We start from the raw sequence: 111,841 nt of genomic DNA, 5'->3' as shown, positions 1-111,841 counted from the left end.
CTCAAGCTGTGTGACGGTGCACTCCGCGTCCATCGGCTTTCCCGCCGGCCGGCCCCGGTCAGGCGTAGAACCGGGACAGGCTCTGCAGAACCGCGGCGGGCTTGGTGGCGCCTTCCACCTCGATCGTGCCGTCGACGGTGATCTGGACGCCGCCGGGCACCTCTTCGACCGAGGTGAGCCGGGCGGCCAGCCGGATGCGGGATCCTACCTTCACCGGCGCGGGGAACCGCACCTTGTTCAGACCGTAGTTGACCTTGGTGGTCACGCCCTGCACGTCCAGCAGTTCGGTGAACAGCGGGATGAACAGGGACAGGGTGAGGTAGCCGTGCGCGATCGGCGCGCCGAAGGGGCCCTGGGCCGCGCGCTCGGGGTCGGTGTGGATCCACTGGTGGTCGCCGGTGGCGTCGGCGAAGGTGTCGATGCGTTCCTGGGTGACCTCGATCCACTCGCTGGTGCCGAGGTCGCTGCCGGCGAGCTTCTTCAGTTCGTCCAGGCCGTTGACGGTGATGCTCATAACTCGCCTTTCTGATCAGGGCGTTGGGGTGCCGTAGCGGTTGCGCACCCGGGACTTGAGGAGCTTTCCGGAGGCGGTGCGCGGGAGTTCGTCCGTGACCACCACCGACTTGGGGATCTTGTACTTGGCGAGCCGCCCGGACAGCGCGGCCAGCACCTCGTCCGGGTCGAGTCCGGCTCCCGGGGCGGGGACGACGACCGCGCGGGGCACCTCGCCCCACTTGTCGTCCGGGACACCGATCACCGCGCACTCGGCTATGCCGGGGTGGGCGAGGAGGATGTCCTCGATCTCGGCGGGGTAGATGTTCTCGCCACCGGAGATGATCATGTCCTTGATCCGGTCGACGACGTACACATAACCGTCCTCGTCGACCCGCGCCGCGTCCCCGCTGCGGAACCAGCCGTCCGCGAAGGCGGCCTCGGTCTCCTCGGGCAGCCCCCAGTAGCCGGGCATGACATGCGGGCCGCGCACCACGATCTCGCCGGTCTCGCCGGCGTCGACCGGGGTGAGGTCGGGCCGTACGACCCGTACGTCGCTGAAGAAGTGCGGTACGCCCGCCGAGCCCGCCTTGTCGACCGCGTGCTCGGCGTCCAGGAAGAGCGTGCCGGGCGCGGCCTCCGTCATGCCGTACCCCTGGAGGAAGGTGAGCCCGCGCTGCTGGTAGACGGCGATGAGGGGGGTCGGCACGGGTGATCCGCCGCAGGTGAGGATGCGCAGGGACGACAGGTCGGCGCCCGCCCAGCGGGGGTGCCGGGCGACCTGGTCGAACATCGCCGGCACCCCGAACATGAAGGTGATCCGGTGACGTTCGATCAGATCGAGGGTGGTCCCCGGGTCGAAGGCCTCCACCAGGACGCAGGTGCCGCCCTTGAGCAGCACCGGCAGGGCCAGCATGTTGAGGCCGGCGGTGTGGAACAGCGGTGCGGAGACCAGGGCGCGTTCGTCGGCGATCAGGTCGTGGTCGACCAGGACGTTGACGGCGTTCCAGGTGAGGTTGCCGTGGGTGAGCATCGCGCCCTTGGGGCGGCCGGTGGTCCCGGAGGTGTACATGATGATGCAGGTGTCGTCGGGGCCGACCGGTTCGTCGATCGGCTCCTGCGACGCGGACGCCAGGGCCTGTTCGTACGCGTCGCCGATCTCGAGGAAGGTCCGTACGTCCGTCTCGCCCGGCAGTCCCGCGACGAGCCCGGCGTGCGCGGGACCGTGGATCAGGGCCTTGGCGCCGGAGTCGGCGAGCTGGAAGGCGATCTCGGGGCCGGCGAGGCGGGTGTTGAGGGGGACGAAGACGGCGCCCAGGGTACCGGCGGCGAACAGGGTCTCCAGGTAGGCGGGGTGGTTGGGGCCGAGGTGGGCGATGCGGTCGCCGCGCCTGACGCCCCGGGCGCGCAGGGCGTGGGCGAGGCGGGTGACGCGTGTGTGCAGGGTGCGGTAGTCGGTCGACCGCTCGCCGTGGATCAGGGCGGTGCGGTGCGGGGTCTTGCGGGCCCGGCGTGCGGGCCACGACCCCAGTCCCTCGTTGCGCATCTGACACCCCTTACGGTTTCGTCAGCCCGAGCAGCCGGGCCGCGTTCTCCTTGAGGATCTTCGGCCTGACCTCGTCCTTGACGGACAGCTTCGCGAAGTCGGCCAGCCATCGGTCCGGGGTGAGCACCGGGAAGTCGGAGCCGAACAGGACCTTGTCCTGGAGCAGTGTGTTGGCGTACTGCACCAGCTGCGGCGGGAAGTACTTCGGCGACCAGCCGGAGAGGTCGATGTGCACGCCGGGCTTGTGGGTCGCCACCGCCAGGGCCTCGTCCTGCCAGGGGAACGACGGGTGCGCCAGGATGATCTTCAGGTGCGGGAAGTCGGCGGCCACGTCGTCCACGTGGAGCGGGTTGGAGTACTTCAGGCGGATGCCGCCCCCGCCGGGGACGCCGGCGCCGATGCCGGTCTGGCCGGTGTGGAAGAGCGCGATGGTGCCGGTCTCCTCGATGACCTCGTACAGGCCGTACGCCACCGAGCGGTCGTCGGGGAAGAAGCCCTGGATGCTGGGGTGGAACTTGAAGCCCTTCACCCCGTACTCCTCGACCAGCCGCCGGGCCTGCCGCACGCCCGCCTTGCCGCGGAAGGGGTCGATGGAGGCGAACGGGATCAGCACGTCCGCGTTCGCGGCGGCGGCTTCGGCGACCTCCTCGTTGGGGACGGGCTCGGTGCCGGTCGCGGACTGGGCGTCCACCGTGAAAATGACGGCGGCCATCCGCCGCTCGCGGTAGTACGCGGCGGTCTCCTCCAGGGTGGGCTTCCGCTTGCCCTCGACCTTGAAGTAGGCGGAGGAGGCCTCGTGCAGGTCGTCGTCCAGGGAGGAGTGGCCCTTGCCGGACACCTCCGCGTGGGTGTGGACGTCGATCGCGACCAGGTCGTCAGGCCTCAGTGCGGGCGCCATCACGCCTCCGGGAACTTCGGCGCGGGGATGCCCACGGTCTGCGGCTCGGCGCCGACCGAGGTGGGCCAGGCGTCGGCCAGGGAGTCGGGGGTCCAGCCCCCGTCGGCGTACGCGGTCCTGATCTCCTGTGGATGCGACCACAGCGCCACCTTGTCGCCGCCGATGCCGATGCACTGGCCGGTGATGCCGCGGGCGGCCTCGGAGGCCAGGAAGGGCACGAGCGCCGCGCAGTCCTCGGGGGTGCCGAAGCCCTCGCCCTTGCGCAGGAACGCCGGCAGCGGTGCGCCGTCGCGCATGGCCTCGATGTACGGGGCGAAGGCGGGGATGGTCTCGGTCATCGCGGTCGCGGCGACCGGCACGATCGCGTTGACGGTGATGTGCGCGCGGGCCAGTTCCATGGACCAGGTGCGGGCCATGGCGGCGATGCCGGCCTTGGCGGCGGCGTAGTTGGTCTGGCCGAAGTTGCCGCGCTGCCCTGCCGGGGAGCCGACGAGGACGAGGGTGCCGCCCTCGCCCTGCTCGCGCATGCGGACGGCGGCGGCGCGGGCGCAGGTGAAGGTGCCCCTCAGATGGGTGGTGAGCACCGCGTCGAAGTCGTCGTCGGTCATCTTCCACAGCACCTTGTCGCGCAGGATGCCCGCGTTGGTGACCAGGACGTCCAGCCGGCCGAACTCTGCGACGGCACGGTTGACCAGCCGGTCGGCGGCCTCGGCCGTGCCGACCGGGACCACTTCGGCCACGGCGGTGCCACCGGCCTCGGTGATGGACTTGACGGCCTGCTCGGCCACGGCTTCGTCGATGTCGTTGACGACCACGGACGCGCCGTGGGCGGCGAGGGCGTGCGCATAGGCGAGGCCGAGGCCCCGGCCGCTTCCGGTGACGACGGCGGCCTTGCCGGTCAGATCGATGGTGGACACGAGCGGTCCCTTCGCATGGGGTGGGTCGTGAGGAGATCGAAGCTAAGAGCAATAATTGTTGCCGTCAATAGTTGTTGTCGACGTTCCGAGTGCGTCATGCTGGACTCCCCGCCACAGCGACACAGGGAGCCCGCCATCGCCCGCCAGCACACCGAGAAGCCGACCCCGATCGACGCGGACGAGCCGTGGATGCGAGCGCTGCACGCGGACACGGGCTACCTGCTGTACCGGCTGGGCCTGCGCTCGGGTCAGTTGTTCAACACGTTCCTGCAGGAGTCGGGGCTGCGACTGCGGCACTATGCCGTGCTGCGCCTGCTCGCCACCTGCGAGGGCGCACTGCAGCGCGAGCTCAGCGCCCGGCTCGGTTACGACCCCAGCGCGATCGTCGGCCTGGTGGACGACCTGGAGAAGCTGGGGTTCGCCGAGCGCCGCCCCGCCCCCGAGGACCGCCGCAGCCGCATCGTCGTACTGACCGGAAAAGGGCGGGAGTTCCTCCGCGACACGGACCAGGCGGGCCGGCGAGTGACCGACGAACTGCTCACCCCGCTCGCCCCCGAAGAGCGGGAGACGCTGCACGGCCTCCTGCTCCGCGCCGCCGGCAACGGTCTCACCTGACGCCGCGGTCACCGCGTGTCCGCGGGGGGACGCGGCCTCGTAATGTATCCACGTGACCGGTCCCGCCCCCCGCCCCCAGTCCCTCCTGCTCAGCTTCCTCGGTGACGAGGTGCTGGGCCGCGGGGTGTGTGTGTACACGGGGAGCGTCATCGAGGTGTTCCGGCGCGCCGGCGTCGGCGAGCAGGCCACCCGGTCCACGCTCACCCGCATGGTCGGCCGCGGTCTGCTGAGCCGCCGGCGCGAGGGCCGGCGCACCTATGTCGGCCTCACCGACCGCTCGGAGGCGATCCTGCGCGACGGCGAGCGGCGCATCTGGAAGGCGGGCGCGGTCAACCGGGACTGGGACGGCACCTGGACCCTGCTCGGCTTCTCGCTGCCGGAGTCGTGGCAGCGCCAGCGGCACGACCTGCGCTCCCAGTTGACCTGGGCGGGCTTCGGCGCGCTGTTCAGCGGGCTGTGGATCGCGCCGGGCGAGATCGACGTCTCCGGGATCGTCGCCGAGCTGGGCCTGGCAGCACATGTGAAGGTCTTCCGGGCGCACGCGGACGCCGGCATGGACCTCGCCCAGATGATCGACGACACCTGGGATCTGGCCGAACTGGCCGCTCATTACCGGGAGTTCGAGCACTCCTGGCGGTTGTACGCGTCGGGTGGCGCGGACCTGGCCGCCGAGGACGCGCTCGCGCTGCGCCTCCGGCTGACCGCCGAGTGGCTCCAGGTCATCCGCGCCGACCCCCGGTTGCCCGTACGGCACCTGCCCGCGGACTGGCCGGCGGCCGCGGCGGAGAAGACGTTCCGCACGGCCCACGCCCTGCTGGAAGCGCCCGCCCGGGATGCGGCGCGCCGGGTGATCGAGACGATTCCGGCGCCGTAGCGCCGTTCGCGGGCCACCCACCTCGACGCGCTCCCGCCCGAAGCGATGTTGTGCATTCTCTTGACCCCCGCAAGAAAGCAGCCCTACATTCCTGCACACCTTCGCTCAGCGCCTTCCCACCTTCGTTCAGTGCACTGAGCATCTTCCAGGTCTCCGCTCCGCAGCCGCCCACAAGGAGCCACCTCCATGCCTGCCAGCACCCGCCCCCGAACTCCCCGCAGCCGCCTGCGCATCGTCCTGGCCACCCTGGCCACGCTGGCGTCCGCCGCGCTCGCGACCATCCCCGCGCCCGCCGCCCAGGCGGACACGCCGGCCACCGGCCACCTCACCGGCACCCTCCCCGACGGTGCCACCTGGACCGCGGACGTCCCCGCCCACTGGAACGGCACCCTGCTGCTGTTCAGCCACGGCTTCGGTCCGACCGTCGCCAAGGACGCCCCCTCCGACGCCGTACGCACCGAACTGCTCGCCGAGGGCTATGCGACGGCCGGGTCGTCGTACGACCCCCACGGCTCGATGTGGGCCCTGAACAGCGCCGAACGCGACCAGTTCGCGACCCTCGGCGCCGTCACCGCGAAGATCGGTGCCCCGCGCCGCACCCTGGCCGTCGGCCAGTCCATGGGCGGGCTCGTCAACGCGCAGATCGCCCGCGACGGCGCCGGCCGCGTCGACGGCGCGCTCGGCCTGTGCGGCCTGGTCGCGGGCGGCACCGACCTGGACAACTACCAGTTGGACGCCGAGTACAGCATCGCCCGGCTGCTCCTGCCCGGGCAGGACGTCGGCCTGGTGCGCTTCGGCTCCGCCGACGCCGCGGCCGCCACCGCCAAGCAGCTCACCGACGCCGTCACCGCCGCCCAGACCACCCCGCAGGGCCGCGCCCGGATCGCGCTGGCCGCGGCCTTCCTCAACCTGCCCGCCTGGGCGCCCGGACAGGACCGGCCCGCACCGACCGACTGGGCGGGCCAGGAGGAGCAGCAGTACGCGTGGTTCGCCCAGGGCATCCTGTCGTTCGTCGAGGGCGGCCGGTACGCCGTCGAGCAGTCGGCCGACGGCAACAACTCCTGGAACCAGGGCGTGGACTACGCCCGTCTGCTCGCCGGATCCGTCCACGCACCCCAGGTCCGCGCGCTGTACCGGACGGCCGGCCTCGATCTGGGCGCCGACCTGGCGTCGCTGACCCGGGGCGCCTCGATCACCGCCGACCCCGCCGCGGTCCGTGCCGCGCAGCGCACCTCCTCCGCCGGGCAGGGCCTCGGCGTACCGCTGCTGGACGTGCACACCGTCGCCGACAACCTGGTCCCGGTCGAACAGGAGCGGCGGTTCGGCGACCGGGTGCGCGCGGCCGGGGACGGGCCGCTGCTGCGGCAGGCCTACGTCGAGCGGCAGGGCCACTGCACGTTCACCACCGCCGAGACCGTGGCGGCCCTGCACGCGCTGGAACACCGCGTCTCGTCCGGCCACTGGGACGACGCCGCGACCCCGGCCGCGCTCCAGCGGTCCGCCACCGCGCTCGGGCTGGACGGGGCGGCGTACGTCCCCTACCGCCCGGCACGCCTGACGGTCGGCCGCGACCGCACGGCCCACCCCATCCACCACTGACACCGGGACCGTTCATGTCCGACGCATCCGCCACCCCGCGCAGTTCCCTCCCGCCCGGCACGCTCGTCGCCGGCTGTCTCGCCGTCTGCCTCGCGCAGATCGGCCTGGCCATACCCGCCACCCTCAACGGCCTGTTCCAGGAACACCTGCACCCCGTCGGTTCCCAGCTCACCTGGATCTCCGACGCGTTCCTGCTGCCCGTCGCCGTGCTCGAACTCTCCTTCGGCGTGCTCGGCGACCTCTTCGGCCGCAAACAGCTCCTCGTCGGCGGCGCCGCGCTGCTGTGCGCGGGCGAGGTCGTCGCCGCGAGTTCCTCCGGCATCCATCAGCTGTGGGTGGGGCAGGCGCTGGCCGGGCTCGGCGCCGCCGCGCTCTTCCCCACCTCGCTCGCGATGATCGCGGCCGGCACGCACACCGGCCCGCAGCGGGCCCGCGCCATCGCCGTATGGGCCTCCAGCCTGTCCGCGGGCGGCTTCCTCGCCCCGCTGCTCGGTGGTATCACCGGCACCTACGGCTCCTGGCGCTCGGCGTTCGTGGTGGTCGCCGTGCTGGCCGCGGTGAGCGCCCTGGTGAGCCTGTGGCTGGCCACCAACTCCCGCTCCCCTGAGGGCCGTTCGCTCGACATCGGCGGCCAGATCACCATCGGTGTCGGTCTGTTCGCCCTGCTGTACGCCGTCATCCAGGGGCCGGCGGACGGCTGGGGATCGGTGCCGGTGGTCGCGGCGTTCGTGATCGCCGCGGTGTTCGTGGGCCTGTTCGTGGCCGCCGAGAGCCGGGCCCGCTCCCCGCTCCTGCGGCTGGACCTCTTCCGCAACCGCTCCTTCGCGGTCGCGTCGGTCGTCGCCGTCGTGGGCATGTTCAGCTTCCTGGGCACGGCGTACGCGGCGAGCATCCGGCTCGGCCCCATCCAGCACCAGAGCCCGATGCGCACCGCCTTCGCGTTCCTGCTGCTCAACGGCATCACCCCGGTCCTCACCCCGCTGACCTCCCGGCTGCTGCACCGGCTGCCCGCGCGGGCGCTGCTCACGACCGGTCTCGCGCTGATCGCCGCGGGCGACTTCCTGGCCGCCGGGCTCGACGTGGGCGACCGGAACCTGACCTCGCTGATCCTGCCGCTCGGGCTGGTCGGCATCGGCTTCGCCTTCACGGTGTCGTCCATCACCGCGACCGCCGTCAACACGGTGCCGCTGCCGCTGGCCGGCATGGCGAGCGCGGCGACCAACCTGCTGCGCGACTTCGGTTTCACCCTCGGCCCCGCGGTCATCGGCGCGGTCGCGCTGAGCCAGGCGGCCGCCCGGGTGACCTCCTCGCTGGCCGACTCGTCGTCCCTGCACGCCGGGTCGAAGGCCGCCGCGCACGCGGTGCTGAAGGAAGGCGGCCCGCTCGCCCTGAACTCCGTCCCCGCCACCTCCCCGCCGGGCGCGGCCCGCGCGTACGCCCTGGACGCCCTCGGCCACGGCTACGCGATCGGATTCGTGGTGTGCGGCTCGGCCGCCCTGTTCTCGGCGCTGCTGGTGGTCACGGCACTGCGCGGGCGTACGCCGGAGGAGAGCGCGTCGCCGGCACAGGACGGCACGGAGCGAACCGCCCTGACCACGGGATGACACCCCCTGAGCCGCGCCCCGGGGCCACTCGGCGCCTCCGGGGCGCGGCAGGCGGCGACACCGCCCGCCGTACGGGATCGACCGGTACCTCGGCGGCCGTGCGCTATGCCGGTGTCCGGCGCGCGCGCACCCAGCCGAAGAGCATCACCGAGGACAGCGCGGCGACGGCGCACCAGGTCGAGACGAACTCCAGTCGCCACAACGCCCAGCACACCGCCGCGCCCACGGCGACCAGCATGCCCAGCACGGACAGCCGCCGGTCACCGGACAGCAGCAGAGAGCCCACCGTGGCCAGCAAGTAGCCCATGACGAGCAGGGGTACCGGGGCGACATGCAGGACGTACCCGACGGTGTGGCCGCGGATCTCGGCCGTCACCGGCCGGCCGGCCAGGCCGTCGGCGAGCCGGGCGGCGGTCACCGCTCCCGCGGCGAGCGGGAGGAGCAGCCGGAACCGGGCGTGGGGCGGGGCCACCGCCATCACCGCCGCCGGGACCCACACCGCCAGCAGCGGCAGGGCGATGACGGCCCACAGGACGGTCGCGGGTCCGCCACCCCCGCCCGAGCGCCACACCACCGACTCCACGATCTGGTGGGCCCCCAGCAGCAACGGCACTGCGGCGAGCGAGAGTTCCCGGCCGCTGCGCACGAGCGCCACACAGGCCACCCCCACCGCCGCGACTCCGCTGCCTGCCGCGAGGTCCGCCGTCGCACTCCAGCACATCGCGCCACCAAGGGCTCGCCGCCGAGCGGTGCCCAGGGGCTCCGCTTCTGCCGCCGACCCCGCTACGTCCTTCTGCTGCGAGGCCCGATGATGATTAGCTTGCCCAGGCTCTCGCGCCATCACCCGCCCCGGCAGTCAGGAGGACCCCGCACCATGAGCAGTGGCTACGCGTACGAGTACAAGGTCGTCACCTTCCGGGAGTCGCTGATCGGCGACGCCCTGGACAGCGACAAGCTGGAGAAGGTCCTGAACAAGCACGCCGAGGACGGCTGGGCTCTGAAGGCCATCACCTCCGCCGACGTCAAGGGCCGCATAGGGCCCGGAGCCGTGGAGGGACTCCTGCTGACCTTCGAGCGCCCCCGGCAGTAACGCGCGCGGAGCCGGCGGCCGGCCGGTCCGGCACCGCGCGGACGGGAGCAGAGTGGAAAGCCACCGCCGCTCCTGTCCGCATCGGCGCCGACGGGGCATTGCCGTCCATGGCCCCGACGGCCGGAGGCGGAGCCGTGTCCGCCGGCACCGCCCTCGCGGTCGACATCCCTGACGGCCGGCCCGCCGGCACCCGCGCGCAGGACCGCTCAGCGGGACGGCGGCCTGATCGCCTGTGCGCATGCCCTGTCGGCCGGTCCGGAGACACCACCGGGTCCATGTGAGACCGTGGTGTCAGTGAACCCGCCCGCGGATGCGGCCGACACGATGGATCTCAGGGATCTGGCAGACAAGCACGGGGGCGACCCGTTCGGCATCACCTCTGCCGCCGTCGCCCTCGTGGACGTGCACGGCCTGATCCGCTACTGGAGCCACCGGGCGGAAGGCCTCCTCGGGTATCCGGCACCCAGTGTGCTGGGGCGGCCTGCGGCCTCCCTTCTCATCAGTGACCGCTCACCGGCCTCGCTGTTCACCGAGGCACAGCGGGTCGGGGAGGGCTGGGAGGGACTGATCACCGCGCGGCACCGGGCGGGCCACCCGGTCGAACTTGCCCTGCGGGTGTGTCCGCTGCACGCGGAGCAGGGCTCCGTATGGCTCGCCGTGGCGTGTGCGGCGTCCGACTCGCGCCGGTGGGACCTCGATCAGGCCGTGGTGCGCGGGCTCCTGGAGGAGTCGCCGATCGGCATCGCCGTCCTCGACAGTCAGCTGCGCTTCCAGTGGGTGAACCAGGTGCTGGCCGCCATGGAGGGCCTGCCGGCCGACCTCTCCGCCCCGCGCACCGATGCGTCCGCCGGGCTGGGACAGGTGCCCTCGGCCGTGGACTGGCAGGCACGTCAGGCGCTGACATCGGGCCGGGTCACGCCCGCCGTGGAGCATGTGGCGCCGCCGCACGGCATCTCCCGCCGGAACTCCCAGGGCCAGCTCAGGCTCCGCTCGTCGTTCCCGCTGAGGGACGTCGACGGCAAGACGCTCGGGGTGTGTCACACCGCCGTCGACTTCACCGCCCAGGACCGTGCGCGCGAGCGGCTCGCCCTGGTCAACGAGGCGGCGCAGCGCATAGGCACCACCCTGGACCTCGACCGCACGGTGCAGGAACTGGCCGAGGTCCTCGTGCCGCAGCTCGCCGACTTCGCGGCGATCGACCTCTTCCAGGGCGTCCTCGCGGCCAGGGAACTCGCCCCCGGACCGGCCACCGCCGGCGCCCTGCAGCGGGCGGTGCACCTGTCGATCCACGAGGACCTGCCGGAGGCCGTCGTCGCCGTCGGGGAGCCCACCGGGTACCCGTCGAAGTCCCCGCAACGGCGGTGCCTGACAACGGGCCGGCCGATCCTCGATCCGGTGCTGGACCCGACGACGTGGTGGCTGGCCGGCGATGAGCAGCGCCTGTCCAAGCTGCTCAGTCTCGGGGTCCACACCCACCTGGTGGTGCCGCTCCGGGCGCGCGGCGCGACCATGGGCGTGGTCACGCTGCTGCGGTGGGAGAACCCCAGCCCGTTCGACGAGGACGACCTGCTGCTCGTGGAGGAGCTGGTGGCGCGGGCCGCGGTGTGCGTGGACAACGCCCGGCGGTTCGTCCGCGAGCACAACGCGGCCCTCGCCCTCCAGACCAGTCTGCTGCCGCCGGACCTGCCCGATCACTGCGCCGTCGAGGTCGCCTACCGCTATCTGCCGACCGACGCCGAGGCCGGGGTGGGCGGTGACTGGTTCGACGTCATCCCGCTGTCCGGCGCCCGCATCGCCCTGGTCGTGGGGGACGTGGTGGGCCATGGCATCCACGCCGCGGCCAGCATGGGCCGGCTGCGTGCGGCGGTACAGACGCTGGCCGACATGGACCTGCCCCCCGACGAGCTTCTCGCCCATGTCGACGATCTCGTCCTGCGCCTGGCCGAAGAGGCGGAAGCGGCCGAGACCGGGCCCGTGGTGGTCGGTGCGACCTGTGTCTACGCGGTGTACGACCCGATCTCCAGGAAGCTCAGCGTGGCGCGCGCCGGACACCCCACGCCCGCCATCGCCCACCTCAGCGAGCCGGTCGAACTGCCCGACATCCCGGCCGGCCCGCCGCTGGGACTGGGCGGTCTGCCCTTCGAGTCGGCCGAGATCGAGCTGGAGGAGGGCAGCGTCGTCGCCCTGTACACCGACGGGCTGATCGAGGCCTCGGACCGCGACGTCGACGTCGGCTTCGAGCGACTGTGCTTCGCCCTGGCCCACCCCGACCGGCCGCTGGAGGAGATCTGCGACACGATGGTCCGCATCCTTCTGCCGGACCATCCGCATGACGACGTCGCCTTCCTCATCGCCCGCACCCGCGCCTTGCCCCCCGACCGGGTGGCCTCCTGGGACGTGCCCGCCGATCCCCAGGCGGTGCACGAGGCGCGCGACAACGCCGCCCGCTGCCTGGCGGCGTGGGGTCTGGAGGACGTCGCCTTCACCACCGAGCTGATCGTGAGCGAGCTGATCACCAATGCCATCAAGCATGCCTGCGGACCGATCGGCCTGCGCCTGATCCACGAGCGGACTCTCATCTGCGAGGTGTCGGACGCCAGCAACACCTCCCCGCACATGCGCCGTGCCCACACCACCGACGAGGGAGGGCGGGGCCTGTTCCTGGTCGCGCAGGTCGCCCAGCGCTGGGGCACGCGGTACACCGCCACGGGCAAGACCATCTGGGCGGAACAGCAGCTGCCGAGCGGGGTCCCTGCCGAGGCGCCGGGCTGAGGAGCCCTTGCACAGGGGCTTTTTGCTGAGGTGCCTGGCTGCGGGTTTCCGGCTGCGGGTTTCCGTACGAGATCGAACGGTGCTTTCATCACGTGCCGACCGCGGCCCTGCAAGCCTGCTTTTCGCAGCCGATCGTGGACCGACTCCCACATGAACAAAGGATCCCGCTTTATTCATTGACAGCGGAAAAGAACGTCCCTAGGTTTCCGGCCATGACACCGGCCGCTTCCCAGGTCTTCACCACGCTGCTCTCCCACGGTCCGCTCACCCGGGCCGAGGTGGGGCGGCGGACCCGGCTCTCTCCGGCCGCCGTGACCAAGGCGATCCGTCCGCTGATGGAACTCGGCTACCTGGTGGAGGGCCTGGACGAGGAGGCACCTCCCGCGGTGGGACGGCCGGCCAACCTGGTCTGGGTGGACGGGGGGAGGGCCCTGTTCATCGGGATCAAGGTGACGGGCGACGAGATCATCGCCGTACTGGCCGACCTGTGCTGCCGGGTCCGGCTGTCCCGGCACGTACGGCTCACGGGCCGCGAGCCGGAGGCGGTGCTCCCCGTCATCACCGCGCTGGTACAGGAGTTGCTCACGGAGGCCGACGGATTCGGTGTACGGGTCCGGGGCCTGGGCATCGCGATCTCGGGGGACGTGGACCGCGCGGAGGGTGTGGTCCGCTACTCGCCCTTCCTGGAGTGGCGGGACGTACCGCTGGCCGAGATCGCCGGGACCGCGACCGGGCTGCCGGTCACGGTCGACAACGATGTCCGGGCGCTCACGGTCGCCGAGCACTGGTTCGGGGCCGGGGTCGGTCTCTCGGACTTCGCCCTGGTCACCGTGGGTGCCGGCATCGGATGTGGCCTGGTGGTCCATGGGCGGGAGGTGGCGGGCGCGCACGGCGTGGCCGGCGAGATCGGGCATCTGTCGCTCGACCCGCAAGGCCCGCTGTGCCATTGCGGCAACCGCGGGTGTGTCGAGGCGATCGCGGCTGATCCGGCGATACTCCGGGCGGTGCGCGCGGTCACGGGCAAGCAGGTGAACGACGCCGCCGAGGCGCTCGAACTGGCCCACGCCGGAGAGCCCGGCGTCAGGGAGGTCTACGCCCGGGCCGGCGAGGCCATCGGCAAGGCCATCGGCTTCCTGGTGAACATCCTCGGCCCCGAACGGGTGGTCATCTCCGGCGAGGGCCTGGCCGCCTACGACCTGGTCGCCGAGGACATCAGGGACGCGTTCGGCGTGTCCGCCTTCGGCACCGCTTCTCGGTGCGACGTGGTGACGCGTCCCCTGCCCTTCACGGAGTGGGCGCGCGGGGCCGCCGCCACCGCCATCCAGTCCTTCATGGGTTCGGGCATGTGAGAGGAGTAGCGATGACGCTGAGGAGCCGCAACCCGCACGATCCGCCCTCGTCGCGGCAGGGCTTTTCCTGACCGCGATCCCCATGCCCCACCGGTTGCCGCCGCACGTTCCCCCCTCACCTCACCTCAGGAGGCGACCCATGCGGTCATCCCCGTACAGAGCCGTGCGCGGAGCCCTCCCCGGCTTCCCGCGCCGTACCCTTCGAGCGATAGTGGTCCTGGCCGTCACGGCCGCAGTCGGCGCAGCGGTCCCCGCCTCCGGCGCGGCCCGCTCTTCCAACTCCGCGCGCACAGCCGTCACTTCGGCCTCCACCGCGCAGGACACGTCCTCCGGCCCGGCTGCCGAGCCGTACATGGGCTGGTCCAGCTGGAGCATGCAGTCCTCCCAGTACCCGGGCCTGAATCCGGACGGCACCTACAGCTACCTCACCGAGGCGAACGTCCTGAAGCAGACCGACGCCCTCGCCACCACGCTGAAGAGGTACGGCTACGACCATGTCGACATCGACGCCGGCTGGTGGATGGACAAGAACTGGACCTCGGAGTTCGACCAGTACGGCCGGCAGACACCGGACCCGGTCCGGTTCCCCCACGGGATGAAGCCGGTCGCCGACCACATCCACGCCAAGGGCCTCAAGGCCGGCATCTATCTGCCCGTCGGCCTGGAAAAGGGCGCGTACGGCGACGGCAAGCTGCCGGTCCGGAACGCCCCTGGCTGCACCACGGCGGACGTCGTCTACCCGGATCTGCGCACCACCAACGGCTGGGACAGCGCCTACAAGCTGGACTTCGACAACCCGTGCGCGCAGAAGTACGTCGACTCCCAGGCACGGATGCTGGCGGACTGGGGCTATGACTTCCTGAAGCTGGACGGGGTGGGTCCGGGCTCGTCCAAGTCCGGTGACAACTACAACAACGTCGCGGACGTGGCCGCCTGGCACCAGGCCATCGCCGGTACCGGCCGCCCGATCCACCTCGAACTCTCCTGGTCGCTCGACATCGGTCACGCCGCCGACTGGAAGAAGTACGCCAACGGCTGGCGCATCGACACCGATGTCGAGTGCTACTGCAACACCCTGGTCACCTGGGAGAACTCGGTCAACGACCGGTGGAACGACGCCCCCGCCTGGAGCCACGAGGCGGGCCCGGGCGGCTGGAACGACCTCGACGCGGTCGACGTCGGCAACGGCGCGATGGACGGTCTCACCAACGCCGAGCGACAGAGCTACATGACCCTGTGGGCCATCAGCAAGTCGCCCCTGTTCACCGGTGACGACCTCACCAGGCTGGACGGCTACGGCCTCTCCCTGCTGACCAACCAGGAAGTCATCGCCGTCGACCAGAACACCTCGCCCGTCGCCCGTCCCGTCACGCCGATGGGCGACCAGCAGGTCTGGGGCACGAAGAACGCCAACGGCACGTACACGGTCGCCCTGTTCAACCTCGGCGGCTCGCCGGCCTCCGTCACCGCCGACTGGGCCTCCTTCGGCTTCAGGGGAGCTGCCTCCGTACACGACCTGTGGAACCACCGGGACCTCGGCACGTACAAGAACCGGATCACCGCGACACTGCCCGCGCACGGCTCACGGCTGTTCACCGTCAGGCCCGGCGGCACCAAGTTGGCGAGCACCCGCTATGAGGCGGAGTCGGCGGACAACACGCTCACCGGCAACGCCTCCGTCGCCGCCTGCGGCTCCTGCTCCGGCGGCAAGAAGGTCGGCAACCTCTACCTCGACAGCAAGCTGCAGTTCAACGACATCACGGTGAAGAAGGCCGGCATCTACACCGTCAACGTCTCCTACGTCAGCGGCGATCCCCGCTCGGTGACCGTCTACTCCGGCAGCGGCAACGGAACCAGCCTGAGGTTTCCCTCCACGGGCGACTGGAGCACGGTCGACACCGTCAGCGTCCAGCTGGCGCTGAAGGCCGGCACCAACACCATCACGTTCGACAGCGGCTGGGACTACTCCCCCGACATCGACAGGATCGACGTACCCGAGTCACCCTGATCCCTCGCGCGCGGGGGCCCGGGGCGGACGAGCCCCGGGCCCCGGCCCCAGGACCGGCTGGCTGGAGGAGTGGATGTCGCCCGACGACCTCGGCGAGACCACACACCGGCACCTCTCCCCGCTCATCGGCCTCTTCCCCGGCGACCGCATCCGCCCGGACGACTCCACCCCGAAGGACATCCTCGCCGGCGCCACGGCCCTGCTGACCGCCCGCGGCATGAACAGCTACGGCTGGTCCAACGCCTGGCGCAGCCTGTGCTGGTCCCGGCTGAAGAACGCGGAGAACGCCTACCAGCTCGTCGTCAACAACCTCAAGCCCTCGGTGAACGGCGGCAACGGCACCGCGCCGAACCTCTTCGACATCATGGACATGGGACAAGGCCGCGGCATCTTCCAGATCGACGCCAACTTCGGCACACCCTCCGCGATCATCGAGATGCTCCTCTACGCACGGCCGGGGCACGTCGAGTTGCTGCCCGCGCTGCCGGCCGCGTGGGCGGCATCCGGCTCGGTGTCCGGCATCGGAGTCCGCGGCGGCTTCGTCGCCGACCTGAAGTGGAAGAACGGCAAGGTCACCCAGGTGACGCTGAAGAGCGTCGGCGGCCGGGACACGACCGTCCTCGCGGGCGGTACCTCACGGAAGATCAGCCTCGAACCCGGCGAGTCCGTCACTCTGCGCACCTTCGGCTGACGACGCGGACCCTGAGAAGAGCGGAGAGACCGACGATGTCCCCGGCAGACAGAACCATGGCGACGGGTCGCCGACCGCACCGTAGAACCCCGCTGTCCGTGTGCGGCGCCCTGACCGGCTTGGCCCTGGCGGTCGTGCCGTTGAGCACCGCGCAGGTGGCGAGCGCCGCCACGCCCTCCCCGCAGAGCAAGGGCACCCGGGTCAGTGCCTGGTCGCCCAGCATGACGACCGGTGGGCCGTCCTTCACCGACCGGACCATCCGGATGGTGGTGCACAGCAGCGTCGCGGGCTCGGGTGCCCGCATCACCCTGTCCAACCGGTACAGCACCACCCCGCTCGAGGTCGGCGCCGTGGACGTGGCCGTCCGGGCGAGCGGTGGCGAGGCGAGGCGCGGCACCACGCGGAACATCACCTTCGGCGGATCCCGCCACGTCACGATCACCGCCGGCGAAGAGGCGGTCAGCGACGCCGTCCCGATCCCGGTCAGCGCCGGGGAAAACCTGCTCGTCAGCCTCTACGTGCCGGGTACGACGGGGATGTCGACCTGGCACTCGGACGCGTTCGACACCACCTACATCGCCTCCGGGAACCACACCGGTGACGATGGCGCGGCCGCGTTCGGCACCATCACGACCTCCTGGTACTACCTGGCCGGACTGGACGTGGTGTCGCCTACCGCGCGGGGCACCGTCGTCGCCTTCGGTGACTCCATCACGGACGGATACCGCTCCTCGACCGGCACCTACCGCCGCTGGCCCGACTTCCTCGGCCGCCGGCTGGGCGCCGGACCGGGGCCGCAGCGGCTGAGCGTCGTCGACGCCGGCATCGGCGGCAACCGGGTCCTCACCGACGTACCGAACCTGCGGCAGGGGGTCAGCGCCCTCAAGCGGTTCGGGCACGACGCCCTCGGCCGGCCCGGTGTCAAGGACGTGATCCTCTTCGAGGGCATCAACGACATCGGCAACGACGCCGGCCCCGACGGCGGGCCGCTGACCGCCCAGGACCTCATCGACGGTTACCGCACCCTGATCGGCGAGGCGCATGCCGCGCACGTCCGCGTCATCGGCGCGACGCTGATGCCCGATCAGGGCAACGGGTACTACACGCCTGCCGCGGAGGCCATCCGGCAGGGCGTCAACCAGTGGATCCGCACCAGCGGCGCCTTCGACGGCGTCATCGACTTCGACAGGACCATGCGCGACCCCGCCAACCCGGCCGCCCTCAACCCGGCCTACGACTCGGGTGACCACCTCCACCCCGGCGACGCGGGCATGAAGGCCCTGGCCGACGCGGTGGACCTGCGGCTCCTGCGCACCTGAACCCACCGCCGGGTCCGCGCTCCAGGGCGGTCACCGAAGCCGTGACACTCCCAGCTCGATGAGGTGCCGCTTGGTCACCCGGCCGCCGTACCGCCGGTCGATCAGTGCCGCGATGCACTCCAGCAGCGCGGTTCTGGCCGCCGGCGGAAGAGCTCGGTGCCCTGAGTAGGTCCGCAGCAGGTCGAGATAGTCCGCCGTGGCGTAGGTGAGGTCCCGCTCGTAGCGGCGGAAGACGGTGGGGCCGAACCGGCCGCTGCGGGCCACCTCCTCAGCATGGTCCGAGCCGTCGACGTCTTCGGCCGCGGGAAGCCGCAGTCCGGGCGGCGTGGCGGGGTCGAAGCGCTCGTAGCAGCGCTGGACCTCCACGAAGAACTCCTCGGTGCCGCCGGCCACATGCTGGGTGCGCACCACGGCGAGCGCGCCGCCCGGACGCAGCGCGTCGGCGGCCTTGGCCACCCGCACCGCGGGGTCGACCCAGTGGAACGCTGTCGCCGAGACGACCGCGTCGAACGGCTCGTCGGGCAGCGGCCACTTCTCGAACTCCGCCGTCACCACCTCCGCCTGCCCGGCCCCGGCCAGGTTGCGGCGGGCGAGCGCGGCCATGCTCGGCCCCGCCTCGACCGCCGTGATCCGGCAGCCGCGCCGTGCCAGTGGCACCGTCGCCTGGCCGGTCCCGCAGCCCACCTCCAGCACGCGGCTGCCGGGGCGGGCACCGGCGAGTTCCGCCAGGTCGTCGTAGAGCTCCGGCGGATATCCCGGCCTGGCCCGGTCGTACAGCTCCGCGTCTTCGTCGAATGTCCGGCCCAGGTGCACCCGCCGGGATTCCTCCGGCCTGTCGTCGCGTCGCGCGTGCGGGATGTCGTCGGACATCCGGAGCAGACTAGCGAGGTCCGCCGGACCACGAGCGGAGTATCCGGACGGTTCCCGGAGTGCGGCACCCGCGGCCGCTCGGACGCGCTGCGGGCAGCAGGTCAACGGGGGTGTCCCTCGCGCAGTACGCGGACCTCGCTGCCGTCGAGAGCGGAGAGCACCTCGGCGCAGATGGCCAGTGCCGTCTCGGCCGGGGTGCGAGCGCCGAGGTCGAGGCCGATGGGGCCGTGGACGCGCCCGAGGAGTTCCTCGTCGAGGCCGGCCCTGATGAGGTCCGCGGCACGGCGGGCCTGGGTGTGGCGTGAGCCCAGGGCGCCGACGTAGGGGACGCCGGTGGTCAACGCGGCGGACAGGACGGGCACGTCGACGTCCGGTTCATGGCTGAGGACGACGAGGCAGGCGGCGGCCGGTTGCCGGGCCAGCAGCCGGACGGCGTCCTCGGCGGCGGTCTCCACCGTGGCGTGCCAGTCCAGCAGGCGGGCCTGCGCGGCGAGCAGCTCGGCGAGTTCGCCGCCGCCCACGATGACCAGGTGGGGTACGGCCGGGCATGCCTCGATGAGGACGAGACCGTCGTCCGTGGCGCGGAGGTCCCGCCCGGCCCGGCGGCGGCCGAGCAGCTCACGGGCACGTTTTACGGCCTCGGCGGGCTCGTCGGCACCCTCCGGCCCGGGTGTCTCGACGGTGCCGGCCGCCCGGGTCCGCGCCCCGTCCAGCCGGGTGATGAGCGCGGCGTCGGAACCGTCCGCCAGCAGGTCCCACCAGCGGGCGGGGACGGTGTGCAGTGACTGCAGCAGCACTTCGGCCTGACCGCCGCAGGTCAGCCCCGCCTGCTTCACCTCGTCGTCGTGGACGGACACCGTGCGTACGGCCGCGGTGTGGTCCGCGGGCAGGGCAGCGGCCTCCGCCGCCAGGTACGCGTCGAACGCGCCGCGGTACAGCGTGCCGTGGCAGTGACCGTCCTGGTCGATCAGGAGCGCGTCGGCGGGGCGCCGGGGGCCGAAGCCCTGCTCGGTGAGGGGGCGGGCGAGGACGCCCGTACGTCCCTGAGCGGCCCACTGCCGTGCCGTCTCGGCCAGTTCACGCATGATCGCGGCCCTCCTCGTGGTGGGGGTCGGCGCCGGGAACCGGCGGGTCGGCGTCGGCACCGTGCCGGGAATTCTCCCATGATCACGGTTCCCGGTGCCGCCCCCGCCGCGGGAGAGGGCCGACGAGGACTGCGTCGGCGTGCTCGGCGACGTAGTCCTGCACGACCGACAGGAAGCTCGGGTCGGGCCGGAGACCGAGTGCGGCGGCGCGTGTGTTGTCGAAGACGGCGGGCCATGAACCGACGATCGCTTCGACGGCCGGGTCGGGCGTGATGCTCACGAGGTCGGCGACGGCGTCGCCGGCCGCCTGCCGCAGGGTGGTGAGCATGTCGGCGACCGAGACCGTGAGCGCGGGAAGGTTGACCGGCCCCGTGCCCTCGAGCCGCCCCGGTCCGGTGCCGCGCTCGGCCTCGGCGATGCGGAGCAGTCCGTGGACGGTGCGACGCGGTGAGGACAGGGCCACCCGGAGGCCGGGACGCACCGGGCAGGTCGCGGGAAGTCCCGCGAGAGGTTCGCGGATGATGCCGGACAGGAAGCCGGATGCGGCGGCGTTCGGTGTCCCGGGCCGTACCGAGACGGTCATCAGGCGGGCGACGCGTCCGTCCAGGAAGCCGTGGCGGGTGTGGTCGGCGATGAGGTGCTCGCAGATGAGCTTCTGTGTCCCGTAGCTCGACTGCGGCCTGGGCAGGGTGAGTTCATCGACCACCGGGGGCAGGGGCAGCTCCGGGCCGCCGCCGTAGACGGCGAGACTGCTGGAGAACACCACCCGCGGCCTCGGGCCCCCGCGGGCCGACTGCGCCCGGGCGGCGTCGAGCAGGGCGCGGGTCGTGTCCACGTTGGCGCGCATGCCGAGGTCGACGTCGGCCTCGCACTCGGCCGACACCGCGGCGGCGAGGTGGAAGAGCACGTCGACCGGCTCCGCGAACACGTCGTCCAGGCGGTCGACGAGGTCGCCGTGCACGACGTCCACGAGGGGGTCGGTCGCCGGTGGTGAGCCGGGCTGCACGGCGCGGTCGGCGAGCACCAGTCGCTCGATCGGCGCGCCGCCGAACGTCCGCGTCCGCAGCAGCGCGGTGGCGAGCCGACGGCCCAGGAAGCCGAACCCACCGGTGATGACGACCCTCACGTGACGACTCCTCGCAGTGGTCCGGCCGGCCGGGCCCCTCATGGTGATGCGGCGGGCCGGCGCCTTCGTACTGTCTGCCCGGCCGCGCCCGGCCGTAAAGGCATCCGGTGGACCAGCCGGGTGGCTCCCACCCGCGCGGCCGGGTGAGCGCCGCCGCGCGGGTGAGCCGGTGAGGGGCGCGCAGTGCGGCTGTGGGCAGGGTGCAGGCCGTCGTCGCCGCACTGCTCGGGCACGGTACGGAGAGCGCGGCGCCCGTCCGGTGCTCCGGTTGAGAGCCGTCAGCGGACGCGGACGCCGGTGAGCACCAGTGCGGTGCAGTGCATGGTGAAGGCGCCTCCCATGGAGTCGATGGCGTCGCCGAGGCCGGTGAGGAGCGCGTCGCCGCCCCCGCGTTCCGCGCCGCCGGCGAGCAGGGCGCGGGCCCGCGCTTCAACATCGGTGCCGGCGACGGTGACCCGTCCGCCTTCCAGCGGATCAACAGCGGGCAGTACCAGGCCGCCACCGTTCCCGAGTCGCTGTCGCAACGGGGCTGGCAGATCGTCGACGAGTTCAATCGCTCCTTCTCCGGCCGTCCCACGAGCGGTTACGTCGCTCCCTCCACGTGTCGACGGCCGCCAACAGCGCCGGAGCCACGACCTGGGACCCGACGGGCTGCCGGCAGGCGTACCGGAGCATCTGGGGCGGATGAGCCGCGCCGAGTTCCCGTTTCCCGCGCGTCCCGGAGACGGTCAGCCGTCCCACGACCAGTCGGCCACCTCGGGCAGGTCCGTGCCGTGTTCGCGGATCCAGACGTGGTGGCGCTGCCGGACGTCGGCCATCCGCTGGCGTACGGCCGCCGACCGCACGGCCAGGCCGGGGACGCGGTCGATCACGTCCATCACGAGGCGGTAGCGGTCCAGGTCGTTGCGGACCACCATGTCGAACGGCGTCGTCGTGGTCCCGATCTCCTTGTAGCCGCGCACGTGCAGGTGATGGTGCCCGGTCCGGCTGTAGGCCAGGCGGTGGATCAGCCACGGGTAGCCGTGGTAGGCGAAGATGACCGGCTTGCCGGCGGTGAAGAGGCCGTCGTACTCGAAGTCGGTCATCCCGTGCGGGTGTTCCTCGCTCGGCAGCAGACGCGCGATGTCGACGACGTTCACCACACGCACCGCCAGCCCGGGCAGCTCCCGGCGCAGCAACTGGGCCGCCGCCAGCACCTCCTGGGTGGGCACGTCGCCCGCGCAGCCCAGCACCACGTCGGGCTCGCGGGTACCGTCCTCGGTGCCGGCCCACTCCCAGATGCCGGCGCCGCGCGCGCAGTGCGCCTTCGCCTCCTCCATCGACAGCCAGTCGAAGCAGGGCTGCTTGCCGGCCACGACGACGTTGACGTAGTCGCGGCTGCGCAGCACATGGTCGGCGACCGACAGCAGCGTGTTGGCGTCCGGCGGCAGATAGACCCGGACCGCCTCCGGGCTCTTGTTGAGGATGTGGTCGACGAACCCGGGATCCTGGTGGGAGAAGCCGTTGTGGTCCTGCCGCCAGACGTGCGAGGTGAGCAGGTAGTTCAGGGAGGCGATGGGGGCACGCCAGGGCAGGCGGCGCGTGGTGCGCAGCCACTTGATGTGCTGGTTGACCATCGAGTCGACGATGTGCACGAACGCCTCGTAGCAGGAGAACAGCCCGTGCCGGCCGGTGAGGAGATAGCCCTCCAGCCAGCCCTGGCAGGTGTGTTCGGAGAGGATCTCCATGACCCGGCCGTGCCGGTCGAGGTGTTCGTCCACCGGCAGGGTCGCGGCCTGCCAGGCCTTGCCGCTGGCGCCGTAGACGGCCTGCAGCCGGTTGGAGGCGGTCTCGTCGGGGCCGACCAGGCGGAAGTCACGGCGGTCTGCGGTGGCCGCCATGACGTCCTGGAGCAGCTCGCCGAGGACGCGGGTCGGTTCGTGCAGGGTGGCGCCGGGCTTGTCGACCTCCACGGCGTACCGCTCCAGTGGCGGCAGGGGCAGCTCACGCACCAGGAGCCCGCCGTTGGCGTGCGGGGTGGCCCCGAGCCTCCGGGCCCCCTCGGGGATGCAGGCGAGCACGTCCGGGCGCGGGGCGCCGCGCTCGTCGAACAGTTCCTCGGGGCGGTACGACCGAAGCCACTGCTCCAGCTGCCGCAGGTGCTCGGGGTTGTCCCGGACGGCGGCGAGCGGCACCTGGTGGGCGCGCCAGGTGCCCTCGACCGGCAGCCCGTCGACCTCGGCCGGGCCGGTCCAGCCCTTCGGGGTACGCAGCACGATCACCGGCCAGCGGGGCCGGTCCGTGGCCCCGCCGACGCGGGCGGCCCGCTGCAGGGCGGCGATGCGGTCGGCGGCGGTGTCCATGGCCTCGGCCATCGCACGGTGGACGGCCGCCGGGTCGTGGCCGGTGACGTGGATCGGCTCGTGGCCGTAGCCCCTGAGCAGGTCGTCGAGTTCCGTCTCGGGGATCCGGGACAGCACGGTCGGATTGGCGATCTTGTAGCCGTTGAGGTGCAGGATCGGCAGGACGGCGCCGTCGTCGACCGGGTCGAGGAACTTGTTGGAGTGCCAGGAGGCGGCCAGCGGTCCGGTCTCCGCCTCGCCGTCGCCGATCACACAGGCGACCAGCAGGCCGGGATTGTCCAGCGCGGCGCCGTACGCGTGGGAGAGCGAGTAGCCGAGTTCGCCTCCCTCGTGGATCGAGCCCGGTGTCTCCGGGGCGACGTGGCTGGGCACCCCGCCGGGGAAGGAGAACTGCCTGAACAGCCGGGCCATGCCCGCCGCGTCCCGGGTGACGTCCGGGTAGGTCTCGGTGTACGAGCCCTCCAGCCAGGAGTTGGCCAGGACGGCGGGGCCGCCGTGCCCCGGTCCCCAGACGCACAGGGCGTTCAGGCCGCGGGCCTTGATGAGGCGGTTGAGGTGGGTGTGCACCAGGTTGAGGCCAGGTGAGGTGCCCCAGTGGCCCAGCAGGCGCGGCTTGACGTGCCCCGGGCGCAGCGGTTCGGTCAGCAAGGGGTTGGCCATGAGGTAGATCTGGCCGACGGAGAGGTAGTTCGCGGCGCGCCAGTGCGCGTCCAGCGTGGCGAGTTCCTCGTCCGTGAGCCCGGCGGGCGCGTGCTGCGTGTCGACGGACATCGGGTTCCTTCCGGATCGGACGGCGGTCGGGGCGGAACGCGTGCCCGGGCGGGCACAGCGTCCAGCCTCCGGCGGACCGCCGGGTACCCGACAGGGCCGTTCGGGCCACGTCCGCCGGCGAGGCGGCACCCTTCGGGCAGGCTCAGGAGTCAGGTCCACCCCCGTACAGCGTCCGTCCACCGCTGGACACCGGCCCGGTGACCGGCTCCGACTGGGTGTACGAACCCCTCGAACCGGGTCACCCGCCGGTTCTGCCGGGGTCGTTGGCGCCGGGCCCGGCCCCCCTCGTCGTCCGTCCGCCCTCGACCCGGCCGCCACGACAGGCTTCCTCACTGCTGCGAGGCGGAGCCTCCTACCGGCGCACCGCCCACCCTCACCGGCGGCACCGGCGCCTGGGCCGGACCCACGAGACCCGCGGCGCAGTGCGGCGAGGTCCGGCGGGCGGGGGCGATTGCGGGGCAGCTCGGCCAGTACGGCGGCCATGCCGCAGGTGCCGTGTCCGATCGGTACGAACGGACGGCTCCCGCGTTCAGCCGAACAGACTGCGCACCCTGATCGTCTCGACGTGCCGCCACGATCCGCCGGGCAGCAGCAGCCAGTCGCTCTTCGACGCCGGGCCCCTGCGCACGACGGTGTTCCGCGCGGCCCTGCGCGTCGGCAGCCGCGACCCACAGCTCTGCGTCCCGACCCGCGGCCGGGCCGACGCCCCCTTGCTCATGGCTCCTCCCGCGACTCAAGGCGCGGTACGTCACCCGCGTTCGCCTGCATGAGCACTCACTCCATCATCGTCCTTTTCACCGGGGACCGCCCTCGGACGGCCCAGTCCGGGGAGGCCCAACGGCACTCGCGCGGCGCCGCGCCGGCGGGGCCCGCGGCACCCCGGGGGCGTTGCCCTGGCGAGATGGCGGGACCGCGTGCAGCGTGGAAGCGACGTGGCCGTGACCGACGGGGTGGGAGAGCCGAGGAGAGGTGGCACACATGGATCACATGGACAGGGACGTCTCCGAGCCCCGGGTGGTCGTCGGTGTCGACGGATCGCCGTCCTCGTACGAGGCCCTGCGCTGGGCCGTCCGGTACGCGGGCCTCGTCGGCGCTGCCGTGGACGCCGTCGCGGTGTGGGAGCTGCCGGGGCTGTACGGCTGGTCGGCGCCCGCCGTGGACCTGGACGTCGACGAGGACGAGACCAGGCAGCGGATGCGTAAGGAACTGACCGATGTGCTCGGCGCGGACGCCGTCGGCTCGGTCCGCAGCCATGTGGTGCACGGCAACGCCGCCGACGTGCTGCTGCGGGCCGCCGAGGGAGCCGAGGTCCTGGTCGTCGGCAGCCGGGGCAGGGGCGGGTTCGCCGCCGCCCTGCTCGGCTCGGTCAGCCAGCACGTCTCGCAGCACGCGAGTTGCCCGGTCGTGATCGTGCGCGCGCGGCAGGAGTGACCCGCTCCGCAGGAGTGACCCGCTCCGACGGACAGCGACCTGCCGCCGTGGGTCCCCGGCGGTGCCTGGCCCCGGCTGGCGGAGGGCCGCGTGGTCTGGAGGCGGGCCGCGTGGTCCGGAGGCGGGCCGTACGCCGAAGCAGTCGGCCACTGCGGAGACGTGGCCTGCCGGCTGTGCCGTCCAGGCCGAGCGGTCAGTGGTCCGCCTGTTCCCCGGAGCTCTGTGGCTCCAGGTGGGACGCGAGGACCGCGGCCTGGACCCGGCGCTGGACTCCCAGCTTCGCCAGCATGCGCGAGATGTGGTTCTTGACGGTCTTCTCCGACAGGTACAGCCGCTGGCCGATCTCCCGGTTGGTGAGACCGTCGCCGATCAGGGCGAGGATGTCGCGTTCGCGGGGTGACAGGGTCGCCAGCTCGGGCGGCACCGAGGGGTTCTGCGCCGGGTCGGTGCGCAGCGAGCGCATCAGGCGGGCCGTGGTCGCGGGGTCCAGCATCGACTGTCCCGAGGCGACGGTGCGCACGGCGGAGACGAGGTCGGAGCCCTTGATCTGCTTGAGCACATAGCCGGAGGCGCCGGCCATGATGGCGTCCAGCAGGGCGTCCTCGTCGTCGAACGAGGTCAGCATCAGACACGCCAGCTCCGGCAGCCGGCTGCGCAGCTCCCGGCAGACCGAGATGCCGTCGCCGTCCGGGAGCCGTACGTCGAGCACGGCGACGTCCGGGCGCAGCGCGGGAGCGCGGGTGAGGGCGTGCTCGGCGGTGTCCGCGTCCCCGGCCACGGAGATGTCCGCCTCGGCGTCGAGCAGGTCGGCCAGGCCGCGTCGTACGACCTCGTGGTCGTCCACCAGGAACACCCGGATCGGGTGCTGCTCCGTGAAGGTGCGTGTCTCGGTCATGGCGACCTCTCGTTCCCCGGGAAGGACGGACCGCGGGCTGTCCACGAGGCCGATCATCCATCCAGCGGTGCCGTACGGACTAGGGCCGACCGGCCCCAGTCACTCGGCGGGGTGTCGCGTGCGAGGTCGAACCGCACCTCGGCCACACCTGCCACGGCAGGAAGACCCTGAGCAGGTCGGCGCGGCTGAAGATGCCCGCCGGCGGCCCGGCGGCGTCGCGCCGGCCACCCGGTCCTCGCCCTCGATCACGGGCAGGGCGCTGACCTGCCCGTCCCGCATCAGCCGCACGATCTCCTCGAAGGGGGGTCCGGTGGCCTCCGTACGGTCCTGGCGGCCGGTCCGTTCCCAGGATGCGCCGGTGCGGGAGAGCCGGCCAGGGGCCGGTCGGTCCCGGGGCGGGACCTGCGGCCCTTCACCCCGCCGGCCCGGTGGGACCACCCTGGGACTGGATCCTCGTCCTGGGAGGCGGAGACGATGGCTCGAACTGTCACGGTGGGTCTCGACGCGTCGCCCGAGAGCCGGGCCGCCGCCGAATGGGCGGCGCGCGAGGCAGCGCTGCGCGGTCTGCCGCTGAAGGTCGTTCACGTCTGGGAGCCGGTGCCCGAACCCGTCGCCCTGGCCCCGCCGCCCGGCGGCGGGCCCCGGCGGCAGTGGACCGAGGAGGCTCCCCGCCAGGCCGCCGAAGGTCTGCGGCTGCGCCATCCCGGTGTCGAGGTGAGCACCGACCGGTTCACCGGGAATCCGGCCCAGGCCCTGACCGAGGCGGCGGACGGCGCCGAGCTGATGGTGCTGGGCTCGCGCGGCCTCGGCGGGATCGCCGGCTTCATGGCCGGCTCGGTCGGCCTGGCCGTCCTCGCGCACGCCGAGCGGCCGGTGGTGCTGGTCCGGGCCGGGGAGCAGGCCGCCGACGAGCACAAGCCGGACCCGGCGGGCATTCCCTCCGCCGCGACCCCCTTCCGGCCCGTCGTCCTCGGCCTCGACCTCGCCACCCCGGACGAGAGGCTGCTCGGGTTCGCCTTCGACGCCGCCGCCCGGCGGGGCGCGTCCCTCCGGGTCGTGCACGGCTGGAGCCGGCCGCGCGCCTCCTTCCCCCGCTTCTCCGGTGCCGGCGGGCTCCCCGACGAGCTCGCCCACGCGCAGGCCAGGGCGCTGACCGAGGTGCTGCGCGCCTGGCGGCGGACGTTCCCGGACGTGGAAGTGATCGAGGCGAGCCGGTGCGGCGGCGCCGCGCAGGTGCTCCTCGCCGCCTCCCGCGAGGCCTGTCTGGTCGTCGTGGGCCGGCGGGTCCGCACCAGCCCGCTCGGCGCCCACATCGGCCACGTCACGCATGCCGTGCTGCACCACGTCGTGGCCCCGGTCGCCGTCGTTCCGCACGACTGAGCCCGCTGATCCTTCGAGGGAGCGCTGAACACCATGCATCTTCCGATCGTCGTCGGCGTCGACGGTTCCGAGCCGAGCCTGCGGGCCGTCGACTGGGCCGCCGACGAGGCCGTCCTGCGCGGGGCCTCGCTCCGGCTGGTGTACGCCTCCCTCTGGGACCGCTACGAAGGCGCCCTGCTCGCGCAGGAACTCGACAGGCCGCTGGAGGAGGTGATGGCCCGGGACGTCGTCGGTACCGCGGAGGAGCGTGCCCGGCGCCGCCGGCCGGAGGTGCAGGTCACCACCGACGTGCTGCCCGAGGAGCCGGAGCAGGGGCTGGTACGGGAGAGCGGCTGCGCCCTCGCCGTCGTGCTGGGGTGTCGTGAGCGCAGCGGCATGGCCGAGGCGCTGCTGGGTTCCGTCAGCCTCGCGGTCGCCGGGCACGCGCGCTGCCCGGTGATCGTGCTGCGCGGCGGCCCTGACGACCAGGACCGCACCGGGATCCGGGGCCGGATCGTGGTGGGGGTGGGCGAGAAGCCGGCCGGCTCGGCCGCCGTACGGTTCGCCGTCGAGGAGGCCGCCCTGCGGGGGGTGCCGCTGGAAGCGGTACGGGCCTGGCGGCGTCCCACGCCCGCGGTCGTCGGCCACTCCGCGGCGCAGCTCCAGAGGCAGCAGGCCGTCGCGTTGCTGGAGGAGGCCCTGCGCGGCACACCGGCCGAGCCGAGGACCGACCGCCGCACGGTCGAGGGCCATGCCCGGGACGCCCTGATCGCCGCCTCCCGCGAGGCCGGCCTGCTCGTCCTCGGCGCCCGGCGCAGGCACGGTCATTTCGGTCTGCCACTCGGCCGCGTCGCCCACGGCGTGCTGCACCACGCGGCCTGTCCGGTGGCCGTCGTACCGGAACCCGCCTGACGTCCTGACCGCTCGGTCGGGCGGGCCAGGCAGACCACCGCGCCACTTATTGCCACCGCCTCCCGGCAGGCTTCCGCACCGCCCCGTGGGCGGCGTCGCTCACCACGCCGAGCCGGGGGACCCGGGCATGATCGCCCTGGTCCTTCCCGTCATAGAACACGTCATAGAACACGTCGCGCCGAACGACGGTCGTACGCGTGCCCACGCATGCGCGGGGACAGGCGGCCACGATGCGGCCGGCGGCGCGGGGACGCGCGCGGCTCGCTTCCGGTGTCGGGCCGCGTCAGCGAGGCCGGTCCGTGTCAGCCCGCCAGGCCTCCGCGACGTCCTCGGGTCGCCGCAGCGGATCGCCTCGCCGACGCCACCACTCCGGCAGTGCGTTCATCACGCCGCTCCGCCGGTGGGCCCCGGCAGCGGCTGAGGGAGTCGTGTGTGCACCTCGAAGACGTCTCCCAGCCCCGTGGCCCGCAGGATGCGCCGGAAGCCCGCGCTGTCCGTGACGAGCCGCAGCCGGCCCCGCCGGGCCAGCGTCCGGTTGCGCGCACGGCACAGGGCGCCGAGTCCGGCACAGTCGATGAACGTGACCGGCCGCAGGTCGAGCACCAGATCGGGCTGCGGGCAGGTGGTGAGCGCGTCGAGCCGTCGCGACAGCGCGGGGACGGTCAGCACATCTATCTCGCCGTGCAGGGACACGACGGTCGCTCCGCCGGCCACCTGGTGGGGCGCGAGCACCTCGGCTGCGGTGTGGTGCGCTGCCGAACAGGCCGCGTCGTTCTCGGACATGACACGAGCGAAGCGGGAGTGCCGGTCGGGGCGGAAGGGCCGTCCGGCCCTGTCCCCCGGTCCATACGGGGCACCGCTCCGCCTGATGACGGCCAGGCTCATCGCTCGGAACCGCTCGGCCTCGTGACGGCCGGGGTCCCGGATCGCGCCGTATGCCCGCGGGCCTGGGCCGGACGGCCCAAGCGGCACCGCTGTGCACCGGCCAAGCTGAAGGTGCGGGCGATCCCGGCGCCGTGGCTGCACCGCGACCCCGCGGCGGAGTCGACGAAGAGCGACGAGGAGCTGCCATGAAGGGCTTCGTGTTCCACGGTCCGGGGCAGGCGTCCTGGCAGGACGTCCCGGACCCCGCTCTGAAGGAACCCACCGATGTCATCGTGAAGGTCGGCGCCGTGACCATCTGCGGGTCGGATCTGCACATCCTCAAGGGCGACGTCCCCGACGTCCGTTCCGGCACGGTGCTCGGGCACGAGGCCGTCGGCGAGATCGTCGAGGCCGGCAGCGACGTACGGACCGTACGGCCCGGGGACCGGGTGCTGATGTCCTGCATCACCTCGTGCGGCCGGTGCCGGTTCTGCCGGGACCGCTCGTACGGCCAGTGCCGGGGCGGCGGAGGCTGGGTCCTCGGCCACCTGATCGACGGCACACAGGCCGAGTACGTCCGCGTGCCCTACGCCGACCTTTCCGTGCATCCGCTGCCCGCGACCGTGCCCAGCGAGGACGCCGTCCTGTTCGCGGACATCTTCCCGACCTCCTACGAGGTCGGTGTCCTCAACGGGCACGTGCGCCCCGGCGACACCGTCGCCATCGTCGGCGCCGGGCCCGTCGGACTCGCGGCCGTCGCCACGGCGCGCCTGTTCTGCCCGGAACGGATCATCTCGGTCGACCTGAACGCGGCCCGGCTGGAGGCCGCCCGGCGGCTCGGCGCCGACGCCGTCGCCGACGTCCGCGAGGAGCCCGCCCAGTTGGTCGACGATCTCACCGAGGGACTCGGCGCGGACGTGGTCATGGAGGCCGTCGGCGTCCCGGAGAGCTTCGAGCTGTGCACCCGCATGGTCCGGCCCGGCGGGCACGTGGCGAACATCGGCGTGCACGGCGAGCCGGCGACGCTGCACCTCGAAGACCTGTGGATCAAGAACCTGACCATCACGACCGGCCTGGTGGACACCTACTCCACGCCGACTCTGCTGCGGATGGCCGCCGCCGGCCGGCTGCCGACCCGGCAACTGGTCACCCACACGGTCCCACTGGACCACATGGAGGAGGCCTACGACGTCTTCTCCCGGGCCGCCGAGACCGGCGCCCTCAAGATCGTGCTCGGCGGAGAACGGCACGCGGAGGTGGCGGTTCCGGGGGCCTGACCGCGCCCGGGGTTGCCGCCCGCGCCGACATGGCCGTCACCCGCCTCGGACGTCCGGAGGAGCATCCCGCTGCGCCCGGGAGCGGGGCGGGCTCAGGCCGGCGGACCGGTTTCCGGATCACGTCCCAGCCCGGCCCCGCAGGGGATACCGTGTGGGTGGAACCCATCGGTGCGGAGCCTTGCGCCGGTGGGGACTGGAGGACGTGGTGACCGGTGTGGAGGAACCCCGGGTACGACTGCCCCAGCTGAAGCTCGACGAGCTGCTGGAGGAGCTGCAGGCCCGGATCAACGCGGCCCGTGGCACGCAGGATCGGGTGCAGGGTCTGCTGGAGGCGGTCCTCTCCGTCGGCCGGGAGCTGAACCTGGAGCAGGTGCTGCACTCCATCGTGGAGGCGGCCGCCGTGCTCGTGGACGCCGAGTACGCGGCGCTCGGCGTCATCGGACCGGACGGCACACGGCTGTCCGCCTTCCACACGGTGGGCGTCAACGCGCAGCAGATCTCCGCGATCGGTCCCTATCCGGAAGGGCACGGCATCCTCGGCGAGCTGATCCGGCACCCGCAGCCGCTCCGGCTCGGCAAGATCGCCGAACACGCGTCCTCCTACGGCTTCCCGCCGGGCCACCCGCCGATGAGCAGCTTCCTGGGCGTCCCGATCCGGGTCCGCGACCAGGTCTTCGGCAATCTGTATCTGACCGAGAAGCGCGGCAGCGCGGAGTTCGACGAGGAGGACGAGTCGGTGCTGTCCACGCTGGCGGTGGCCGCCGGTGTGGCCATCGACAACGCGCGCCTGTACGAGGACGCCCGGCTGCGCGAACGCTGGCAGCGCGCGAACGCGGAGATCGGTCACAGCCTGATGTCCGGCACCGACCGGGCCGAGTCCCTGGGCCTGATCGCCGAACGGGCCCGGGAGATCTCGGGCTCCGCCCTGGCGGCGGTCGCCATGCCCATGGAGGGCACGAAGTCACTCACCGTGGAGATCGCCGTCGGAGTGGACGCGGAGGCGCACCGCGGACTGGTGCTGCCCATGGACGCGAGCCTGATGGGGCTGGCGTACACCGCGACCGCCCCGGTGACCAGCGACGACGTGGTCCATGACCCGCGGATCAACCCCGAGCCGCCGCGCTTCGGGGGGCTCGGCCCCGCCGTGGCCGTCCCCATCGGCACGGGCGAGAACGGGGTGCGCGGCGTGGTCCTGGTGGCCCGTGAAGCCGGCCGGCCGGCCTATCTCCAGAAGGAGACCGAGCTGCTGCAGGGATTCGCCGCCCAGGCCGCGATCGCCATGGAGCTGGCCGACCGCAGGCGGGACGCCCAGCAGATCGCGCTGCTGGAGGACCGCGACCGCATCGCCCGGGACCTGCACGACCTCGCCATCCAGCGGCTGTTCGCCACCGGGATGACCCTGCAGAGCGCGGGCCGTTTCATCGAACACGCCGAGGCCTCCGAGCGGGTGCTGCGGGCCGTGGACGACCTCGACGAGACCATCAAGATCATCAGGTCGACGATCTTCGGGCTGCGGGCCCGCACCGGCACCGCCTCCAGCGGCCTGCGGGCCAGGCTCGTCCGGGCGGTCGGCGAGGCCGCTCCCGTGCTGGGCTTCGCCCCCAGCGTGCGGATGGAAGGCCTGGTCGACACCGATGTGCCGCCGGAGATCGCCGACCATGTCGTGGCCGTGCTGACCGAGGCCCTCACCAACGTCGCCCGGCACGCCCACGCCGACCGGGCCCAGGTGGTTCTGACGACCGACGGCCGCGAGGTGCGCCTGCGGGTCTCGGACAACGGCGTGGGCATCCCGTCCGGCGGCCGGCGCAGCGGACTGCTCAACATGGCGGAACGGGCGGAGAACCTCGGCGGCCGGCTCGAGGTGACCGACCCCGAGGAAGGCGGTTCGGTACTGAGCTGGCACGTCCCACTGCCCACCGGGTAGGCGGCGTCGTCCTCGGTCCCGCCCCGAGTGCACGGAACCCGAGCGGGGGGCGGGGCCGAGCACGTACAGCTGATGACGCGTGCTCAGCTGATGTTCCCGCCGGCGTGCGGGGTGACGGACGGGGTGCTCGTCAGCTCCTCGCCACCGGTCACGCCGGACCGCCGCTGCCGTAGGGGGCGTAGAGGTCGAGCAGCCGGACCCGGGAGGCATGCAGCCGTTGAGCGACCACGCGCCCGACCCAGACGGCGACCGCCCGGCCGAACTCCGGATCCCCGGCGCACAGCGACCGTACGGCCCCGGCGTCGAACTCCCAGGCGCGCACCGGGCTCATGGCCGTGGCGCCCAGGTGCCAGAAGTACGGCTCGAAGTGCCAGGACCAGCCGACCAGTTCGCCGTGTCCGAGGGTCTCGATGACGGCGGGCCGACGGCCCGGCACGTGCAGGTCGAGGGCTACGGTGCCGGTACGCACGATCCAGAACCGGTCGGCGCGCCGCCCCTCCTCGAACAGGCGGGACCCCGCCTCGAAGGAGACCTCGTGGGCCAGGCGCATCAGCCGTTCGCGGTGCACGGGCTCGAGAGCCGCGGTCATGGTGGTGGTGGACGTCATCGCACCGGCTCCCTTCGTGGCTTCTGCTCCCAGCGTGTGCGCGTACGGCCGAGGCCGCCACGGGCCACTCGGTCCGGACCCGGGGTCCTTCGGCCCCGAGCCGGACGACGCCGGGTGACCGGTTGGGCCGGTTGGCGGCCGGATCAGTCGCCGTGGTCCTTCGGCCCCGTCGCCGTCTTCGAGTAGGCGTCGTGCCACGCGGCCTTCGCTCCGGAGTCGCCGATCCGGTAGACGTCCACGACCGCTCCGGCCGCGACGGCCAGCGAGAGCACACCGACGACGATCCGTACCGGAAGGGCGGACCACCGCGAGCCACTGCGCCGACCGGGCTCCGCCGGAGCGCGCCGCCCCGCCCACCAGACGACGGCCGCCAGCACGAAGAGGCCCAGCGCCCAGGGCAGCAGTCCGTCGCCCAGCTCGGTGTGCCGGCGCACCAGGGCGTCATCGGCCACATGCCGTTCGAGCCACTCACCGGCGTGCGTGGTCAGCGGCACGCTTGCCAGGGCGACGAAGGCGAGCACCGGGAGCAGGACGCCCAGCCGCCGGGCGGCGCGCGGCCAGAGCGCGGCCGTCACCAGGGCCAGCGCGGTGAGGGGTATCAACACGACGACCACATGGACGAACAGCACATGTGCGGGCAGACCGTTGATCAGAGTCATCCAGGGGCTCCTGAAGGGGGTGCGGGCGCGCGCCACACTGGCACAGCTACCTCTCAGTAAGCTCTGAGCCACAACTCTTCCTCGCGCACCTCGCGTTTACTGGTCGCGCACGTGCCGTCTTCTCCGCTGCGCCGGACCGCCAACCAAGGGCCGATTGTTGCGCATGGCGCATCTTCTCGCACCTCTCGGGACAAGCCTCTTGACCCGTCCCCGTCCGCATCGGACGATGTTGCGCATCACTCTCATCGTTGCGTATTGCGCATTCGGAGGATGTCATGTCCCCTCGCCCGCAGCCCGGCCGCGAGTTCGTCCTCACCCTCTCGTGCCCCGACCGGTCCGGCCTCGTCCACGCGGTCACCAGCTTTCTGGTGGACCACTCCGGCAACATCCTCGAGAGCCAGCAGTTCGACGACCGTCTGCAGGACCGCTTCTTCATGCGGATGCACTTCGAGGTCTCGCATCCGTCCACGTCGCTGGAGCGGCTGCGCACGGACTTCGGCCCGGTCGCCGACGCCTACCGGATCAGCTGGCAGCTGCACGACGTGACGACCCCGACCCGCACCCTGATCATGGTGTCGAAGTTCGGCCACTGCCTGAACGACCTGCTCTTCCGCCAGTCCACGGGCTCGCTCAACATCGAGATCCCGGCGATCGTCTCCAACCACCGCGACTTCGAGCCGCTGGCCCGCAACTACGGCATCCCCTTCCACCACATCCCGGTGACCCGGGAGACCAAGGCGGAGGCGGAGGCCCGGCTGCTGGAGCTCGTCGGTGAGCTCGACGTCGACCTGGTGGTGCTCGCCCGCTACATGCAGATCCTCTCCGACGACCTGTGCAAGCGGCTCGACGGCCGGGCCATCAACATCCACCACTCCTTCCTGCCGAGCTTCAAGGGCGCCCGGCCGTACGTGCAGGCGCACCAGCGGGGCGTCAAGCTCGTCGGAGCCACCGCGCACTACGTCACGCCCGACCTCGACGAGGGCCCGATCATCGAGCAGGACGTCGTCCGCGTGGACCACTCCCACACCCCGGACGAGCTGGTCACCATGGGCCGCGACGTCGAGGCCCGGGTCCTCGCGCGCGCCGTGCAGTGGCACAGCGAGAGCCGTGTGCTGACCAACGGCCACTGCACGGTCGTCTTCCGCTGACACCACCGGCCGCACGGCCCGCGAGAACACCGGTGACGACGGCTCCCCCGCACGAGGAGCCGTCGTATACCCTCCCTCTGCGCACCACGGGACCACGGCGACCGGCAGTGCTTATAGTTGCGCCATGAGCAACCACGCCGCAGATGACGAAACAACGGCTCCGGCGGTGAGCGGGGTGCAGTCCGTCGACCGTGCCGTCAGCGTCCTGGAGATCCTGGCCCAGCGCGGGGAGGCGGGGGTCAGTGAGGTCGCCGCCGAGATCGACGTCCACAAGTCGACCGCGTTCCGCCTGCTCGGTGCCCTGGAGGCGCGCGGTCTGGTCGAGCAGGCGGCCGAGCGCGGCAAGTACCGGCTCGGTTTCGGAATCGTGCGGCTGGCCGGCGCGGTCACGGGCCGCCTCGACCTCACCCGGCAGGGGCGGGAGGTCTGCGAGCGGCTCAGCGAGGAGATCGGCGAAACCGTCAACATCGCCGTCCTGCGGGAGCACTACGCCGTCAACCTCCACCAGGTGCGCGGCCCGGGCGCCGTCGGCACCCACAACTGGGTCGGGAAGCTCACCCCGGTGCATGCCACCTCCAGCGGCAAGATCCTGCTCGCACACCTGCTGGCGACGCAGCGCGCCCAGGTGCTCGCCGCCGCCGGACTGCGGAGGCTCACGCCGCACACCCTGACCTCGCGGACCGAGCTCGAGAAGAACCTCACCGAGGCGCGGGATCGGGGATATGCGGTGACGCTGGAGGAACTCGAACTCGGACTGCATGCCATGGCGGCCCCGATCCGCTCGCACCACGGCGAGGTCGTGGCCGCCCTCAGCGCCTCCGGGCCCGCGTACCGCTTCACCGCGGAGCGCATGCACGAGCTGGCGCCCCTGCTGCTCAAGGGCGTGGAGGAGATAAGCCACCGGATGGGGTACGTGGGCTGAGTGCCCACAGCGGCGCTGGAGCCGCCTGCTCGGTGCGGCCGGGACAGCAACCCGCCGTTGTAGCCAGAGCCTTGGCCATCGGAGCGGTCGGTCGGCGGGAATGGTGCGGCGGTGCCGGGCCAAGCGTTCGCGTCGGTCCGGCACCGCCGGGTCATCTCTGCCGCCCTGCCGGGCCGTTCACCGGTATTCGACGGCCGCGTCCAGCAGCCAGTCCACCAGGTAGCCGGCGAAGGAGGAGCGCACCAGTACCCAGAAACCGGCCCTGGGCTCGTCGCGGGCCACCAGGACGACCTGGGTGCGGGCCAGCGTCGTCTGGGCGCTGCGGCCGGGGCCGAAGGCACGCGGGTGCAGGTCCAGGGCGCAGCCGTGGGCCAGCAGGTCGCGGGCGCGGGGGCCGCCCACCAGCAGGGTGGTGCGCTGGGCGGAGACGTCGGTGACGGAGACCGGTTCGTTTCCCGCCGCCGAGCGGATCCGGCTCTCCAGGTCCCGCTGGGTGCCGGGCAGGCTCACCACGAGCCATTCGTCGGGGCCGAGCCACACCGCGGTCACGTCCCCCGCGTGCACCACGGTGTTGGGTTCCAAGGGCAGTTGGAGTCCCAGGGCCAGGCCGATGGCCTCCGCCGCCGGGCCCTTGGCGTCGAGGCGGACGTTCACCTGGGCCAGGAAGGGCAGTTCGGCCAGCCGGATCGCACCCCGGGAGGAGCGCGTGGCGGCGGCCAGGCGGTGGGCGGCGCCGGCCAGGGGGCTGCGCTGCCATACGGTCGGTGCGGTGTCAGCCATCGCGGCGGGCTCCCTCGGGGTCGTAGAGGACGGGGCCGGCGACGGTCACCGGGACCAGCCGGTCGCCGACGGGGGCGTACAGCCGTTCGCCGATGCGGTCCCGGCCGCCCTTGATCAGGGCGAGCGCGAAGGTCCGGCCGAGCGCCGCGCTGCGGTAGCTGGAGGTGACGTGGCCGAGCATCGGCACGGGCGGCGCGGGCAGTTCGCCGTCGGCGACCAGGTGCGTGCCCTCCGGGAGGAAGGCGGCCGGGTCCTCGGGGAGGAGCCCGACGAGGTGCTTGCGGTCGGGGCGGACGGTGTCGGCGCGGGCGTAGGAGCGCTTTCCGATGAAGTCGGGCTTCTTCTTCGACACCGCCCAGCCCATGCCGAGGTCCTGCGGGGTGACCGTGCCGTCGGTGTCCTGGCCGACGATCGGGTAACCCTTCTCGGCGCGCAGGACGTGCATGGTCTCCGTGCCGTACGGGGTGATGCCGTACGGCGCGCCGGCCTCGTCCAGCGCCTCCCAGAGGGCGAGGGCGTCCCACGGTGACACGTTGATCTCGTAGGCCAGTTCGCCGGAGAAGCTGATCCGGCACACGCGTGCGTCGATGCCGGCGACGGTCGTCTCCCGCCACGCCATGAACGGGAAGTCGTCGTTGGACACGGCCAGTCGGGGCGCGACCGAGCCGAGGACCGCACGGGACTTCGGGCCGACCAGGGCGACGGTGGCCCACTGTTCGGTGACCGAGGTGCAGTGGACCCGCAGGCCGGGCCACTCGGTCTGCAGCCACTCCTCCATCCAGTCCAGGACGGCGGCGGCGTTTCCGGTCGTCGTGGTGACCAGGAAGCGGTCCTGGGCGAGCCGGATGACCGTGCCGTCGTCGAAGACCATCCCGTCGGGGCGGCACATCACGCCGTAGCGGATCATGCCGACCTTCAGGGTGCTCATCATGTTGGTGTAGAGCCGGTCGAGGAAGAGTGCCGCGTCCGGGCCCTGTACGTCGATCTTGCCGAGGGTGGAGGCGTCCATGAAGGCCACGCCCTCACGGGCGGCGCGGCACTCGCGCAGCACGGCGGCCTCCATGTCCTCGCCGCCTCGCGGGTAGTACCAGGGCCGCTTCCACTGGCCGACGTTCTCGAACAGCGCGCCGTGCGCCACATGCCAGGTGTGCAGGGCCGTCGTGCGGACCGGGTCGCTCAGCGCGCCTCGGTCGCGCCCCGCGAGGGCGGCGAAGGAGACCGGGGTGTACGGCGGCCGGAAGGTGGGCAGGCCGAGCGCCGAGATGTCCACGCCGAGGAGTTCGGCGACGACCCCGCTGGCCAGGACACCGGCCGTCCTGCCCTGGTCGCCACCGGTGCCGGCGGTGGTGTAGCGCTTGGTGTGCTCCACCGACCGCAGGCCCGCGCCGGTCGCCCGCGCCAGGTCGTCGACCGTGACGTCACGCTGGAGGTCGACGAACCTGGGGGCGCCGGTGTCGGTGGGGATGGTGAAGACCTGCATGGGCGGGGTGTGCGGCTGGGCGGCCACGGCCGGGAGGACCGGCGTCCCGGCGGCGTAGCCCTCCGCCTCGACCGCGCGCGCACCGGCCGCCGCGCCCTGCGCGAGGACCGTGGCGAGGTCGAAGACGCCGTTCGCGCTGCCCGCGACCTGCACCGCCTGACGGCAGCTGCCGGGCACGAACGCGCCGAGGGCGTCGTCGTGGCGGAGCTTGCCACCCGCCTGGCTGAACAGGTGCGCGACCGGGTTCCAGCCGCCGGAGACCAGGAGCAGGTCGACGGCGAACTCCCGCCGGCCGGTGGACTCGCCGTACGGGGCGACCGTCACGGCGGTGAGGCGGGCCCCGCCCTCCGTGCCGGTGACCGCGTGTCCGGCGAGCACCTCGATCCCGGCGGACCGGGCGCGCTCGGCCCACTCCCCCGGCTCGGGCCGGGTGTCGGCGATCGCGGCGATGTCCACGCCCGCGGCCGCCAGGTCGAGGGCTGCGGGGTAGGCGCTGTCGTTGGTGGTGAACACGACCGCGTGCCGGCCGGGCAGCGCGGCGTACCGGTGGAGGTACGTCCGGGCGGACGACGCCAGCATCACGCCGGGGCGGTCGTTGTCGCCGAACGCCAGCGAACGCTCGTGGGCGCCGGTGGCGAGGACGACGCGGCGGGCGCGGATCCGCCAGACGCGCTCGCGGGAGACGGTCGCCGGGGCCCCGGCGCCGAGGTGGTTGGTGCGGCGCTCGACGGCGAGGAGGTGGTTGTCGTCGTAGTACCCGAAGACGGTGGTACGGCGCAGCACGCGTACCTCGGCGGCCGCTGCCAGCTGTGCGCGGGTCGTCTCCACCCAGTCGAGGTGCTCGCCGGTGCCGAGCAGGCTGCCGCCGGGTTCCGGCTGGTCGTCGGCGAGGATGACGCGGGCGCCGCTGCTCGCCGCCGCCGCTGCCGCCGCGAGGCCGGCCGGGCCCGCGCCGACCACCAGCAGGTCGCAGTGGGCGTGTACGGCGTCGTAGCGGGCCGGGTCGGGTTCGGTGGCGAGGCGGCCCTGACCGGGGAGGCTGCTCGCGACCAGGCCGTCGTAGAGCTCGACGGTGGTCGCGGGGAGCATCGGCTCGGGGAAGGGTTCCTCGATCTGGACCACCGCGTTGGGTTCTTCGACGCCGGCGGAGAAGATGCCGCGGGGGCGGCCGAGTCTGATGCTGGTCGCGGCCTGGATGACGCCGTTGGCGAGGAGGGCGGAGGCGAGGGTGTCGCCCTGGTAGCCCTGGTATTCGGTACCGTCGAAGGTGAAGGTGAGGGGGGTGCCGCGGTCGATTCGGCCGCCGGTGGTGCGGCGGAACGGCTGGCCCGCGGTGGAGGCGCTGAGGGGTGAAGCGCCCCCGCCGCCCCTACCCGTCCCCTCCTCCAGGGGCTCCGCCCCTTCGACCCCGCTGGGGGCTGCGCCCCCAGACCCCCCTTCGGCCTGAACGGCCTCGTCCTCAAGCGCCGGACGGGCTGGATTTTCCGGACTCGGCTGAGAAGTGACCGGCCCCGGCTCAAGCCGCTCGGGGCGGGGCTCCCCCACCCGGTACACCGCCTGGATCTCGTTGGTCGACGTGTCCCGCACCGCGTTGAACCACCTCCGGCAGCCCGCCGCGTGGCTCCAGCGCTCGGCGAACGGTCCCTTGGGGTTGTCGCGGAAGAACAGGTACCGCGCCCACTCCTCGTCGGTGAGGGCGGCCGGGTCTTCGGGGTAGGAGACGTGGGCCTGGCCACCGTAGTGGAACTCGGCCTCGTCACGGGGCCCGCACCACGGGCACGAGATGAGCAGCATGGTTCGGCTCCCTAGTGGGCCACCGCGGCCGCGCCGTGCTCGTCGACGAGCGCGCCGGTGGTGAAACGGTCGAGCGAGAAGGGGGCGTTCAGGGCGTGGGGGGTGTCGTGGGCGATGGTGTGGGCGTAGACCCAGCCGACACCCGGGGTGGCCTTGAAACCGCCCGTTCCCCAGCCGCAGTTGAGGTAGAGGTTGTCGACCGGGGTGAGGCCGACGATGGGTGAGGCGTCCGGGCTGACGTCGACGATGCCGCCCCAGGTGCGCAGCACATGGGCGCGGGCGAACACCGGGAAGAGTTCCAGGGCCGCCGACATCTGCTCCTCGATGATGTGGAACGCGCCGCGCTGGGTGTAGGAGTTGTACGCGTCGATGCCCGCGCCCATCACCAGCTCGCCCTTGTGCGCCTGGCTGACGTACACGTGGACGGCGTTGGACATGACGACCGTCGGATGGACCGGCTCCAGGAGCTCCGACACCAGCGCCTGCAACGGGTGGCTCTGCAGCGGCAGTTCGATGCCCGCCATGGCGGCGAGGACCGAGGTGTGGCCGGCCGAGCACAGGGCGACCTTGCCCGCGGCGATCGGGCCCAGGGACGTCCGGACGCCGACCACCCGGCCGCCGACCACGTCCAGGCCGGTGACCTCGCAGTTCTGGATGATGTCGATCCCGGCGGCGTCCGCGGAGCGGGCGAAGCCCCAGGCGACGTAGTCGTGCTTGGCGATGCCGGCGCGCGGCTGGTAGGTGCCGCCGAGGACCGGATAGCGCACGTCCGGTGAGGTGTTGACGATGGGGCAGACCTCTTTGACCCCTTGCGCGTCGAGCCACACGGCGTCGACACCGTTGAGCCGGTTGGCCTCGACGCGGCGGACGCTGTCGCGGACGTCCTGCAGGCTGTGGGCGAGGTTCAGCACGCCGCGCTGGGAGAAGAGGATCGGGTAGTCGAGCTCATCCTCCAGGCCTTCCCACAGTTTGAGGGCGTGCTCGTAGATGCCCGCGCTCTCGTCCCACAGGTAGTTGGAGCGGATGATCGTGGTGTTGCGGGCCATGTTGCCGCCCGCGAGCCAGCCCTTCTCCAGGACGGCGACATTGGTGATGCCGTGGTTCTTCGCCAGGTAGTGGGCGGTGGCCAGGCCGTGGCCGCCGCCGCCCACGATCACCACGTCGTACGACCGCTTGGGCTCGGGGGTGCGCCAGAGCCAGTCGGGGTGGTCCGGCAGGTCGGCGCCGGGGGTGCGGGGAGTCATCGGGCGTCTCCTGAAGGGCCGGAGAGGTGCGGGTACAGCGGGTGCCTGGCGGCCAGCGCCTCGGTGCGGGCGCGCAGGGCGGCCACGTCCGGCTCGGGCTGCAGGGCCAGCGCGATCACGTCGGCGACCTCGGCGAAGTCGTCCTCGGTGAAGCCCCGGGTGGCCAGCGCGGGGGTGCCGATGCGCAGGCCGGAGGTGACCATGGGCGGGCGCGGGTCGAAGGGGACGGCGTTGCGGTTGACGGTGATGCCGATGCGGTGGAGGAGGTCTTCGGCCTGCCGGCCGTCCAGGGAGGAGTCCCGCAGATCGACGAGGACGAGGTGGACATCCGTGCCGCCCGTCAGCACCTTCACTCCGGCGGCGGCCGCGTCGGGCCGGGTGAGGCGTTCGGCGAGGATGCGTGCGCCCGCGAGGGTGCGGGCCTGGCGCTCGGCGAACTCGGGCGACGCCGCGACCTTGAAGGAGACCGCCTTCGCGGCGATGACGTGCTCCAGCGGGCCGCCCTGCATGCCGGGGAACACCGCCGAGTTGATCTTCTTGGCGAGGTCGGCGTCATGGGTGAGGATGACGCCGCCGCGGGGGCCGCCGAGGGTCTTGTGCGTGGTGGTGGTGACCACGTGGGCGTGCGGGACGGGGCTGGGATGCAGTCCGGCGGCGACGAGGCCCGCGAAGTGCGCCATGTCGACCATGAGGAGGGCGCCGACCTCGTCGGCGATCCGGCGGAAGGCCGCGAAGTCCAGCTGCCTCGGGTACGCGGACCAGCCCGCGATGATCATCTTGGGGCGGTGCTCCTTGGCGAGCCGCTGCACCTCGTCCATGTCCACGAGGTTGTCCTGCTCGGAGACGTGGTACGGGACGACGTTGAGCATCTTGCCGCTGTAGTTGATGCGCATGCCGTGGGTGAGATGGCCGCCGTGCGCGAGGTCGAGGCCGAGGACGGTGTCACCGGGCCGCAGGAGGGCGAAGAACACGGCGGTGTTCGCCTGGGCACCCGAGTGCGGCTGGACATTGGCGTATCCGGCACCGAACAGGGACTTGATCCGCTCGATCGCCAGCCGCTCGGTGACGTCGACGTGCTCGCAGCCGCCGTAGTAGCGGCGGCCGGGGTAGCCCTCGGCGTACTTGTTGGTCGCGACCGAGCCCTGCGCCTCCATCACGGCGGTGGGCGCGAAGTTCTCGGAGGCGATCATCTCCAGGGTGGACTGCTGGCGGTGCAGCTCGGCGCGGAGGGCTTCGTGGACCTCGGGGTCCAGCTCCGCCAGGGGCGTGTTCAGGGCGTTCATACGGCGGTCGCGTTCCTCTCGGCGGCCTCGACGACGTTGGCGAGCAGCATCGCCCGGGTCATGGGTCCCACTCCCCCGGGCATCGGGGCGAGCCATCCGGCGACCTCGGCGGCCTCCGGGTGGACGTCACCGGCCGGCCCGTGCTCGGTGCGGGTGATGCCGACGTCCAGGACGGCCGCGCCGGGGCGCAGCATGTCCTTGGTGATCAGTCCGGGCGAGCCGGCCGCGGCGACGACGATGTCCGCCTCGCGCACGTGCCAGGCCAGGCCCTTGGTTCCGGTGTGGCACAGGGTGACGGTGGCGTTCTCGGACCTGCGAGTGAGCAGCAGCCCGATGGGCCGCCCGACCGTGATGCCCCGGCCGACGACGCACACCCGGGCTCCGGCGAGCGGGACCTCGTAACGGCGGAGCAGTTCCACGATGCCGCGCGGGGTGCACGGCAGGGGCGCCTCGACACCGAGGGTGAGCCGGCCGAGGTTGACCGGGTGCAGTCCGTCGGCGTCCTTGGCGGGGTCCATGCGTTCCAGGACGGCGCCCGCGTCCAGGTGGCGCGGCAGCGGGAGCTGGACGATGTAGCCGGTGCAGGCCGGGTCGGCGTTGAGCTCGTCGATGACGTCCTCGACCTGGTGCTGGGTGGCGTCGGCGGGCAGCTCCCGGCGCAGCGAGGCGATACCGGCCTCGGCGCAGTCGTGGTGCTTGCCGGCGACGTAGGCGCGGCTGCCGGGGTCGTCGCCGACGAGGACGGTACCCAGGCCGGGTGGGCGGCCGGTCAGGGCCGTCAACTTGGCGATGCGCTCGGCGAGTTCACGGCGGATGACGGCGGCGGTGGCCTTGCCGTCAAGGAGTTGTGCGGTCACCGACGGTACTCCTTCCTGGAAGCTGGGCTGCAGCGCCCCTTCAGGGGCGCGGGGAACTGCGCGACCAGCCCCCACGCGCCCGCAGCCGAACGACGGCACATCACGGCAGCTCCTTGCCGGCACTCACCCACGGAGCCGGGACGTCGCCGGGTCGAACAACGGCTCCTCGGCGACGACCGCCTCCACGCGCTGGTCGAAGTAGCCGATGTGCACGGCCCTACCGGGCTCGCTCAGCTCCGCCGGGAGCCACGCGTAGGCGATGCCCTTGCCGATCGTGTAGCCGTAGGCGGCGCTGGTGACGTAGCCGACGGCGCGGTCACCGTCGTACACCGGCTCCTTGCCCATCACCACCGACCGCGGGTCATCGATGGTGAGGCACGTCAGCCTGCGCCCCACGTTGTCCTTGCGGAGCGACAGCGCGGCCTTGCCGATGAAGTCGCCCTTGTCGAGCCTGACGGCGAAGCCGACGCCGGCCTCGTACGGGTCGTGCTCGTAGGTCATGTCGGTGCCGAAGGAGCGGTAGCCCTTCTCCAGGCGGAGGCTGTTGAAGGCGCCGCGGCCGGCGACGATGCCGCCGAGCGGCTCGGCCGCGGCCCACAGGGTGTCCCACAGCTTCAGGCCCTGGTCGGCGGTGGTGTAGAGCTCCCAGCCCAGCTCACCGACGTACGACAGACGCATCGCCGTCACCGGGACGCTGCCGATGTAGGCACGCTTGGCGCGGAAGTACTTCAGGCCCTCGCCCGAGAAGTCCGCGTCGGTGAGGGGCTGCAGCACCTCGCGGGCGAGCGGCCCCCACAGGCCGATGCAGCAGGTGCCGGCGGTGATGTCGCGGACCTGGACCGTGCCGTCGGCGGGCAGGTGGCGGGTGAACCAGTCGAGGTCGAGGTTGCCGTTGGCGCCGATCTGGAAGAGGTCGCGGGCGAGTCGGGCGACGGTGATGTCACTGCGGATGCCGCCGTCGTGGTCCAGGAGCAGGGTGTACGTCACCGAGCCCACGGACTTGGCGACCTTGCCGGTGACCAGTCCCTCCAGGAAGCCGGCGGCTCCGGGGCCGCTGACCTCCAGGCGCTTGAGGGCGGTCATGTCGTACAGGGCGACCTTCTCGCGGGTGACCTGGGCCTCGGCGCCGACGATGGGCGACCAGTAGCGGGCGGCCCAGTCGTTGGGGGTGGGGATGTCGCGGCCCTCGACCAGCGCGGCGTTGGCCTCGTACCACTGGGGCCGCTCCCAGCCGTTCGCCTCCAGGAAGAACGCGCCGTGTTCCTGCTGGCGGACGTAGAAGGGGCTGGTGCGGATGGGGCGCGGCTCACCCGAGGGCTGGAGGGGGTGGAGGATGTCGTAGACCTCGACGAAGTTCTGGCAGTCGCGGGCCAGGACGTACTCCGGGGAGAGCTGGTGCGGCTCGAAGCGGTTGACGTCGCACTCGTGCAGGTCGAAGGAGGAGCAGTGGCCGTCGACCAGCCATTCGGCGACGGCCCGGCCGACGCCCGCGGAGTGGGTGACCCACACGGCCTCGGCGACCCAGAAGCCCTTGACGTCGGGGGACTCGCCGAGCAGCGGGTAGCCGTCGGTGGTGAAGGAGAACAGGCCGTTGATGCCCTCCTCGACCTTCGCCTCCCTGGTCGCCGGGAGCAGTGACTGGGTCTCGGCCCAGGCGGGCTCGAAGTCCTCCTCGGTGAACTTCAGGACCGAGGGCATCTCCTCGGCCTCGTCCACGGAGAGGATGTCGTCGGCGGAGACCGGCATCGGGCGGTGGCCGTAGTAGCCGATGCCGAGGCCGTCGAAGCGGTCGCGGTAGTAGAGGTCGGCGTCCTGGTGGCGCAGGATCGGGCGGACCGCCTCCTCGGTCTGGCCGGCGAGGGCGGGGACGGGGCCGGTCCAGGCGAGCTGGTGGCCGAGCGGGGTGAGCGGCAGGTTCATCCCGGCCATGCGGGCGATCCTCGGGCCCCAGATGCCGGCGCAGCACACGACGATGTCGGCTTCGATCTCGCCCTGGTCGGTCACCACGCCGGTGACGCGACCCTCGCTCTGCCGGATGTCGAGGACTTCGTGCCGGGCGAGGAAGCGTACGCCGCGCTCGGTGGCGCGGCGGATCTGGGCCTCGACGGCCAGGACGGCCTTGGCGAGGCCGTCGGTGGGGACGAGGAGGCCGCCGAGGACCTTGTCGCGGTCGACCAGCGGGTGCTGCTCCACGCACTCGTCCGGGGTCAGCAGGCGCGCCTCGATGCCCCAGGCGGTGATCCAGCCGTGGCGCCGGCTGAGTTCCGCGAGGCGCTCGGGGCTGGTCGCCACCTCGAGGCCGCCCACCTGGAGGAAGCAGGGCTTGCCGTCCACCTCGAGGGAGCAGAACTTCTCGACGGTGTACCGGGCCAGCTCGGTCATGGTCTTCGAGGGGTTCGTCTGGAAGACCAGGCCCGGGGCGTGCGAGCTGGAGCCCCCGGTCGCCGGGAGGGGGCCCTGGTCGACCACGGTCACCTCGGTCCAGCCGCGTGCGGAGATCTCGTCCGCGAGGGCCGCTCCCACGACGCCCGCACCGATGATGACCACTCGGGGTCCCGCCATCGCCCAACCTCCGAACTTGAGACCGGTTCAGTTGCTTGTTGCGCAACTAGGTTCAGGTTGCGCAACTCAATGTGCCTGTCGCCCTGCGGGGTGTCAAGGGGTCGGTGACGTCGGAAAACGGCCCGGAACACGGCAATGCCCGGCGGGCGGTGCGCACCTGTGCACACCGCCCGCCGGGCATCGTCAGCCGGCCCTTTTCCGCCCCTGCTACTTCAGCCAGGCGTCGACCTTGGCGCGGTTGGCGTCGACCCACTTCTTGGCCGCCGCGTCGTCCGACATCTTGTCCACGGCGATGTACTTGGCCACGGTGTTCTGGTCGTCGTTCGTCCAGTGGAAGTTCTTCACCAGCTTGTAGGCCGGACTGCCCGACTTGGCGAAGTCCGCACTGACGATCTTGTCCAGGTCGTACACGGGATAGTCACAGGCCACCTTCGCCGCGTCGGCGTCGCAGCCCTTCGTGTACGCGGGCAGGTTGACCTTCACCAGCGGGACTTCCGACATGAACCACTGCGGTTCGTAGAAGTAGCCGATCATCCACTGCTTGTTCTTCTCGGCGGTGCGGAAGGCCTGGATGAGCGCGGTCTCGCTGCCCGCGTACACCACCTTGAAGTTCAGTTTCAGGTTCTTGACCAGGGCGGCGTCGTTGGTGACGTACGACGGGTCGCCGTCGAGCAGCTGGCCCTTGCCACCCGACTCCGAGGTCTTGAACTTGTCGGCGTACTTGTTGAGGTTCTTCCAGTCGGTGATGTCCGGATGGGCCTTGGCCAGCCACGGCGGCACGAACCAGCCGATGACGCCCTCGTTGCCCGTGGAGCCCGCCTCCACGGCGGTCTTCTGCCCGCTGATGTACTTCGACTTCAGGTCGTCGTGGCCCCAGTTCTCCAGGACGGCGTCGACCTCGCCGGTGCCGAAGCCCTGCCAGGCGATCTCCTCCTTCAGGTCCTTCTTCTGGACCGTACAGCCGAGGTCGTGCTGCGCCACGTACGCGACGACCGCCGCGTCCGCCTCGTAGCCGACCCACGGGTTGACGGCCAGGTGGAAGGCGCCGCACTTGCCGCCCGAGGACTTCGCGCCCGCGGAGGTGCTGTCGCCGACCTTCGCGCCCGAGCAGGCGGTGAGGGTGAGGCCGAGGACGGCCAGGCCGGCCGCGCCGGCTCGCCAGTGTTGTGCCATGGTGTCGTGCTCCTTATGCCCTGGTGCGTCGCGCCGCAGCCTGAGTGATCCGGTCGAACATGACTCCCAGCAGTACGATGGCGATCCCTGCCGCCAGCCCCTTCCCGTACAGCTGTCCCTGCGAGAATCCGGCCACGACGTCGTAGCCGAGGGCGCCCGCCCCTACCAGGCCGCCCACCACAACCATCGACAGCACGTAGATCAGACCCTGGTTGGTCGCGAGGGTCAGGGCACTGCGTGCCATCGGCAGCTGGACCTTGGTGATGATCTGCCAGGTGTTGCACCCGGCGGAGGTGGCCGCCTCCACGGTGGACTCGGACACGTTCCGCACACCGTCCGCGATGATCTTGATGGCGACGGGCGCCGCGTAGACGACGGCCGCGACGATCGCGGTGAACCGGGTGGCGCCGAAGAGGGCCAGGAACGGCACGAGGTAGACGAACGGCGGCATGACCTGTGCGGCGTCCAGGGTGGGCCGCACGATCCGGTCCACGACCTGGCTGCGCCCCATCCACACGCCGAAGACGGCGCCGAACAGCATCACCAGCACCGTGGCCACGGCCGTGGAGGCGAGGGTCGTCATGCTGTCCGACCACACGCCCGTGCCGACCAGCAGCCCGACGCACACCGCGGCCGTCACCGCGGCCCACCGGCCGCCGAGCACCGCGCCGAGCGCGACCAGGGTGACGCCGACGAGCCACCACGGGGAGTCCGTGAGCAGCGTCTGGAACGGGTTCAGCAGGCCGTTGGTGATGGCGTCGCGGACGCCGTTGGTCACTCCCGAGAGGTGGTCCTGCAGCCAGGTGGTCGTCGTGTCGGCCGCGCTCGCGATGTGGCTGCCGGTGCTGCCGTTGCCGGGGAACTCGGCCGCCCAGACGTAGGTGTGGGACAGGTAGACCAGGACGACGGCGCCGATCCCGCCCGCGGCCAGCAGCGGGCGGCGCCACTTCGCCAGGCGGCCGCTGTCGCGGCGGGCCGCGTCGGCGCGTCCGGCCGCCGCCGTGGTGACCCGGTCGAGCACGATGGCCATGACGACGATGGCCAGGCCGGCGTTGAAGGCCGTACCGACGTCGAGCGACTGCAGGGCCTGTACGACGGTCTTGCCGAGGCCGGGCGCGTCGATCAGAGCGGCGATGGTCACCATGGCCAGGGCGGCCATGATGGTCTGGTTGACGCCCATGACGACGGTGCGCTTCGACATCGGCAGCAGCACCTTCAGCAGTTGCTGCGTCCGCGTGGTGCCGAGCGAGTCGGCCGCCTCGACGGTGGTCTCGGGCACGGAGCGGATGGCGTGCGCGGTGATGCGGATGGCGGGCGGTGCCGCGTAGATCACCGTGGTGATCACGGCGGAGGCCCCGCCGATGAGGAAGATCAGGGTCAGCGGGGCGAGGTAGACGAAGGTCGGCATCGTCTGCATGAAGTCCAGGAAGGGCGTCATGATCCGGTTGAACCGGTCGGAGAGACCGGCCCACACGCCCAGCGGGATGCCGATGAGCAGTGCCACGAGGACCGCCGACAGGGTCAGCGCCAGGGTGTCCATGCTCTCCTGCCACAGGCCCTGCAGCCCGAAGAAGGTGAAGCCCGCGACCGCCAGCAGCGCGACCCGCCAGTTGCCCACGGCCCAGGAGACGTAGCCGGTGAGCCCGACGACGCCCAGCCAGCCGATCTGCGGGACCGGGCGGGTGCCGGTGGGCTGGGAGATCAGGGACTGGACGAAGGTCACCAGGTTGTCGATGGCCAGCCGGATCTCATTGAAGAAGTACAGGAAGAGCGGGTTGGAGTTGCGGTCGGCCCCGATGCTGTCGTTGAGGTCGTTCAGCCAGCGGTGCAGCCCGGTGAGGTCGGCCGCCGCGAGGGAGAGCGTCTGCCGGCCGCGCAGGACGGCGAAGAGCACCAGCCAGGCGAGCAGGACGGCCGCCACCACCATGGGGCGGCTCACCTTGCTGCGGAGGGTCGCGACCGGCGCGGTCGCGTCGGCGGCGACGGCCATCAGGCACCGCCTTCCTGACCGGCTGCCTGTCCTGCGACGACGGAGAGGATCTCCTCGTCGCCGACGATGCCGAGCAGCTTGCCGCCCTCGACGACCTTGACCGGCTTGTGTGCGGCCAGCACGGTCCGAGTGGCCTCGCGCACCACGACATCCGGCCCCAACTCCGGGCCGTCCAGGGCGTCTTCGGGCTCGGCGGGGCGCATGATCCAGCGCAGGGTGAGGACGTCGCCGCGCGGCACGTCCTTCACGAAGTCGCGTACGTAGTCGTCCGCCGGGGCGCCGACGAGTTCGTCGCCGGTGCCGCACTGCACGGTCTTCCCGTCCCGCATGATCAGGATGCGGTCGCCGAGCTTCAGGGCCTCGGACAGGTCGTGGGTGATGAACACCATGGTCTTGCCGACCTCGTGGTGCAGCCGGACGACCTCGCTCTGCATGTCACGGCGGATCAGCGGGTCGAGCGCGGAGAACGGCTCGTCGAAGAAGAGGACGTCGGGGTCGCCGGCGAGGGCGCGGGCGAGGCCGACGCGCTGCTGCATACCGCCGGAGAGCTGGTCGGGGTAGGAGTTCTCGTACCCGGCGAGGCCCACCAGTTCGACCGTCTCCAGCGCGCGCCTGGTCCGCTCGGCCTTGCCCATGCCCCGGATCTCCAGGCCGAACGCCACGTTGTCGACCACCCTGCGGTGCGGCAGCAGACCGAAGTGCTGGAAGACCATGGAGAACTTGCTGCGCCGCAGCTCGCGCAGCCGCCTCGGGTCGGCGCCCCGGATGTCCTCGCCCTCGAAGACGACTTCTCCGGCGGTGGGTTCGATCAGCCGGGTCAGACATCGCACCAGGGTGGACTTGCCGGATCCGGACAGGCCCATGACGACGAAGACCTCGCCGGGCGACACGTCGAAGTCGACGTCCCGTACGGCGGCGGTGCAGCCGGTGCGGTCCATGAGCTCGCGGCGGGTCAGTCCGCACAGCTCCTCGGAGCCCGGCACCTCGTCGGCCTTCGGCCCGAACACCTTCCACAGCCGGCGCACGGAGATGACCGGGGTGCGGTCCGTGGGGTCCTGGGACGTGTCGCGCCGCTGCGACACCTCGGTCTGTGCTGGGGTCATGATCGACCTCTCTTCGGCGTTCAGCCGCGGAACCAGTGCTGCGGCCGGGGTTGGATGTTCTGCCAGACGTGCTTGGGCTCTCGGTACTCGTCGAGGCCGGTCGGCCCCAGCTCGCGGCCCACGCCCGAGCGCCCGAAACCACCCCATTCCGCTTGCGGCACGTAGGGGTGGTAGTCGTTGATCCACACGGTGCCGTGGCGCAGCCCGCGGGCGACCCGCTGGGCCCTGCCCGCGTCCTGCGTCCACACGGCTCCGGCGAGGCCGTACTCCGTGTCGTTGGCGATGCGGACGGCGTCGTCCTCGTCGTGGAAGCGCTCGACGGTGAGCACGGGTCCGAAGGACTCCTCGTGCACCACGCGCATGTCCTGCCGGCATTCGTCGAGGACGGTGGGCGGGTAGTAGAAGCCGTCCGCGAGCGCGGGGTCGTCGGGGCGTGCGCCGCCGCAGCGCAGTACGGCGCCCTCGGCGAGCCCGGCGGCGACGTACGCCTCGACCTTCTCGCGGTGCTGTGCGGAGATCAGCGCGCCGGTCTCGGCCTCGGGGTCGAAGGGTCCGCCGAGCCGGATCCGCCGGGCGCGGCGCACGAGCTCGTCGACGAAGGCGTCGTGGAGGGAGTCCTCGACGATCAGGCGGGCGCCGGCCGAGCAGACCTGCCCGGAGTGCAGGAAGACGGCGGTGAGCGCGAAGTCGACGGCGGTGGCGAAGTCGGCGTCGGCGAAGACGACGTTCGGGTTCTTCCCGCCCAGTTCCAGCGCGACCTTCTTCACCGTCGTCGCCGCGGTGGCCATGATGTGCCGCCCGGTGTCCAGGCCTCCGGTGAAGGACACCATGTCGACGGCCGGGTGCTCGGCGAGCGGTGCGCCGGCCTCGGCTCCGGCGCCCAGCACGAGGTTGGCGGCGCCGGCCGGGAGCCCCGCCTCCTCAAGGGCCTTCATCAGCAGGATGGAGGTGGAGGGGGTGAGCTCGCTGGGCTTGAGGACCACGGTGTTGCCCGCGAGCAGGGCCGGGGCGACCTTCCAACTGGCCTGGAGCAGCGGGTAGTTCCAGGGGGTGATCAGTCCACATACGCCGATGGGCTCGTAGGTGACCCGGCTCAGGGCGTCGTCGCGTCCGGTGTCGACCACCCGTCCGGCGCTGGTGCCGGCGATGCCGCCGTAGTAGCGGAAGCAGGAGACGACGTCGGCGATGTCGTACTCGCTCTCGATCAGGCGCTTGCCCGTGTCGAGGGATTCGGCGCGAGCGAACTGCTTGGCGTCGCGCTCCAGGATGTCGGCGGTGCGCAGCAGCAGGGCTCCGCGCTCCCGCTCGGGGGTGCGGGGCCAGGGGCCTTCGTCGAAGGCGCGCCGGGCGGCGGCGATCGCCGCCTCGGTGTCGGGGCGGGTCGCCTCCGAGACCGTGGCGACCAGCGTGCCGTCCGCCGGACAGCGGATCTCCCGGTGGCCGCCGGCCACCGCAGCGCGCCATTCTCCGTCCACGTACAGATCTGCCACGGCCGCGCCCTTCGAAGGAGCTCGTTGCGTATGCGTTGCGTATGGTGCACTGCATTGCTTGTGGTGGAACACCCTGTCCGACCGGGCCGACGCCCGTCAAGGGGTCGGCGGATGCCGATTTCAGGCGGCCAGCCGGTCCAGCAGGGCCCGGCGCCAGCGCTCCGTCTCGGCGATCTGGTTGAAGGTGAACAGGTGCAGGCCGGCCACCGCGGCCGCGGGTCCGGTGAACGCCTCCGCGCCGCGGCCGAGCAGCCGCTCGGGGGCGTATCCGCCGGGCGTCGCGAACCGCAGGAACCAGGACGGGTGCCGGGTGAGGAAGCGCGTCGACTCCCCCACCCCGATCTTCGTCGCCATGGCCAGCAGCTTCGCCCGCTGGACCGGCCCGGCGACGCCCAGGTGCACGGGCAGGGTGATGTCGCGGCGCCGGAGCCTGGTGATCCAGTCGCCGAGGACGCGCGGGTCGAAGCACAGGTTGCTGACGATGTACGTGGCGTGCGCCCGCTTGTCCCACATCGACTGGATGGTGATGTCGTCGTGGATGAGCGGATGGCTCTCCGGATAGCCGGTGATGCCCAGGTCGGCGAAGGGCCTGCCCAGGTCGCTCAGGCCCCGCAGCACCGGCAGCGCGCCGTCGTACGGCCCGGCCGGCGGATCGGCGTCCCCCGCCGGCACGAACACGTCGTCCACCCGCGCCGCGCGCAGCCGCTCGGCCACGTCCTTCAGGTGGGCGTCGTCCCGCAGCAGCCGTGCGGGCACATGCGGGACGACGCGGTAGCCGTGCGCGGTGAGCCGCTCGGTGAGTTCCAGCGTCGGCTCCAGCCCCTTGACCGGCGACGCGGTGACCGTGACCACGATGTCGCGGGGCACATGGGCGAGGACCTTCTCCTCCGTCGACCTCGCCGGCAGCACCTCGTAGCGGACGCGGCCGAGCAGCGCCCGCAGCGCCTGGGCGCCCATGCTCTACCCGGCCTGCTTCTGGGCGTCGCGGTGCCGGTAGTAGGCGGCCTTCGACGGCTCCAGCGGTTCCCTGCCGAGGATGAGGTCGGCGGCCTTCTCCGCGATCATCATCACCGGTGCGTAGATGTTGCCGTTGGTGACGTACGGCATCACCGAGGCGTCCACCACCCGCAGCCCGTCCAGGCCGTGCACCCGCATGCTCAGCGGGTCGACGACGGACATCTCGTCGGTGCCCATCTTGCAGGTGCACGAGGGGTGCAGGGCGGTCTCGCCCTCCTTGGCGACCCAGGCGAGGATCTCCTCGTCGGTCTCGACGGAGGGTCCGGGCGAGACCTCGCCGTCGTTGTAGGGGGCGAGGGCGGGCTGGCCCAGGATCCTGCGGGCGACGCGGATGGCCTCGACCCATTCCCGGCGGTCCTGCTCGGTGGAGAGGTAGTTGAAGCGCAGCGCGGGCTTCTCCCGCGGGTCCTTGCTCCTGATCTTCACCGAGCCGACGGCGTCCGAGTACATGGGCCCGACGTGCACCTGGTACCCGTGGCCGCCGGCCGGCGAGGAGCCGTCGTAGCGTACGGCGACCGGCAGGAAGTGGAACATCAGGTTGGGGTAGTCCACGTCCTCGTTGCTGCGGGCGAAGCCGCCCGCCTCGAAGTGGTTGGTGGCCGCCGGGCCCGTGCGGAACAGCCACTGCAGCCCGATGAAGGGGGCGCGCCACTTCGCCATGTACGGCTGCATGGACACGGGCTGCTTGCAGGCGTACTGGACGTACACCTCCAGGTGGTCCTGCATGTTCTCGCCGACGCCCGGCAGGTCGTGGACGACGTCGATGCCGAGGGCGCGCAGTTCCCCGGCGTTGCCGACGCCGGAGAGCTGCAGCAGCTGCGGGGAGTTGATCGCGCCGCCGCACAGGATGACCTCGCCGGCGCGGACCTGCTGGGGAGCGCCCTTGCCGCGCCGGTACTCCACGCCGACGGCCCGCTTGCCCTCGAAGAGCACCCGGGTGACCAGGGCACGTGTCCTCACTGTGAGGTTGGGCCGCTTCATCGCGGGCTTGAGGTAGGCCTTCGAGGCCGACAGCCGGCGCCCGCGGTGGACATTGCGGTCGAACTTGGCGAAGCCCTCCTGCCGGTAGCCGTTGACGTCGTCCGTCGGGGCGTAGCCCGCCTCCTGGGTGGCCTTGAGGAAGGCGGTGAAGAGCGGGTTGGTGGCGGGGCCGCGTTCCAGGACGAGGGGGCCGTCATGGCCGCGGAACTCGTCGTCCGGGTCGGCCGCCAGGCAGTTCTCCATCCGGCGGAAGTACGGCAGGCAGTGGGCGTAGTCCCAGCTCTCCATGCCGGGGTCGGCCGCCCAGCGCTCGTAGTCCATGGGGTTGCCGCGCTGGAAGATCATGCCGTTGATGCTGCTGGAACCGCCGAGCACCTTGCCCCGGGCGTGGTAAATGCGCCGGCCGCCCATGTGGGGCTCGGGCTCGGACTCGTACTTCCAGTCGTAGAAGCGGCTGCCTATGGGGTAGGTCAGCGCCGCGGGCATGTGGATGAAGACGTCCCAGGGATAGTCGGAGCGGCCGGCCTCCAGGACGAGCACCCGGTTGCCGGGGTCGGCCGAGAGCCGGTTCGCCAGGGCGCTGCCGGCCGACCCACCGCCGACGATGACGAAGTCGTACTGCAAGGGAGCCATGGTGCCTCGTCTCGCTCGCGTCGTTGATGTGCCGCGCATGCTAGTACGGGTATCGCTATGCGCACTAGGTTGCGGACGGCGCAACTTGTAAGAAGTTTGTTCACAGCGCGTTACTTGCAAGAAAGTTGTTTACTGCGCGTATAGTTTCGCTATGAGCAACTACAGCCCGGATACGGAAACGAACGGTTCACCGCCCGGCGGGGTGCAGTCCGTCGACCGCGCCATCAGCGTCCTGGAGATCCTGGCCCAGCGTGGCGAGGCCGGCGTCAGCGAGGTGGCCGGCGAGATCGATGTGCACAAGTCGACCGCGTTCCGTCTGCTCGGCGCCCTGGAGGCGCGCGGTCTCGTGGAGCAGTCGGGCGAGCGCGGGAAGTACCGGCTCGGCTTCGGCATCGTACGCCTGGCGGGCGCCGTCACGGGACGCATCGACATCACCCAGCAGGGCCGTCCGGTGTGCGAGCGCCTCGCCGAGGAGATCGGCGAGACGGTCAACATCGCCGTGATGCAGGAGCACTACGCGATCAACCTCTACCAGGTGCGCGGCACGGCCGCCGTCACCGCGCACAACTGGGTCGGCCAGCTGACCCCGCTGCACGCCACCTCCAGCGGCAAGATCATGCTGGCCCACCTGCCCGCGAAGGAGCGCGCCGCGCTGCTGAGCGACGCCGGCCTGAAGAAGCTGACCCCCCACACGATCTCCGCGAAGGCGAAGCTGGAGAAGAACCTCGCCGAGGCCCGGGAGCGCGGTTACGCCTGGACGCTGGAGGAGCTGGAGATCGGGCTGCACGCCATGGCCGCCCCGATCCGCGACCGGGAGGGTCAGGTCATCGCGTCGATCAGTGCCTCCGGTCCCTCCTACCGGTTCACCGAGGAGCGCATGCACGAGCTCGCCCCGGTGCTGGTCAAGGGCGCGGAGGAGATCAGCCACCGGATGGGATACCTCGGCTGAGCGCACGGAGCACGTCCGCCGCACGGCCCGCGTACGCCCCCCGCGCGGGCCACGGCCGCCCCGTCACTCCGGGTTGCGCGTGCCGAGCCGCTCGTTCACCCAGTCGTGGAAGGCGCCGATGTGGTGCTCGCTGGGCACGAGCACGCCGCCCTTGGCGTACAGCCGTGAGCTCATCCCCGGCTGGGTGCGTTCGCAGGCGTCGAAGTCCTGGCGGTTGACCCGGTCGAAGAGCTCCACGGAGCGGCCGACGTCCTTGCCGCTCTCCACGACGTGCGGCAGGTAGAGCCAGTCGCACTCGACGATCGTGCGGTCGACGGCCACCGGGTACATGCGGTGGAAGATCACGTGGTCGGGCACGAGGTTGATGAACACCTGCGGCTTGACGGTGATCGCGTAGTACCGGCGGTCCTGTTCCTCGGACACCCCCGGAATGCGGTCCAGGCCCTCGGAGCCGTCGACGGTGAAGCCCTGGATGTCCGCACCGAACTCGGCGCCGTGGCCGACGTAGTACTGGGCCGCGTAGCCGTCGGCGAACTCCGGGAGGACCTCGGTGAGTTCGGGGTGGATCGTGGCGCAGTGGTAGCACTCCATGAAGTTCTCGATGATGAGCTTCCAGTTCGCCTTGACGTCGTAGACGATCCGCCTGCCCACCGAGAGGTTCTCGACGTCGTAGCGCTCGATCGACTCGGTGTCGCCGAGCCGCTCCACCACCGCCCCCATCACGTCCTCCTCGAAGGAGGGCGGGTTCTCCGCGAGGCACACCCAGACGTAGCCGAGCCATTCGCGGACGGCCACGCCCACCAGGCCGTACTCGGTGCGGCCGACGTCGGGCATCTTGGTGAGGTTGGGTGCCGCGACGAGCTTGCCGTTCAGGTCGTAGGTCCAGGCGTGGTACGGGCACTGGAAGGCCCGCTTGACCTCGCCCGTCTCCTCGGTGCAGAGCTTGGCCCCGCGGTGCCGGCAGACGTTGAAGTAGGCGCGTACGGAGTTGTCGCGGGCACGGGTGACCAGGATGCTCTCGCGGCCCACGTCCACGGTACGGAAGGCGCCGGGCCTGGCCAGGTCGGAGGAGCGGGCGACGCAGAACCACATCGTCTCGAAGATGCGCTCCTGTTCCTGGGCGAAGATGCCGGGATCCGTGTAGGCGGAGCCGGGGAGAGTGGCGATCAGGCTGTCCGGCAGGCTGGTCGAGGTCACGGTGCACTCCTCGGGAAACGTCGTGGATCGATAGGTCACGCGCCGGGAAGAGCGACTTCGGGCGGCGTTGTGTATGAAGCAACACTGCGTTTCATGTGCAACGCAGGATGAGTGGCCCCAGAGGTGGTGTCAAGACGCGGCGGAGGCGAACTGCTTGCGCCATCGGGTGAACAGCCGCGGCTGGTTCATGCCGAGCACGGCGACCGGCCGGCCGGCCCTGCGGTAGACCGCCAGAAAGCTGCGGTCGTCGGCCGAGCCCTCCTCGACCGTCACGCTGTCGGCCCCGGCGGCCTGGCCGACGAACTGGATCTTCACGCCGTACTGATCGGACCAGAAGTACGGCGGCCGGGGCACGCCCGGCTCCGTCGCACCGTGGGCGAGCAGCGCGGCGACGGCGGCGTCCGGACGCTCCAGCGCGCCGGTCCAGTGCTCGACCCTGCGGTGGACCCCGGTGCGCGGGTCGTACCAGTTGGCGCAGTCGCCCACGGCGACCACCTGGGCGACGCTCGTGCGGCCGTCGGCGCCGCACTTCACGCCGTTGTCGAGGGCGACGCCGGAGCCCTCCAGCCACTCGACGCAGGGGCGCGCGCCCACGCCGACGACGACGGTGTCGGCGGGGATGCTGCGACCGTCCTCCAGCAGCACGGCATCGACCCGGCGCTCCCCGCTCAGCCCCTTGACCCCCACCCCGCACAGCAACCGGACCCCGTGGTCGGCGTGGAGGGCGGAGACGACCGCGCCCATGGCCTCGCCGAGCGGTGCGGCCAGCGGCGTCGGCGCCGCCTCGACCACGGTCACGTCGAGACCGAGGGTGTACGCCGTGGAGGCGACCTCGGCGCCGACGAAGCCGCCGCCGATCACCACCAGCCGGCCGCCCCGGGCCAGGTCGTCCCTGAGGGCGCGGGCGTCGTCGAGCGTGCGCAGCACATGGACGCCGGCGAGGCCTTCGGTGCCGGGCAGGGTGCGGGCGGCGGCGCCGGTCGCGATGACCACGCCGTCGGCGCGTATCTCCCTGCCGTCGGCGAGCCGGACCGCCCGCTCGGCGCGGTCGAGTCCGGTGGCGCGGGCGCCGAGCAGCCACTCCGCGTCGAGTTCCTCGTCGTCCGTCTCCAGCGCCAGGTCCGCCTCGCCGATGGCACCGGCGAGGAACTCCTTGGACAACGGCGGCCTGTCGTACGGGCGGTGGAGTTCGCCGCCGACGACGACCAGCCGGCCGTCGTACCCCCGCTTCCGCAGCGAGCGCGCGGCCGACAGACCGGCCAGCGAGGCGCCCACCACGGCGACGGTCCTCACGCGGGGCCTCCGGCCAGGCGGGCGGCGACGCACGGCGGCAGGTTGGGCGCCTCGGTGGACACCCGCACGTAGACCATGCCGTCCTCGACGACGACCTCGTGGGTGCGGACGGGGAGCTTGGCCGGCGGGGCGTCCACGGCTCCGGTCCTCAGGTCGAACTTGGAGGCATGCAGGGGACATTCCACCTCACAGCCCTCCAGCCAGCCGTCGGCGAGCGACGCGTCCTGGTGGGTGCAGGTGTCGTCGATGGCGAAGAGCTCGCCGTCGTCGGTGTGGAACACCGAGACCGGCGGGTCGATGTCGAGCCGGTGGGCCTCGCCTCGCGGCAGGTCCGCGAGTCGGCACGCGGGAATCATCATGACACCTCGGTGCGTATAGCGAAACGGATTGCGATGAGCGCAACGTCAGTCTGCTGGCCGCTCTGAAGCCTTGTCAAGGCATCCACCGGGCCGTTTGCACGGCGTCCGGCGACCGATGTCCGGGCATGCGGAAGCGACCTCGAAAGCGCAGGTCAGCAGGCAGATCAGGGAGTGGTGGCAGGGTGCGGCGACGGCCCTGCCGCCGGTGCCGTCCACGTCGGCGCGTCACCGGGGCAGGGCCGCTTCTCGCCGGGCGGTCAGAAGCCGCGCTCGATCCACTCCTGCAGATGGGGCGCCTCGGCGCCGATGGTGGTGGTGTCGCCGTGGCCGGTGTGCACGGCGGTGTCGTCCGGGAGGGCGAGCAGGCGCTCCCTGATCGACCGGATGATGGTCGGGAAGTCGCTGTACGACCGTCCCGTGGCCCCCGGCCCGCCGGCGAACAGCGTGTCGCCGCTGAACAGCGCGGACAGCCGCGGGGCGTACAGGCAGACGGCGCCCGGGGCGTGTCCCGGGGTGTGCAGTACGGCCAGTTCCACTCCGGCGACGGTGAGGCGCTGCCCGTCGGTCAGCTCGCCGTCGGGCGCCCGGTCGGGATGGGTCTCTTTCCACAGCGGCAGATCGTCGGCGTGCAGCAGGATCGGGGCGCCGGTCCGGGCGGCGAGGGCGGGTGCGGCGTCGATGTGGTCGTTGTGCGCGTGGGTGCACACGATCGCGCGCAGGGTGCGGCCGCCGAGGGCCCGGGCGATGGCGTCGGCGTCATGGGCGGCGTCGATCACGACCGCCTCGGTGTCGTCACCCACGATCCAGACGTTGTTGTCGACGTCCCAGGTGCCGCCGTCCAGCGAGAACGTCCCCGACGTGACCAGACGCTCGATGCGGGCGCCCGGCGTCCCGCCCGCCGGCCCGCCCGCCGTCCCGCGCGTCATCAGAAGACCACCACCGAGCGCAGCACGTCCCCGCCGTGCATCCGCTCGAAGGCCTTCTCGACCTCGTCCAGCGCGATGGTCTCGGTGACGAAGGCGTCCAGGTCGAGACGGCCCTGCAGATAGAGGTCGATGAGCATCGGGAAGTCGCGGGAGGGCAGACAGTCGCCGTACCAGGACGACTTGAGGGCACCGCCGCGGCCGAACACGTCCAGCAGGGGCAGTTCGAGCTTCATCTCGGGAGTGGGGACGCCGACGAGCACGACGGTGCCGGCGAGGTCACGGGCGTAGAAGGCCTGCCGGTACGTCTCCGGGCGGCCGACGGCCTCGATGACGACGTCGGCGCCGAAGCCGCCGGTCAGCTCGCGCACCGCGCCGACCGGTTCGGCCTGCCGGGAGTTGACCGTGTGGGTCGCGCCCAGCTTCCTCGCGGTCTCCAGCTTGCGGTCGTCGATGTCCACGGCGATGATCCGCGCCGCTCCCGCCAGCTTCGATCCGGCGACCGCCGCGGCCCCCACACCACCGCACCCGATCACGGCGACGGTGTCCCCGCGGCCGACGTTCCCCGTGTTGATGGCCCCGCCGATGCCGGCCATCACACCACAGCCGAGCAGCCCGGCGGCAGCGGGCGATGCGGCCCGGTCGACCTTGGTGCACTGGCCGGCCGCGACGAGCGTCTTCTCGGCGAAGGCACCGATGCCCAGCGCCGGCGAGAGCTCCGTGCCGTCGGCCAGCGTCATCCTCTGCTTGGCGTTGTGCGTGTCGAAGCAGTACCAGGGCCGCCCGCGCAGACAGGCCCGGCACTGCCCGCACACGGCACGCCAGTTGAGGATCACGAAGTCACCGGGAGCCACGTCGGTGACCCCGTCGCCGACGGCCTCGACCACACCGGCGGCCTCGTGCCCCAGCAGGAAGGGGAAGTCGTCGCTGATACCGCCCTCGCGATAGTGCAGATCGGTGTGGCAGACCCCGCAGGCCTCGATCTTCACCAGGGCCTCGCCCGGACCGGGGTCGGGCACGACGATGGTCTCCAGACTGACAGGGGCGCCCTTGCTCCGCGCGACGACACCACGGACCTGCTGAGTCATGGCCACTCCTCGGCTCACAGCGGATCGAGACGTTGCCTATTACGGCACACCTCTCACGTTTCGCAACACAGCATCGCGGAGGCCGGGGCAGTGGTCAAGGATCCGTCGGGCACCCAAGAGTTCGCGGGCGACTCGGTGCGCCGAGTCGCCCGCGGCGGGCGTGCCGAGTCCGTTCCGCGCTCAGGCGGGGGCGTACACCCGCTTGGCGAACTCGGCGAGCTTGTCGTCGGTGAGGTGCCGCGCGATGTCGGTCTCGCTGATCATTCCGATCATGCGCTTGTTCTCGACCACCGGCAGGCGCTTGATCTGGTGGTTCTCCATCATCCTCAGGGCGTCCGAGATGTCGGCGGCGGCGTCGATCCAGCGCGGTGTGCCCTCGCACAGCTCGCCGCACGTCATCCGCGCGGGGTCGTGGCCCGAGGCGATGCACTTCACCACGATGTCGCGGTCGGTGACGATGCCGCACATACGGTCGCCGTTGCCGGGGTCGCTGACCGGCAGTGCGCCCACCTCGTGGTCCCGCATCAGCTGCGCGGCCCGGGCCAGCGTCTCGTCCCGGGGTATCCACTGGGCGCCCGGGTGCATGATGTCCTTCGCAGTCGTCATCGCTCGTCCCTTCGCGGCTGGGCCGGTGCGAGCGGTCGGCCCGCCCGGGAATCCTGGGTCGTCGGAGCGGACCGACGCGACCGCCGGCCGACGGAGGCCGCCCGTGCCCGCCCGTTCCGCTCCTTCAGGTACGTGACCAGGTCGGTGCGCAGATAGCGCCGGGCGGCGGCCGCCGCCTCCCGCGGATTGCGCTCGCCCATCAGCACGCACAGCGTGTAGCCCGAGTCCTCGAAGGCGGCCCGCGACGCGAGATCGGCGGGGGCCGCGACAGTGGCGGCCTCGCACACGCGGTAGTGCCGCAGCAGTCGGCGCACTTCGGATTTGGCCGGTAGCAGCATGGTGCAGTTCACCGCCCCACGGGACTCGGCGGGCTTCCGGTGGTGGCGCCGATGGGGCGGCGCACGAACACCTCCATCGCCCGAACAAGGCCTTCAGCCATGGTGCACGAGGCGGGTGGCGCTGTCTTGTTGGTCTTTCAATCGCAGCGCGATGAGGGGCTCGGGCCCGTGCCCGCGCACCCCGCCACGACGCCGAGCGCGCCGTCGGCCCGCATGTCGATGTGCACGCCGTGGCTGATCCGGTCGAGGGTCGCGCACAGCCATGCGCGGTCCTGGTCCTCAGCGGGCTCGAGCCGCATCCGCCGTGCCTGCCAGGGGAACATCCGCACGCCGGTCGGGCGCCCGGTGTCCGCCGCCACCGAGACGAGGTAGCCCAGCCGGAGGTCGTCGCGGTACTCCTCGTAGCCCGAGATGCCCTCGTAGTCGTCGATGAAGTCGCCGCAGCCGTAGAGGATCAGCCGGTCCCGGTACACCTCAAGGGGGCGGGCGTGGTGGGAGGAGTGCCCGTGGACGATGTCCACGCCGCCGTCGACCAGGGCGTGCGCGAAGCGCGTCTGCTCGCGGGGGACGAGATAGCCCCAGTTGGAACCCCAGTGCACCGACAGGACCACGATGTCGCCCGGCTGTCTGGCCTGCCGCACCCGCTGGACGGCGGCCTCGGCTGCCGCCGGCGACAGTTCGTGGACGTAGGCGACGCCGGAGTCGTCCGCGGTCGCGGCCCAGTCGGGCGGGATGCCGCTGGACAGGGCGCCGAGGGCGAAGACCAGGATCCGGCGGCCCGGCCCGACCGGGACTGCCGCGCCCGCGTAGGCCTCGTCGGCGGTGCGTCCCGCGCCCACGGCCCGCAGGCCCGCGCCGGCGAGCGAGTCCAGCGTTTCCTCCAGCCCCGGCCGGCCGAAGTCGAGCACGTGGTTGTTGGACAGGACGCACACATCGGGCCGGGCCACCGTCAGGGCGGGGACGTTGGCCGGGTGCATCCGGTAGTGGACCGCCTTGCCGGGCACGAACGCGTCGCTGCACGTGACGGCCGTCTCCAGATTCACGATCCGGGCATCCGGCGCCGCCTCCGCCAGCAACCGCAGCGCCTCGCCCCACGGCCAGGCGGGATCGACGGGTGCCGGGATCGGACCGCTGGCCGCCTCGGCCAGCTCCACGTACGTCCGGGCATCCGTGACGTAACCCTCGCGGAGCACCGGGCTTCCGGGGTGCGGGAGGATCTGGTCGACGCCGCGCCCGAGCATCACGTCACCGCACAGAAACAGCGTCACCACGCCGCCGCCCATACCCCCACCCTAAGCGGCGTCCTCGCGGCACGGTCCAGCCCAGGGTCCGAGTGAACACGCGCGCCCCGGGCACACGGCGCCGGCCGGTCGGATCCCCTCACCACGGGCCGTACTTGTCCAGACACCTTTTCTCCATGAGGTGATCGGGCGAAGTTCCCTCGGCGGTACCGGAAAGCACCTTAGAGTCAGGCTGTCATGTACGCGACCGGACAACGGGTCGCGGTCCGGGAAACTCCCCACTTCACCAGGAGAGCGCATGGTCTCGCGTCGTACGGCTACCGCCCTCACCTCCGCGGCGGCGGTTCTGCTGCTCTGCTTCAGCGGCTACGCGGCTCCCGCCGCGAGCGCGGGGACGGGCACCGGTCTTTCGGTGTTCGCCTGGAACGTCGATCTGGGCACCGCGATCGTCGACAGCACCCAGAACGAGAAGGCGGCGCAACGCACCCCGGTCATCGAGTCGATCATCCGCCGACACGGCGCGGACGTGGTGGTGCTGGACGAGGACTTCAACAACAGCTCGACCGCCCGCATCACCGCCGAGCTCGCCGACCTCTACCCCTACCACACCCCCGTCGTCGGCCAGACGTGCTCCGGCGGCGGCTGGACGGGCATCAGCGGTGACTGCTCCAACTCGTGGTTCGTCATCAACGGCGGCACCATGATCCTCTCCAAGTACCCGATCACCGCCCAGTACGCCCACGTCTTCAGCAACTCCACCTACGGCACCTGGGACTACCACGCCAACAAGGGCGCGGCGCTGGTGCGGATCGAGAAGGACGGGGTGGGGAGCTGGGTGGTCGGCACCCATCTGCAGGCCGACGAGTCCGGCACCGCCACGGACACCACGCAGTCCACCCGGCTCGCGCAGCTCGGCGAGATCCGCGGCTGGGTGGACGGCATCGTCGGCTCGACCGCGCCGGTGCTGATCGGCGGAGACCTGAACGTGGAGTACTACGGCGGCCGGTCGCGCGGTGACCACGCAGCCGCCCAGAGCGCGGTGAACGGTGTGCTGGGCACCCCGGCCACCGACTCCGGCCAGACCCTGAGGACCATGGACTGCCCGGTCTCCGCCTGGTGCCAGTACATGTCCGGCATCGAGTCCTTCCCGAAGGACTACCGGGACGACCTCGACTACCTCGGCTACCTCAACGCGCCGGGCCGCCCGGTGCCGGCCGCGATGCCCACCGTCCGGGTGGACTTCGACCCCCAGTCCGGCTGGGCCCCGGGCCAGACCGACACCAACGCACCCAGCGACCACTACCCGGTCGAGGCGACCTTCCAGCTCGGCTGACGCCGCGCGAGCCGACCGGCCGGACGGCGGGACACCGGGGTTTCCTGGCGTGGGCCGAAGAACAGGCCACCGGGACGCCCGACGGCGACCACAACTGACCGTGGAGGCCGCCGGCACAGGCGAACTGGTCGGTGCCGTCGGCTCGTACCGCACCGAGGTGGCCTTGCGCCGTACAGCGGAGCCACGTCTCGTGCGGTTCGTCAGAGTCGGGGGACGGTGGAGCCGCCGCCTGCCTTGACCGCTTCCACGGCGGCCTGGTGCAGTTGCCGGCTGAGCACCTCGGAACGGCAGGGAACGGGGCTTCCGGTGAGGGTGAACCATTCGGAGGTGCCCGTGTACTGCACCGACACGTCGGCCTCGGTGCCGTCCCAGGTGGTGTGGACGGTGAGGTCGCCCACGACGACCCCCGCCTCCTCGGTGCGCGCGCCGCCCCGGCCGGTGAAGACACCGGGGGTGGTCCATGATGCCCAGACCATGACGTCAGCCTCCCTTCATGAGTGAGCGACTCCGTGCGCGGAACCGCTACGGAATGACGATTCCGCGTGGCTGTGGCGCACGGCGGGGCGGCAGCCCGTCCAGGGTGGCCCGCGCGGGACTCCGGCCGGCGGACTCGGCGCGGGTGTGCAGGCCCGCGGCGGCGGCCACGTAGTCCCGGGCCGTGAGCAGGCCGACCAGCCGCCCGCGCGGATCCGTGACGGGCAGGGCGTCGAGATCCTCCTCGGTCATCACGGCCGCCGCGCGCAGCACCGATTCCTCGGGGTGGACCGTGACGGTGCGGCGGGCGTGCACGAGCTCGCGCACCTTGCTGCGGGACAGCGTCGCGGCCGCGGCGGCGCAGGCCACCGCCAGCTCGGCGCGGTCCAGGACTCCGGCACAGCAGCCGTCCGCGCGGACAACCGGGAGCTGGCGCTGCTCCGACCGCTCCATGACCTCCCAGGCCATCAGCACGCTCTCGTCCTCACCGATCGCGTAGGGGGCGGCGTCCATCAGACTCCGCACCGCGAGTTGCTCGTCCACGGTCGCCTCCTCGTACCGCGCGACCGGCTCGGTCATCCCTGTCGGGCAGCACCGGTGCGCGCCCCGTGCCCTTCCACGCTCACCGGACGAGCGGCCCCTGTCATGGGGCCTTTCGGCCCCTCGGCGGGCCATTGGCCCCACCCCCGGCACCGGGTACGGGACCACCCGGCCCACCCTCCGCCGGCCCGTGCGCTCGACCGCCGTCAGCGCGCCCGGTGGCGTGGCAGGACGTACGTACGGCCCTCGCGGCCCCACTCCCCGTACCCGGGGGTCAGGCCGGCGTCCATCGCGCGGAGGCAGGGACGGCCGATGTGCGCGTAGACCAGCCGTCCGACCCGGTTGCGGACCGCTTCCGCGCCGACCTCCCGTACGGGGGCGTGCCCGCCCACGCCGCCGCGGAAGCGGATGGGGCGGTCCCAGCACGAGGCTTCGGCGAACATGAGGTCCGCCGCTGCCGCCCAGGCCGGGAAGGTCCAGAACTCCGGTGCCCACACCACCGTGCCCGGCTCTGCCTCGATGCGGTAACCGCAGGTGGGATGGGAGGTGTGCGCGACGGGCAGCGCGCGGACACGCAGCTCGCCCAGGTCTGCGTCCGTCATGCGCGGCACCAGCCCGCGCTCGGCGGCGAGACGCCGCAGGGCGGTACGCAGCTCGGCGTGCTCATCGGTGACGAGCCAGGCGTCCAGCCGGCCCTCGGGCGGCTCCGCACCGGGGCCGCCGTCGAACGCGACGCGATGACGGCCGTAGGCGACCAGCAGGCCGGCCGGGGCGAACCGCGGGGATGCCATGGCGCCCACCCCGAGCAGCGTCAGCCGGAGCCGACGCGTCATACCCGTCACCTCCCCTCGCCCTCGCCTTCCGTCGCCTCCCGGGAACGTGACCCGTTCGTCGTCTCAGCCGCGACCAGCGTCTCAGCCGTGACCATGAGCCTTCGGCCCTGTGGCAGAAGGTCCCCCGACGGTCGATGGTGGAACGGGGAGGGGAAGGCGGGCGCCCGCGGCGCGTGTCGGGTCGGATACAGCACCACTGTGCGGAGAGGGCGGCGACCATGCGAGCTCACCTCGGCGACCGGCTCGTCGTGGAAAGTCCGGCGACCGGTGCCACCAGGCGCGACGGCGAGATCGTGGGACTCCACCATGCGGACGGAACACCTCCCTACGACGTGCGCTGGTCGGACACGGACGAAGTGACCCTCGTGTTCCCCGGACCCGACGCACATGTGCGCCCGCTGCACCACGATCAGGCGGCGGCCACGCACCAGCCAGGACAGAACACGGGTGAGGTGACCGCCGTGTCACCGACCGCTCCACCGCAAGGGGCGGCGGGCCCGGGTGACATCGGCCGGCGTGTGGCCCTCCAGCGCAGGCGGCAGGGCCTCAGCCGCGCGGAGGCGGCCGGCCGTGCCCGGATGTCGCCCGACTACCTGGCGTACCTCGAGGAACGCCCCGCCGACCCGACGCCGGCGACGCTCGTCAGGCTGGCCGACGCCCTGGGCACCACGGTCGCCGCCCTGCGCGGCGCAGGCCTCGATCTCCCACCCGGTCAGGGTTACGCGCTGCGCCACCCCGCCCTGCGCGACCTCGACCCGGAGGAATGCCGCACGCTGCTGTCCACGCACGGCGTGGGCCGGGTCTCGGTGTCGACGCCCGCCGGCCGCCCGGCGGTGGTCCCGGTCAACTACGACGTCGTCGACGACGCCATCGTCTTCCGGACCGCGCCCGACTCCGTGGCCGCGGCGGCCGCCGAACGGGAGGTCGCCTTCGAGGTCGATCACCTGGACGAGGCCCTGAGCCAGGGCTGGAGCGTGCTCGCCGTCGGCCCGGCGAGCGTCGTGACGGATCCGGACACCGTACGGAGGCTCGCCCGGCAGGCCTACACCACGCCGTGGGCGGGTGGTGAGCGCGAGATGTGGGTGTCGATCCGGCCCACGAGCCTCACGGGACGCCGGATCACTCCGGCCGAGGGGTAGACACCGCTGGCCCCGGCCGGGCGCCGTCGACGACCGCGGACGCGTGTGTCAGTCCGGGGCCGGCGGGATGTTCTGGTTGGCGTGGAAGAGGTTGTCCGGGTCGTAGGCGCGCTTCACCGATGCCAGCCGGTCGTAGTGGCCGCGATAGGTGGCGCGGACCCGGTCCGGGCTCTCCCCGTGGCCGAGGAAGTTCACGTACGAACCGCCCATGGAGTGCGGGTGCAGGTCGCTCCAGTAGTCGACGCACCACTGGCGGATCGCCTCGGCGTTGGCGGGGTCCGGGTCGATGCCGGCGATCACGCCCGACCAGAGGGCGTCCCGGTAGGCCCACGCGGTCCCGTCGGCGTCGATCTGGTGGGCCGCCCCGTCCACCGGGTACAGGTGCATGGTCGACAGTCCTGTCGGGATGTTCTGCCCGTACCTGTGGTGCACGTCGATCGCCGCGTCGGAGACGGCCTCGAAGAAGGCGCCGCGCCAGTACCACTGCAGTCCCGGGCGGAGCAGTTCGTCGAACATGGTCTGCAGGGCCGGGTAGGGCATCGGGGCGGCGAAGTGGAAGGCCGGCGGCGCCGGCTCGTTCACCACGGCGAACACCGCCGCCAGGCGTTCGTCGGAGAGGTCGCCGGTGTAGCACCACACGACCCCGCACATCTTCTGCCCGTGGACCGGCTCGGGGAAGGGCGGGCCGGGCGGTACGACGAGCAGGGCGAAGAACCCGCTCAGCTCGTCCGGCGCGGCAGGCAGGAACTCCCGGTACCAGCGCAGCACTTCGGGGGTGCGGTCGAGGGGCCACAGCGTCACGGCGAAGCCGACGGTGCCGGCCGGGTGGAGCCGGAAGGTGAACGACGTCACCACGCCGAAGTTGCCGCCGCCGCCGCGCAGCGCCCAGAACAGCTCCGGGTGACTCGACGGGGACGCGGTGACGTAGCTGCCGTCGGCGAGGACGACGTCGGCCGACAGCAGGCTGTCGATGGTCAGGCCGTGTCTGCGGGTGAGGTGGCCGTGGCCGCCGCCCAGGGTGAGACCGCCGACGCCGGTGGTCGAGACGATTCCGGACGGTACGGCGCGCCCGAAGGCGTGTGTGGCATGGTCGAGGTCTGCGATCAGGCTGCCGCCGCCCACCTGGACGGTGTCCGTCTCGGGATCCACCCTGACCCAGCGCATAGGTGTCAGGTCGAGCACGAGTCCGTCGTCGACCAGGCACAGTCCCGGGCCGCTGTGGCCGCCGCCGCGCACCGCGAGCTGGACGCCGGTGTCCCGGGCGAAGGAGATCACCGCCCGCACGTCCGCCACGTCCGCGCACTGCGCGAAGGCGGCCGGCCGTCGGTCGATCATGGCGTTGTGGATGCTGCGAGCCGCGTCGTAGCCGGGGTCCTGCGGTGTGATCACGGATCCCCGCAGTCCCTCACGCAGACCGCCGACAGCCGTGTCGTCGATGGTGTTCATGGCCGGGCCTTCTCCGAGGTACGCGTTCTGTTTCCCGCCGGGCGGGATCCGGTGGCGCCTGCCGCTGCCGGGAAAGCGACATGTTTCCTCCTCTTCGCCAGGCTATGCCCGATTGGGATCTCTGCACCTTGCGAACCGGGAACGCCGGCCGAGGCTACGGCCGAGTGGCCGTGGCGGCGATCCCGGACGCGCGCAGGCTCCGGGCCAGGAGCTCCATCTCCGGAAGGGTTCCGGAGTGGTCCCCGCACAGCACCCGGCGCAGCAGGATCTTGCCAGTCACCAGGTCGACGCCGAGTTCCGCCCGCAGCACCCGCATGATCACGGCACTGCTCGCCGACGCCCCGGTCACACGCAGCGTCGCCGGTCCGTACTCCGCGAGCAGCCGGTCCCGCGCTGGTCCGGCAGCTCCCCGCCGCACACGGCCACCGCGAACCCACAGGCGGAACACACCGACTCGACGTCCCACCGCAGCCGGCCACCGACGAGCGCCTGCACACCCTGGCACTCCAGCTCCCCGCCACAGTCCTGACACGTCCCGGAGTACGTGACGGACTCGTACACGCTCTGCTCCATGCCCACCCCCGCCCCGACGCGGACGAGGTCAACAGGCACCTCACGGTCAATTCCCTTGTGAGAGCGTTACGTTGGCCGCATGAGGATCCTCCACCTGTCCGACACCCACCTCGACCGCGCCGGCGGCCCGGACGCCGACGGTGCCGACGGCACCGCTGCGCTGCGCCGCATGCTGGCGGAGCTGGAGCAGTTGCGTGACCTGGACGCCGTCGTGGTCACCGGGGACGTCGCGGACGACGGTTCCCGCGAGGCGTACCTACGGGCCCGCGACCTCCTGGGCGGCTTCGCGCGCGAGCGTGGCGCACGCGTCTTCTACACCACCGGCAACCACGACGAGCGCGGCGCCTTCGCCGATGTGCTCGGCAGCGGTCACGAGGACCCGGACGCCGTGTGCGAAGGGCCCGAAGGCGAACGGGCCGCCGCCAGCACGCTCGGCGGATGGCGGCTGGTCACCCTGGACACCCTGGTCCCCGGCAAGGGGTACGGCCGGCTCAGCTGGGCCCAACTGCACTGGCTGCGCGGCGTCTTGGCCACCCCGGCCGCACACGGCACGGTCGTGGCCCTCCACCACCCGCCCATCGCCCTGGACGTCGAGGTGCAGCAGGCACTCGGACTGGCCAACGCCCAGGAACTCGGGGACACGATCCGCGGCACCGACGTGGAACTGGTCCTCTGCGGCCACTTCCACCTCCAGCTGCTCGGCCGGCTGGAGCAGGCCACCGTCTGGATCACACCCGGTGTCGTCAGCCGTGTCGACCTGACGGCCCGCCCCGGCACCGAACGCGCCGTACACGGCCCCTCCGCGTCTCTCGTCCGGCTCGGCACCCCGCACGGCCCCCTGATCCACACCCTGCACGCACGCGACCCGCGCCTGGGCGAGACCGTCTACGAGGCGGACGCGGAGGAGATGCGCGAGGTCATCGAGCGGCTCGGGCCGGGCCGTGAGCCGGTGAAGGCCGTACGGGTGCCCTGACCCCGGACGCCGAGGACCCCTGGCGGGCGGTGCGGCCGGCCAGGGGTCCTCGACGGGGCGTTCCGTGTCAGCCGTCGGACTCCGACGACGGGATGTAGGCACCGGGTACGTCGTTCGGCGCGTAGATCTTCTTCTCACCGGGGTACGGCTGCTGCCAGTTGTGCGTCTGGTACCAGGTGAGGTGGTTCATCTGCGCGGGGTTGGCGTAGTCGGGCACGGCGTTCGGCCCGGTCAGCCGCTGCTTCGCCTTCCAGGCCTGCCACTCGGCCACCAGCGGCCCCTTGTCCGCCGGGACCTTCGTCGCCGGGACGAGCGCCGCCTTGGGGTCCTGCTTCGCCGGGGTGTCCACGCCGCAGGACGGCGGGGTGCTCAGGCCGTCGGTGAGCGAGGTCCGGTTGGGCAGCGCCGTGAACGGCGTGTAGTCCGGGTGACCGGTGAAGGCGCCGCGCATCGGGGTGGCCGCGGTGTCCTTCTGGTTCATCGGGCGGATCCCGAGGATCTGCTCGATGGTGCGGATCATCGTGATCTGCGAGTAGTAGTGGCTGTCGACCGTGTCGTGCCGGGCCCAGGGGCTGATGATCTGGATCGGGGCACGGTGGCCGTCGACGTGGTCGAGGCCGGCCTGGGAGTCGTCCTCGACGACGAAGATCACCGAGTCCTTCCAGTACGTGCTGTGCGAGATCTCGTCGACGATCCTGCCGGTCGCGAGGTCGTTGTCGGCGACCTGGGCGGCGGGGCTCGCCGGACCGCCGGTGTGGTCGCTGGAGAGCCAGAACATGTTGAGGTTCGCCGGACCGTTCTTCTCGAAGTCCTGCTTCCAGATCTGCTCCCGGTAGACGTCCGGGACGCTGGTGTCGAACTTCGGGAAGCCGGGCACCGACACGCTGTTGAGCGACGGGATCGGCGAGGACGAGTTCAGCGGGTAGGCGGTGCCCTGCCCGGTCGCCGCCATGTTCTTGGCGTCGCAGTACAGGTTCTGCCAGCTCGCGCCGGACGGCTTGGTCAGGAACTGCTGGAACTCGCCGAAGTCCCGCACGGTCCTGCCCGCGGCCTGCGCTCCGGTCCACAGGAAACCGGTCTTCTGGTGGCCGAGCGCGTCGTCCTCGGTGTCGTAGCTGCGCTGGTACTCACCGGCCGAGGACTCGGTGTACTCGGGGTTGTCGGCCTGCATCAGCCAGTTGTGGCCCTCGGCCGAGTTGGTGCCGATGTCGTACGTGTTGTCGTAGAGCCCGAACTGCTCGGCCAGCGCGTGCTGGTTGGGCGTCACGTTCTCGCCGAACTGCGTCAGCGACGGGTCGCCGTTGCCCTTCGGGATGTCGCCGTAGACCTGGTCGTAGGTCCGGTTCTCCTTGACGATCAGGAAGACGTGCTTGATCGTCGAGGGGTCCCCGAGCCGCGCCGGGACCGGCACCGGCCTGGCCTTGCTGTTCTTGTTCGCCGGCTGGACCGAGCCCTCGGTCCAGCCGTTCTGCTGGAAGACCTTGCGGGTCTCGGAGCGGATGACGCGGTCGCTGGGCAGCGCGAACTGCGTCAGGCTGGAGGTCGTGTCGTGGGTGCCGTGACCGGCGCTGTCGGGGCGGCGGGCGTCGATGCCGCGGGTGTTGGAGACGACCACCGTCCTGCCGACCGCGGTGATCTCGGAGGGGAAGTAGTCCGTGGGGAGGAGGCCGACGTAGGAGACCGGCTCCTGCGCGGAGGTGTAGCGGTAGACGGCGACGGCGTTGGCGCGGCCGAGCGTCACCAGCAGATGACCGTCGTCGGTGAGCGTCACCGCGTTGGGCTCGTAACCGACCGAGGCCTCCGGCCAGGGCTGGGTGGAGATGGTCTGGACGACCTTGTCCTTCTTGGTGTCGATGACCGACACGTTGTTGTCGGCGGTGTTGGTGACGAACACCGCCCCGTTCCTGGCGTACACGGCGGTCGGGTGCAGTCCGACGTCGATGGTGCCGACCGCGACGGACGGGTTCGCCAGGTCGATGACGCTGACCGTGCCGGTGGTGGTGGCGGCGGTCTTCGGGTTGGCCGGGATCTGGGTGCCGTAGGAGTTGATCGTGGTGTCGCCGGGCTTGGCCGGGCGGCCGCCCTCGTTGCTGACGAAGAGCTTGTCGCCGACCCGGGCCATGCCGCGCGGGGCGTTGCCCACGGACCAGCTCTGCTTGACGGCGCCGGTGGCCGCGTCGAGGGCGACGACCCGGTTCTGGCCGTTGACGGCGGAGTACACGGTGGAGCCGTCGGCGGAGAACACGGCCGCGCTCGCCAGGGCGTGCCTGCTGCCGTCGGCCGGGACGGAGATGGTGGCCGGGTCGGTGAGGGTGCCGTCGGCGTTCACCGTGAACCTGGTGTAGCCGTCGGTCTGGCCCAGCCAGAGCTGCTTGCCGTCGGGCGAGTACGCCGGGCCCTCCTGGCCGACGGAACCGCTCTTGATGCGCAGGTCGTCCGCCGCGTTGGCGCCGACCTTCTGCTTCACCTGGCCGGTCTTGAGGTCCACGACGACCAGCGCGGCATCGCCGTCGGCGACCGCGGCCGCGAGGTGGCCGCCGTCCGGGCTGACCGTCGACGACATGATCTTGCCGTCGTTGATGACCAGCCGGCTGCCGTACGGGGAGATGTACTGGTCGCCGGAGACGACCTGGCCCTTGTCGGTGACCTGGCCGACCTGGTCGGTGCCGAACTGGCGGGTGGAGGCGACGGCGGTGCCGGTGGCGAGGGCGGCCGTGGTGATGCATGCCGTGAGCAGCGCTGCCCGGCGGCCGACACGTCTGCCGAGCAGGTCGAAGTACTCCTTCTCGACTTGCCGGCGGCGGCGGGTTATCTGCATGGCGTCATCCCTTCGGGGAGGTGGAGAGAAGTTCGACGTCGCCGTCGAACTGCCAGAGGGGGTTCGGTGCGTCCCCGGTCGAAGTCCGCACCAGGAAGTAGCCGTTCACTTCCTTCGGTCCGTCGCCGTCGGCCACGAACCGCCCGTCGGCGGTGATGTCGAGCTGGTAGACGGCCTGTCCGGTGGCCGCGACGCCGGGCAGGTGCCAGGAGACGACGCAGCGCCAGTCGTTGCCGACGCCCTCCGCGGCGTCCGCGACGCCGCCCTTGGTGCAGGCCGCCGCCGCCTTCAGCTGCGCCTCGGTGACCTGGGGGCGGTTCAGCTGCCTGGTCTGCATGCGGTAGAGGTGGGCGAACTCCGTGGCGAGCGAGCGCTGCACCTTGTCCTGCTCGATCCCGGAGCTCGTCGTCGCCCCCGGCACCGCCGCGACGGCGGCGACCGAGGCGGCCACCAGCCCGACGAGCGGCAGGAGTGCGGCGGTGACCGCGCGGCGCCCCGAGCCGTCGTCGGTGGGGTTGGTGAAGTCCCGCCGCAGGAAGAGCAGAAGGGCCAGCGCCGTCGCGACGGCCGCCCACACCAGGCTGACAACGATGCCCACCACCAGCGGGCCGAGCTCTGCCGGGCTGGTGAACAGCCCCTTCCAGGCGATGAACGCCCAGCTGGGCAGGGCGAGTCGTACGGCGACGGGGAGCGGCAGCATCTGGGCGAGCTGCATCGCGAGCGCGACGACCGCGGGAAGCAGCAGCCCCATCGGGGACCGCCCCAGCACCACGGACCCCAGCAGGCCGATCCCGGCGAGGGCCAGTGTCGGGGCGAGCACACAGGCCCAGGCGAGCAGCACCTTGCCGGCGGCGTCCCCCGGCGCCAGCAGATGGCCGTCGAGGCCGACCAGCGGATGGCTGCCGACCGCCACGAGACCGCCGGCCGTACCGGAAGCGGCCAGGCCGGTCACGAGCAGCAGGATCACCGTGCCGCTGGCCAGTGCCTTCGCCGCGAAGATCCGGCGGGGCGAGCGAATCGCCACGAGCAGGTGACGCCAGGTGCCGAGCCGGTCCTCGGCGGCGAAGACGTCACCGGCGACGACGGACGTCAGCAGCGGCAGCGCCCAGGTGCCCGAGAAACCGAGGATCACCAGGGGTCCGGCCCATCCCGTGGCGAGCATCCAGCGGCCGAAGAGGGTGTCGGCGGGCAGCGTGCTCTGCTGACTCACTCCCGCGACGAAGAGCGCCGGAGCGATCCAGCAGGCGAGGACCAGCAGGCGGATCCGCCATTGCGAGACGAGCTTGACCAGTTCGAAGCGGTAGGCGCGCGCCACCGGGACGCGCTCGGTGCCCGAGGCGGGGGTGGTGGCGGCGACGGTTGCGGTGGCGGTCATCGGCGGGCCTCCTGCGGCTGTGCGTCGCTCGTCCGCGACGGGGTGCCGGCGCGCTGTTGCCGCTCGGTGAGGGCCAGGAAGGCGGCCTCGAGCGGGGACACCACGGGGGCTAGTTCGCGCAGGGCGATGCCCGACTGCACGAGCCGGGTCACCAGTTCGTCGAGGGCCGGCACCAGCGCGCGTACGACGAGCACGTCGGCGCCGTGACGTCCTGCGGCTCCGTCGGCGAGGTGGACACCGGGCGTGGCGGCAGCCAGTCGGCGGGCGGTCCGCGGGTCGGAGGTGAGCAGCCGGTAGTCGAGTTCACGGTTCTCGGCGGCCAGCTTGCTCAGCGGACCGGAGAAGACGACCCGCCCGGTGGCGAGGATGGTGACGTCGGAGCACAGCGCCTCGAGGTCGTCCATGCGGTGGCTGGACAGCACGACGCTGGTCCCCTGCTCGGCGAGACCGGCGAGGACTCCGTGTACGTGCTTCTTGCCGGCCGGGTCGAGGCCGTTGGACGGTTCGTCGAGCACGAGCAGCCGGGGCCTGGTGAGCAGGGCGGCCGCCAGCCCGAGCCGTTGCCGCATGCCCAGGGAGAAGCCGCGGATCCGGTCGTCGGCGACATCGGTGAGCCCGACCTGGTCGAGTACGCCGTCGACGCCCGCCGTGCGCGCGTCCCGGCCGCGCAGTGCGGCGAGCGCGGCGAGATTCTGCCTGGCGGTGAGCGAGGGATAGAGCCCCGGCCCGTCCACGAACCCGGCGACACCGTCGGGAGCGGCGCACGTCCTGCCCGTCGGCGTACCGAGGATCTCGAGGCGGCCGCTGTCGGCCACGGCCAGGCCGAGCAGGAGCCCCAGCAGCGTCGTCTTGCCGGCGCCGTTCGGTCCGACCAGACCGTGGATCTGTCCCTGCGCCACATCCAGATCGACGCCGTCGAGTGCGACGACATCACCGAAACACTTGGTGATCCCGCGAGCCCGGATCGCGAGGAGTGAGTCCATGAGCCCCTTCTTTCGAAAGCCTCAAGGACCCTAGGGAGAGGACACCGCACTCACAGGAATCGCCAGTTGAACGCTCAGGGAACGGAAGACGACAGACATGCGCCGCGCCGACAACCGAGAGGATTCCCCAACTCACCTGCTGCATAGCTCTTCTGACGGTGCATCATTGAGCTGCCGAGGTGAGTGCGCACGTCAGAACACCGCGCGCACCTCCCCCACCTCCTGCCCTCCACCGAGCACCGGCGTACGGCCGACGCGGTCCACGACGGGTGCGGTGACCCCCATCAGGCGCAACGCACGGGCCAGCACGGGGCCGAGCGCCCGGGCCGAGCCGTCCTCCAGCTTGAGGGCCAGGGACCGGCCGTCGGGCAGGGCCAGGGCCTGCACGGCTTCCGCGCCCACCTTCGACAGGACGCCCGGTATCCCCCGCATGAGCCAGGTGTCGTGGCGGTGGGTGCCGGCGACGTACTCGGGGTGGGCGCGCATGGCGTCGGCGACCCGTCGTCCGGGTGTGCCGGGTACGGCGAGAACGAAGGAGCGGAACGCGCGGGCGAGGCCGGTCAGGGAGATCGCCATCAGCGGCGCCCCGCAGCCGTCCACGCCGACGGCGGCCACCGGTTCACCGGCCGCCTCCTCCACGACCGTGCGGATGACGCGCTGGAGCGGATGGTCCGGGTCCAGGTAGGACTCCAGCGGCCAGTCCCGCAGCGCGGCGGCGGCCAGCATCGCCGTGTGCTTGCCGGAGCAGTTCATGGCCACCCGGTCCCGCCGCCCGCCGGCCGCCAGCCAGGCCTCCTGCTCCTCCGGGTCCAGCGGGAGGGAGGGCGGGCACCGGAGGTGCTGCGGGGTCAGCCCGTGCTCGTCGAGCATCGCGCGCACCAGGTCGCGATGGAACGGCTCGCCGGAGTGGCTCGCGGCGGCCAGGGCCAGCCGTTCGCCCCCGAGGTCGAGTCCGGCCCGCAGCACGCCCGCCGCCTGCATGGGCTTGTTGGCGGACCGCGGGAAGACGGGAGAGGTCACATCGCCGAGCGCCCACTCCACCGTGCCGTCCGCGGCGAGCAGCACCACGCTCCCCCGGTGCCGCCCCTCGACGAATCCGGAGCGGACGACCTCGGCGAGCACCGGGGCGCCCGAATTGCTCGCACCCGGGGTGGCGTTGACGGGCTGGGACATCGGCGGTCACCTTCCGGTCGGGGATCGGGTACGGCCCGCCCGGCCGTCCCCGGGATCGCCGGGCAGCCGGCCGGATGAACGGGTCGCACCGCACCGTACTCGTGCCCGGCCGCGCGGGGGCGGGCAGGACCGGAGCGGAGCCCCACCCCCGGAATGCTGGTCCGAGGCGATGGCGCAGTTCATGATCTTGCCGGTACGGGCGGGCCGTATGGTGGGACCATGATCGATGACTGGCGCACGGATCGGATCGGGGCTGCTCTGCGGGGTGAGAACCCGACGGTGCTACGGCGGCTTCAGGCGGGGTTCGCGGTGATCGGCGACGTGCAGTTCCTGCCCGGATACTCCGTCCTCATGGTGGACGAGCCCGGTGTGCAGCGGCTGTCCGACCTGCCGAGGACCAAGCGGCTGGCGTTCCTGTCCGACATGGACCGGCTCGGCGAGGCCGTGGAGCGGGCCTGCCGGCGGCTGGACCCCGCCTTCCGCAGGGTGAACCTGGAGATCCTCGGCAACACGGACCCGTTCCTGCACGCCCATGTCTGGCCCCGGTTCGAGTGGGAGCCGCCCGAGCTGGTGGGCAAGCCCGTGTGGCTGTATCCGCCGGACCGGTGGCGGGACGAGCGGTTCGGGCTCGGCCCGCGGCACGACGGGCTGCGGGACGCGATCGGGAGCGAGCTGGACTCGACGGCGCCCCTGTCCTGAGCGTGTGCGCCGGTGCCGAGCGGGACGCGTGCGCGGGCTCTGTGTTACGCCGCTGTGACGGTGAACGGACGATTCGAAGATCAGGGCCTGTCAGGCTCGGTTTCACCGAGCGACTCGACCAGTCGACCAGTCCAGGTTCCTGGGGGAATACAGACATGACCACGCGTACCCGCACCATGGCGGCCGCCATCGCCGTGGCCGCGGCCGTCACCGGCACGGCACTGCTGGGCGCCTCCGGCGCCGCCTCGGCCGCCGCCACCGCCTCGCACGGCACCCTGACCATCAGCAACGGCTCCACGTACGTGCTGATCGGCGGCCACAAGGTGAACTTCGGCGTGCCCGTCCGGGACCTGGCCTGGTCGCCGGACGGCAAGAAGGCCGCCTTCGTCGACGGCTCCGGCAACCTGGACATCGCCAACCCCGACGGCAGCGGGCGCGTCGTCGTCGCCAAGAACCCCGGAAACCAGAACTGGTCCCACCCGACCTGGCAGGTGACCGCCAAGGACACCCAGAACGGCATCCCCGCCAAGGACAACCTCATCTTCGCGGCGCGCGCGAACAACGTGTCCCGGCTGAAGTACATCTCCGCCAAGGCCGTCCACGGCACGCCCAAGACGCTGTCCCTGTACGGCGACCCGGGTCCGGGCGGTGCGCTGCCGCAGACCGGCAACGTCTGGCCGAACGCGGCCGGCCACTACGGCACCTCGGTGTACGCCAACGACCACAACGGCGAGGTCTACATCCGCGACGACTACCTGCGCCAGCAGGGCGGCAAGCTCACCCAGGGCTCCCAGCCGGCGCTGTCCCCGAACGAGGAGGAGGTCGTCTTCGTGCGCTCCGTCGCCGGCCACGACCACGTGCTCGTGGAGGACTTCACGCACGGCAACCACGTCAAGGACCTCACGCCGCACGCCACGACCGACTACACCGAGCCCGCCTGGTCCCCGGACGGCAAGACCCTCGCGGTGCGCACCCCGTCCGGCACGGTGACCCTGCCGGCCGACGGCACGGGCCGGCCGACGAAGGTCACCTCGGCGGTCGGCCTGGCGGCGTACCGCCCCTGACATCGTCGAACGGCGCAGCGGGCCGGGCGCGTCCGGGGCGCGGAGTGCGGGTCACTTCGCGGTCCGGGCGAGCTCGGCCCGCAGTTCGTCCAGGTGCGCGTCGGCGGTGTCGTGCGGCAGGAACTCGACGACGTCGAGGAACCGGAAGAGCACCCGGCCGGCGGTGACGGCGTACTCGTACTCGCCGAAGCCCACCACCGCACCCAGCGCGCCCCGGACGGCGCCCCGCACCACATGCGAGGTCATGTCGTCCGGCTCCGCCGCCGACATGCCGCGCCGGGCGTTGGGCCGGGCCAGATAGGGGCAGACCATGGAGGCGTACAGCATGCACGCACGGTGCCCCGGTCCTTCGAGGGTGGGCGCGAGATTGCGGTAGGGCCGCCCGGCGGCCAGCGCCTCCCCGATCGCGGCGCTCTCCGCGGCCCCCACCACACGCCACACCGGCCCCTGCGGCATGCCCTGGTTGCACACCGAGCACAGACGCTTCCGCGCACAGGCGGCGCTGCGTTCGTAGTCGGTCAGCGCGAACTGGGGCTCCTCCCCGTCCCAGGGGGTGATCGCCGGCACCGGATACCCACGGACGTCACGGGGCCGCGCCTCGACCGCCGCCGGCATGGGAACACTCTCGAATCGCACAGGCCATGACTACCAGGACCGACGGCTTCGGGCCAAGACCGGCGGAGACGGCCACGGTTGACCGGACGGCCGGGGAGGATCGGTGCATGAACGAACTCGTGCTGATGGCGGATCCGAGGGTCGCTGCCGTCCCCGTGACCGAGTGCGGCGAACCGCTGGTCGACGTCCGGCTGCGGGACACCCTCGCCGTGGACGCGCGCAGGGCGGAACCGTCGGGCGCGTTCGCGCATCTGCGGGAAGGGGTCCTGATCCGTCTGCTCAGGGCGCAGCAACTCCTCCCGGACGGCCTGCGCCTGCTGTTCGTCGAGGGGTACCGGCCGCCCGCACTGCAGCGCCAGTACTACGAGCGCTACGCGGACTCGCTGCGGGCCGCGCACCCGGACTGGCCGCCGGCGCGAGTACGGGAGGCCGCGAGCCGGTATGTGTCGCCGCCGGAGATCGCGCCGCACAGCGCCGGCGCCGCGGTGGACCTCACGCTCGTGGACGCCGAGGGGCGTGAACTCGACATGGGCACCCGGGTGAACGCCGACCCGGAGGAGAGCGACGGCGCCTGCTATACGGACGCCGCCACGATCGGCCCCGAGGCGCGGGCCAACCGCCGCGTCCTCGGCGCCGCGCTGGGTGCCGTCGGCCTCGTCAACTACCCGACGGAATGGTGGCATTGGTCCTACGGCGACCGCTACTGGGCTCTCTCGACCGGTGCCGGCACCGCTCTGTACGGCTCGCGGGAGCTCGGATGAGCCGGGCTGCGGCCCGCCGTCCCGACGGCCCGGGACCGGCAGCCGACGCAGTGGGCCGTAGGGACCTCGCGGACGACGTGCCGCCGGAGACCGGTCCCCCGGCGGCGCGGGCGGTACCGCCGTTCGACCCCGAACTGGCCGAGGCACTGGCCGGTCCGCGGGCCTTGGCAAGGGAGCCGTACACCCCTCAGAACCTCGCCGCCCGGCAGGAGCGGGACGCTGCCGAGCGCCCCAGGCCGACGGTCGGGGAACTCCGGGCCGACGGCCGCTTCGAGGTGGAGGAGCTGCGGGTGCCGGGGCCGCCGGGCGGCCCGGACGTCACCCTGGTGAGCGCACGGCCCGCCGGGATCTCCGGGCCACTGCCCCTGCTGTACTACCTGCACGGCGGCGGAATGATCACGGGCAACGCGTGGTCCGTGCTGCCGCGGCTGCTGCGCGAGTGGGCCGCGCCCCTGGAGTTGGCCGTCGTCTCCGTCGAGTACCGGCTGGCACCCGGGGCGCGGTACCCGGCGGCGGTGGAGGACTGTTACGCGGGGCTAGTCAGGGTGGCCGGGCACGCGGCGGAGCTGGGCATCGACGCGAGCCGTGTCGTCGTCGGGGGAAAGAGTGCCGGCGGCGGACTCGCCGCGGCACTCGCCCTGCTCACCCGTGACCGGGGCGGGCCCGCCCCGATCGGGCAACTGCTCCTGTGCCCGATGCTCGACGACCGCGACCGCACCTTCTCCAGCCGTCAGATGGCCGGGGTCGACACCTGGGACCGGACCTCCAACGCGACGGCGTGGCAGGCGGTGCTGGGCGACCGGTACGGCGCCGCGGAGCTGCCGCCCTACGCGGCTCCGGCCCGCGCGAGGGATCTGTCCGGGCTGCCCCCGGCCTATGTCGAGGTCGGCTCGGCCGAGACCCTGCGGGACGAGGCCGTGGCCTACGCCCAGGCGATCTGGCGGGCCGGCGGCCGGGCCGAACTGCACGTCTGGCCCGGCGCCTTCCACGGCTTCGACACCCTCGCGCCACGGGCGGCGCTCAGCCGGGAGGCCCGCGAGGCCCGTACCCGCTGGCTGCGGCGCATCCTCAACCGGACGTGATGACCCCGTAGGTGACCAGGCCGTAGGCGAGGTGCGGGACGGCGTCCGAGGCCCAGTCGGCGGGCGACCAGGTGCGCGGGTCGCTGATGTCCAGGCCGGCGATCGGCGCGTCGGCCAGCGTCATCGCCAGGGCCCCGGTCAGCGTGGCGCCCAGCCAGGCGTGCGGCCGCAGACCGGCGCGGTGCAGCAGTGCGACCACGGCGCCCGTCCCGACGCCGACGGCGATGCCCGACAGGGCCCCCAGTCCGGAGAGCCGGTTGTCCCGCCCTTCCCCGCCCCGGACCGGGTGCCCCACCTTGGTGGTGACCTTGTCCACGACGGCTTCGGGGGTGCCGCTCAAGGGCCGGGCGCGCACCGCCATGTCCAGATAGGTGACGGCGTTCAGCGCGGTGGTGCCGGCCGCACCGGCGGCACAGCCCCGCGCGATGGTTCGGAACATGTCGCTCCGGGTCCCCGCCGTGCCATGGGCCAAACGGCGCCGCGGCCGGCTGCGGCCGGATCCGGCGGCACGGTCACGGTGGATGCGGGCCCGGTCCGGGCTCGGGGCCGGCGCGGGCGATCCGGGTCAGGTCGGTCAGCAGCGAGTCGAGCCACGACACGGTCGCGTAGTACAGGCGCGGCGCGCCGGGCGGCTCGGCGGCGGACCCGACGAGCGCCGGATCGATCAGCGGAACCGGCCCGGCCGGCGTGTCCGCTCCGGGATCCAGGGCCGCCGAGATCAGCAGCATCCGCCCGGCCACGCGGTCCCCCAGCCCGCTGACGGAATCGGCCGCCGAACGGCCGAGTCCGGCCGGCGGCGGCGCCAGCAGCCGTACCGAACCCCACAGCGTGTGGTGGCCGGCCATCAGCGCGGCCTGCCAGTCGACGCGGCGCGCGGCGGTCCGGCTCGGCATGCCGCCGAACGGTGTCGGCTCGCTCTGGAACTGGGCGTACGCGGACTCGGCGAGGACGACCGCGCGGTGCAGCGACCGGTGCCCGGACACCCCGGACGGCGCGGTCACCGCACCGCCGCCCGCCACCGAGGCGCCGGTCGCCACCACGATCTCGGCTGCCCTGCGCAGGAGTTCCGCCGCCGCCTGGCGCAGCTCGTCATGGGCGCCGCGCGGCCAGGCCAGCAGTCCGAAGACGGCACCGATCGCGCTGCCGACGAGCACGTCCAGCATCCTGACCTCCGCCAGGCGCCAGGTCGGCGGTGCCAGCTGGGCGAAGACCAGGGCCACGAGCACGGTGAACAGGCCCTGTGCCCAGCCGACGCCCTTGACCGGGCCCACCGTGAAGGCGAACAGCATCCACACCGGCAGGGCGACGGCGTAGACGGCGGTGTCGGTCCCGGCCAGGCTCAGCGTCCCGGCGGTGACGAGGGCCCCGGCCAGGGTCCCCGCGAGGGCGAGCCGGATGGTGTGCCAGGTCTCGTCCATGGTGGTCCGGGTGAGGGTGAGCGTCGCCAGGGTGGCCCAGAAGCCGTGGGGCAGCGTGTCCACCCCGGCCACGAGCCGGGCCGCGGTCAGTGCCAGGGCGATGCGGACCGCGTTCTGGAAGAACACCGACCGGCGCCCGGCGTGGCCGCGCACCCGGTGCCACCACAGGAGCGGCGTCCAGGTCCCGGCGTACCAGAAGCGGCCCTGCGCGACCGGCACCGCGGCACGCCGTCCGTGTACGGCGAGATCGGCCGCCGTGGCCATGGTGAGCGCGGCGTCGGCGATCTCCAGCACGGCGGCGTGCCGGCGCAGCACCGCGGGCGGGAAATCCGGCGCGCGAGCGGTTCCGGGCGCCGGATCACCGGCGGTGGCCGCGGTTCCGGACGCCAGATCACCGGCGGTGGCCGGGGTTCCGGGCGCCGGACCACCGGTGGGAGCCGGGGCTCCGGGCGCTGGATCCCGGGCGGGGGCCGGGGCCGCGGAGACGGCCGACAGGTGCGCGCGGGCCACGGCCAGGTGCTCGTACGGGGTCACCGGTGACGGCCCGTTGCCCAGGCAGTCCGCGGTCGCCGCGGCCAGCCCGGCGACGGCTCGCAGCACGGCGGTCACCTCGGATCCCGGCTCCCCGCCGGGCGGGACGGGCAGCTGCGCCAGGCGGCTGAGCAGGGTGCGCGTGGCCAGGCCGGTGTGGGCGAGGGCGCGGTCGCGCACGCCCGGCCCGGCCGGGCGTTCCGCCTCCGGCACGGTCAGGGGCCGCAGCGACCGGCTGCTCTCCCCGGCCGCCCGGATGTCCGGGCCGGTCAGGGCGTACGGCGGCGCGGCGAGGAGCGCCGCGCAGTGTGCGGCGGTTCGCCCGGCGTGGGCGGCCCGTGCCCGGTACGAGGGCGGGCCGGGCTCGGGAAGGATCAGGGCCTCGGCGGCGATGAAGAGGGCCAGGCCGGTGCTCGTCCCAGCCAGGCGCTCGCCGAGGGTGGCGGGGGCGTACGGGGGGAACGACGGGAGGATGTACAGCAGTTGCAGTCCGGGCGCCGCCCCAGCCGGGCGTGGACCGCCCACGGCGGCGAAGCCCAGCATGAAGCCCACCGCCAGCATGCCGACGACGGCGCTCCAGGTGCGCACCGACAGAAAGGTGCCGACGGCGACCAGCAGCCAGCACACCGGGAGCAGGCGCAGCGCCGTCGCGGCCCGCTGCCGGCCGGTGCCCGGGATCCTCGCGAGTCCGCCCAGGGCCACGGAGGCGAACAGCGCGTAGGTGGCCGCCACGGGCCGGTCGAGGCCGTAGCGGAAGAGGTAGAAACCGGCCGCGGCGACCAGCGTCACGCGTACCGCCCGGCGGCCCGAGACGGCGTAGTCCGCCGCAATCCGGCGGGCTGGGACACCACCCACCCCTCCAGAATCACCCACCACCCGGCGCCCGGCACGCCGCCGCCGCGCCCCCAGCGGCGGCGGTCAGCCCGGGGTGAAGCGGACCGGCGTACCCGGTGCGGCCTGCGCGGCGGCCGCCAGGGCGGTCTCGGTGACGACGCCGATCACCGGGTAGCCGCCGGTGGTCGGGTGGTCGTGCAGGAACACCACCGGGCGGCCGTCGGGGGGCACCTGGACGGCGCCGAGGACCATGCCCTCGCTCGGCAGCTCGCCGGCCGACACCCGCTCCAGCGCGGGCCCTTCGGTGCGCAGGCCGATCCGGTTGCTGTGCTGCGAGACGCGGTACGTCGCCGCGGTGAGGGTGCGCAGCGCACCGGGGGTGAACCAGTCGGCGCGGGGGCCGAGCCGCAGCGGGAGGGTCAGTTCGGTCGGCGGCGCCGGCCAGGGAGCGCTGTCGGGAAGCGCCGGCTGCCGGGCGGGGGTGCCCACCGGGAGGACGTCCCCGTCGCGCACCGGCGCCGGGCCCAGCCCGGACAGCAGGTCCGTCGAACGGCTGCCGAGGACCGGCTCGACGGCGATGCCGCCGGCGACGGCGACGTACGAGCGCACGCCCGCCGTCACCCCGCCCACGTCCAGCACGGCGCCCCCGGGCACCCGTACCGGCACGCCCCAGGCCACCGGCCGGCCGTCGACCGTCACCGGACACGGTGCGCCGCCGGCCACCACGGTCACGCCGCGGTCGGGGCGCAGGGCGCAGCCGGTCAGCGTGGTCTCCAGGACAGCGGCGCCCGGGGCGTTGCCGAGCAGCAGATTGGCCAGTCTCAGGGCGGCCGAGTCGAGGGCGCCGGAGCGGGGGACGCCCAGGTGCGCGTGGCCACGACGGCCACCGTCCTGGACGGTGGTGAGGGCGCCGGAGCGCACGACGGTGAGCTTGGCGGTCATGGCGTGCCGTCCTCGGCCACGAACCGTACGCGTGTGCCCGGCGTGAGCAGGGCCGGTTGGTCCCGGCCGAGGTCCCACAGCGCTGTCGGGTCCGGCATGGTTCCGATCAGCTGCCAGCCACCGGGGGTGGCGCGCGGGTACACCGCGCTGTAGGGGCCGGCGAGCGCGACGGCGCCGGCCGGGACGCGGGTGCGCGGGGTGTCGCGGCGCGGCACGTGCAGCTCCGCCGGCAGGCCGGTGAGGTAGCCGAAGCCGGGGGCGAAGCCGCAGAAGGCGACGCGGAAGGTGTGGGCGGAGTGCCGTGCGGCGACCTCGTGCACGGCGACGCCCCACAGGGCGGCCACCTGGGCCAGGTCGGGTCCGTCGTAGCGCACGGGGATCTCCACGACTCCCCCGCCGTCGGCGGCCCGGGTCGGCACGTCCCAGTGGGAGATGCGGCGGGCCAGCTCCTCGGGGTGCGCTACACCGTCCAGGAGTACGGTGCGGGCGCCCGGCACGATCTCCACGACGGGCGGCAGGGTGCCCGCCGCGCGCCGCCGGAGGACTTCGGCGTGGAAGGCCGCGGTGTGCTCGGCGTCCGGCAGCTCGACGAGCACGGCGTGCCGCCCGGCGAGGCGCACCTGCACGGACCGGCTCTGCGTCATGCGAACGCCCCGACCTCGATCCCGGCCGCCTCCAGGGCCGCGCGCACCCGCGCCGCGATCCGGGCGGCGCCCGGGGTGTCGCCGTGGACGCACAGGGAGCGGGCGGTCACCACGACCGTCGTACCGTCCACGGCCTCGACGGCACCGTCCACCGCGAACGCCAGCGCGCGCCGGACGACCAGCTCCTCGTCGGTCACCACGGCGTTGGTCTCGCGCCGCGACACGAGCGTGCCCGCGGGGGTGTAGGCGCGGTCCGCGAAGGCCTCCGGTACGGCGGTGAGGCCGGCCCCCTCGGCCGCGGCGAGCAGCTCCGACCCCGGCAGGCCGAGCACCGACAGCGCGCCGCCGGCCAGTCGCACGCCCTCGACCACGGCCGCGGCCTGCTCGGTGTCGTGCACGGTGCGGTTGTAGAGCGCGCCGTGCGGCTTGACGTAGGCCACCTCGGCGCCGGCGGCCTGGGCGAAGACCCGCAGTGCCCCGATCTGGTAGGCCGTCTCGGCCGCCAGTTCGTCGGGCGGTACGTCCATCGCCCGGCGGCCGAAACCGGCCAGGTCGCGGTAGGACACCTGGGCCCCGATCCGGACGCCGCGCTCGGCGGCGAGGTCACAGACGCGCCGCATCACCGAGGGGTCGCCCGCGTGGAAGCTGCAGGCGACGTTGGCGCTGGTCACGACGGAGAGCAGGGCGTCGTCGTCGGTGAGGGTCCAGCGGCCGAATCCTTCACCGAGGTCCGCGTTGAGGTCGATCACGCCCCACAACGTAAGGGATTGTTGAACGATCCGACAAGGGGATGGATTTTCCGAACGCCCCCTTGTTCGATCGTTGAACGATCCCCTAGGGTCCGGGCATCCCACGGATCCGGGCCCCCGGATCCGCGCCGCTCGGGCGTCCCGCCCACTCACGCCTAAGGCCACCGCATGATCGTTCTCCTAGGCGTCGTCGTGGTGATCCTCGGATTCGTCACGCGCCGCAACCCCGTCCTCGTGGTGGGCGTCGCCGGTGTCTTCACCGGGCTGCTCGGCAGGATGAACCCGCTGGAGGTCCTCGCGGCCTTCGGCCGGTCCTTCGCCGACAGCCGCTCGGTCACCGTCTTCGCCGTCGTCCTGCCCGTGATCGGCCTCCTGGAGCGCTACGGCCTGCGCGAACAGGCCCGCAGGCTGATCAGCCGGCTCGGCGGCCTGAGCACCGGCCGGTTCCTCACCGTCTATCTGCTGCTCCGCCAGATCACCGCGGCCTTCGGCCTCACCAGCATGTGCGGTCCCGCGCAGACGGTACGGCCGCTCGTCGCGCCCATGGCCGAGGCCGCCGCCGAGCGCTCGACGGGCGCGGCGCTGCCCGAGCGCGTGCGGGAGAAGGTGCGCTCCTACGCCGCGTCGGCCGACACCGTGGGCCTGTTCTTCGGCGAGGACTGCTTCATCGCGATCGGCTCGATCCTCCTGATCACCGGCTTCGTCAACTCGACGTACCACCAGAACCTCGAGCCGACCCAGCTGGCCCTGTGGGCGATCCCGGTCGCCGCCTGCGCCTTCCTCGTGCACGGCGCCCGGCTGCTGCTCCTGGACCGGCAGCTGCACCGGGAGTTGGCGCTCGCCACCGCAGAACACGATCTGCCGCTGCCGAAGGAGACGAACAAGTGATCAAGGTCGAATGGCTCTACTGGCTGGTGGGCCTCGTCTTCGTCGTCATGGCGGTGCAGATGGCCGCCGACCGCAGCAACCCCAAGCGGTGGACGACCGCCGCGTTCTGGGGCCTGCTCGGACTCACCTTCCCCTACGGCACCGGCGTCGCCGACGCCACCGCGAAGAACGGCGACTGGACCCTGCCCGCCGAACCGCTCGGCGTCGCGGTCCTCGCCCTCATCGTGCTCGCCGGGTTCAACTTCCTGGGCAAGGGCGTCCCGGTCACCAGCACCGGCGAGGAACGCGAGGCCTCCGCGGCCCGGCTCGGCAGCAGGATCTTCATCCCCGCCCTGACGATCCCGCTCGTCGCCATCGTCTGCGCCTCCCTGCTCGACACCTCCGGGCTGTTCGAGACCGGAAAGGCCACCCTCCTCGGGCTCGGCGTCGGCTGCCTGGTCGCCCTGGTCGTCGGCATGCTGGTCACCGGCGAGCGGAAGCTGTCCGTGCCGCTGCACTCCGGGCGTTCCATGCTGGAGGCGATGGGCTCCGCCCTGCTGCTGCCCCAGCTCCTCGCCGTACTCGGCTCGATCTTCGCGCTGGCCGGGGTGGGCACCCAGGTCGGCAAGCTCGTGCACGACGTCCTGCCGGACAACTCGAAGTACCTGGCCGTCGTCGCGTACTGCGCCGGCATGTTCCTGTTCACCGTGATCATGGGCAACGCGTTCGCCGCGTTCCCGGTGATGACCGCGGCCATCGGCTGGCCCGTCCTCATCGAGCAGATGCACGGCAGCGCACCGGCCGTCCTCGCGATCGGCATGCTGGCCGGCTTCTCCGGCACGCTGTGCACCCCGATGGCCGCCAACTTCAACATCGTCCCGGCGACCCTGCTCGAACTGAAGGACCAGTACGGTCCCATCAAGGCGCAGATCCCGACCGCCCTGCCGCTCCTGGCCTGCTCCACCATGATCATGGCGCTCTTCGCGTTCTGAGCCGCCTTGGCCTTCGCCCCGACCAACGCCTCCCGTGAAGGAAGTGCCATGACCCGCGTGCTCATCACCGGCTTCGCGCCCTTCGACGGCCAGGAGGTCAACCCGTCCTGGCAGGCGGCCCGTCTCGTGGCCGCCGAGCCGCCCGCCGGGCTCACGGTCACCGCCGCCGAACTCCCCTGTGTCTTCGGCGAGTCCATCGACACCCTGCGCGATGCCGTCCGCGCGTCCACGCCCGACCTGATCCTGTGCCTGGGCCAGGCGGGCGGCCGGCCCAGTGTCACCGTCGAACGTGTCGCCATCAACATCGACGACGCGCGCATCCCCGACAACGCGGGCAACCAGCCCATCGACGAACCCGTGGTCCCCGGCGGCCCCGCCGCGTACTTCTCGACCCTGCCCGTCAAGGCCTGCGTCGCCGCCCTGCGCGCGGCGGGCGTGCCGGCCGCGGTCTCGCACACGGCCGGCACGTTCGTCTGCAACCACGTCGCGTACGGCCTCGGCCACCTGATCGCCACCGAACTCCCGTGTGCCCGAGGCGGTTTCGTCCATGTTCCCTGGGCGCCCGAGCAGGTCCTCGACGGCACCGCCCCCGCCCTGGAGCCCGCCACGGTCGCCGGCGGACTGCGCGCCCTGCTGGTCACCGCCGCCGGCACCCCGGCGGAGCACGACCTGAAGGTCACCGAGGGAGCCACCCACTGATGCCGCTCGGCCCACACGCGGCCGCCTTCGCCCGGCCGGCCCTTGCCGGCATCACCCGGGAGTACCCCATAACGCGTGCCGGCCGTAGGCATGGTGCGGCTGCTGCGCCACGGCGACACGCCCGCCTTCCCCGCACACGGCGCCGGTCAGCGACGTACTCGACCGGACGTCACGGGAACCATCCCGACAGCGCCTCCGCCCTGGGCCTCCTGCTGGACGCGGGCGAACCGCCCGCCGCGACCACCGAGGCCGTACGGCGACGGCTGCCGACCTGGTGCGAGGACGATCGCCGCCGCGCTGCCGGACGGGCCGGTCCGCGCGTGCTCGGCGGAAGCCGCCGAGCCCCGCCTCGGGGCAGGCCTGCCGGCGGTGGAACGTGCGGCCTTGACAACCGGCCACTGGCAGGCCGCCTTCGAGGCACTGGCGCTCGACACAGGATCCGCCTCCGCAGCTGCCGACGTCTCCTGACCCCGACGGCCGGCGACTCTCTCCACGGCCGCGGTGCGATCGCCGCCTGGGGTCAGCCCAGTTCGGTGTCCAGCCAGTGCAGGACGTCGGGGGTGACGGGGTCGGTGATGTCGGCGAACTCCTCGTGCCTGTTCAGGAACTTGGCCACGTACGGGCAGACGGGCACGATCCGCTTGCCGGACTCCCGCACATCGGTGAGCACCTCCTGGACCAGCCGGGAGGCCAGACCCTGCCCGGCGAAGGCCTCGTCGACCTCGGTGTGGTAGAAGACGCGCTGTTCACCGCGGTCGCGGTACGCGGTCAGTCCGGCGCGCTCACCGTCGACCATGATTTCGTAGCGGTTCCTGGCGCCATTGTGCTCGACGGTCGGAGCGGCGGAGGGCTGGCTCATGGGGTGCCTTTCGGACGGGGGCCGGTGGGGTCGGTGCACGCGGCGGAGGGGACCGTGACGCGTGCCGGAGATGTCAGCGGCGCGGTGGATTCCTGCGCGGTGTGATCACGGCGTTCGGCAGGGCCGGGGCGGGAAGACGGTGTCCCGGATAGCCCTCGACCACCCCGAAGCGATCGGAGGAGTTCTGCCAGTCCTCCCGGGCCTTGGCGATGTCCTCGTGGCTGCGGCCGACGAAATTCCACCACATGACGATCTCCTCCTCGAACGGGGCCCCGCCGAGCAGCACCGTCCGTGCCGCGTCGTCCGACTCGTTCGTCAGGGTCAACGCGTCGGCGCCCGGCGCGACATAGCCCAGCTGCGCCGGACCCACCGAGGTGTTCGCCAGGCACACCGGTCCCTGGTCGACCAGGAGGCCGTGCTCGAAGGCGGGGTCCACGGCGAGCGTGAGGGTCGCGCGTGGCCGGAGCAGGATCTCGGCGCCGAGCAGCGGTGTGAAGGCCGGCACCGGAGAGACCCGGCCCGCAAGGGAGCCCAGGAAGACCCTGATCTCCGCTCCGCCCGCCTGCACCGGCTCGGGTGCGTAGTGCTGGAAGTCCCGTTCGGTGTCCTGGTGTTCCTCCGGGAGAGCCACCCACAGCTGCACGCCGTGCAGGACGGTGGTCCGCGGGGTGGAGACCTCCGAGTGGCTGATGCCGTACCCGCCCGTCATGAGGTTCAGCTCGCCGGGCCGTACATACGCGTGGTTGCCCATGCTGTCCCGGTGCTCGATCTCCCCGCTGAACAGCCAGCTGACCGTCTGCAGGCCGGTGTGGGGATGCGGGGCGACGTCCATGCCGCCCGTGACCGAGACGTCGTCCGGGCCGTAGTGGTCGGCGAAGCACCAGGCGCCGATCAGGGTCCGGGCGCGCTGCGGCAGCGTGCGGCGTACGGTCATCGCCCGGGGGCCACCGAGGGGCACATCGCGCGCGGTCAGTACGTCGACCCGGGCCGGCCCGGTGGTCCGGTCGGCGTCGACCGCGCCCCCGCACCGCAGCTCCTTGGGTTTCGTCTCGATGTTGCTCACCGTGGACCGCCTCCCGGATGAGTAGTTCTACGTTCAACTATTATGCCATGACCATAGGCCGTCGCCTCGGGCCGCCGGGCGGTCAGCCGGCGCAGCCGAGGTCCGTACGCAGGACGACCCGCCGTCCGTGCAGTTCGCCCTTCTCCATCCTGGCGTGCACGTCGGCGGTCGCGCTGAGGGGGAAGACCTCGATGCCGCGCGGGTGCAGGGCACCCCGGCCGAGCAGGTCGTTGAGGTACGCGGCGGCTTCGGCGAGTTCGTCGGGTGTCGCGTGGGAGATCACGAACCCCACGATGGAACGGTCGTGCAGGTACAGCTCCCCGGCGGGCAGCACGGGGCGGGTCCGGGCGCCGGCCAGCAGCACCACGCGGCCCCTGCGGGCGAGCAGGCCCACCGTGGTCTCCAGGTCGTTGACGCCTGCCGTGTCCAGGTACAGGTCGATCCCCGACGGCGCCGCGCGGCGGATCCTCCCGGTCACCTCCGGATCCCGGTAGTCGAACACCTCGGCCGCCCCCAGCTCCGCGCAGTACGGCGCGTCCCGCGCGCCCGCCGTGGCGAGGACGCGGGCGCCGGCCCGCGCCGCCATCGTCACCAGGGCGCTGCCGACATTGCCCGCGGCACCGGCGATCAGCACGCTCTCCCCCACGCGCAGCCGCCCGTGCACGAACAGGGCCAGATAGGCGGTCGCCGCCGGATGGAACGCCGCCACCGCCGCGTCGGGGTCGACTCCTGCGGGCAGGTGGTACAGCCGGTCGGCCGCCACCACCGCCTGCTCGGCCGCCGCGCCCTGCCTGCCTCCGTGCCCGAGGCTGTTGCACCACACCCGGTCCCCGGCACGGAAGCCGCTGACGCCGGGTCCCGCCTCGGCGACCATGCCGACCAGATCACGGCCCACGACGAACGGAAAGTCGACCTGCGTGGGGAACCGACCCGACCGCACGAACGTGTCCACCGGGTTGACCGTGGTCGCGAGGACGTCCACCAGTACGTCGGTCGGACCGGGCCGGGGCGCGGCGATCTCGCCGTACCGGATGACCTCGGCGGGACCCAGCTCCTCAATGTACGCGGCACGCATGGCACCCCATGGTTCCACCACCGCCCCGGCAACCCCGGCCGCACCGGGCCGTCACCAGCGCATCGCGGTGAAATCGACCGGCCGGGGCCGCAGTTCGCGGGTCCGCTCCGCAAGCCGTCGCAGCCGCCGGGCCATCTCCTCGGCGGGAAGGCGCCGACGGTCGCCGTGGCCGGGCAGCAGCCACTCGAAGCGCAGGTGCCCGACGGTGCGCGCCAAGGAGGCGGCCAGCTCCCGGATGTCGTACCAGGTGACGCTCTCCGCGACCTCGATGTCCCCGGTGGCTCGCGACCAGTAGAAACTGTCGCCGCTGAAGCAGTACCGGTCATCGGCGAGGAAGAGCACACTGCCGCGTGTGTGGCCGGGCAGGGGCTGGGCGATCACCCCTTCGGCGATCCGCACCGGGCCGGTGCCGTGCAGGACGCGGTCGGCGTCCGGGGCGGCATCGAGGTCACCCTCGTGGATCCACAGCCGCGCGCCGAAGCGGTCGGCGTAGCGGCGGCCGTGCGCGGCGTGGTCGCGATGGGTGAGCAGGACGTCGGTGACGGGGGCGAGGGTCTCGTAGCGCGCCGCCAGCGCCGTGCTCCAGCGTGGGGTGTCCACCATCATCGCGGTGCCGTCGGGACGGCGTAACAGGTAGGAGTTGGCTCCCGCGGTGCGCGTGGAGTTGTGTCCGCACAGGTGGACGCTGTCGTCCAGGGCCATCGGGAAGGGGTCCGGTGCCGTGTCCAGCCGCCCTCCCGGCGGACGGATCGAGCGGGTGGGGCAGGCATGCGCGGCGGCGTGGAGCTGCCTCGCCTCGCTCCGGTCCCGGGGCTGCCGCAGCACGGCCGAGCGCCCGTCGACCTCGCCGATCAGGCCGGGCGCGAGCTGCCGCGCGACATCGCAGTTGGTGCACCGCTCGTCCACGTGCCAGCCGTCGTACCGGCCGTCCCCGATCCGCTCACCGCTCATGTCCCGTGCCCTCCGCATCGTGTCCGCCGACCGGTTTCTCACCCTCCAGGGGTATCCGACGCCGAACGGACAAAGGAAGGGTGCCCGGATCTTGTGGTTGGGGCATGACGCTGCTCTGAGCGGATGCTGCGTACCACGACTCCGGGGTGATGCGTGAGTGGTTCGTCGGGATCGCGAGTGGGGCGCGCGCACGGGGAGGCGGCACATCGGGGAAGTGGTGATGGCCCGTCCCGTCGGCACCGACGGCGCCCGCAGGGATCCGCGCGCCGGTGGGGACGGGCCTGCGCCGTCGGTCGGCGAGGTCAGCGCCCCTGCTCCGCGCTGTCGACGCCGAGTGCCCAGGCCCCGTAGGCCGTCCCGGTGGTCTCGAAGGAGAAGATCACATGGGACGCGGCGGTGTTGACGTCGCGCCAGAACCGCTGGACCGGGTCGGACTCGAAATGGCCCGTCGTCCCTGTGCCGCGGAAGAGGCGTTCGACAGCGGACACCGACAGCTCCACCGCCAGCGCGAGGTCCCTGGGGCCGCGGACCGCCGCCTCGCCCTGCCTGGTCTCCTCGATGCCGTCGGCCACCCGGGCGGCCCGCTGGACGAGGAGTTCCGCGGCGTCCACCTCCGCGGCCGAGCGCGCCAGGTCGATCTGCACCGACGGCCGCTCGCGCAGCGGGGCACCCCGCCGGTCGAGCCGCCGGAGGTTCTGCTCGACCGCGGTCCGCACCGCGCCCCGTGCGGCGCCCACCACGGGCACGGCGAGCGGCAGCGCGTTCACCTCGGTCACGGGGACCGTGTGGCAGCGGGCCTCGGAGGCCGTCGCCCGACCCGCGTTGATGTCGAACCGGGACAGGGTCAGATGGTCGGGCACGAAGACGTCGTCCAGGACCATGGTGTCGCTCCCGGTGCCGCGCATGCCCAGCGTGAACCAGGTGTCCTTCACGGTGATGTCCGCCTGCGGCACCGCGAAGAACCGCACCTCGCCCCGCCCGTCGGGGCCCACCTCGCCGGGTACGGCGGAGCAGGCGAAGACCCAGTCGGCGAAGCGCACCCCGCTGATGTACTTCCATTCGCCGCTGAGCCGCCAGCCACCGGAGACGGGCTCGGCCTTCCCGGCCGGCATGAGCGCGCCCGCCATGAGGGCGTCCGGACCGTCGCCCCAGATCACCGCCTGTCCCTCAGGCGGCAGGTACGCGCCGTACCGGGCCGCGTAGGCGGACAGCGAGGCGGCCCAGGCAGCCGAGGCGCAGCCCTCACCGACCAGGGCCACCGCCGACGTCATGTCCACGAACCGGCCTTCCGTACCACCGAAGGCCGCGGGGACGAAGTGCCGGGCGAACCCGGCCTCCCGCACCGCCGCGACCACCTCGGGCGCAAGGCACCGGGCGGCCTCCGTCTCGTCGCTGCACCGCGCCGCGATCTGCGCCACGCGCGGAGCACCGGCGACGACCGCCGCCACGCTCGGCCTCTCGGCAAGGATCGTCGCTGTGCTGTCGCTGAGCATATGTTCGCCACCTCCGTTGGGATGGCCGCAGTCTCTCCGGCCGAGCCGACGACAGGCCGCACCCGAGCCGGGACCGGCCCGCCAATCACCCGACCGGCTTCGCCCCGGCCGCGTCCGGTGCGCTCCGACACCCAAGTGGGATGCGTCGTGAGCGGGCACCCGGTCGGACGGCAGGACCGCCCCGCAGCCGTGAGCGGCAACGGCAGTCGTCCTGCACCCCTCGGCTCGCCCGGCCCCGGTCGCCGCCTCCGTCGCGGCCGGCCGTCGTATCGCGCCCTACGGAAGATCGGAAAGCTCCCCCGCTCCGCCCTCATCGCGCGAGGCGACTCCTGCCCGGCCCCCGATATCGAGACCTTCCTCCACTTCCGCGCGGGCCGGCAACGCCGAACCTACAATGACGACATCACCCATGTCCGTCGGCCGCCCGGCCCGCGGCGGACGGGAGGGTTCGGCTCGCCGTGACGGCCTGCGACGACAGTGGGAGGCAGCCGTGCAACTGGAAGAATTCCTGGCCCAGGTCCGCGACCGGGGCGAGTACCGCAGCCGCGAGGAGACCGAGCACGTGTGTGAGGCGGTCCTGTGGGCGCTCGCGACCCGGATCGCCCCGGAAGAGGCCGACGAACTGGCGGCTCGGTTGCCCGCCCCGCTGGACGAGGCCCTGCATCTGGACCGGGGGCGTCCCGAGACGTTCGACTGCGACGAGTTCCTGCGGCGGGTGTCCGTGCAGACCGGCGCCCGGCCCCGTACGGCCGAGTGGGACGCGGACGCCGTACTGTCCACGGTGGCCGACGCGGTGCCCGCCCCGCAGCTCGACCACCTCCTGTCCGGGCTGCCGGACCGCTACGCGGAGTTCTTCGGCAGGGCGAATCCGAGCTGACGGGGCATCCCCGCCGGCCGAGCTGACAAGGCGTCCCCGCCGGCAGAGCTGACTAGACATCCCCGCCGGCAAGGGGAACGCATCACCCGCCCTGCTGCCCGGCGTCCCCGGTCAGCTGGTCGTCGCACCACTGCCTGGCCACCGCGGCGACCTCCTCCAGCGCGCCGGGCTCGCCGAACAAGTGGGTCGCACCCGGGACGATGTGCAGGGCATGCGGGGCCCTCAGGTACCTGGCCGCTTCCTCGTTCAGCTCCTGGACCTGCTGGTCCTGGCCGCCGACGATGAGCAGCACCGGGGCCTGCACGCGTCCCAGGGCATCGCCCGCCAGGTCGGGCCGCCCGCCTCGCGAGACCACGGTCAGCACCCGCGCGGGCCGCTCGGCCGCAGCCACCAGCGCCGCGGCGGCGCCCGTGCTGGCGCCGAACAGGACGACGGGGAGACCGCGGCTGTCGGGCTGGGTGTCCAGCCAGTCGATCGCGGCCACGACCCGTCGGCCGAGGAGCGGGATGTCGAAGCGGTGCTCGCCGGTCAGCGCGTCGTGCCGCTCCTCACGTTCGCTGAGCAGGTCCATCAGCAGCGTGCCGAACCCGGCGGTGCGCAGTTCGGCGGCCACCATCCGGTTGCGCGGACTGTGCCGGGAACTGCCGCTGCCGTGGGCGAAGAGCACCACGGCCCGCGCCGCCGTCGGGACCACGAGGTCACCGGAGAGTGTGGCGTCGCTGGTGGGAACCAGAACCATGTCGGAGATCATCGGCATCACTTCTTCCACGCCTGCCGACCCAGCGGATCACGGCGGATCACGAGGATCCGGATGTCCCTCACCTCCACCATAACGAAGCACCGTATGTCACGTCTTTCATACAAACCGCTCACAGACCCCGCCGGGAGATCGGCACGGCAGTGCTCGACGACCGCCCGTTGACTCCGAGCGGTGGGACGTCCCGTGCCGGGCGAGCGCGACGCGGACTTCCATCCGGGTGTGTTCCGGATTGCGCTCGTGATTCCGGCCGCTCAATCTCGGAGGGTGAGCATGTCACCCGCGCTGCGGCCGCCCGACAGCCCTCGCGAGACCGGCCGCGGTCGGGTGGAGGGTGCCCCCGGCGTTCTCCCGGCCCTCGCCGTCTTCGCGGCCGTCCGGCTCGCCGGGGTGGTCCTGCTGATCGTGGTCGACGCGGTGGCCGGCCGGCCGTTCGGGAAGAGCCTGGTCCATGCCTGGGACTCGGTGTGGTACCTGCACATCGCGGAGCACGGCTACGGCACCCAGCTGCACATCACCAGCACGGGCGCGGTCCAGACCGACTGGGCGTTCTTCCCGCTGTATCCGGGGCTCGTCCGAGCCCTGCGCGGGTTACTCCCGGTGACCGCCGGGCAGGCCGGGCTGCTGATCGCCTGGAGTTGCTCGGCGCTCGCCGTGTACGGCGTCTACACGGTCGTCCATCACCTCCACGGGCGGGCGGTCGCGACCGCTGCCGTCGCCCTGTGGGCCGTACTTCCGCAGTCGGTCGTCTTCGCCCTGGCCTACACCGAGCCGCTGTTCACCGCATGCGCCGCCTGGTCCCTGCACGCCGTCCTGCGCCGCCGCTGGCTGACCGCTGGCTCGCTGGCGCTGCTGGCGGGCCTCAGCCGGCCGAACGGGGTCGCGGTCGCCGCGGCCGTCGCCGCCGCGGCGGTGCACGAGGTCGTACGGCAGCGTGGGCGCGCCTCCCCGGGACTGCTGGCCGGCATGGTCATGGGTCCGCTCGGCTGGGCGGGCTATGTGCTGTGGGTAGGACGGCGGACCGGTGACCTGTGGCACGGCTACCTGCAGGTGCAGAGCGCCTGGAACTCCCGGCTGGACCTCGCGGTCGGGCCCCTGCGGTTTCTGGAGTCGATGCCGGTGCGGGGCAGTTGGGTGACCTATCCGGTGTCCGTGGTCCTCGTCGTGGCCGGCATCGTGTCGTTCTGCGTGTTGTGTCTGGACCGCACCCCGCTGCCGCTGGTGGTCTTCGCGGGCGTGCTGCTGCTCCTGGTGGTCGCGGTGTCCGGCCCCTTCTCCTGCAAGCCGCGCTTTCTCCTTCCGGCCTTCCCGCTGCTCATCCCGCCTGCCCGCGCCCTCGTACGGACCTGGTGCCCGAGCCCGTCGCACCGGGCCCGCCTGCTGTGCGGCGGCCTCACGGCCGTGTCCCTGCTCTACGGCACCTACCTGGCGGCCCTCGCCAGCCAGCCGCTGTGAGGCACCGGCACGGGGCGGCGCGGAGGCCGGCCCTCGACGTCCGGGGCCGTCCCGTACAGCCGGTCCACGCGCGGCCGGATCAGGTGCGAGGAACCTCCCCCGACATGCCGACGGGGAGTCCGGCCGGGCCCCCCTTGAGGGCCTGGCCGGACTCCCCGTAACGCCGCACGCCGCCGCTAGTTGCGGCGCCCCGCGGAGTCGTGGGCGACGGAGTCGCGGTCGGTGCCGGGCGCCGGCACGGAACCGCCGGTGCCCACGCCCGCCGGCGCCGCCTCGGCCCGGTCGCCGTGCCCCGGCCACCACGCGGCGTGGCCGATGAGCGCGGTGAGGCTCGGCGTGAAGAACAGCGCCATGACGAAGGCGGCGACGGCGATGCCGAAGGAGACCGCGAAACCCATCTCCGTCAGCAGCGAGTTGCCCGCCAGCATCATCGTGGCGAAGGTGGCCGCCAGGATGAAGCCGGCCGCGGCGACCGTAGGACCGGCGTGCCGCAGCGCCATGCCGGCCGCCTCACGCGGCTCGCGGCCCTCGCGGGCCTCCTCGCGGAGCCGGGCGATCATGAGGATGTTGTAGTCGGTGCCGATGGCGACCACGAACAGATACATGATCACCGGGAGCATGAACATCAGACCCGAGTGTCCCTCGCCCTTCTGGAAGATCCAGACGGTGGCGCCGAGGGTGGCACCGAATCCGAGGCCCACGGAGGCCATCAGGTACCAGGGTGCGACGACACTGCGCAGCAGCAGGCCCAGGATCACCATGATGAGGACGGCGGCCACCGGGAAGACCGTCTTGTAGTCGTGGTTCACCGCGGTGTTGATGTCCTTGTAGATCGAGGACATGCCGCCGACGAGCGCCTTGGTGCCGTCAGGGGCGTTGGTGTGCGCGACGTCGCGCACCTTGCCCACGGTCTCGATCGCCTTGTCCGTCGACGCCTCGTACTTGAGCGTGACGGTGATGTCGGCGGTGCTGCCGTCCTTGTTCACCTGGGTCAGACGGGCGTTGGCGACCCCGTCCACGGCCCCGAGTTTGCTCACGTACGCGCCGAAGGCGGCCTTGTGGAGGGGCTTGCCGCCGATGCTGGACAGGTAGACGTCGGTGGGTGCCGCGGCGCCCGCCGAGTACGCCTTCTGCATCTGGTCCTGGACGACCATGGACTCCTTGGTCTTCGGCATCGAGCCCGAGGCCAGGTCGAACGTGGCGTGGAAGCTGAAGATGCCCAGCGACAGCGCGACCAGGACGAGGCCGGACAGCGCGGCCGTCAGCGCCGGACGGCGCCGCACTCCGCGGCCGAGCGCGGCGAACCGGGCGTTCTCCGGCTCGTTCTGCCAGGACTTGGAAGGCCAGAAGACCTTCGGTCCGATCAGCGAGACCACGGCCGGGATCAGGGTCAGACCCGCGACGAGGGTCGCGCCGACCGCGATGGCGAGCGCCGGGCCCATCTGCTTGAGGAAGCCCAGCGTGGACAGCACCAGCGCGAGGAAGGCGATGATGACGGCGCCGGCGGCCGAGGCGATGGCCTCGCCGACCCGGGCGACCGCGTTGACCATGGCCTGCTTGGGTTCGTCACCGGCTCGCAGGCGCTCCCGGTAACGGAACATCAGGAACAGGAAGTAGTCCGTGCCCACGCCGAAGAGCACGACGATCAGGATCGACGAGATCGAGCTGTTGGCCTGGAGGTCGAACAGCTTGGTGGCGTAGGCGATCAGGCCGTTGGCGACGGCCGACACCAGGCCGATCAGCACCAGGGGCAGTACGGCCAGGATCGGCGCCCGGAAGATGATCAGCAAGGTGATCAGGATGATCGCGAAGGTGCCGAAGCCGATCAGCGCCTGTCCTCGCTTGGACGAGTCCTGCTGGTCGAGCGCCTGGGCGGCGCTGCCGCCGAGCTTGACGTCGAGATGCGTGCCCTTGGCCAGCTGCTTGACGTCGTCGCGCAACACCTTGGCCGCGTCGGCCTGTTTGGGCTGACCGGCGTTCTTGCTGTCCATCTGGACCAGGGTCAGGCCGTACCTGCCGTCCTTGGACGGCGGGCCGGGGACGACCTTCTGCACCTGGTCGATGTGCTTGTCGCCCAGTTGGGTGGTGATCCGGGCGATGTCCTGCTTGTCGGCGGCGGTCAGCCTGCCGCCGTCCGTGCGCTGGTACAGCGCGATCGCGGACGGGGTGAAGGCGCTGGGGAACGCCCTCTGCTGGAGGTCCGCCGCTTTGATGGACTCGTAACTCTTGGGCAGGAAGCTGCTCTCGTCACTGTTCGAGGGCAGACTCGGGGCGGTGGCGACGATCGCCACCGCGGCGATCAGCCATGCCACGATCGTCCACACGGGATGCCGGACGACTGTGGTGCCAATACGTCGGAACATGCGGAAGGTCCTCCTGGACAGGAAGATCACCGCAGCCCGGGGAGCGGTCCCTGGCATCGGCGACCCTGAACGACACGTATCGAACGGACCGTTCTCTTGGTTGTCTTGGGGTCACATGGTAGTGACCGGGTGCACAAAACATCTCATCAGGTGGTCTCGGCTCAAGTGAGCTTCAAGCACTCGGAGGACAGGGAGTGCTCAAGGCCACGCAAGCCCTCGACCCGGCAACGGAGGGGCCGCTCAGCCCAGGACGAACGGGAGTTCAGCGGCGAAGTCACCCAGCGCCGCCTTCTCCGCATCGCTCGGGTCACGGCGTCCGGTGCCGATCAGCAGCGCGTCCTTGTCGGAGAACGAGGCGGGGAACGGGCTCCCGGCGATCTTCTCCAAGGACACCCGCGCCGCCGCGAGGGTCTCGGCGGGCGGTTCGGCGGCCGACGGCAGATGGGCGATCAGGTCGAGGTGGTGCAAGGTCCACTCGACGACGTACGCGGACAGGTAGTCGCCGGCGGTCAGCACCTCGTCGCGCGTGCCGACACGGACGGCCGGATCGGCGAGTCCGGCGGCGCGGCCCGCCGCGGAACCGACGTCGTCCAGGTGGAACTTCAGCCACCGCGGCTCGCCGTAGGCGGCGGCCAGCCGCGGGATCAGCGCGTCGAGCGGATCCTCGCCGGTCGGGGGATCGACGCGGTTCCAGTACGTGACCGCGTCCACGGTTGGCCGATCGAAGTCCTCGTCGGGGAGTTCGGCGACCGCTGTGCGTAATGCCGTCCAAGAGCGTGAGAAGAGATCCACTGACCGCACGGTAGTGCGGGCCCGGCACGGCGGACAACCGAATTCGGACGTGTCGGCGCCGCCTCCGGCCCGGGGCTCACCGCGCGGAGGGTGAGAGCCGGTAGGAGGCCGCGAGGTCGCGCACCTCCACCGACAGGAAGACCCGCTCCTCATCCCCGTCGGCCACCGGCAGATGCTTGGCGAGCAGGGCCAGCACGCTCTCCGACAGCCGCGCCTTCCGCGCCGGGGAGCGGCCGGGCATCAGGCCGACCTCCACGTGGACGAAGACGGCCTCCCCGCTCGGCTCGTCCCCCACGTACGTCTGCACAGGCCGGAGCAGCGTCTTGCACACGCCCGACGTACCGGACTCCTCGACCACGAGCGGGTGCAACTCCTTCACCAGGGCACAAGCGTCGAGGGAAGGGGCCAGGTGGGAGGAGTAGTCGATGGTGAGGTACGGCATGGAGGCCCTTTCCCGCGTTACCTGTGGTTTCGCCGGGCAACTATCTTCCCTCATGCCGCGACGACGCCTCACGGCACCCCCGGCCCTGGGATTCCGGGCCCGCGAGGCGCCGCGCGCGGCGGCCCGGGTTCGCGGTTCAGCGGGCGGCGTCCATGCGCTGGGTGCCGATGACCGACAGCAGGCGCAGCGCCTCCTCGGACGGTGTGCCGGGGACGGCCGTGTAGATGACGACCTGCTGATTGCGGTCGGCGAGGTCGAGGGCGTCGCAGTTGACGGTGACCGGCCCGACCAGCGGATGCCGGAACGTCTTGCGCAGCGTGGGTTCGACGTCCACGTCGTGGGAGTCCCACAGCCGGGCGAACTCCGCGCTGCCTGCGCGCAGTTCGCGGATCAGGCCGGTCACCTCGGGATCGTCGGGGTAGCGTGCTGCGGCCGTGCGCAGCCGGCGCGCCGCGTGCCGGGCGAACGCGTCGGCGTCGGACACGCCGTACAGCCGCTGTCCCGCGGAGCGCGTCCCGAGGAAGGCGCGGCGCGCCAGGTTGCGGTCGCGGGGGGACAGCGCCGAGAAGTCCTCCATCAGGGCGGCGGCCAGGTCGTTCCAGGCGAGCACCTCCAGCGTGGCGGAGGTGACGAAGGCGGCGGACCGCGGCAGCCGGTGGATCAGGTCGAGGATGCTCTGCCGCACCTCGCGCGGGGGGCCGGGCGCCGGGTCCGGCGGGGTGCCGGCCAGCAGATGGAGGTGCTCGCGTTCGGCGTCCGACAGCCGCAGGGCGCGGGCCAGCCCGGCCAGTACCTCACGGGACGGGCGCGGGCCGCGGGCCTGCTCCAGCCGGGTGTAGTACTCGGCCGAGATGAACGCCAGGTGCGCGACCTCCTCCCGGCGCAGCCCCGGGGTACGACGGCGCGGCCCGGCCGCCAGGCCCACGTCGGCAGGGCTGATCCGCTCGCGCCTGCTGCGCAGGAATCCCGCCAGTTCCGCTCTGTCCACTCCCCCAGTGTGCAGGCCCGCCACGAGGCCCATCCAGGTACTGCCGGTGCCTGGATGGCCCCGTGCCGCGGGCGCACGCTCGCTGCCATGGACAACACACCGAACGAGGACACGCCGCCGCACGGGCTGCTGGCCGGCAAGGTCGCCTTCATCACCGGTGCGGGGCGCGGCATCGGCGCCGCCGCCGCGCGGCTCTTCGCCCGGGAAGGGGCCCGGGTCCTGCTCGCGGCCCGCACCGAGGCCCAGCTGAAGGCGGTCACCGAGGAGGTGCGGGCGGCGGGCGGCACCGCGGAGTACGTCGTGTGCGACCTGGCCGACACGGCGAGCGTGCGGGCCGCCGTGGACCGTACCGTCGGCCTCTACGGCCGGCTCGACATCGCCTTCAACAACGGAGCGACGATCCAGCCGCCCGGCCCCCTGGACCAGCTGCCGGAGGCCGAGTTCGACCGTCTGTACACGGTGAACCTGAAGAGCGTCTGGCTGGCCATGGCCGCCGAGGTCGCCGCCATCCGGGCCACCGCCCGGGCGGGCGCCATCGTCAACAACTCGTCCATCGGCAGCCTGCGCGGCAATCCCGAACTGCCCGCCTACGCCGCGATGAAGCGGGCGGTGAACAGCCTCACCGAGTCGGCCGCCGTGACCTACGGCCCCGAAGGGATCCGAGTCAACGCGATCGCGCCCGGCAACACCCTGACGGAGATGATCCGGACCTGGGAGGCGGAGGCTCCCGGTCTTCATGACCGGCTCACGGCGCTCACCCCGCTGCGCCGAGCGGCCGTGCCCGAGGAGATCGCCGAGGCCGCCGCATGGCTGCTCAGCGACCGTTCGTCCTTCGTGACGGGCGCGGTGCTGAAGGTCGACGGGGGCGCCCGCGCCTGAAGCACGGGCGCCGGAGGTCAGCCGAGACCGAGCACACTCGTCGTGCGCTCGGCCATGCGCCGCTCGCCGAGCGCGTTCGGGTGGACCGGGACGATGTTCTGCCCGAACAGGAGCGGCTCGATCCACCGGGTGCCGACGGCCTGGCACGCGTCGTGCCCCTCGGACGCGGCGGAGAAGTCCACGTACGTGGCCCCGGTCTCCGCGGCGGCGCGCTGCACGACGGCGTTGAGATGGGCCTGCAGCGCGTGCAGGTACGGCACGTCACCGGAGGCGACCGGCAGTCTGGCGAAGCAGGAGGGGTCGGCCTCGGCGGGCGTGATCCACGGGTAGCCGAGCACCGCCACACGGGCGTTCGGCGCCTTGGCGCGCACGGCACGCAGCGCGTTCTTCAGTGCGGGGTAGGTCTTGGCGTCGATCGCGTCGTCGAAGGAGGTGCCGTACGTGTCCTTGCAGGGGCTGCCCCTGCCGCCGCTGAGGATGCCGGCGGTACCGCAGGCGAGTATGGCGCCTATGAAGGTGTTGTTGTCGTTGCCGCCGATCGTGAGCGTCACCAGGTCGGTGTCCGCGCCGACCGCGTCCGCCTGCGGGGCGACGCCGGGGTACTGGGACCCGGTGAAGTCCTTGGTCTGGGCGGCGCCACAGGTGACGTCCGTCAGCCGGGCCCCGGTGCGGGCGGCGATGACGTGGGGGTAGTTCGCCGTGGAGCGCAGGCAGATCGGGTTGCTCGTGTCGACGGGCAGGACGCCCGAGGCGGCGCTGTAACTGTCGCCGAGGGCGGCGTAGTCGAGGGGTGTCGTGGCGTGGGCCGGCACGGCGGTGACGCCGAGGGCCAGCGCGCTGGCGAGTGCGGACGCCGCGGCGGCGACGCGGCGCGGGGCAGGCTTGGGCATGGATGGGTGCTTGGGCATGGGTGGGTGCTCCCTCTTCTCGGGTGGGGGCACGCAGCAGGCGGGCATGGCGGGGCCCGCGCGGGTGCTGTGCGCGAGAAAACGGCGGCTCAGAGCGAGGTGGGGTACGGGCGTGGGGTGCCGGTTCGCGGGATTACCGCTGAGTACTACCCATAGGTAATGTGAGGTCACCGGGCCACGGAGTCAACGTTGTTGACACAGATTCTTGAAACACCGACGAACAGGGGTGAGCCGACGCGCGGAGGCGGCCACCTCTTACGGAGTCATGACGGGGCGGCCGCGCCGCCCGGTCCCGGTGCCGGCCGCGTCTAGCGTGGCCGTATGCGTGTACTGGTCACCGGCGGAGCCGGGTTCATCGGGTCCCATGTCGTCGAGGCGCTGCGGGCGCGCGGGCACGAGCCGCTCGTGTACGACGTCCGTGCGGATCCCGGCGCGGACGTGCGCCACCCGGCGTCCGTGGCCCGGGCGCTGGCCGGGGTGGAGGCCGTCTGCCACCAGGCCGCGATGGTCGGGCTCGGTGACGGTGTCGCCGACGCGGCGGAGTACGTCTCGCGCAACGATCTCGGCACGGCCGTACTGGTCGCGGCCATGGCGGAGGCGGGGGTACGGCGTCTGGTGCTGGCGGGGTCGATGGTGGTGTACGGGGAGGGCCGTTACGCGTGTCCGCGGCACGGGGTCGTACGGCCGGGCCCACGGGCGGTGGCGGACCTGGACGCGGGCCGGTTCGAGCCCTCCTGCCCGCGGTGCGGCGCATCGCTGACCCCCGGCCTGGTCACCGAGGACGCGCCGACCGACCCGCGCAACGTCTACGCCGCGACCAAGCTCGCCCAGGAACACCTGGCGGCCGCGTGGGCCCGCGCCACGGGCGGTACGGCGATCTCGTTGCGCTACCACAATGTGTACGGCCCCCGGATGCCCCGCGACACCCCGTACGCCGGCGTCGCCTCCTTCTTCCGCTCGGCCCTCCAACGGGGTGAGGCGCCGCGGGTGTTCGAGGACGGACGGCAGCGGCGGGACTTCGTCCACGTGCGGGACGTGGCCGCGGCCAACGTCATCGCGCTGGAGGCCGCCCCGCGCCCCGGAACGCTCACCGCGTACAACACCGGCAGCGGCGAGCCGCACACGGTCGGCGACCTGGCCCGCGCCCTGTCCGCCGCGCACGGCGGCCCGGAGCCGGTCGTCACCGGCGAGTACCGGCTGGGCGACGTCCGGCACATCACGGCGGACTCCTCCCGGCTGCGCGCGGAACTGGGCTGGAAGCCGGAGGTCGGCTTCGCGGAGGGAATGCGGGAGTTCACGCGAACGCACTGAGCGTGTCCGCGCCCGCGGGACGGTGCCGGCGTCGATCATGGCGTTGTTTCGCACCGAGTTCCCACGAACCAGTCGAAAGGACAGTCATGTCGCGACGGACCCTGAGGCCGACCCGCGCCCAGGTCGCAGCCCTGCTCACCGCGCCGGTGCTCGGTTTGGGCCTCCTCGTCCCATCGGCCTTCGCGGACACGCCGCCGCCCGGCCCGAAGGTCGACAGCGGCACCGTCATCGACAAGGTCTGCCGGCACGCGAACGACGACGACGAGGGCGGCTCGGGCCTGTCCTGCGAGAAGGACATCGCACCGCTCCTGTCGCACATCATCGGCCCGGGGAGCGGGGTCACCTGCCGGAACGACTCCCCGGCCGTCATCGTCTGCCGCCCGGAGAGCTGACCGTTCAGGCCTTCGCCGCGGGCAGCGTCACCTCGAAGCGGCAACCGCCCGGGATGTTGCGGACACTCGCCCGGCCCTGATGGGCCTCGACGATGCCCCGTACGATCGCCAGCCCCAGCCCCGCCCCGGCGGGCGGGGTCCGGGCGTCGCTGCCGCGCCAGCCGGTGTCGAAGACGCGCGGCAGGTCCTCCTCGGGGATGCCGCCGCAGCCGTCGGTGACGGACAGCACCACGCCGTCGTCGGTGCGCTCGGCGGCGATGGCGACGGTGCCGTCGGGCGGGGTCCGGCGGATGGCGTTGACCAGGAGGTTGCCGAGCACGCGGGTCATCTCCTTGCCGTCCACCTCCACCGGCACGGGCTCGACCCGGTCGCCCACCAGCCGTACCCCGTGCTCCCGGGCGAGCGGGTCGGCCCCGGCCAGCGCGTCGCCGACCAGGTCGTACAGGGAGATCCGGGCGGGGCTCAGCGGGAGGGTGCCCGCGTGGATGCGGGAGAGTTCGAAGAGGTCGCCGACCATGTCGTTGAGCCGTTCGACCTCGGTGCGGATCTGCTTGAGGTAGCGGCCGGGGTCGGTGGCCACGCCGTCCTCCAGCGCCTCCGACATGGCGCGCAGTCCGGCCAGCGGGGTGCGCAGGTCGTGCGAGATCCAGGCGACCAGCTCGCGCCGGGACTTCTCCAGCGCCCGTTCCCGCTCGCGGGATTCGGCGAGCCGTGCGCTGGTGGCGGCCAGCTCGCGGCCGAGGGCGTCCAGTTCGGCGGTGGCCGGGCCGTGCGGGGCGGCGAAGGCGCCGGCGTCGCCGAACGAGCGGGCGGCGTCGGTGAGTTCGCGGCTGCGGGCGACGACCCAGCGGCCCAGGAGCAGCGCGCTGGCCAGGGAGACCACGGCCGCCATCGCGACGACGGTGGTGACCACGGTCAGGTCGTGCGAGGACAGGAACATCGCCCAGGCGACGGCGAGGGTGCCGGCGAGCATCGCGCCGACACCGACCGCCGCGACCACGGCGACGGAGGCGGTGAGCGAGCGGCGCCGGATCAGGCGCAGCACGCCCGCTCCCGCCACGCCCGCGGCCGCCGCGCCGGCGAAGGCGTAGAGGGCGATGAGGAAGGTGTCCCACATGGTCAGTGCACCGCCTCGCCGGTGTCGGAGCCGGGCTCGAAGCGGTAGCCCACGCCCCACACCGTCTGGATCAGGCGGGGCCGGGCCGGATCGTCCTCGACCTTGCCGCGCAGCCGGCGGACATGGACGGTGACGGTGGACAGGTCGCCGAAGTCCCAGCCCCAGACCTCGCGCATCAGGTCCTCACGGCTGTAGGCCCGGCCGGGGTGCCGCAGGAAGAAGGCGAGCAGGTCGAACTCCCTCAGCGTCAGGGCGAGTTCGCTGCCGTTCTTGGTGGCCCGGCGGGCGTCGGGGTCGACGGAGAGTCCGGCCGCGGCGAGCTGGTGCCCGGTGGCGGCGGGGCGGCTGCGGCGCAGCACCGACTCCACGCGCAGGACCAGTTCGCGGGGGCTGAAGGGCTTGGTGACGTAGTCGTCGGCGCCGACCTCCAGGCCCAGGATGCGGTCGTCCTCGTCGCCGCGGGCGGTGAGCATGATGACCGGCACCGGACCGCCGTCCCGCATCCGCCGGCACACCTCCAGGCCGTCCATGCCGGGCAGCATCAGGTCGAGCACCACGAGGTCGGGCCGGTGCGCGGCGGCGCGGCTGAGAGCGGTCGGGCCGTCGTCGGCGCGGTCGACCGCATAGCCGGCGCGGTGCAGATATCCGGTGACGACCTCGGCGACGGTCGGATCGTCGTCCACGACCAGGATCCGGGCCGTCTCGCCTGCGGCTTCGGTCCCGTGGGGCTCGTACTGGGGTTGCATGCCTCCAGCGTCGCACCGCTCGGTCCCCGCCGTCGGGCCGCGGGCCGGGCGTCCGCGTTTCGTAAGGACCATGAGTCCGATATGCCCGATTGGCGTTCGTAGGGTGAAACCGTGACGACCACTTCAGCGGACGTCGACGTGGTGCTGCCCTGTCTGGACGAGGCCGAGGCCCTTCCCTGGGTGCTCGGCCGGATCCCGGCCGGCTGGCGCGCCCTCGTCGTCGACAACGGTTCCACCGACGGCTCCCCCGACCTCGCCCGCGCGCTCGGCGCGACGGTGGTGCACGAGCCGCGGCGCGGCTTCGGCGCCGCCTGCCACGCCGGACTGACCGCGGCCACGAGCGACATCGTGTGCTTCTGCGACTGCGACGCCTCCCTCGATCCCGGGCTGCTCGTTCCCTTCGTCCGGGAGATCCGGGCCGGCGCGGCCGACCTGGTCCTCGGCCGCCGGCGCCCCGAGGGCCGGGGCGCCTGGCCGGCGCACGCCCGCGCGGGCAATCTGGCGCTGGCGCGGATGCTGCGCCGCCGTACCGGGCTGCGCCTGCACGACCTGGGCCCGCTGCGCGCCGCCCGCCGCGAGCCGCTGCTCGCGCTGGGCCTCACCGACCGGCGCAGCGGCTATCCGCTGCAGATGGTCGTGCGCGCGGCCGACGCCGGCTGGCGCATCGCCGAGCACGACGTGCCCTACCGCCCGCGCACCGGCGCCTCCAAGGTGACGGGCACCTGGCGCGGCACCTGGCAGGCGGTGCGGGACATGAGCCGCGTGCTGGCCGAGACCCCTGCCGACCGGGAGCTCGTACGGTGACCACGCTGCTCGTCATCGCCAAGCAACCGCTGCCGGGGCGGGTCAAGACCCGGCTCACCCCGCCGTTCACGCCGCAGCAGGCGGCCCGCCTCGCGGAGGCGGCGCTCGCGGACACCCTGCACACCGTGGCCGCGGCGCCCGCGACCCGGCGGGTCCTGGTCCTCGACGGGGCGCCGGGAGACTGGCTGCCGGCCGGCTTCGAGGTGCTGCCGCAGTGCGCGGGCGGACTGGACGAGCGGCTGGCGGACGCCTTCGCACACTGCTCGGGACCGGCGCTGCTCATCGGCATGGACACCCCGCAGGTGACGCCGGAGCTGCTCACCGTGGACTTCGCGGACTGCGACGCGTACCTCGGCCCGGCCGAGGACGGCGGCTTCTGGGCGCTGGGGCTGGCCGAGCCGGACCCCGCGCTGCTGCGGGGCGTGCCCATGTCGACGCCCGGGACCGGGGCGGCCCAGCGGGAGCGGCTGGAGACCGCCGGGCTGCGGGTGTGCGAGCTGCCCCGGCTGCGGGACGTGGACACCGCCGCCGACGCCCGCGCGGTCGCCGCGCTGGCCCCGCACGGCCGGTTCGCCGCCCGGCTGGCCGACTGTACGCCGGTCAGCCCGCGATGAGCGGCGGCTCCGTCGCCTGGGCGACCGCAGACCCCTACGCCGCCGCGCTGCGCACCGGCCGCGGCCCGCTGTTCCTGCGCCGCACCGACGGCTGGCTGCTGCCGCTGGAGGTGGAGCGCTGGTGCGGACAGGCCGATCGGGTCGACAGGGAGGTGCTGGACCGCTGCGAGGGCGCCGTCCTGGACGTCGGCTGCGGTCCCGGCCGGCTGGTGGCGGAACTCGCCGCCCGGGGCCGTACCGTGCTCGGCATCGACGTCAGCGAGGCCGCCGTCGACCACACGATCCGGCTCGGCGGACAGGCGCTGCGGCGCTCGGTCTTCGAGCCGCTGCCCGGCGAGGGCCGCTGGGACACCGTGCTGCTCATGGACGGCAACATCGGCATCGGCGGGGAACCGTCCGCGCTGCTGGACCGGGCGGCCGCGCTGCTGCGCCCGGGCGGCCTGCTGATCGCCGAGACCGTGCCGGGGCACGTCGACGAACGCGCCCGGGTCCAGGTGGTCGACACGGTCGGCGCCGGCCGGGCCACCGGTGCCCCGTTCCCGTGGGCGCGCCTCGGCACCCCGGCCCTGCTGCGGTACGCACGCAGGGCCGGGTGGCGGCCGGTCGCTCAGTGGTCGGCGGGCGGCCGGTGCTTCGCCGCCCTGCGCACCCGGCATGCCAAGAGCAGCGCGGAACCGCCGAAGAGGACGGCGGTGATCAGCAGCCAGCGGGTGAGGAAGCCGTCCGGACAGAGGCCGGTGGCGGACCGGTAGCGCCCGGCCGTCATGCCGCTGATCAGCGGGAACCAGACGAGCAGGAGCAGCCCGGACAGCAGGGCCGGGACGCGCACGTACAGCGTCCAGCCACGCCGTCCGGCCGCCCCCAGACCGCCGGTGACCGCCCGGTCCGCCACCGTGTACAGCGGCAGCAGGACCAGGTCGTGCAGCAGGGCGGCGCCCACGATCCACAGCGCCACGCCGAACCAGTCACCGGCGAGCAGCCGCACCCCGGCGTACGCGGCGAGGGCGAACGAGCAGGCGAGCAGCAGCAGTTGGAAGGGGCTGCCGAGGCTCGGGCGACGCGGCATCACAGGTCTCCGAAGGTCAGTCGGGCCACCCACTTGGTGTTCAGCACTCCGGGTGCCGCGGGGACGATGATCCGCGCCGGGTGGCCGTGGTCGGGGGAGAGTTCCTCGCCGTTGACGAAGAGCGCGAGCAGCGAGCGTCCGTCGGCCACCTGGTTGGCGCGCAGGGCCGCGCGGCGGAACGCTCCGTGCCGTTGCAGGGACTCCACGAGCACGTCCGGCGGATCGCCGTCGTACCCGACGAGCGCGGCGAGGTCGCGCAACCGCACCCCGCGCCACCACTGGTCGGCGGTGGACCAGCCCTCCACGCACGCGATGGGCAACGAGGCGCTGTGCTGCGGCAGTTGCAGCAGCTGGGCGCGGCTGAGCCGGACGGTTCCGGTGCGGCCGGTGACGACGAGCCGCCAGGCGTCCTCGTGGGTGTCGGCCGCCGTGATGCCGGCGTAGGCGGCGGTCTTGTTGATCTGGAAGCCGTTCGGGCCGCCGCCGGGATCGGCGGTGCCGTGCGGCGCGAGGAGGGCCGTACGGCGGAAGGGCCCGCCCAGGCTCTGCCCGACCGTGGTCAGGAACAGCAGCAGGGAGCCCCCGCCGACCAGACCCAGCGCGCCGCGCCGGGAGACGGTGGGCGCATCGGGTCGCGGGGCGACCAGGTCGTTCGGTTCCTGGCGGCGCCTGCGTACGGCACGCACCGCGGCCGGTGTCTTGAGCGCGGCGTGGGCGACGAACGCGGCGAAGAACACCCATGCCCCGTAGAAGTGCAGCGGGTAGAAGGAGCCGGGGAAGACATAGTCCAGCTGGACGTTGAGGACTCCGGTGGTGAACTCGAACAGCCCTCCGCCGACCAGCAGCACCAGCGAGATCCGCTCCAGCGCGTGCGCGAGGGAGCGGGCCGGCGGCAGGGTGAAGAGCCGCGGCACCACCGACCACAGCTTGGCCAGCAGGACGGGGACCAGGGTGATGCCGAGCGTCACATGGACGCCCTGGGTGAGCCGGTACAGCCAGACCGGGCCGGTGGGCCAGGCGAAGAGGTAGAAGCCCAGGAGGCCCTTGTCCGGGGTCATGTCGTTCACCCGGGACAGGCCCGGGTTGTAGGCGGCGTAGGACACCAGGCCGGTCACGAACAGCACGGTGATGCCGGCGAGCAGCACGAGTCCGAGCACCGAGGTGAGCCAGGGACCGCGCAGCGGGCTGCGCCAGAAACCTGGGGAAGTGGGAAGCCGGGGATGGTCACGCATGTCCCGACCGTAGGCCGGGACGGCCCCGGAAAACGGCCCGCGACCGGTGACGAAACGCTGACGTCCGGCCCGTACGGCGGCCGCTCGCCGCTCTCCCGGCCTAGCGTGCCGGTGTGATCAGATCTCTCCGCCGTGACCTATACGCCGCCGGTGCCGCCGCCCTCCTCGTGACGGCGGCCGTCGTCGTCGGCCGGCACATCCAGGACACCCGCCACACCCTGTTCGTGCACTGGCCGCCGCTGTTCGCGGACTGGGACCCGCACCTCGGTCCCGGCACTCCGGCGGCCCTGGCGGTGGCGGCGGCGGTCGTGGCGTACGGCCCCGCCGTGGCGGCCCGGCTGCCCTGGCGCGGGCTGCTCGCGGCGGCCTGGGCGAGCGCCCTGGCCTGGATCCTGTCCCTCGCCCTGGTCGACGGCTGGCACCGGGGCATCGCGGTCAGGCTGACCACGACCAACGAATACCTGCGGGTCATCGGCCGCTTCCACGACATCCCGGCCACCCTGCGCGACTTCACCCACCACATCGTCAGCGGCACCCCGGACCCCTGGCCCGCCCACATCGCCGGTCATCCCCCGGCCGCCACGCTCACCTTCGTGCTGCTGGACCGGATCGGGCTGCGGGGCGGCGGCTGGGCCGGGATGTGGTGCATCACGGTCGGTGCGACGGGCTGCGTGGCCGTGCTGATCGCACTGCGGGCGCTGACCGGCGAGACGCTCGCGCGGCGGGCCGCGCCGTTCCTGGTGCTGGCCCCGGCCGCGGTGTGGCAGGGGACCTCCGCCGACGGCTACTTCGCGGCCGTCGCCGCCTGGTCCCTGGCGCTGCTCGCCCTGGCCCTGACCCGACGCTCCCACGGGTACGCGGCCGCCTCGGGCCTCCTCTTCGGCCTGACCTGCTACCTCTCCTACGGCTTGACGCTGTTCGCCCTGATCGGCGGGGCGGTCGTCGCGCTCGCGCACCGCGAACTCCGGGAGCGTCCCGCCCTCTTGTTGTCCCTGCTCGCCGGACTGGCCGTGTTCCCGGTGGTGTTCACGCTCGCCGGCTTCGACTGGTGGCACGCCTACCACCTCCTCGTCACGCGCTACTACCAGGGCGTCGGCGGCACCCGCCCCTACGGCTACTGGGTGTGGGCGAACCTCGCCTGCACCGTCGTCATCACCGGCCCGGCCACGGCGGCGGGCCTGCGCCGGACGACCGCTGCGCTGCTCCCCGGGACCGGCCCCCGGCCCCCCGCGGAGCTGCGTCTGGCGCTCCTGGTCTCCGTCGCGCTGCTCGCCCTGCTGGTCGCCGACCTGTCCGGCATGAGCAAGGCGGAGACGGAACGCATCTGGCTGCCCTTCGCCCTCTGGCTCCTCCCCGCCTGCGCCCTCCTCCCCCGCCCCCGCCCCTGGCTCACCGCGCAGGCCGTCCTGGCCCTGCTCCTCAACCACCTGCTGCTGACCGGCTGGTGAGTGCTCCCGGGCCGTCGGGGCGGCAGGGTGACGTCCCGTGACCGCCGTACGGTCCGGGCGTTGCCCTGGGCAGGGGACGGGGCCGGTGTGGCCGGAATCGCGTAGCGGTGCGGGGCGTACGGCTGCCCCTTCCCTGGACGGAGCCGGCAGGAAGGACAGGGAATGGACCTCGGCGGCGTCGATCGGCGCGGGTTTCTCGGGACGGCGGCGGCAGGGCTGGTCACAGCGGTCTCGGCACGGGCGGCGACGGCGGCCGGGACGCCGGTCGGGTCCGGCGCGCGCGCCGGCGGCGGGGAACGGTTCCT

The 111,841-nt window shown here is 72.5% G+C and carries 101 protein-coding genes and 2 pseudogenes (1 of these 103 only partly in view); 40 read left to right on the top strand and 63 right to left on the bottom strand.

The genetic code is table 11. The features are described from left to right. Positions 1-58 precede the first annotated feature (58 nt). From ABB07_RS37125 to ABB07_RS37110, 4 genes are read right to left on the bottom strand one after another with little or no spacing between them, the layout of a single operon-like run. Positions 59-514 (bottom strand): MaoC family dehydratase, encoded by a 456-nt coding sequence (locus tag ABB07_RS37125; RefSeq protein WP_208902827.1) that lies wholly within the window; start codon positions 512-514, stop codon positions 59-61. 15 nt (positions 515-529) lie between these two features. Beyond that, positions 530-2,038, bottom strand: a complete 1,509-nt coding sequence (locus ABB07_RS37120; protein ID WP_208902826.1) for an acyl-CoA synthetase — start codon at positions 2,036-2,038, stop codon at positions 530-532. Between the two features lie 10 nt (positions 2,039-2,048). Then, a complete protein-coding gene (locus ABB07_RS37115; RefSeq protein ID WP_208902825.1) occupies positions 2,049-2,936 on the bottom strand; it encodes an amidohydrolase family protein in 888 nt (295 codons plus the stop codon). After that, positions 2,936-3,853: an SDR family NAD(P)-dependent oxidoreductase gene (locus tag ABB07_RS37110; RefSeq protein WP_208902824.1), complete on the bottom strand. Its 918-nt coding sequence runs from the start codon at positions 3,851-3,853 to the stop codon at positions 2,936-2,938. The genes ABB07_RS37115 and ABB07_RS37110 overlap by 1 nt, the downstream gene beginning before the upstream one ends. A 96-nt stretch (positions 3,854-3,949) precedes the next feature. On the opposite strand from ABB07_RS37110, the gene ABB07_RS37105 reads away from it, so the two are divergent. From ABB07_RS37105 to ABB07_RS37090, 4 genes are all read left to right on the top strand, one after another. Then, positions 3,950-4,468: a MarR family winged helix-turn-helix transcriptional regulator gene (locus ABB07_RS37105; RefSeq protein WP_244189647.1), complete on the top strand. Its 519-nt coding sequence runs from the start codon at positions 3,950-3,952 to the stop codon at positions 4,466-4,468. A gap of 46 nt (positions 4,469-4,514) precedes the next feature. Next, on the top strand, positions 4,515-5,342 hold the full coding sequence (locus tag ABB07_RS37100) for a PaaX family transcriptional regulator (protein WP_425264834.1): 828 nt from the start codon (positions 4,515-4,517) through the stop codon (positions 5,340-5,342). Positions 5,343-5,528: 186 nt separating this feature from the next. Beyond that, positions 5,529-6,941 (top strand): alpha/beta hydrolase, encoded by a 1,413-nt coding sequence (locus tag ABB07_RS37095; RefSeq protein ID WP_208902822.1) that lies wholly within the window; start codon positions 5,529-5,531, stop codon positions 6,939-6,941. A gap of 14 nt (positions 6,942-6,955) precedes the next feature. Then, positions 6,956-8,545 carry an MFS transporter gene (locus tag ABB07_RS37090; protein ID WP_208902821.1) on the top strand — a complete coding sequence of 530 codons (1,590 nt, stop codon included), beginning with the start codon at positions 6,956-6,958 and terminating at the stop codon, positions 8,543-8,545. 103 nt (positions 8,546-8,648) lie between these two features. Here the strand turns inward: ABB07_RS37090 and ABB07_RS37085 are convergent, their stop codons facing one another. Then, positions 8,649-9,266, bottom strand: a complete 618-nt coding sequence (locus ABB07_RS37085; RefSeq protein WP_208902820.1) for a DUF6629 family protein — start codon at positions 9,264-9,266, stop codon at positions 8,649-8,651. Between the two features lie 153 nt (positions 9,267-9,419). Here ABB07_RS37085 and ABB07_RS37080 point away from each other — a divergent pair, with 153 nt between their 5' ends. From ABB07_RS37080 to ABB07_RS37055, 6 genes and pseudogenes are all read left to right on the top strand, one after another. Beyond that, positions 9,420-9,635, top strand: a complete 216-nt coding sequence (locus ABB07_RS37080) for a DUF4177 domain-containing protein (RefSeq protein WP_208902819.1) — start codon at positions 9,420-9,422, stop codon at positions 9,633-9,635. Between the two features lie 294 nt (positions 9,636-9,929). After that, on the top strand, positions 9,930-12,407 hold the full coding sequence (locus ABB07_RS37075) for a SpoIIE family protein phosphatase (RefSeq protein ID WP_341845911.1): 2,478 nt from the start codon (positions 9,930-9,932) through the stop codon (positions 12,405-12,407). 212 nt (positions 12,408-12,619) lie between these two features. Continuing rightward, positions 12,620-13,756: an ROK family transcriptional regulator gene (locus ABB07_RS37070; RefSeq protein WP_208902818.1), complete on the top strand. Its 1,137-nt coding sequence runs from the start codon at positions 12,620-12,622 to the stop codon at positions 13,754-13,756. 139 nt (positions 13,757-13,895) lie between these two features. After that, the gene (locus ABB07_RS37065) at positions 13,896-15,764 is read left to right on the top strand and encodes an alpha-galactosidase D (RefSeq protein WP_208902817.1); all 1,869 of its coding nucleotides are present in this window, start codon (positions 13,896-13,898) and stop codon (positions 15,762-15,764) included. A gap of 34 nt (positions 15,765-15,798) precedes the next feature. Next, positions 15,799-16,455 (top strand): annotated as a pseudogene (locus tag ABB07_RS37060) (glycosyl hydrolase family 95 catalytic domain-containing protein); the annotation flags it as partial. A 134-nt stretch (positions 16,456-16,589) separates the two neighbouring features. Next, positions 16,590-17,774, top strand: a complete 1,185-nt coding sequence (locus ABB07_RS37055) for an SGNH/GDSL hydrolase family protein (protein ID WP_244189646.1) — start codon at positions 16,590-16,592, stop codon at positions 17,772-17,774. Positions 17,775-17,804: 30 nt separating this feature from the next. Here ABB07_RS37055 and ABB07_RS37050 read toward each other — a convergent pair whose 3' ends face one another. From ABB07_RS37050 to denD, 3 genes are all read right to left on the bottom strand, one after another. Further along, entirely contained in the window at positions 17,805-18,644 is an 840-nt protein-coding gene (locus tag ABB07_RS37050) for a class I SAM-dependent methyltransferase (RefSeq protein ID WP_208902815.1), read from the bottom strand. 101 nt (positions 18,645-18,745) lie between these two features. Then, complete coding sequence (locus ABB07_RS37045; RefSeq protein WP_208902814.1) at positions 18,746-19,729, bottom strand: XdhC family protein; 984 nt, start codon at positions 19,727-19,729, stop codon at positions 18,746-18,748. A gap of 82 nt (positions 19,730-19,811) precedes the next feature. Further along, positions 19,812-20,855: a D-erythronate dehydrogenase gene (gene denD / locus ABB07_RS37040; RefSeq protein ID WP_208902813.1), complete on the bottom strand. Its 1,044-nt coding sequence runs from the start codon at positions 20,853-20,855 to the stop codon at positions 19,812-19,814. Positions 20,856-21,235: 380 nt separating this feature from the next. Between denD and ABB07_RS41215 the strand changes: the two are divergent. Then, positions 21,236-21,543 (top strand): annotated as a pseudogene (locus tag ABB07_RS41215) (substrate-binding domain-containing protein); the annotation flags it as partial. 40 nt (positions 21,544-21,583) lie between these two features. Here ABB07_RS41215 and ABB07_RS37030 read toward each other — a convergent pair. Together ABB07_RS37030 and ABB07_RS37025 are read right to left on the bottom strand one after the other, a co-directional pair. Further along, positions 21,584-23,968 carry a phosphoketolase family protein gene (locus ABB07_RS37030; RefSeq protein WP_208902811.1) on the bottom strand — a complete coding sequence of 795 codons (2,385 nt, stop codon included), beginning with the start codon at positions 23,966-23,968 and terminating at the stop codon, positions 21,584-21,586. A gap of 529 nt (positions 23,969-24,497) precedes the next feature. Further along, positions 24,498-24,686, bottom strand: a complete 189-nt coding sequence (locus ABB07_RS37025; RefSeq protein WP_208902810.1) for a hypothetical protein — start codon at positions 24,684-24,686, stop codon at positions 24,498-24,500. A 269-nt stretch (positions 24,687-24,955) separates the two neighbouring features. Between ABB07_RS37025 and ABB07_RS37020 the strand changes: the two genes are divergently transcribed. Continuing rightward, positions 24,956-25,399 carry a universal stress protein gene (locus tag ABB07_RS37020; protein WP_208903783.1) on the top strand — a complete coding sequence of 148 codons (444 nt, stop codon included), beginning with the start codon at positions 24,956-24,958 and terminating at the stop codon, positions 25,397-25,399. A gap of 193 nt (positions 25,400-25,592) precedes the next feature. Here the strand turns inward: ABB07_RS37020 and ABB07_RS37015 are convergent, their stop codons facing one another. Next, positions 25,593-26,294, bottom strand: coding sequence for a response regulator (locus tag ABB07_RS37015; protein ID WP_208902809.1), 702 nt, complete (start codon positions 26,292-26,294; stop codon positions 25,593-25,595). A 474-nt stretch (positions 26,295-26,768) separates the two neighbouring features. On the opposite strand from ABB07_RS37015, the gene ABB07_RS37010 reads away from it, so the two are divergent. Together ABB07_RS37010 and ABB07_RS37005 are read left to right on the top strand one after the other, a co-directional pair. Then, positions 26,769-27,674 (top strand): universal stress protein, encoded by a 906-nt coding sequence (locus ABB07_RS37010; RefSeq protein ID WP_208902808.1) that lies wholly within the window; start codon positions 26,769-26,771, stop codon positions 27,672-27,674. A 33-nt stretch (positions 27,675-27,707) separates the two neighbouring features. Continuing rightward, positions 27,708-28,565, top strand: a complete 858-nt coding sequence (locus ABB07_RS37005) for a universal stress protein (RefSeq protein WP_208902807.1) — start codon at positions 27,708-27,710, stop codon at positions 28,563-28,565. A 384-nt stretch (positions 28,566-28,949) separates the two neighbouring features. Here the strand turns inward: ABB07_RS37005 and ABB07_RS37000 are convergent, their stop codons facing one another. Beyond that, entirely contained in the window at positions 28,950-29,348 is a 399-nt protein-coding gene (locus ABB07_RS37000) for an STAS domain-containing protein (protein ID WP_208902806.1), read from the bottom strand. A 123-nt stretch (positions 29,349-29,471) separates the two neighbouring features. Between ABB07_RS37000 and ABB07_RS36995 the strand changes: the two genes are divergently transcribed. The 3 genes from ABB07_RS36995 (at position 29,472) to ABB07_RS36985 (ending at position 32,630) form a co-directional block, all read left to right on the top strand. After that, on the top strand, positions 29,472-29,639 hold the full coding sequence (locus tag ABB07_RS36995) for a hypothetical protein (protein WP_208902805.1): 168 nt from the start codon (positions 29,472-29,474) through the stop codon (positions 29,637-29,639). Next, on the top strand, positions 29,636-30,706 hold the full coding sequence (locus tag ABB07_RS36990) for a zinc-dependent alcohol dehydrogenase family protein (RefSeq protein ID WP_208902804.1): 1,071 nt from the start codon (positions 29,636-29,638) through the stop codon (positions 30,704-30,706). Before ABB07_RS36995 ends, ABB07_RS36990 begins: the two co-directional genes overlap by 4 nt. A 205-nt stretch (positions 30,707-30,911) precedes the next feature. After that, positions 30,912-32,630: a sensor histidine kinase gene (locus ABB07_RS36985; protein WP_208903782.1), complete on the top strand. Its 1,719-nt coding sequence runs from the start codon at positions 30,912-30,914 to the stop codon at positions 32,628-32,630. A gap of 148 nt (positions 32,631-32,778) precedes the next feature. Here the strand turns inward: ABB07_RS36985 and ABB07_RS36980 are convergent, their stop codons facing one another. Next, entirely contained in the window at positions 32,779-33,237 is a 459-nt protein-coding gene (locus tag ABB07_RS36980) for a Crp/Fnr family transcriptional regulator (protein ID WP_208902803.1), read from the bottom strand. Between the two features lie 143 nt (positions 33,238-33,380). Continuing rightward, positions 33,381-33,896 (bottom strand): DUF2231 domain-containing protein, encoded by a 516-nt coding sequence (locus ABB07_RS36975; RefSeq protein ID WP_208902802.1) that lies wholly within the window; start codon positions 33,894-33,896, stop codon positions 33,381-33,383. Positions 33,897-34,171: 275 nt separating this feature from the next. On the opposite strand from ABB07_RS36975, the gene purU reads away from it, so the two are divergent. Continuing rightward, positions 34,172-35,044, top strand: a complete 873-nt coding sequence (gene purU, locus ABB07_RS36970; RefSeq protein ID WP_208902801.1) for a formyltetrahydrofolate deformylase — start codon at positions 34,172-34,174, stop codon at positions 35,042-35,044. Positions 35,045-35,168: 124 nt separating this feature from the next. Beyond that, complete coding sequence (locus tag ABB07_RS36965; RefSeq protein ID WP_208902800.1) at positions 35,169-35,966, top strand: IclR family transcriptional regulator; 798 nt, start codon at positions 35,169-35,171, stop codon at positions 35,964-35,966. Positions 35,967-36,143: 177 nt separating this feature from the next. Here ABB07_RS36965 and ABB07_RS36960 read toward each other — a convergent pair whose 3' ends face one another. The 12 genes from ABB07_RS36960 to betA all read right to left on the bottom strand — a co-directional run bounded on the left by ABB07_RS36960 (position 36,144) and on the right by betA (position 54,353). Beyond that, the gene (locus ABB07_RS36960) at positions 36,144-36,746 is read right to left on the bottom strand and encodes a sarcosine oxidase subunit gamma (RefSeq protein WP_208902799.1); all 603 of its coding nucleotides are present in this window, start codon (positions 36,744-36,746) and stop codon (positions 36,144-36,146) included. Beyond that, the gene (locus ABB07_RS36955; protein WP_208902798.1) at positions 36,739-40,020 is read right to left on the bottom strand and encodes a sarcosine oxidase subunit delta family protein; all 3,282 of its coding nucleotides are present in this window, start codon (positions 40,018-40,020) and stop codon (positions 36,739-36,741) included. Before ABB07_RS36955 ends, ABB07_RS36960 begins: the two co-directional genes overlap by 8 nt. A gap of 11 nt (positions 40,021-40,031) precedes the next feature. After that, the gene (locus tag ABB07_RS36950) at positions 40,032-41,264 is read right to left on the bottom strand and encodes a sarcosine oxidase subunit beta family protein (RefSeq protein WP_208902797.1); all 1,233 of its coding nucleotides are present in this window, start codon (positions 41,262-41,264) and stop codon (positions 40,032-40,034) included. After that, a complete protein-coding gene (gene glyA, locus ABB07_RS36945) occupies positions 41,261-42,547 on the bottom strand; it encodes a serine hydroxymethyltransferase (RefSeq protein ID WP_208902796.1) in 1,287 nt (428 codons plus the stop codon). Before glyA ends, ABB07_RS36950 begins: the two co-directional genes overlap by 4 nt. Next, positions 42,544-43,404, bottom strand: a complete 861-nt coding sequence (locus ABB07_RS36940) for a bifunctional methylenetetrahydrofolate dehydrogenase/methenyltetrahydrofolate cyclohydrolase (RefSeq protein ID WP_208902795.1) — start codon at positions 43,402-43,404, stop codon at positions 42,544-42,546. Before ABB07_RS36940 ends, glyA begins: the two co-directional genes overlap by 4 nt. A 123-nt stretch (positions 43,405-43,527) precedes the next feature. Continuing rightward, positions 43,528-45,966: a GcvT family protein gene (locus ABB07_RS36935; RefSeq protein ID WP_208902794.1), complete on the bottom strand. Its 2,439-nt coding sequence runs from the start codon at positions 45,964-45,966 to the stop codon at positions 43,528-43,530. Positions 45,967-46,173: 207 nt separating this feature from the next. Next, the gene (locus tag ABB07_RS36930; protein WP_208902793.1) at positions 46,174-47,139 is read right to left on the bottom strand and encodes an ABC transporter substrate-binding protein; all 966 of its coding nucleotides are present in this window, start codon (positions 47,137-47,139) and stop codon (positions 46,174-46,176) included. A gap of 13 nt (positions 47,140-47,152) precedes the next feature. Then, on the bottom strand, positions 47,153-49,129 hold the full coding sequence (locus ABB07_RS36925; RefSeq protein ID WP_208902792.1) for an ABC transporter permease: 1,977 nt from the start codon (positions 49,127-49,129) through the stop codon (positions 47,153-47,155). Then, on the bottom strand, positions 49,129-50,232 hold the full coding sequence (locus ABB07_RS36920; protein ID WP_208902791.1) for a quaternary amine ABC transporter ATP-binding protein: 1,104 nt from the start codon (positions 50,230-50,232) through the stop codon (positions 49,129-49,131). Before ABB07_RS36920 ends, ABB07_RS36925 begins: the two co-directional genes overlap by 1 nt. A gap of 20 nt (positions 50,233-50,252) precedes the next feature. Continuing rightward, positions 50,253-51,722 carry an aldehyde dehydrogenase family protein gene (locus ABB07_RS36915; protein ID WP_208902790.1) on the bottom strand — a complete coding sequence of 490 codons (1,470 nt, stop codon included), beginning with the start codon at positions 51,720-51,722 and terminating at the stop codon, positions 50,253-50,255. Between the two features lie 120 nt (positions 51,723-51,842). Then, positions 51,843-52,679, bottom strand: a complete 837-nt coding sequence (locus ABB07_RS36910; protein WP_208902789.1) for a methylenetetrahydrofolate reductase — start codon at positions 52,677-52,679, stop codon at positions 51,843-51,845. Between the two features lie 3 nt (positions 52,680-52,682). Then, positions 52,683-54,353, bottom strand: a complete 1,671-nt coding sequence (betA, locus tag ABB07_RS36905; protein ID WP_208902788.1) for a choline dehydrogenase — start codon at positions 54,351-54,353, stop codon at positions 52,683-52,685. Positions 54,354-54,504: 151 nt separating this feature from the next. Between betA and ABB07_RS36900 the strand changes: the two genes are divergently transcribed. Next, positions 54,505-55,302, top strand: a complete 798-nt coding sequence (locus ABB07_RS36900) for an IclR family transcriptional regulator (RefSeq protein WP_208902787.1) — start codon at positions 54,505-54,507, stop codon at positions 55,300-55,302. A gap of 63 nt (positions 55,303-55,365) precedes the next feature. Here the strand turns inward: ABB07_RS36900 and ABB07_RS36895 are convergent, their stop codons facing one another. From ABB07_RS36895 to ABB07_RS36860, 8 genes are all read right to left on the bottom strand, one after another. Continuing rightward, positions 55,366-56,499, bottom strand: a complete 1,134-nt coding sequence (locus ABB07_RS36895; RefSeq protein ID WP_208902786.1) for an aromatic ring-hydroxylating oxygenase subunit alpha — start codon at positions 56,497-56,499, stop codon at positions 55,366-55,368. Between the two features lie 129 nt (positions 56,500-56,628). Beyond that, positions 56,629-57,792, bottom strand: coding sequence for an NAD(P)/FAD-dependent oxidoreductase (locus ABB07_RS36890; RefSeq protein WP_208902785.1), 1,164 nt, complete (start codon positions 57,790-57,792; stop codon positions 56,629-56,631). Then, positions 57,789-58,151, bottom strand: a complete 363-nt coding sequence (locus tag ABB07_RS36885) for a bifunctional 3-phenylpropionate/cinnamic acid dioxygenase ferredoxin subunit (protein ID WP_055703952.1) — start codon at positions 58,149-58,151, stop codon at positions 57,789-57,791. The genes ABB07_RS36890 and ABB07_RS36885 overlap by 4 nt, the downstream gene beginning before the upstream one ends. Before the next feature lie 257 nt (positions 58,152-58,408). After that, positions 58,409-59,077, bottom strand: a complete 669-nt coding sequence (locus ABB07_RS36880; protein WP_208902784.1) for an MBL fold metallo-hydrolase — start codon at positions 59,075-59,077, stop codon at positions 58,409-58,411. Beyond that, on the bottom strand, positions 59,077-60,162 hold the full coding sequence (locus ABB07_RS36875; RefSeq protein ID WP_208902783.1) for an S-(hydroxymethyl)mycothiol dehydrogenase: 1,086 nt from the start codon (positions 60,160-60,162) through the stop codon (positions 59,077-59,079). The genes ABB07_RS36880 and ABB07_RS36875 overlap by 1 nt, the downstream gene beginning before the upstream one ends. A gap of 180 nt (positions 60,163-60,342) precedes the next feature. Further along, complete coding sequence (locus tag ABB07_RS36870) at positions 60,343-60,768, bottom strand: CBS domain-containing protein (protein ID WP_208902782.1); 426 nt, start codon at positions 60,766-60,768, stop codon at positions 60,343-60,345. Further along, positions 60,765-61,118: a DUF5133 domain-containing protein gene (locus ABB07_RS36865; RefSeq protein ID WP_341845910.1), complete on the bottom strand. Its 354-nt coding sequence runs from the start codon at positions 61,116-61,118 to the stop codon at positions 60,765-60,767. The genes ABB07_RS36870 and ABB07_RS36865 overlap by 4 nt, the downstream gene beginning before the upstream one ends. Positions 61,119-61,243: 125 nt before the next feature. Beyond that, the gene (locus ABB07_RS36860) at positions 61,244-62,389 is read right to left on the bottom strand and encodes a CapA family protein (RefSeq protein ID WP_208902781.1); all 1,146 of its coding nucleotides are present in this window, start codon (positions 62,387-62,389) and stop codon (positions 61,244-61,246) included. Positions 62,390-62,645: 256 nt separating this feature from the next. Here ABB07_RS36860 and ABB07_RS36855 point away from each other — a divergent pair, with 256 nt between their 5' ends. Further along, on the top strand, positions 62,646-63,680 hold the full coding sequence (locus ABB07_RS36855; protein ID WP_208902780.1) for a sphingomyelin phosphodiesterase: 1,035 nt from the start codon (positions 62,646-62,648) through the stop codon (positions 63,678-63,680). 200 nt (positions 63,681-63,880) lie between these two features. Here ABB07_RS36855 and ABB07_RS36850 read toward each other — a convergent pair whose 3' ends face one another. The 3 genes from ABB07_RS36850 to ABB07_RS36840 form a co-directional block, all read right to left on the bottom strand. Further along, positions 63,881-64,156: a hypothetical protein gene (locus ABB07_RS36850; RefSeq protein WP_208902779.1), complete on the bottom strand. Its 276-nt coding sequence runs from the start codon at positions 64,154-64,156 to the stop codon at positions 63,881-63,883. Between the two features lie 46 nt (positions 64,157-64,202). Further along, on the bottom strand, positions 64,203-64,733 hold the full coding sequence (locus ABB07_RS36845) for a CBS domain-containing protein (RefSeq protein ID WP_208902778.1): 531 nt from the start codon (positions 64,731-64,733) through the stop codon (positions 64,203-64,205). 167 nt (positions 64,734-64,900) lie between these two features. Next, positions 64,901-65,527, bottom strand: a complete 627-nt coding sequence (locus ABB07_RS36840) for an MBL fold metallo-hydrolase (protein ID WP_208902777.1) — start codon at positions 65,525-65,527, stop codon at positions 64,901-64,903. 218 nt (positions 65,528-65,745) lie between these two features. On the opposite strand from ABB07_RS36840, the gene ABB07_RS36835 reads away from it, so the two are divergent. Then, positions 65,746-66,666 carry a pyridoxamine 5'-phosphate oxidase family protein gene (locus tag ABB07_RS36835; RefSeq protein WP_208902776.1) on the top strand — a complete coding sequence of 307 codons (921 nt, stop codon included), beginning with the start codon at positions 65,746-65,748 and terminating at the stop codon, positions 66,664-66,666. A 48-nt stretch (positions 66,667-66,714) separates the two neighbouring features. Here ABB07_RS36835 and ABB07_RS36830 read toward each other — a convergent pair whose 3' ends face one another. Further along, complete coding sequence (locus tag ABB07_RS36830; RefSeq protein ID WP_208902775.1) at positions 66,715-68,112, bottom strand: FAD-binding oxidoreductase; 1,398 nt, start codon at positions 68,110-68,112, stop codon at positions 66,715-66,717. A 154-nt stretch (positions 68,113-68,266) separates the two neighbouring features. Continuing rightward, positions 68,267-68,530: a hypothetical protein gene (locus ABB07_RS41210; protein ID WP_244189645.1), complete on the bottom strand. Its 264-nt coding sequence runs from the start codon at positions 68,528-68,530 to the stop codon at positions 68,267-68,269. A 234-nt stretch (positions 68,531-68,764) separates the two neighbouring features. Here ABB07_RS41210 and ABB07_RS36820 point away from each other — a divergent pair, with 234 nt between their 5' ends. After that, the gene (locus tag ABB07_RS36820) at positions 68,765-69,658 is read left to right on the top strand and encodes a metallophosphoesterase family protein (RefSeq protein WP_208902774.1); all 894 of its coding nucleotides are present in this window, start codon (positions 68,765-68,767) and stop codon (positions 69,656-69,658) included. A 67-nt stretch (positions 69,659-69,725) separates the two neighbouring features. Here ABB07_RS36820 and ABB07_RS36815 read toward each other — a convergent pair whose 3' ends face one another. From ABB07_RS36815 to ABB07_RS36800, 4 genes are all read right to left on the bottom strand, one after another. Then, positions 69,726-72,476, bottom strand: a complete 2,751-nt coding sequence (locus ABB07_RS36815; protein WP_208902773.1) for a bifunctional YncE family protein/alkaline phosphatase family protein — start codon at positions 72,474-72,476, stop codon at positions 69,726-69,728. Positions 72,477-72,480: 4 nt separating this feature from the next. After that, positions 72,481-73,851 (bottom strand): ABC transporter permease, encoded by a 1,371-nt coding sequence (locus tag ABB07_RS36810; protein WP_208902772.1) that lies wholly within the window; start codon positions 73,849-73,851, stop codon positions 72,481-72,483. Beyond that, positions 73,848-74,834 carry an ABC transporter ATP-binding protein gene (locus ABB07_RS36805; protein ID WP_208902771.1) on the bottom strand — a complete coding sequence of 329 codons (987 nt, stop codon included), beginning with the start codon at positions 74,832-74,834 and terminating at the stop codon, positions 73,848-73,850. Before ABB07_RS36805 ends, ABB07_RS36810 begins: the two co-directional genes overlap by 4 nt. Positions 74,835-75,026: 192 nt before the next feature. Then, positions 75,027-76,007, bottom strand: a complete 981-nt coding sequence (locus ABB07_RS36800) for an asparaginase (RefSeq protein WP_208902770.1) — start codon at positions 76,005-76,007, stop codon at positions 75,027-75,029. A 219-nt stretch (positions 76,008-76,226) separates the two neighbouring features. On the opposite strand from ABB07_RS36800, the gene ABB07_RS36795 reads away from it, so the two are divergent. Continuing rightward, positions 76,227-76,706 carry an HIT family protein gene (locus ABB07_RS36795; RefSeq protein WP_208902769.1) on the top strand — a complete coding sequence of 160 codons (480 nt, stop codon included), beginning with the start codon at positions 76,227-76,229 and terminating at the stop codon, positions 76,704-76,706. 155 nt (positions 76,707-76,861) lie between these two features. Continuing rightward, on the top strand, positions 76,862-77,770 hold the full coding sequence (locus tag ABB07_RS36790) for a TolB family protein (RefSeq protein WP_208902768.1): 909 nt from the start codon (positions 76,862-76,864) through the stop codon (positions 77,768-77,770). Positions 77,771-77,821: 51 nt separating this feature from the next. Here ABB07_RS36790 and ABB07_RS36785 read toward each other — a convergent pair whose 3' ends face one another. Beyond that, on the bottom strand, positions 77,822-78,385 hold the full coding sequence (locus tag ABB07_RS36785) for a hypothetical protein (protein WP_208902767.1): 564 nt from the start codon (positions 78,383-78,385) through the stop codon (positions 77,822-77,824). 107 nt (positions 78,386-78,492) lie between these two features. Here ABB07_RS36785 and ABB07_RS36780 point away from each other — a divergent pair, with 107 nt between their 5' ends. Together ABB07_RS36780 and ABB07_RS36775 are read left to right on the top strand one after the other, a co-directional pair. Further along, positions 78,493-79,146 carry a M15 family metallopeptidase gene (locus ABB07_RS36780; RefSeq protein ID WP_208902766.1) on the top strand — a complete coding sequence of 218 codons (654 nt, stop codon included), beginning with the start codon at positions 78,493-78,495 and terminating at the stop codon, positions 79,144-79,146. Next, complete coding sequence (locus ABB07_RS36775; RefSeq protein WP_208902765.1) at positions 79,143-80,228, top strand: alpha/beta hydrolase; 1,086 nt, start codon at positions 79,143-79,145, stop codon at positions 80,226-80,228. The genes ABB07_RS36780 and ABB07_RS36775 overlap by 4 nt, the downstream gene beginning before the upstream one ends. Here ABB07_RS36775 and ABB07_RS36770 read toward each other — a convergent pair. From ABB07_RS36770 to ABB07_RS36750, 5 genes are all read right to left on the bottom strand, one after another. Continuing rightward, a complete protein-coding gene (locus ABB07_RS36770; RefSeq protein WP_208902764.1) occupies positions 80,215-80,667 on the bottom strand; it encodes a hypothetical protein in 453 nt (150 codons plus the stop codon). The two genes, ABB07_RS36775 and ABB07_RS36770, sit on opposite strands and share 14 nt — an antisense overlap. Before the next feature lie 73 nt (positions 80,668-80,740). After that, positions 80,741-83,032, bottom strand: coding sequence for an FUSC family protein (locus ABB07_RS36765; RefSeq protein WP_208902763.1), 2,292 nt, complete (start codon positions 83,030-83,032; stop codon positions 80,741-80,743). Positions 83,033-83,095: 63 nt separating this feature from the next. After that, the gene (locus ABB07_RS36760; RefSeq protein ID WP_208902762.1) at positions 83,096-83,953 is read right to left on the bottom strand and encodes a 5-oxoprolinase subunit C family protein; all 858 of its coding nucleotides are present in this window, start codon (positions 83,951-83,953) and stop codon (positions 83,096-83,098) included. Continuing rightward, positions 83,950-84,597 (bottom strand): 5-oxoprolinase subunit B family protein, encoded by a 648-nt coding sequence (locus ABB07_RS36755; protein ID WP_208902761.1) that lies wholly within the window; start codon positions 84,595-84,597, stop codon positions 83,950-83,952. Before ABB07_RS36755 ends, ABB07_RS36760 begins: the two co-directional genes overlap by 4 nt. Next, positions 84,594-85,346 carry a LamB/YcsF family protein gene (locus ABB07_RS36750; RefSeq protein ID WP_208902760.1) on the bottom strand — a complete coding sequence of 251 codons (753 nt, stop codon included), beginning with the start codon at positions 85,344-85,346 and terminating at the stop codon, positions 84,594-84,596. The genes ABB07_RS36755 and ABB07_RS36750 overlap by 4 nt, the downstream gene beginning before the upstream one ends. 168 nt (positions 85,347-85,514) lie before the next feature. On the opposite strand from ABB07_RS36750, the gene ABB07_RS36745 reads away from it, so the two are divergent. From ABB07_RS36745 to pcp, 3 genes are read left to right on the top strand one after another with little or no spacing between them, the layout of a single operon-like run. Further along, the gene (locus ABB07_RS36745) at positions 85,515-86,234 is read left to right on the top strand and encodes a DUF969 domain-containing protein (protein WP_208902759.1); all 720 of its coding nucleotides are present in this window, start codon (positions 85,515-85,517) and stop codon (positions 86,232-86,234) included. Continuing rightward, complete coding sequence (locus tag ABB07_RS36740; protein WP_208902758.1) at positions 86,231-87,205, top strand: DUF979 domain-containing protein; 975 nt, start codon at positions 86,231-86,233, stop codon at positions 87,203-87,205. Before ABB07_RS36745 ends, ABB07_RS36740 begins: the two co-directional genes overlap by 4 nt. 48 nt (positions 87,206-87,253) lie before the next feature. Continuing rightward, positions 87,254-87,904, top strand: coding sequence for a pyroglutamyl-peptidase I (pcp, locus tag ABB07_RS36735; RefSeq protein WP_208902757.1), 651 nt, complete (start codon positions 87,254-87,256; stop codon positions 87,902-87,904). 520 nt (positions 87,905-88,424) lie between these two features. Here the strand turns inward: pcp and ABB07_RS36730 are convergent. From ABB07_RS36730 to ABB07_RS36710, 5 genes are all read right to left on the bottom strand, one after another. After that, positions 88,425-88,763: a GNAT family N-acetyltransferase gene (locus tag ABB07_RS36730; protein ID WP_208902756.1), complete on the bottom strand. Its 339-nt coding sequence runs from the start codon at positions 88,761-88,763 to the stop codon at positions 88,425-88,427. A 73-nt stretch (positions 88,764-88,836) separates the two neighbouring features. Beyond that, on the bottom strand, positions 88,837-89,826 hold the full coding sequence (locus ABB07_RS36725; RefSeq protein ID WP_208902755.1) for a pirin family protein: 990 nt from the start codon (positions 89,824-89,826) through the stop codon (positions 88,837-88,839). An 82-nt stretch (positions 89,827-89,908) separates the two neighbouring features. After that, a complete protein-coding gene (locus ABB07_RS36720) occupies positions 89,909-90,901 on the bottom strand; it encodes an NADPH:quinone reductase (protein WP_208902754.1) in 993 nt (330 codons plus the stop codon). A 51-nt stretch (positions 90,902-90,952) separates the two neighbouring features. Continuing rightward, entirely contained in the window at positions 90,953-91,852 is a 900-nt protein-coding gene (locus tag ABB07_RS36715) for a 4Fe-4S domain-containing protein (RefSeq protein WP_208902753.1), read from the bottom strand. Positions 91,853-92,154: 302 nt separating this feature from the next. Beyond that, positions 92,155-93,345 (bottom strand): acyl-CoA dehydrogenase family protein, encoded by a 1,191-nt coding sequence (locus ABB07_RS36710; RefSeq protein WP_208902752.1) that lies wholly within the window; start codon positions 93,343-93,345, stop codon positions 92,155-92,157. Positions 93,346-93,835: 490 nt separating this feature from the next. Here ABB07_RS36710 and ABB07_RS36705 point away from each other — a divergent pair, with 490 nt between their 5' ends. Continuing rightward, positions 93,836-94,222 (top strand): DUF2267 domain-containing protein, encoded by a 387-nt coding sequence (locus tag ABB07_RS36705; protein ID WP_208902751.1) that lies wholly within the window; start codon positions 93,836-93,838, stop codon positions 94,220-94,222. An 82-nt stretch (positions 94,223-94,304) separates the two neighbouring features. Here ABB07_RS36705 and ABB07_RS36700 read toward each other — a convergent pair whose 3' ends face one another. After that, positions 94,305-94,973 carry a dienelactone hydrolase family protein gene (locus ABB07_RS36700; RefSeq protein WP_208902750.1) on the bottom strand — a complete coding sequence of 223 codons (669 nt, stop codon included), beginning with the start codon at positions 94,971-94,973 and terminating at the stop codon, positions 94,305-94,307. Positions 94,974-95,252: 279 nt separating this feature from the next. On the opposite strand from ABB07_RS36700, the gene ABB07_RS36695 reads away from it, so the two are divergent. Beyond that, positions 95,253-96,434, top strand: a complete 1,182-nt coding sequence (locus ABB07_RS36695) for a glycosyltransferase family protein (RefSeq protein WP_208903780.1) — start codon at positions 95,253-95,255, stop codon at positions 96,432-96,434. 176 nt (positions 96,435-96,610) lie between these two features. On the opposite strand, the gene ABB07_RS36690 is transcribed toward ABB07_RS36695, so the two are convergent. The 4 genes from ABB07_RS36690 to ABB07_RS36675 form a co-directional block, all read right to left on the bottom strand. Next, on the bottom strand, positions 96,611-98,797 hold the full coding sequence (locus ABB07_RS36690) for an MMPL family transporter (RefSeq protein ID WP_208902749.1): 2,187 nt from the start codon (positions 98,795-98,797) through the stop codon (positions 96,611-96,613). Positions 98,798-99,037: 240 nt separating this feature from the next. Beyond that, entirely contained in the window at positions 99,038-99,589 is a 552-nt protein-coding gene (locus ABB07_RS36685) for a maleylpyruvate isomerase (RefSeq protein WP_208902748.1), read from the bottom strand. 76 nt (positions 99,590-99,665) lie between these two features. Beyond that, positions 99,666-100,031, bottom strand: coding sequence for a 5-carboxymethyl-2-hydroxymuconate Delta-isomerase (locus tag ABB07_RS36680; protein WP_208902747.1), 366 nt, complete (start codon positions 100,029-100,031; stop codon positions 99,666-99,668). A 136-nt stretch (positions 100,032-100,167) separates the two neighbouring features. After that, positions 100,168-101,019, bottom strand: a complete 852-nt coding sequence (locus ABB07_RS36675; protein ID WP_208902746.1) for a helix-turn-helix transcriptional regulator — start codon at positions 101,017-101,019, stop codon at positions 100,168-100,170. Positions 101,020-101,106: 87 nt separating this feature from the next. On the opposite strand from ABB07_RS36675, the gene ABB07_RS36670 reads away from it, so the two are divergent. Then, positions 101,107-101,898: an SDR family NAD(P)-dependent oxidoreductase gene (locus ABB07_RS36670; RefSeq protein ID WP_208902745.1), complete on the top strand. Its 792-nt coding sequence runs from the start codon at positions 101,107-101,109 to the stop codon at positions 101,896-101,898. Between the two features lie 17 nt (positions 101,899-101,915). Here ABB07_RS36670 and ABB07_RS36665 read toward each other — a convergent pair whose 3' ends face one another. After that, the gene (locus tag ABB07_RS36665) at positions 101,916-102,788 is read right to left on the bottom strand and encodes an SGNH/GDSL hydrolase family protein (protein ID WP_208903779.1); all 873 of its coding nucleotides are present in this window, start codon (positions 102,786-102,788) and stop codon (positions 101,916-101,918) included. Between the two features lie 339 nt (positions 102,789-103,127). On the opposite strand from ABB07_RS36665, the gene ABB07_RS36660 reads away from it, so the two are divergent. Together ABB07_RS36660 and ABB07_RS36655 are read left to right on the top strand one after the other, a co-directional pair. Continuing rightward, on the top strand, positions 103,128-104,117 hold the full coding sequence (locus ABB07_RS36660; RefSeq protein ID WP_208902744.1) for an NAD-dependent epimerase/dehydratase family protein: 990 nt from the start codon (positions 103,128-103,130) through the stop codon (positions 104,115-104,117). 86 nt (positions 104,118-104,203) lie between these two features. Next, a complete protein-coding gene (locus tag ABB07_RS36655) occupies positions 104,204-104,509 on the top strand; it encodes a hypothetical protein (RefSeq protein WP_208902743.1) in 306 nt (101 codons plus the stop codon). Positions 104,510-104,513: 4 nt separating this feature from the next. Here ABB07_RS36655 and ABB07_RS36650 read toward each other — a convergent pair whose 3' ends face one another. Continuing rightward, on the bottom strand, positions 104,514-105,626 hold the full coding sequence (locus ABB07_RS36650) for a sensor histidine kinase (RefSeq protein WP_208902742.1): 1,113 nt from the start codon (positions 105,624-105,626) through the stop codon (positions 104,514-104,516). A 2-nt stretch (positions 105,627-105,628) separates the two neighbouring features. Further along, positions 105,629-106,372: a response regulator transcription factor gene (locus ABB07_RS36645; RefSeq protein ID WP_208902741.1), complete on the bottom strand. Its 744-nt coding sequence runs from the start codon at positions 106,370-106,372 to the stop codon at positions 105,629-105,631. A 111-nt stretch (positions 106,373-106,483) separates the two neighbouring features. Between ABB07_RS36645 and ABB07_RS36640 the strand changes: the two genes are divergently transcribed. From ABB07_RS36640 to ABB07_RS36630, 3 genes are read left to right on the top strand one after another with little or no spacing between them, the layout of a single operon-like run. After that, entirely contained in the window at positions 106,484-107,176 is a 693-nt protein-coding gene (locus ABB07_RS36640) for a glycosyltransferase family 2 protein (RefSeq protein WP_208902740.1), read from the top strand. After that, positions 107,173-107,790, top strand: a complete 618-nt coding sequence (locus ABB07_RS36635) for a TIGR04282 family arsenosugar biosynthesis glycosyltransferase (RefSeq protein WP_208902739.1) — start codon at positions 107,173-107,175, stop codon at positions 107,788-107,790. Before ABB07_RS36640 ends, ABB07_RS36635 begins: the two co-directional genes overlap by 4 nt. Beyond that, positions 107,787-108,542, top strand: a complete 756-nt coding sequence (locus ABB07_RS36630) for a class I SAM-dependent methyltransferase (protein ID WP_208902738.1) — start codon at positions 107,787-107,789, stop codon at positions 108,540-108,542. The genes ABB07_RS36635 and ABB07_RS36630 overlap by 4 nt, the downstream gene beginning before the upstream one ends. Before the next feature lie 313 nt (positions 108,543-108,855). On the opposite strand, the gene ABB07_RS36625 is transcribed toward ABB07_RS36630, so the two are convergent. Next, a complete protein-coding gene (locus ABB07_RS36625) occupies positions 108,856-110,088 on the bottom strand; it encodes a molybdopterin-dependent oxidoreductase (RefSeq protein WP_208902737.1) in 1,233 nt (410 codons plus the stop codon). A gap of 113 nt (positions 110,089-110,201) precedes the next feature. Between ABB07_RS36625 and ABB07_RS36620 the strand changes: the two genes are divergently transcribed. Both ABB07_RS36620 and ABB07_RS36615 read left to right on the top strand, forming a co-directional pair. After that, on the top strand, positions 110,202-111,536 hold the full coding sequence (locus tag ABB07_RS36620; protein WP_208902736.1) for a hypothetical protein: 1,335 nt from the start codon (positions 110,202-110,204) through the stop codon (positions 111,534-111,536). A gap of 162 nt (positions 111,537-111,698) precedes the next feature. Further along, a protein-coding gene (locus tag ABB07_RS36615) for an amidohydrolase family protein (RefSeq protein WP_208902735.1) crosses the window boundary here: on the top strand, positions 111,699-111,841 show its start. The gene runs 3,019 nt beyond the window's last position; the window shows 143 of its 3,162 coding nt (coding positions 1-143); it begins with the start codon at positions 111,699-111,701; the stop codon falls past the right edge of the window.

This window comes from Streptomyces incarnatus, from assembly GCF_001027185.1.
Classification (GTDB): domain Bacteria; phylum Actinomycetota; class Actinomycetes; order Streptomycetales; family Streptomycetaceae; genus Streptomyces; species Streptomyces puniciscabiei.
The sequence above is the reverse complement of the archived record's forward strand: the minus strand, read 5'-3'. Positions and strand labels throughout refer to the sequence as shown.

Coding starts and splice junctions, on each gene's coding strand:
- ABB07_RS36645 (WP_208902741.1), bottom strand. CDS start 106,372: ATGCAACCCCAGTACGAGCCCCACGGGACCGAAGCCGCAGGCGAGACG.
- ABB07_RS36835 (WP_208902776.1), top strand. CDS start 65,746: ATGCGAGCTCACCTCGGCGACCGGCTCGTCGTGGAAAGTCCGGCGACC.
- ABB07_RS36680 (WP_208902747.1), bottom strand. CDS start 100,031: ATGCCGTACCTCACCATCGACTACTCCTCCCACCTGGCCCCTTCCCTC.
- ABB07_RS37000 (WP_208902806.1), bottom strand. CDS start 29,348: ATGTCCGAGAACGACGCGGCCTGTTCGGCAGCGCACCACACCGCAGCC.
- ABB07_RS36770 (WP_208902764.1), bottom strand. CDS start 80,667: ATGTTCCGAACCATCGCGCGGGGCTGTGCCGCCGGTGCGGCCGGCACC.
- ABB07_RS36920 (WP_208902791.1), bottom strand. CDS start 50,232: ATGACCCCAGCACAGACCGAGGTGTCGCAGCGGCGCGACACGTCCCAG.
- ABB07_RS37025 (WP_208902810.1), bottom strand. CDS start 24,686: ATGAGCAAGGGGGCGTCGGCCCGGCCGCGGGTCGGGACGCAGAGCTGT.
- ABB07_RS36850 (WP_208902779.1), bottom strand. CDS start 64,156: ATGGTCTGGGCATCATGGACCACCCCCGGTGTCTTCACCGGCCGGGGC.
- ABB07_RS36900 (WP_208902787.1), top strand. CDS start 54,505: ATGAGCAACTACAGCCCGGATACGGAAACGAACGGTTCACCGCCCGGC.
- ABB07_RS36820 (WP_208902774.1), top strand. CDS start 68,765: ATGAGGATCCTCCACCTGTCCGACACCCACCTCGACCGCGCCGGCGGC.
- ABB07_RS36695 (WP_208903780.1), top strand. CDS start 95,253: ATGTCACCCGCGCTGCGGCCGCCCGACAGCCCTCGCGAGACCGGCCGC.
- ABB07_RS36625 (WP_208902737.1), bottom strand. CDS start 110,088: ATGCGTGACCATCCCCGGCTTCCCACTTCCCCAGGTTTCTGGCGCAGC.
- ABB07_RS36775 (WP_208902765.1), top strand. CDS start 79,143: ATGAGCCGGGCTGCGGCCCGCCGTCCCGACGGCCCGGGACCGGCAGCC.
- ABB07_RS36965 (WP_208902800.1), top strand. CDS start 35,169: ATGAGCAACCACGCCGCAGATGACGAAACAACGGCTCCGGCGGTGAGC.
- ABB07_RS36710 (WP_208902752.1), bottom strand. CDS start 93,345: ATGCTCAGCGACAGCACAGCGACGATCCTTGCCGAGAGGCCGAGCGTG.
- ABB07_RS37120 (WP_208902826.1), bottom strand. CDS start 2,038: ATGCGCAACGAGGGACTGGGGTCGTGGCCCGCACGCCGGGCCCGCAAG.
- ABB07_RS36660 (WP_208902744.1), top strand. CDS start 103,128: ATGCGTGTACTGGTCACCGGCGGAGCCGGGTTCATCGGGTCCCATGTC.
- ABB07_RS37010 (WP_208902808.1), top strand. CDS start 26,769: ATGGCTCGAACTGTCACGGTGGGTCTCGACGCGTCGCCCGAGAGCCGG.
- ABB07_RS36870 (WP_208902782.1), bottom strand. CDS start 60,768: ATGACGACTGCGAAGGACATCATGCACCCGGGCGCCCAGTGGATACCC.
- ABB07_RS36805 (WP_208902771.1), bottom strand. CDS start 74,834: ATGGACTCACTCCTCGCGATCCGGGCTCGCGGGATCACCAAGTGTTTC.
- ABB07_RS36975 (WP_208902802.1), bottom strand. CDS start 33,896: ATGACTCTGATCAACGGTCTGCCCGCACATGTGCTGTTCGTCCATGTG.
- ABB07_RS36880 (WP_208902784.1), bottom strand. CDS start 59,077: ATGACGCGCGGGACGGCGGGCGGGCCGGCGGGCGGGACGCCGGGCGCC.
- ABB07_RS36840 (WP_208902777.1), bottom strand. CDS start 65,527: ATGACGCGTCGGCTCCGGCTGACGCTGCTCGGGGTGGGCGCCATGGCA.
- ABB07_RS37030 (WP_208902811.1), bottom strand. CDS start 23,968: ATGTCCGTCGACACGCAGCACGCGCCCGCCGGGCTCACGGACGAGGAA.
- ABB07_RS36925 (WP_208902792.1), bottom strand. CDS start 49,129: ATGGCCGTCGCCGCCGACGCGACCGCGCCGGTCGCGACCCTCCGCAGC.
- ABB07_RS36665 (WP_208903779.1), bottom strand. CDS start 102,788: ATGCCCAAGCCTGCCCCGCGCCGCGTCGCCGCCGCGGCGTCCGCACTC.
- ABB07_RS36650 (WP_208902742.1), bottom strand. CDS start 105,626: ATGTGGGACACCTTCCTCATCGCCCTCTACGCCTTCGCCGGCGCGGCG.
- ABB07_RS36780 (WP_208902766.1), top strand. CDS start 78,493: ATGAACGAACTCGTGCTGATGGCGGATCCGAGGGTCGCTGCCGTCCCC.
- glyA (WP_208902796.1), bottom strand. CDS start 42,547: ATGAACGCCCTGAACACGCCCCTGGCGGAGCTGGACCCCGAGGTCCAC.
- ABB07_RS36800 (WP_208902770.1), bottom strand. CDS start 76,007: ATGTCCCAGCCCGTCAACGCCACCCCGGGTGCGAGCAATTCGGGCGCC.
- ABB07_RS36810 (WP_208902772.1), bottom strand. CDS start 73,851: ATGACCGCCACCGCAACCGTCGCCGCCACCACCCCCGCCTCGGGCACC.
- ABB07_RS36845 (WP_208902778.1), bottom strand. CDS start 64,733: ATGACCGAGCCGGTCGCGCGGTACGAGGAGGCGACCGTGGACGAGCAA.
- ABB07_RS37015 (WP_208902809.1), bottom strand. CDS start 26,294: ATGACCGAGACACGCACCTTCACGGAGCAGCACCCGATCCGGGTGTTC.
- ABB07_RS36795 (WP_208902769.1), top strand. CDS start 76,227: ATGATCGATGACTGGCGCACGGATCGGATCGGGGCTGCTCTGCGGGGT.
- ABB07_RS37095 (WP_208902822.1), top strand. CDS start 5,529: ATGCCTGCCAGCACCCGCCCCCGAACTCCCCGCAGCCGCCTGCGCATC.
- ABB07_RS36630 (WP_208902738.1), top strand. CDS start 107,787: ATGAGCGGCGGCTCCGTCGCCTGGGCGACCGCAGACCCCTACGCCGCC.
- ABB07_RS37050 (WP_208902815.1), bottom strand. CDS start 18,644: ATGTCCGACGACATCCCGCACGCGCGACGCGACGACAGGCCGGAGGAA.
- ABB07_RS36950 (WP_208902797.1), bottom strand. CDS start 41,264: ATGACTCCCCGCACCCCCGGCGCCGACCTGCCGGACCACCCCGACTGG.
- ABB07_RS36720 (WP_208902754.1), bottom strand. CDS start 90,901: ATGCGTGCCGCGTACATTGAGGAGCTGGGTCCCGCCGAGGTCATCCGG.
- ABB07_RS37115 (WP_208902825.1), bottom strand. CDS start 2,936: ATGGCGCCCGCACTGAGGCCTGACGACCTGGTCGCGATCGACGTCCAC.
- ABB07_RS36790 (WP_208902768.1), top strand. CDS start 76,862: ATGACCACGCGTACCCGCACCATGGCGGCCGCCATCGCCGTGGCCGCG.
- ABB07_RS37105 (WP_244189647.1), top strand. CDS start 3,950: ATGCTGGACTCCCCGCCACAGCGACACAGGGAGCCCGCCATCGCCCGC.
- ABB07_RS37125 (WP_208902827.1), bottom strand. CDS start 514: ATGAGCATCACCGTCAACGGCCTGGACGAACTGAAGAAGCTCGCCGGC.
- ABB07_RS36910 (WP_208902789.1), bottom strand. CDS start 52,679: ATGGGCGCCCAGGCGCTGCGGGCGCTGCTCGGCCGCGTCCGCTACGAG.
- ABB07_RS36830 (WP_208902775.1), bottom strand. CDS start 68,112: ATGAACACCATCGACGACACGGCTGTCGGCGGTCTGCGTGAGGGACTG.
- ABB07_RS36960 (WP_208902799.1), bottom strand. CDS start 36,746: ATGGCTGACACCGCACCGACCGTATGGCAGCGCAGCCCCCTGGCCGGC.
- ABB07_RS36755 (WP_208902761.1), bottom strand. CDS start 84,597: ATGACGCAGAGCCGGTCCGTGCAGGTGCGCCTCGCCGGGCGGCACGCC.
- ABB07_RS36930 (WP_208902793.1), bottom strand. CDS start 47,139: ATGGCACAACACTGGCGAGCCGGCGCGGCCGGCCTGGCCGTCCTCGGC.
- ABB07_RS37070 (WP_208902818.1), top strand. CDS start 12,620: ATGACACCGGCCGCTTCCCAGGTCTTCACCACGCTGCTCTCCCACGGT.
- ABB07_RS36700 (WP_208902750.1), bottom strand. CDS start 94,973: ATGATCTCCGACATGGTTCTGGTTCCCACCAGCGACGCCACACTCTCC.
- ABB07_RS37020 (WP_208903783.1), top strand. CDS start 24,956: ATGGACAGGGACGTCTCCGAGCCCCGGGTGGTCGTCGGTGTCGACGGA.
- pcp (WP_208902757.1), top strand. CDS start 87,254: ATGACCCGCGTGCTCATCACCGGCTTCGCGCCCTTCGACGGCCAGGAG.
- ABB07_RS36690 (WP_208902749.1), bottom strand. CDS start 98,797: ATGTTCCGACGTATTGGCACCACAGTCGTCCGGCATCCCGTGTGGACG.
- ABB07_RS36855 (WP_208902780.1), top strand. CDS start 62,646: ATGGTCTCGCGTCGTACGGCTACCGCCCTCACCTCCGCGGCGGCGGTT.
- ABB07_RS36885 (WP_055703952.1), bottom strand. CDS start 58,151: ATGATGATTCCCGCGTGCCGACTCGCGGACCTGCCGCGAGGCGAGGCC.
- ABB07_RS36955 (WP_208902798.1), bottom strand. CDS start 40,020: ATGCTGCTCATCTCGTGCCCGTGGTGCGGGCCCCGTGACGAGGCCGAG.
- betA (WP_208902788.1), bottom strand. CDS start 54,353: ATGGCTCCCTTGCAGTACGACTTCGTCATCGTCGGCGGTGGGTCGGCC.
- ABB07_RS36745 (WP_208902759.1), top strand. CDS start 85,515: ATGATCGTTCTCCTAGGCGTCGTCGTGGTGATCCTCGGATTCGTCACG.
- ABB07_RS36715 (WP_208902753.1), bottom strand. CDS start 91,852: ATGAGCGGTGAGCGGATCGGGGACGGCCGGTACGACGGCTGGCACGTG.
- ABB07_RS36655 (WP_208902743.1), top strand. CDS start 104,204: ATGTCGCGACGGACCCTGAGGCCGACCCGCGCCCAGGTCGCAGCCCTG.
- ABB07_RS36760 (WP_208902762.1), bottom strand. CDS start 83,953: ATGACCGCCAAGCTCACCGTCGTGCGCTCCGGCGCCCTCACCACCGTC.
- ABB07_RS37045 (WP_208902814.1), bottom strand. CDS start 19,729: ATGCGTGAACTGGCCGAGACGGCACGGCAGTGGGCCGCTCAGGGACGT.
- ABB07_RS37085 (WP_208902820.1), bottom strand. CDS start 9,266: ATGTGCTGGAGTGCGACGGCGGACCTCGCGGCAGGCAGCGGAGTCGCG.
- ABB07_RS37090 (WP_208902821.1), top strand. CDS start 6,956: ATGTCCGACGCATCCGCCACCCCGCGCAGTTCCCTCCCGCCCGGCACG.
- ABB07_RS36785 (WP_208902767.1), bottom strand. CDS start 78,385: ATGCCGGCGGCGGTCGAGGCGCGGCCCCGTGACGTCCGTGGGTATCCG.
- ABB07_RS36670 (WP_208902745.1), top strand. CDS start 101,107: ATGGACAACACACCGAACGAGGACACGCCGCCGCACGGGCTGCTGGCC.
- ABB07_RS37065 (WP_208902817.1), top strand. CDS start 13,896: ATGCGGTCATCCCCGTACAGAGCCGTGCGCGGAGCCCTCCCCGGCTTC.
- ABB07_RS37080 (WP_208902819.1), top strand. CDS start 9,420: ATGAGCAGTGGCTACGCGTACGAGTACAAGGTCGTCACCTTCCGGGAG.
- ABB07_RS36875 (WP_208902783.1), bottom strand. CDS start 60,162: ATGACTCAGCAGGTCCGTGGTGTCGTCGCGCGGAGCAAGGGCGCCCCT.
- ABB07_RS36815 (WP_208902773.1), bottom strand. CDS start 72,476: ATGCAGATAACCCGCCGCCGCCGGCAAGTCGAGAAGGAGTACTTCGAC.
- purU (WP_208902801.1), top strand. CDS start 34,172: ATGTCCCCTCGCCCGCAGCCCGGCCGCGAGTTCGTCCTCACCCTCTCG.
- ABB07_RS36860 (WP_208902781.1), bottom strand. CDS start 62,389: ATGGGCGGCGGCGTGGTGACGCTGTTTCTGTGCGGTGACGTGATGCTC.
- ABB07_RS36730 (WP_208902756.1), bottom strand. CDS start 88,763: ATGAGCCAGCCCTCCGCCGCTCCGACCGTCGAGCACAATGGCGCCAGG.
- ABB07_RS36990 (WP_208902804.1), top strand. CDS start 29,636: ATGAAGGGCTTCGTGTTCCACGGTCCGGGGCAGGCGTCCTGGCAGGAC.
- ABB07_RS37005 (WP_208902807.1), top strand. CDS start 27,708: ATGCATCTTCCGATCGTCGTCGGCGTCGACGGTTCCGAGCCGAGCCTG.
- ABB07_RS36980 (WP_208902803.1), bottom strand. CDS start 33,237: ATGACGTCCACCACCACCATGACCGCGGCTCTCGAGCCCGTGCACCGC.
- ABB07_RS36935 (WP_208902794.1), bottom strand. CDS start 45,966: ATGGCGGGACCCCGAGTGGTCATCATCGGTGCGGGCGTCGTGGGAGCG.